Source organism: Actinopolymorpha singaporensis, from assembly GCF_900104745.1.
GTDB classification, from domain to species: Bacteria; Actinomycetota; Actinomycetes; order Propionibacteriales; family Actinopolymorphaceae; genus Actinopolymorpha; species Actinopolymorpha singaporensis.
In genome coordinates, this window is sequence record NZ_LT629732.1 from 3,252,458 (window position 1) to 3,366,055 (window position 113,598).

Consider the following 113,598-nt stretch of genomic DNA (forward strand, 5'->3'; position numbering starts at 1 on the left):
ACATGCGCCAGTCGGGGTCGACGTTCAGCCAGAGCTACATCGAGGACGCCCTCACCGCCAACGTCGACCTTGCCTGCCTGCTCGTCAGCCTGTTCGAGGCGCGGTTCGACCCGCACGCCGGCCAGGACGCGAAGGCGCGCGACGAGCAGGCCGCGGAGCTGGTCGACCGGATCGAGGCGGGCCTGGACGACGTGGTGAGCCTGGACCACGACCGCATCCTGCGGTCCCTGCTCAACCTCGTCCGCACCACGCTGCGCACCAACTACTTCCAGCGCGGCGCCGACGGCGAGCCCAAGCCGTACATCTCGTTCAAGCTCGACCCGCGGTCCAACCCCGAGCTGCCCGAGCCGCGGCCGCAGTACGAGATCTGGGTCTACTCCCCGCGGGTGGAGGGTGTGCACCTGCGGTTCGGCCCGGTGGCGCGCGGCGGGCTGCGCTGGTCGGACCGCCGGGAGGACTTCCGTACCGAGGTGCTCGGCCTGTCCAAGGCGCAGATGGTGAAGAACACCGTGATCGTACCGGTCGGTGCCAAGGGCGGGTTCTTCTGCAAGCAGCTGCCCGACCCGGCCGACCGGGACGCGTGGATGGCCGAAGGGGTCGCGTCCTACCGCACGTTCATCAGCGGGCTGCTGGACATCACCGACAACCTCCGGCGTGGCGAGGTGATCCCGCCGAAGGACGTCGTACGCCACGACGGCGACGACGCCTACCTCGTGGTTGCCGCCGACAAGGGCACCGCGAGCTTCTCCGACATCGCCAACGACGTGGCGAAGTCCTACGGCTTCTGGCTCGGTGACGCGTTCGCCTCCGGCGGCTCCGACGGCTACGACCACAAGGCGATGGGCATCACCGCGCGCGGGGCATGGGAGTCGGTCAAGCGGCACTTCCGCGAGCTGGGCCGGGACTGCCAGAACGAGGACTTCACCTGCGTGGGCGTCGGCGACATGTCCGGTGACGTCTTCGGCAACGGCATGCTGTGCTCGCGGCACACCCGGCTGGTCGCGGCCTTCGACCACCGGCACATCTTCCTCGACCCCGATCCGGACCCCGAGACGTCCTACGACGAACGCCGGCGGCTGTTCGACCTGCCGAGGTCGAGCTGGGCCGACTACGACCGCGACCTGATCAGCAAGGGGGGAGGGGTCTACCGCCGGACGGCGAAGTCGATCCCCCTCAGCCCGGAGGTCCGCGCCTCGCTCGGCATCGCTCGCAACGTCGACGCGCTCACCCCCAGCGAGTTGATCCGCGCCATCCTCTCCGCGCCGGTCGACCTGCTGTGGAACGGCGGCATCGGCACCTACGTCAAGGCGTCCACCGAGTCCCACGCCGACGTCGGCGACAAGGCCAACGACGCGGTGCGCGTCAACGGCCGCCAGCTGCGCGCCGCCTGCGTGGGCGAGGGCGGCAACCTCGGACTCACCCAGCTCGGCCGGATCGAGTACGCCCAGCAGGGCGGCAAGCTCACCACCGACTTCATCGACAACTCCGCGGGCGTGGACACCTCCGACCACGAGGTCAACATCAAGGTCCTGCTGGACCGGTTGGTGCAGGAGGGCGACCTCACCGGCAAGCAGCGCAACGAGCTGCTGGCCGCGATGACCGACGAGGTGGCCCAGCTCGTCCTGGACGACAACTACCAGCAGAACGTCGCCCTGCAGAACGCCGCGGCCGGATCCAAGGCGCTGATGCACGTGCACGCCGACTGGATCCGCCGGCTGGAGAAGCTCGGGCTGATCGACCGCGAGCTGGAGTTCCTGCCCACCCCCAAGCAGTTCCGCGAACGCCAGGCCCAGGGTGGCGGGCTCACCCCGCCCGAGCTCGCCGTGCTCTTCGCGTACACAAAGGTCGTGCTCGCGGACGAACTGCTGGGCACCTCGCTTCCCGACGACCCCTACCTCAACGCCGAGCTGGTGGCCTACTTCCCCGCGCCGATCCGGGAACGCTTCCAGGAACAGATGGCCGAGCACCCACTCCGCCGGGAGATCATCACCACCCAGGTGGTCAACCGGATGGTCAACATGGCCGGGATGACGTTCTATCCGCGGCTGTCGCTGGAGACAGGCGCGCCTGCGGAGGAGCTGGCGCGCGCCCACGTCGCCGCCCGGGCCATCTTCGGGGCCGACGAGATCTTCGCCGAGATCCAGCGGCTGGACAACCGGATCGAGGCCGGCATGCAGGTGCGGATGCGGCTGGAGGTGCGCACGATCGTCGAACGCGCCAGCCGGTGGTTCGTCCAGAACCGCCGGCCGCCGATGGACGTCGCCGGCACGATCGAGTTCTTCGCCGCGGGGATGCGGGAGTTGTCGGAGTCGCTGCCGGAGGTGCTGACCGGTCGCGAGCGGACGCTGTTCGAGGGCCGGCTGCACGGGTACGTCGAGGCAGGGGTGCCCGAGGAGCTCGCCACCAGGGTCGCCGCGCTGGCACCGACGTACGCCGGCCTGGGCATCGTGGAGACCGCCAACCGCACCGGCGTCGATCTGATCGACGTCGCCCGGGTGCACTTCATCCTGGGCGAACGCCTGGAGCTCGGCCGGTTGCTCGAACGCATCCTCGCCCTGCCCCGACAGGACCGCTGGCAGACCACGGCCCGGGCGACGCTGCGCGACGACCTGCACAACGTCCACGCCCAGCTGACCCAGGACGCGTTGTCGGTGACGCCCGACGACGCCGAGCCGGAGCAGCGGGTGGAGGCCTGGGCAGAACGCGACCAGTCGCTGGTCAGCCGCACCAGGTCGACTCTCGGCGAGATCGTGGAGGGCGACGTCGCCGACCTGGCGCGGTTGTCGGTCGGCCTCCGCGTCGTCCGCCGCCTGCTCCCGTCCGCCAACTAGGGCGGCCAGGAGCCTGCGGTCACAGCGGGCCGAACACCTCGCCCACGGCGGCGTGCAGCTCGAGGGTCTCCAGCACCTCGAGCAGTCGGCGTTCCTCGTAGCGGAAGTGGTTCTCCATGATCGCGGCCACGCCCTCCAGGTGACGGTCGAGCTCCTCCGCCGGGGCGGAGCGGTCGACCGCCGCGCGCAGTTCACCGAGGAGACCAGCTATCACCGCATGGTCGCCTTCGAGCGCGCGGAGTACGGGCGCCAGCTGCGGGTGCGCCTGCTCGATCGCGGGGAACAGCGTTCGGTCCTCCCCCCGGTGGTGGCCGTCGAGCGCCGCACAGAAGCCGTGGCAGTACAGCAGCAGGTCGCGACCGGCCCGCTCGGACGGGTGCCCGGCACTCACGGCCTCCTGCGTGACGCGAAGAGCTTCACGGATGCGTTGGTGCACGCGGCGGAGTTCGGTGCTCCAGGCGAGGAGCCTGGTCGTCTCGCGCTCAGTCACGCGAGGACGAAGGGAGCGATGAGAACATCGACAGTCCTTCGGTTCGACGCCTCCATGCCTGACACGGACTGCCACCGGCACGCGACGTTGCACCGACTCTAGGGCATCGCCGACGGCGGACCACGGGGTACCGGCCGGTGACCCCTCGCAGTGCGGCGGGAAGGCCTGTGGACAACGGTTCGCGGTCCCGATCGGTGCATGACACAATCCACGAGCGGCAAGTGATCGACGCCGTTGACCGGGATGTGGACGTGCTAGTGGCGCGGGGTGCAGGGAAGACATGAGTGCGGTCGACATCATCGACTCCGAGGTGCGCGAGAAGGTACGCCGGGAAGGGCTCGATCCCCTCAAGGAGCCGGGCGCGATCCGCCGGATCATCGACCAGGTCATCCTTCGCTACGACGAGCGCACGCTGGTGGCCACGCTGCCTCCGCTGGGCGACCAGCGCGAGGTCGCCCGTGAGGTGTTCAACGCCATCGCCGGGTTCGGCCCGCTGCAGAAGTACCTCGACGACCCCACCATCGAGGAGATCTGGATCAACCAGCCCTCGAAGGTGTTCATCGCCCGCAACGGCCGGTCCGAGCTCACCACCACGGTGCTCACCAGCGACGAGGTGCGCGACCTGGTCGAGCGGATGCTCAAGACCACCGGACGCCGGATCGACTTCTCCACTCCGTTCGTCGACGCGATGCTGCCCGACGGCAGCCGACTGCACGTGGTGATTCCCGACATCACCCGCACGCACTGGGCGGTCAACATCCGCAAGTTCGTGGTGCGCGCCACCCACCTGGAGGACCTGGTCGCACTGGGCACGCTCAGCACGCAGGGCGCGCACTTCCTCGAGGCCTGCGTCGTCGCGGGGCTCAACATCCTCGTCGCGGGCGGCACCCAGGCCGGCAAGACCACGTTGCTCAACTGCCTCGGCGCGGCCGTGCCGCCGCGGGAGCGGATCGTCAGCTGCGAGGAGGTCTTCGAGCTGAAGATCCCGCTGCCCGACTGGGTGCCGATGCAGACCAGGCAGTCCAACCTCGAGGGCACCGGAGAGATCCGGCTCCGCAACCTCGTCAAGGAAGCCTTGCGGATGCGGCCCAGCCGGATCATCGTCGGCGAGGTCCGCGCCGAGGAGTGTCTCGACCTGCTGATCGCGCTCAACTCCGGGCTGCCGGGCATGTGCACCATCCACGCCAACTCCGCCCGCGAGGCGATCACCAAGATGTGCACGCTTCCGCTGCTCGCGGGGGAGAACATCGGGTCGCGGTTCGTCGTTCCGACGGTGGCCGGAGCGGTCGACATCGTGGTGCACACCCAGCTGATCGAGAGCGGCCGGCGGCGCGTACGCGAGATCTGCGCGGTGCCGGGCCGGGTCGAGGGTGACGTGGTGGAGCTGGAGCCGATCTTCGTCCTGCGCGGTGACCGGCTGGTCCGCGCCGACGGCTACCCGCCGCACCCGGACCGCTTCGAACGCATCGGCTACGACCTGTCCCGCCTGCTGGCGCCCCGCTTCGAGGGAGTCGCCTGATGGGAATCCTCCTCGGCCTGATGCTGGGGCTCGGCCTGGTGCTCATCATCAGGTCGTTCCTCAAGCCGACGCCGAAGGCGACCACGAAGTCCGGCCCCTCGGTCCGCGAACGCCTGGAGGACCTGCTCGCCCAGGCCGGGATCGAGGCGGTGACCCCGGGGCAGCTGCTCGGCGCCTGCATCGGCGTGGGGACCTTCGTCTTCCTGGTCATGTTCGTCATCTCCGGTGCGTTCCCGGTGGCACTCGCGTTCGCCGCGTTCGCGGCGTACGGCCCGCTGGCACTGGTGCGGTTCCGCGCCCGGTCGCGGCGGCAGGAGCTGCGCGAGCTGTGGCCCGACGTCGTGGACAACCTCGCCTCCAGCGTCCGGGCCGGGCTGTCGCTTGCGGAGGCACTCACCCAGATCGGCATCCGCGGACCGGAGGCGCTGCGCCGGCCGTTCCAGCGGTTCGCCGAGGACTACCGCGCCACCGGCCGCTTCAACGAGTGCCTCGACCAGCTCAAGCGCAACCTCGCCGACCCGGTGGGCGACCGCATCGTCGAGTCGCTGCGGATCGCCCGTGAGGTGGGCGGCAGTGACCTGGGCCGGCTGCTGCGCACGCTGTCGTCGTTCCTGCGCGAGGACGTCCGCACCCGGGCGGAGCTGGAGGCCCGGCAGTCCTGGACCGTCAACGGCGCCCGGCTCGCGGTCGCGGCGCCCTGGCTGGTGCTGGGCTTCATGTCGTTCCAGCGCGAGGTCATCTCCCGTTACAACACGCCTCTCGGCTTCTTCGTGCTGGTCGCGGGTGCCGTGCTGTGTGCCGTCGCCTACCGGCTGATGCTGCGGATCGGCCGGCTGCCCGAGGAACAGCGGGTGCTGCGATGACGATCAGTTGGTACGGCATGCTGCTCGGCCTGTTCGCGGGCCTCGGACTGGTGCTGGCGATCTTCCGGATGCCGGTGTTCCGCCGGCCGAAGCTCGACGACCGGCTGGCGCCGTACGTCCGAGACGCGGCCGGCCCCGCCGCGTACGACCTGTCGGACCGGGTCTTCACGCCGTTCCCCACCCTGGAACGCATCCTGCGGCCCTACTTCCGCAGCGGTGCCGGCCTGCTCGAGCGGGTGCTCGGAGGCGGTGCGGTGATCCGCCGCCGGTTGCAGCAGGCCGGCCTGGACATGCGGGTGGAGGACTTCCGGGTGGAGCAGCTGATCTGGGGAGCGGGCGGGTTCGCCGCCGCTCTCGCGGTGTCGCTGCTGCTCCTGGTGAGCCGGGGCACCAACCCGATTCCGCTGCTGGTCCTGTGCGTCGCGGCGTTCGTCATCGGCGTCCTGCTGCGCGACCGCCGCCTGGTCGACCAGGTGAAGCGGCGCGAGGTCCGGATGATGGCGGAGTTCCCGACCGTCGCCGACATGCTGGCGCTGTCGGTGACCGCGGGCGAGGGGCCGGTGGCCGCGCTCGAACGCGTGGCGAACGTCAGCAAGGGCGAGCTGGCCCGGGAGTTCCGGTTCGCCCTGGCCGAGGCACGTACGGGCGCAACCCTCGTGCAGGCGCTGGAAAGCGTGGGCGACCGCACCAACGTCTCGATCCTGGCCCGCTTCGTCGACGGCATCGCCATCGCAGTCGAACGCGGCACCCCACTCGCAGACGTTCTTCGCGCGCAGGCGGCCGACGTACGCGAGGCGGGCAAAAGGGAGCTGATCGAGGCCGGCGGTCGCAAGGAGATCGGGATGATGGTGCCGATCGTCTTCCTCGTCCTGCCGGTGACCGTACTTTTCGCATTTTTCCCGGGCGCCATCGGCCTACAGATGGTGTCCCCATGAGAGAGGACCGACAATGATCGCCGTCACGGAGCAGTTCACAGCAGCGCTCGTGCGCATGCACGCTCGCCTGCTGACCGGGGGTCGTGACCGTGGTGACATGGTGGGCTGGATTCTCATCACCGTCATGACCGCCGCTCTGATCGCGGTGCTGTGGGCGATTCTCGGCCCGCAGCTGCAGTCGATGCTGCAGGACGCGCTCAACAGGGCTCGGGGCTCCGTCCCCGGATGAGCATCCAACGGGGCCGCCGGCGTGGCCTCGGCATTCGTCGGGCCCTCGGCTTTCGGCCGGCCCTCGGCTCGGAGCGGGGAGCCGCGCCGGTGGAGTTCGTGCTGGTGCTGATCGTGTTGTTGCCGTTGTTCCTCGGCGTGCTCCAGCTCGGTCTGTTCCTGCACGTACGCAACACCCTCACCGCCTGCGCGCACGACGGTGCCCGGCAGGCCGCCAACTACGACGGCACGCCGGCGGAGGGTGTGGCGGTGACCCGCGACTGCATCTCGGGCGCGCTCTCGGCCGGGATGGCGGGTGCGGTGACGCCGGGCACGGCCAGTGCCGGCGGCCAGGAGGTGGTGCAGATGCGGGTACGCGCCAGGATGCCCGCGATGGGCCTGTGGGGTCCGACGTTCGGCTTCACCGTGGCCGGGCACGCGGTGAAGGAGCCGACGCCATGACCGGCGGGCTGCTCCGCGCCGTCCGTGCAGTCGCTTCCGCCCCTGCTGCCCTCGCCCGCCGGCGGCGTACGCGCTGCGAGGCCGGGAACGCCATCGTGGAGTTCTGCATGATGGGGATCCTGTTCCTGGTCCCGCTGGTCTACGTCATGCTCGCGGTGTTCGACCTGCAGCGCGCGATGTACGGCGCCTCGGCAGCGGCCCGCGACGCCGGCCGTGCGTTCGTGCTGGCGCCCGACCTGGGTTCCGCTCAGTCCAGGGCCCGGCAGGCCGCGCAGTTCGCCATGGCCGACCAGGGTCTCGAGCTCGGCTCCGGCTTCTCCTACCGGTGCGACGGCGGCTGCCTGCAGGCCGGCTCCGCGGTGACCGTCCGGATCAGCTACACCGTTCCGCTGCCGTTCGTTCCGGATGCCATCGGCGGCCCGCTCGCGTCGATCCCGGTCAGCAGCACCCACCGCACGCCCTACGGCGACTACCGCGAGTCGAAGGGGTGACCCGGATGGCCCGACCGGGGGTCCGGAACCGCCCGGACGAGCGCGGCTCGCTGATTCCGTTGATCATCGGGTTCGGGATCATCGTGATGCTGCTGTGCGCGGTGGTCTTCGACGCCGCCCAGGCGTTCGTCTACCGCCGGGCGCTCAGCGGCATCGCCGACGGTGCCGCGCTGGCCGCCACGAACGGCATCGACAAGGCGGCCATCTACCGGGGCGGGGTGGAGGACAGGGTGGTGCTCAGCCGCCAGTTGGCGCAGGAGGAGGTCGACAGGTACGTCGCCGAGGGCGGATACAACTCCGTCGACTGCGGCGTGACCGCGATGACGGCCGCGGAGGTCAGCGTCACCTGCGGCGGCACCGTGGTCCTGCCGATCACCAACTCCGTGTCCGGCGGCCGGGGCCGGATCGACATCACCGTACGCGCCAACGCCGAGACCTTCGCCACTCCCTAGGGCGGGGCTGCGAGTCGGCCGGACACCGCGGTCCAAACCGGGCGGCCGATGCCCGAATCCGGCGTCACCGCCGAGCGCGTACGCTTGGGGATCGTGGCCGGACCCGACTTCGAAGCAGAAATCAAGGCACTCGACTCGACGCTGCGCAGCATCGAGGCGGTGCTCGACCTCGACCAGCTGCGCCGGGAGATCGCCGAGCTGAGCGAGCAGGCGTCCGCACCCAACCTGTGGGACGACCAGACCAACGCCCAGCGGGTGACCAGCCGGCTCGCCGCCCGCCAGGCCGACCTGGACCGGGTGACCAGCCAGCGGCAGCGACTGGACGACCTCGCCGTCCTGGTCGAGCTGGCCGACGCCGAGAACGACGCGGCCACGCGGGCCGAGGCGGAGAAGGAGCTGGCCGACCTGCGCCGGGCCGTGGACGCGCTGGAGGTCCGCACCCTCCTCTCCGGTGATTACGACTCCCGCGAGGCCCTGGTCACCATCCGTTCCGGCGCGGGCGGAGTGGATGCCGCCGACTTCGCCGAGATGCTGATGCGGATGTATATCCGCTGGGCCGAGCGGCACAAGTACCCCAGCGAGGTCTACGACACCTCCTACGCCGAGGAGGCCGGCATCAAGTCGGCCACCTTCGCGGTGAAGGCTCCCTACGCCTACGGCACCCTCTCGGTCGAGCAGGGCACCCACCGGCTGGTCCGGATCTCACCGTTCGACAACCAGGGCCGCCGACAGACCTCCTTCGCCGGGGTCGAGGTCGTTCCCGTCCTCGAGCAGACCGACGAGATCGACATCCCCGAGGAGGAGATCCGCATCGACGTCTACCGCTCGTCGGGTCCGGGCGGACAGAGCGTCAACACCACCGACTCGGCGGTGCGCATCACCCACCTCCCGACCGGGCTCGTCGTCTCCTGTCAGAACGAGAAGAGCCAGATCCAGAACCGCGCCACCGCGATGACGATCCTCAAGGCGAAGCTGCTCGCCCAGCGCAAGGCGGAGGAGCGGGCCAAGATCGACGAGATGCGCGGCAACGTCACCAGCTCGTGGGGCGACCAGATGCGCAACTACGTCCTGCACCCGTACCAGATGGTGAAGGACCTGCGCACCGAGCAGGAGACCGGCAACCCGCAGGCGGTCTTCGACGGCGAGATCGACGACTTCATCGAGGCCGGCATCCGCTGGCGCCGCACCAGCGGCGCGGCCGCCGCCACCGCCTGACCGGACCCCTTCCGCGAAGGCCGTCCCCGTATGGGCGCGGAGCGTGACATTTGCGGCTTGCTGGGGACTCGGGCGATTGGGCAGGATTCGGGTCGTACACTCAACGACTGGCCGATCCAGACAGCGGCCGGACAGAGGACCAGACCGACGCCAGACCCCATGCCCCCGATCCGTGCCGGAGCCCGACCAAGGACCCCGGCCCCCCCGACCCAGGTCAGGAAGCATGCCGTGATCCGCTTCGAGAACGTCAGCAAGATCTACGACGGGCAGACCCGGCCCGCGCTCGCCGACCTGTCCCTGGAGGTCGACAAGGGCGAGTTCGTCTTCCTCGTGGGGCAGTCGGGCTCGGGAAAGTCGACGTTCCTCCGGCTCGCCCTGCGCGAGCTGCGGCCCTCCCGGGGCCGGGTCTTCGTGGCCGGCAAGGAGCTCAACCGGCTCTCGTCGTGGAAGGTCCCGCGGCTGCGCCGCCAGATCGGCACGGTCTTCCAGGACTTCCGGCTGCTGCCCAACAAGACGATCTTCGACAACGTCGCGTTCGCGTTGCAGGTGATCGGCGGCTCGCGGTCCCAGATCGTCAAGGAGGTCCCGGTCGTCCTGGAGCTGGTCGGGCTGGACGGCAAGGAGAACCGCATGCCGGACGAGCTGTCCGGCGGTGAGCAGCAGCGGGTCGCGATCGCCCGGGCGTTCGTCAACCGGCCGAAGATCCTGATCGCCGACGAGCCGACCGGAAACCTCGACCCGTCGACGTCGGTCGGCATCATGAAGCTGCTGGACCGGATCAACCGCACCGGCACCACGGTCATCATGGCCACCCACGACGCGTCGATCGTGGACCAGATGCGCAAGCGCGTCATCGAACTCGACGGCGGCAAGCTGGTCCGCGACCAGACCCGCGGCGTCTACGGCTACCAGACCTAGCCCGGACCGCCCCGACGTCACGACCCCGACACGCTAGGACACCATGCAGATCAGGTACGCCTTCTCCGAACTCGGCACGGGCCTTCGCCGCAACGTCACCATGACGGTGGCCGTCGTCGTCACCGTGTGGATCTCGCTCGTCCTCTTCGGGATGGGGATGCTCATCCGCTCAGAGGTCGGCATGGTCAAGGGCTTCTGGTACGACAAGGTGGAGATCGCGGTCTTCCTCTGCAACGGGGTGTCGTCCTCGCCGCAGTGCGCCGACGGTGCGGTCAGCGCCAGCCAGCGGTCGGAGATCAAGCAGGCGCTCTCCGCGAGCCCTGAGGTCCGCAGGGTCTACCACGAGAGCCAGCAGCAGGCGTTCAAGCGCTACCAGGAGATCTACAAGGACTCCGCCACCTCCAAGGTGGTGCAGGTGAAGGACCTGCCGGAGTCGTTCCGGGTGAGCCTGAAGAATCCCCAGGAGTACCAGGGCGTGGTCTCGTCGGTGCAGGGTCTGCCCGGGGTGTTCAGCGTCCAGGACTCCCGCAAGCTGCTCGAACCCCTGTTCAAGGGCCTGAACGGCCTGCAGTGGATCTCGATCGGGCTGGCCGGCGGGCTGCTGGTTGCGGCGGTGCTGCAGATCGGCAACACGATCCGGCTCACGGTCTTCAGCCGACGACGTGAGATAGGCATCATGCGGCTCGTCGGCGCGTCGAACCTCTACATCCAGCTGCCGTTCATCGTGGAAAGCGTCGTCGCGGCGCTTGTGGGCGCCGCGCTGGCCTGCGGGACGCTCGCGCTGACGCCCATGCTCACCTCCCGCTTACGCACCGACATCCGGGCCATTCCCTGGATCGGGTGGGAGGAGACTCTTGCGGTGATGCCGGTCTTGGCGGTGCTGGGTGCACTTTTGGCCATCGTCGCCTCGTTCGTGACACTGCGGAAATACCTCACGGTGTGATGGGTAACTCCTACTCTCGGTAGAACCTCCGAGAGAGAGGGGACCCTCCGTGTCCCGTCCGACCCCTTTGGTGCGCCGGCGCTCTGCGTACGTCGCGCTCGTGGTGGCCTGCCTCGCAGCGCTGCTCGGGTCCACCGCGACGCTGAGTCCCGACCTGCAGCGGGCGCAGGCACGCCCCGACGACGAAAAGCGCCGGGTCGAGCGCCAGCTGGACGACGCCAAGGGCGACCTCGACGAGTCCTCTGCCGGCCTGCGCTCGGCGACGTTCGCCCTGGCCCAGGCCCAGGCCCGGCTGCGGACGGCGCAGACCCGGCTGGCGACGGTTCGGGGTCAGCTCGCCGCCGCCAAGACGAAGGACGCCGCACTCGCTGCCGACCTGGGCCGGGCCCGTGCGGCGGTCGCACGGAGCAGATCGGAGCTGGCCCGGACCGAGTCGGGCGTGCGCACCCAGCGGAAGGAGATCGCGGCGTTCGCGGCCGCGGCGTACCAGCAGCCGGGCGTGAGCGAGCTCACCGCGGTGCTCACCAGCGAGACCACCGGTGAGCTGCTCGACCGGGCACAGCTGGTCACCAGCGTGTCCGACTCCCAGCAGGGTGCCCTGAACCGGCTGAACGCCGCCCGCGCCCAGTTGGCCGGCAGGCGAAGCGTGCTGGCCAACGCCGAGCGCGTGGTCTCCCGGAGACGGGACGCGGCCGCGGCCAACCTCGCCCGCGTTCGCGAGCTGGAGCAGCAGGCCGCGTCGACCGCCGCGTCGATCGGGAGCCTGGTCGCCGAGCGCAGGTCCGCCCGGGCCGCGGCCGAGCGGGCCAGGGCCGACGATCTGCGCCGCTACCAGGAGCTGGTCGCAGAGCGAAACCGCATCCAGGCGATGCTGGAGAAGCTGGCCCGCCAGGAGGCCAGGCAGGAACGCCAACGCCAGGAGCGTCAGCGGCAGGAGCAGCGCCAGAGGCGCCAGCGCGAGCGGAACGACAGCGGCCGCTCCCGTGGCGACAACGGCGGAGGCGGCTCCGGCGGCGACAACGGTGGCGGGGGCTCCGGTGGCGGGGGCTCCGGTGGCGGCGGAAACGGCGGCAGCACGTTGTCCCGGCCGGTTCAGGCCTCGATCACCTCGCCGTACGGCATGCGGCTCCACCCGATCCTGCACCGGTGGAAGCTGCACGACGGCACCGACTTCGGGGCGGCGTGTGGCACCCCCATCCACGCGGCGGCCGGCGGCCGGGTGATCGCCCGCTACTACAACGTCGCCTACGGCAACCGCGTCCTGGTCTCGCACGGGCGGATGCGGGGCGCGTCCATCGTCACCGCGTACAACCACATGTCGAGGTACGCCGTGCACGTCGGCGAGCGGGTCAGCCGCGGCGAGGTGGTCGGCTATGTCGGCACCACGGGTTACTCCACCGGCTGCCATCTGCACTTCATGGTCTATCGGAACGGATCCACGACGAATCCCATGAAGTGGCTGTAACCGGACCGGCCCCGGTCGGGCACCCGCGGTCCTGGCCACGAACCAGGCCCGCGGGTCCCCAGCGGAAACGCTGTTGCGCCGGTCCGGGAAGATAGAGGGATGGCAAAGGAGCGCGGGCGCCGGGTGATCGCGCAGAATCGCAAGGCCCGGCACGACTACCACATCGACGACACGTTCGAGGCGGGCATCGTCCTCACCGGGACGGAGGTGAAGGCCCTCCGCGCCGGCCGCGCTTCGCTGGTGGACGGCTACGCCGTCGTGATGAACGACGAGGTGTGGCTGCAGGGCGTACACATCCCGGAGTACTCCCAGGGCACCTGGACCAACCACGCGCCCCGGCGCACCCGCAAGCTGCTCCTGCACCGCAAGGAGATCGCCGAGATCGGCGCGGCCACCCGGGAGAGCGGCATCACGATCGTCCCGCTGGCGCTGTACTTCAAGGACGGCAAGGCAAAGATCGAGATCGGCCTGGCCCGAGGCAAGCGGGAGTACGACAAGCGGCAGACGATCGCCAAGCGGGAGGCCGACCGCGACGCCGCCCGGCAGCTGGCCGAACACAACCGCCGCCGCGGCTGACCGCGGGCCGCTGTCCGCCCGCGGCCCCCGACCGGCCGGCCGCCGTCAGCGGGGGAGGATCAGCAGCTTTCCGGTGGTCCGGCGGCCCTGCAGGTCCTCGTGCGCCCGGTCGGCCTCCGCCAGCGAGTAGCGTCCACCGATCCGTACGTCCAGCCGGCCCGCGCCGATCCAGCCGAACAGCTCCTCGGCGCGGTCGACGAGCTCTGCGCGGTCCCGCGTGTAGTGCGCCAGACTCGGCCTGGTCAGGAACAGCCCACCCTTGGCGTTCAGCGTCTGCGGGTCGAAGGGCGGCACCGGCCCGCTGGCCGCGCCGTACAACACCATCAGCCCGCGCACCCGCAGCGCGTCCAGGCCGCGTTCGAACGTCGCCTTGCCCACCCCGTCATAGACGACAGGGAAGCCCTCGCCGTCGGTCAGCTCACGGGCCCGGTCGGCGAAGTTCTCGTAGGTGGTGACCTCGTCCGCGCCGGCGCCGCGGGCGAGGTCGGCCTTCTCCTCCGTGGACGTGGTGGCGAGGACGCGTCCGCCCCGCAGCTTGACGATCTGGGTGAGCAGCAGCCCGACCCCGCCCGCGGCGGCGTGCACGAGCGTCCAGTCGTCCTTGCCGACTGGAAAGGTGGAGGTGGCGAGGTAGTGCGCCGTCAGCCCCTGCAGCATCGTCGCCGCGGCCACCTCGTCCGAGACGGCGTCCGGGACGGGGACGACCTCGGCCACCGGGACGCACACCTGCTCGGCGTAGGAACCCGGCGCCTCCTTCCAGGCCACCCGGTCGCCCACCGCCACGTGCGTCACACCGGGGCCGAGCCGGGCGACGGTGCCGGCGCCCTCGCTCCCGGCCACGAACGGCGTGGTCATGGGGTAGGCGCCCGAGCGCCGGTAGATGTCGATGAAGTTGACGCCGGCGGCGGCAACGTCGACGAGCACCTCACCCGGCCCGGGCTCGGGGGTCGGGAGGTCGGCCACCTCGAGAACTTCCGGTCCGCCGGTTCGGGTCACCTGCACTGCTCGCACCCGGGACACCCCTTCCTGGTCCTCCTGGTCCTCGCCCGGTCGTCCAGGCCCGGCTTCCAACCTATGGATGCTGCGCGAATCCGCAAACCGGACATCTGTTGAGTACGCCGGCGCGCCCGGTTTGGGCCCACGTACTCAGGCGGCCTGGCGCGGCCCGGGTGCAGGGTGGTTCCTACAAGGCTTCCGACGAAGACGGAGGACGCCGATGCGGGATGTGGTCCTGGCGGCGGTGGTGTGCGGCGGCGCCGTCCTCTGCGTGCCGTACCTTCGGACGGTGCTGGCGGACGCGGTCCGCACCGGCAGGTGGTCGCCCGGAATCAGCCAGGAGTGGCTGCAGGTCGTCGTGGTGCCCGTCGCCTGCGCAGCCGCCGCCACCCTCGTGCTGTGGACGCTGAGGGCGGACCGACCGGTGCTCGCCCCTCTCGTGGCCGGCACGGCCGTGCTGGTCGTGCACGTCGCCCTGGCACGTACGTTCTTCCTCGTGGCCGACGCGGTCGGACTGACGCCGACGCTCGCGCCGGCCGTCCTCGCGGCCCTCGTCGCCGGCTGGGCGGGCTGGGCGGGCGCTCCGGGCCGTGCGTGGCCGCCCCGCGTCGCCGGCCTGATAGTGCTGACCGGGCTGGCGGTGCTGGCGGTGGTCGAGCACGTGTTCGCCGAACGCCTGGACGTCGCGGTGAAGCGGCAGGAGATACGCGCCACCGGTTTGCGCCCGCTGCTCGTGGAAGACCCGTCCTGGCGGTTGGACTACGTCTACGTCGCACCCGACGGCCGGTCGATCAGCGTGGGGTACGACAACGCGGCCGCCGACAACTCGCTCTCGGTCGAGTTGACCCCGCTCGACCACGCACCCGAGCGGGACCTCGCACCCGCCCAGGCGGAGCGGCAACTCGTCCTCGCCGGCGTGGTGCGGCCCGTCCTGCGGCGGCTCGGCGGGCGCACCTCGCCGCGCTACCTGACCAGAGTGGGCAGCCAGTGGGTACGCCTGGAGTTCGACCACGGCGAGGTCAACGAGGAGGAGGCCGCGCGCCTGGTGGCCGGGATGCGGGCGGTCGACCCCGGCGAACTCGCCGACCGCGACGCCGGTGCGGCGACCTGGTGGCGGGCGGTCCGCGACGCGGCCGGCGACGACGAGCCCACCGGCCGGTGGTTGCCCGGATCTCGGCGGCGCGGACGGGTCGTCGGCTGACCGGACCGGCGGTTGATGGCAGGATCGCGGCGTGACCGCCGACGCCACGACAGGCTCGCCTCTGCTGCGGGCCGCCCACGAACTCGCTGCCGACCTGCTCGCCCCGAACGCCGCCGAGGTCGACAACACCACGGTGCCGCGCTCGCACCTGGACGCGCTGGGACGGGCAGGCCTGCTCGGCCTGGCCGCGCCGGTCGCAGCCGGCGGAAGTGCGGCTCCGCCCCGCCTGCAGCGCCGGATCCAGGAGGTGCTGGCCGGTGCCGACGCGGCGACCTGGTTCGTCGGCGCCCAGCACCACGGCCCCGTCCGGTTGCTCGCCGACAGCGACGTGCCGGCGCGGGCCGAGTTGTTGCCCCGGCTGGCCCGCGGCGAACTCGTGGCGGGTACGGCGTTCGCGCACCTGCGCCGCTGGCCGGACCGGCCGGTGGAGGCCGAGCGCGTCGCCGGCGGCTGGCGGTTCAGCGGTGTCGCGCCGTGGTACACCGGCTGGGAGCTCAACGACGTCTTCTCTCTCGGCGGCGCGACCGCGGACGGCGAGGTGGTGTTCGGCATCGTGCCCGCACGGCCGGCGGACGGGCTGGTCGCCTCCGAGCCGCTGCGGCTGGCGGCGATGACCGCGACGCGGACGGTGCGACTGCGGTTCACCGGGCTCTTCGTACCCGACTCGCACGTCGTGGCACGGGTTCCGGTCGACCGCTGGCTGCACACCGACCGGCGCAACACCGTGATGCCCAACCCGGCCGCCTTCGGACTGGTCGAGACCGCCGTCCGCCGGCTTCGCGAGGTCGCCGAGCAGACCGGGCTGACTCCGGCCGCCCAGGCCGCGGACCGGTTCGCCGAGCGTCTGGACCAGTTGCGCGTTCGCACCGACCGGCTCTTCGACGACGTACCACCCGACGACCAGCACGACCTCCGGCTGGCCACCAGAGCCCAGGTCGGCACGTTGCTGATGGACGCGACCACGGCGCTGGTCGTCGCCGGCGGCGGCAGGTCGATGACGCTGACCGACCCGGCCCAGCGGCTGGCCCGGGAGGCGGCGTTCCTGCTGGTGCAGGCGCAGACCCGGCCCGCGCGGGAGGAGCAGCTCCGGTACTGGGCCGACGGCGGGGCCGGCGCCCCAGCCGACGGCGGTAGCGACGGTCCGGCCGGCCATCTGGGCACCGCCCCCACTGGCGCCGGTGATGTCGGTGGATCAACCTAAGCTGAAGGGTCCACTCGCGAGAACGGAGAGGACATGCGGCCGAGCAGGTCCCTGCCCGGGAACGATCCGGTCACCCCGCCGATGTTCGGCGGCTGGTTGCGGCACCTGCGCCCGCGTTCGCGCGAGAACGTCCTCGACCGTACGAAGGCCCTCGCCGGCGCGTTCCAGCTGATCGGCTGGCAGAACAGCCTGCGGGCGGTCCGCTACGCCGTCCAGCGGACGTGGCTCGACCGGCGGCTGGAGCGGCCGCCGCGCGCGCCGTCGCGCGTGCCGGGCCGGCTGACCGCCGCGGAGCAGGTCACCGGGGGAGCGCGGTTCACGTTCGCGCCGACCGGCGGGTCCTCGTCCGGCGACTCCGCGGCCGACCTCACTCTGGAGGTGCGGTGCCTCGCCGCCGGCGGCGTCTTCGTCGGCTGGGACGGTGCCGGCCCCACGCCGTCCTACGCGCTGGCCGGTTTCGAGGCCGGGCACGCCCCCGCCCCCGCCGGCGACACCACGCTCGCCCGGGAGGGTGACGACTGGACGGTCGGCACCGGCGCGCTGAGCGTCACCGTCCATCCTTCCGGTGGCCTCACGTTCCGCTCCGGCGGCGACGGGCACGCTCCGCCGCTGCGCCACGACCTGCCGCCCCGCTGGGACGGCGTGTCCTGGACCCACCGCAGCACACTGGACAGTGACGCCGCTGTGCTCGGGCTCGGTGGCCGCAGCGCACCGCTCGACCGGCGCGGCGGCACCTACCGGTTGTGGAACTCCGACCCCGGTGGCACCTACGCCCTGGGCGACGACCCGTTGTCGCTGTCGATTCCTGCCTACCTCGTCGTCGCCGACGCCGGCACTCACGTCGCGTTCCACGACACCAGCTTCGACGGCACCGTCGAGGTGGGCGAGCAGGTCGTCACCCGCGTGACCGACGGCCCACTGCGCTACTACGTCTTCCCGGGCACTCCGGCGCGCGCCCTCGACGCCTACACCGCGCTCACCGGGCGACCGGCATTGCCGCCGCGCTGGGCACTCGGCTACCACCAGAGCCGCTGGGGGTACGGCAGCGAGTCCGCGGTCCGCCGGATCGTCGGCCAGTTCGCAGAGCGCGACCTGCCGCTGTCGGTGATCTGGCTGGACATCGACCACCTGGTCGACAACCGGCCGTTCAACGTCGACCCGCGCCGTTACCCCGACCTCGCCACGCTCACGTCCGACCTGGCCGAGCGTGGCATCCACCTGGTGGCCATCGCCGACCCCGGCGTCGCCATGGACCGGCGCGACCCCGTGTTCGCCGGTGGGCTGGCGGCCGACGTGTTCTGCCGCGACGAGCGTGGCGGGCTGGCGACGGGGGTGGTGTGGCCGGGCACCACGGTCTTTCCCGACTTCACCGCCTCCCGGACCCGCGAGTGGTGGAGCCGGCTCTACCAGACCTACGTCAGCGCCGGGATCGCCGGCTTCTGGCACGACATGAACGAGCCGTCGTCGTTCGCGGCCTGGGGCGACGGGACGCTTCCGCTGTCGACCCGCCACGATCTCGACGGCCGCGGTGGCGACCACCGCGAGGCGCACAACGTCTACGCGCTGCTGCTCAACCACGCCGGGTTCGACGGTGTCCGGCGGTTGCGACCGGACCGGCGCCCCTACCTTCTGTCGCGGTCCGGCTTCGCGGGCCTGCAGCGCTACGCCGGCACCTGGTCCGGCGACATCGGCACGGCTTGGGAGGGCCTGCGGATCAGTCTCAGTTTCACCCTCGGGCTGGGCTGTTCGGGAATGCCGTACTCCGGCCCCGACATCGGCGGCTTCGACGCGCACCCGTCGGCGGAGCTGTACGTCCGGTGGTTCCAGCTCGCGTCGTACCTCCCGTTCTTCCGGGTGCACTGCGCCGCGTCCCTGCCGCACCGGGAGCCGTGGGCGTTCGGGCCGGAGGTCCTCGGACAGGTGCGGCCCGCGCTGACCGAGCGGTACACCCTGCTGCCGTACTGGTACACCCTTGCCTGGATCGCGCACCGCACCGGCACGCCCTACGCCCGGCCGATGTTCTGGGCGGACCCGGCCGACGCCGCACTGCGCTGGGAGGACGACCAGTTCCTGCTGGGCGACGCCCTGCTGGTGGCACCGGTGCTGGCCGAGGGCGTCCGCGAGCGGACCGTCCGGCTGCCCGCCGGGCGGTGGTACGACCGGCGCACCGGGACCGCCCACGACGGGCCCGGGCACGTGACCGTCCCGGCACCGCTGGACTCGACGCCGGTGCTCGTCCGGGCGGGCGCGGTGCTTCCGGTGGAGCGGGCCGGCTCGATCGTGCTGGAGGTGTACCCACCCGGTGAAGACGAGGGTCCGGGCGGGGTGCTGTTCACCGACGCCGGCGACGGGTTCGCCGAGCCGGTGGAGGAGCGCTTCACGATCGGCCGCGGCGACGACGGACGGCTCGAGGTGCGCTACTCCGGTCCGGCCGGCTCGCTGCCCTACGACGTGGACTGGCGCGTGCCGCGCGACCGGGGATGAACGCCGACCCGGACGGGCGATGAACGCCGACCCGGACGGGCGATGAACGCCGACCCGCGGTGAGCGGCGACCGGTCCGCCGGGTCAGAGCCGGAGGACCGGTCCGCGGCAAACGCTAGGAAAGCTGGCGGAGGCGGATGGTCTCCGGCATCTCCCGCAGCACCTGGGCCACCTTGTCCGCGGCCGGTGCGCCGATGTCGGTGATCACGTAGCCGACCTCACCGCGCGTACCGAGGAACTGCCCCTCGATGTTGACGCCGTGCTCGGCGAGGACGCCGTTGATGGTGGCGAGTACGCCCGGCGTGTTCACGTGCACGTGCGCGAGCCGGTGGGCGCCGACCCGCTCGGGCAGGGCGAGCTCCGGGAGGTTCACGCTCAGGGAGGTGTTGCCGTCGTCGGTGTAGTGGCGCAGCTTGGACGCCACGAACCGCCCGATGTCCTGCTGGGCCTCCTCGGTGGACCCGCCGACGTGCGGGGTGAGGATGACGTTGGACAGCCCGCGCAGCTCCGACTCGAACGGCTCACCGCGGCGCTTGGGCTCGCGCGGGAACACGTCGACGGCCGCGCCTGCGAGGTGGCCGGACTCGATGTGCCCCCGCAGCGCCTGGTGGTCGACGAGGAAGCCCCGGGAGAGGTTGAGGAAGATCGAGCCGGGACGCATCCGGGCGAACTCCGCCTCACCGAACATCCCGCTGTTGCCGGGCCGCCCGTCGACGTGCAGCGTCACGATGTCGACCGACTCCAGCAGCTCCTCGATCGAGGAGCAGCGGACCGCGTTGCCGAGGGCCAGCTTGTCGTTGATGTCGTAGAAGTACACCGACATGCCGAGTGTCTCGGCCAGCACCGACAGCTGGCTGCCGATGTTGCCGTACCCCACGATGCCGAGCCGGCGGCCGCGCACCTCGTGGCTGCCGGCGGCCGACTTGTCCCAGATACCGGCGTGCATGTCCCGGCTCTTGTCGGTGAGGCGCCGGGTGAGCGCGATGATCTCGGCGATGGCGAGCTCGACGACGCTGCGGGTGTTGGAGAACGGCGCGTTGAACACCGCCACCCCCCGCCGGGTCGCCGCCGGCAGGTCGATCTGGTTGGTGCCGATGCAGAACGCGCCGACCGCGAGGAGGTTGCCGGCCCGGTCGAGCACCTTCTCGGTGAGCTGGGTGGTCGATCGGATGCCGAGCAGGTGTACGTCGCCGACGCGCTCGGCCAGCTCGTCCTCGCCGAGTGCGCCGTCGTGGGTCTCCACGTGGAAGCCGGCCGAGGAGAGCAGCCCGGTGGCGTCGGGGTGGATGTTCTCCAGCAGCAGGACGTTGATCTTGTCGTCTCCGGTGGGGGCCATGGCAAAGATGGTGCCCCCTTCACCCGGAGCAGGCACACCCGGGTCCACGGTGCGGTACGCCCGGTGCCGGCGTGCGGCCGTCCCGGCGATCGGCTCCGCGACCGCTACGCACCACTTCCGGTAGCTACCCGCCGGTCATGGTCGTCTGTTCCCTCGCCGAACTGGCCGGTGCGCTCGCCCTGGTCGTCGTCGGTCGCAGGGCCGGTCGCAGGGCCGGTCGCAGGGCCGGTCGCAGGGGCGGTCACCGGCCCGGTCGCCGGGTCGGCCGCCGGACGGTTCGGGATCCGGATGGACGCGGCGGCGGCCAGGAAGCAGAGGAGGCCGGCTCCGGTGAACGCGAGGGTGTAGCTGCCCAGGCCGTCGCGGACCAACCCGGCGGCGGTCGCGGCGATCGCCGCGCCGATCTGGTGGGAGGCGAAGACCCAGCCGAACACGATCGGTCCAGCGGTGCCGAAATGCGTACGGCACAAGGCGATCGTCGGCGGCACGGTCGCCACCCAGTCCAGCCCGTAGAACACGATGAAGATCAGGAGGCTCGGGTGCGGCTCGGCCGCGAGCAGTGACGGAAGCAGCAGCAGGGAGCCGCCGCGCAGCGCGTAGTACAAGCCGAGCAGCAGCGGGGCCGGAACCCGGTCGGTGAGCCAGCCGGAGGCGATCGTCCCCACCACGTCCAGCACACCCGCCAGGGCCAGGAGGGACGCGGCCACAGGTTCGGCCATGCCGTGGTCGTGCGCGGCGGGGATCAGGTGGATCTGGATCAGTCCGTTGGTCGACATGCCGCAGATCGCGAAGCCTACGGCGAGCAGCCAGAAGGGCTTCGTGCGAGCTGCCGCGGCCAGCGTGGCCAGGGCCCGGCCGGCGGCCGGGTGCTGGACCGGTTCGGCGGGTTCGTCACCCGTTGCGCCGTACGGTACGAGCCCGACGTCGCTCGGCCGGTCGCGCAGGAACACCACGACCAGCGGAATGACCGCCAGAGCGGCGATCGTCACCGTCCAGGAGGCGCTGCGCCAGCCGGAGCCGACGGCGAGAGTGGCGAGTACGGGCAGGAACACCAGCCGCCCGGCCGCGCCCCCGGAGGTCAGAACACCGGTCACCAGGCCGCGGTGCCGGACGAACCACCGCCCGGTGATCGTTGCCACGAAGCCCAGCGCCATCGCCCCGGTGCCCAGGCCGACGAGCACACCCCACAGCAGGACCAGCTGCCAGCTGGCGGTCATGAAGACCGTCAGCCCGCTGCCCACCACGATCAGCCCGAGCGCGCAGACCAGGACCCGGCGGATCCCGAACCGCTCCATCAGTGCGGCAGCGAACGGCGCGGTCAGGCCGTAGAGGAGGAGGTTCACCGAGATCGCGAGCGAGATCGTGCTGCGCGACCAGCCGAACTCCTCCTGCAGGGGAGTGACGAGGACTCCCGGTGTGGCGCCGAATCCCGCGGCGGCGACCAGGGTGAGCATCGAGACGCCCGCGACCAGCCAGGCACGGTGGAGGCGGGGCGAGAGTGTGGACGTTCGCACGGAGACCAGTCTTCGGGCTGGAACGGGACCGAACGAGTGGCCTGAAGGCCAACATGTGCAAGGATCGGGCCATGCCGTTTCGCGCCGTCGGATCACGGCACCGGATCGCGGTGCTGGCCCTGCCCGCCGTCGTGCCGTTCGACCTGGGCACGGCGACCCAGGTCTTCGGCTCCGCCCGCGACGGCGACGGGCGGCGGCACTACGTCGTCCGGGTCTGTACGCCCGACGGAGCGGCGGTGCCGACGGCCTCCGGCTTCGACGTCACTCCCGAGCACGGCCCGGAGCTGCTGGCCGACGCGGACACCGTGGTGGTTCCCGGTGTGCACGGCGGCTCGGCGATGACCGACGGGACGATCGACCCGCTGGTCGCCCAGGCCCTGCGGGAGGTGGTGGCGACCGGGCGGCGACTGGTGTCGATCTGCACAGGTGCGTTCGTGCTGGCCGCGGCGGGTGTGCTGGACGGGCGCCCGGCGACGACCCACTGGGCGCACGCCGAGCGGTTCCGTCAGCTGTATCCGAAGGTACGGCTCGACCCGGACGTGTTGTTCGTCGACGACGGCCAGGTGCTCACCTCGGCGGGGGTGGGCGCCGGGCTCGACCTGTGCCTGCACATCATCCGACGCGATCACGGTGCCGAGGTGGCCAACAGCGCGGCCCGCCGGTGTGTGGTGCCGCCCTGGCGTGACGGCGGTCAGTCGCAGTACATCGAACGCCCGGTTCCCTCCCCGGCCGGCACCACCACCGAACCCACCCGCCGGTGGATGCTGGAACACCTGGCCGACCCGCTCGACCTGCAGGCGCTGGCCGGGCACGCGCGGATGAGCGTACGGACGTTCACCCGGCGGTTCCGGGAGGAGACCGGCCTGAGCCCCGGCAGCTGGCTGGGACGGCAGCGCATCGAACACGCCCGGCACCTGCTGGAGTCCACCGACCTGCCGGTCGACGGGGTGGCCCGGGCGGCAGGGTTCGCGACCACCGCGTCGCTGCGCCAGCACCTGCACGCGGTCGTCGGCGTCTCGCCGCTCGCGTACCGGCGAACCTTCCGAGGCACGTCGACGTCCTGAGCTGGGGCCGAGCCGCCGCCGGTCCACTTCTTCGCGGAGCGTCGCGGAGCCCTGCGCGGCCGCTGTCAACCAGCGCTTGTCGGGGTACGGGACCGCAGCGAACTCGCCCTTACGTGCAACTCGGTGGGCAGCACCGTCACCGACGGCGGGCGGTCCGGATCCTCGACCCGGCGCAGCAACAGGTCGGCGGCGGTGCGCCCGATCTCGTACGTGGGCTGGGTGATCGTGGACAGTGGCGGCCGGATCAGCGTCGCGCACGGCACGTCGTCGAACCCGAACACGCCCACATCGGCGGGCACCCGCAGGCCCCGGTCCACCAGGCACTCCAGCGCCCCGACGGTGAGCAGGTTGTTGGTGGCGAACACCGCGTCCGGGCGCGGAGTGTGGTCGAGGAGTTCACCCATGGCGGCGTACCCGCCCCGCTCACGGAAGTCGGCGTGGCGTACCAGCCGCGGATCCGGTTTCCGGCCGGCCGCCCGCAGTGCGCGGCGGTAGCCCTCCAGGCGTTCCTCGGCCGTGCTGACGTCGCGCGGTCCGGTGATGCAGGCCACCCGGGTGAACCCCTCGTCGAGCAGGTGGGCGGTGGCGAGTTCGGCGGCGCTGGTGTTGTCCACCGTGACCGTGTCCACCTCGACCTCCTCCGCCCTCCGGTCGATCGCCACGATCGGGACGCCGGCCGACACCAGCCGGGCCAGGTGGCCCGGCTGGTTGGTCGGCGAGACGATCACCCCGGCCATCTGCTCGGCCAGGATCGCGGCGATGTAGTCGGCCTCCTTGGCCGGGCTCTCGTCGCTGTTGCAGAGCACCACGGAGTACCTCGCCTGCTGGGCGACGTCCTCGACTCCGCGCACCAGGGCGGTGAAGAACGGGTTGTTGATGTCGGAGACGAGCACCGCCCACAGGTGGGTCTGGCTGCGGCGAAGGCTGCGGGCGAGCGCGTTGGGCCGGTACTCGAGCTCGGTCGCCGCGGCACGCACACGGTCGGCCAGCTGTGCGTCGACGGTCTGCTTGCCGTTGAGCACCCGGGAGACGGTGGACGCGGAGACGCCCGCGCGGCGGGCGACGTCGTAGATCGTGGCCATGGTGGTGGTTCAGAGTAGGACACACGTAGGGACACAGCAGGGCGCCCCCGTCCGTCCCGGTCGGACGAGGACGCCCCGCGTCGTGTGCCGCGTCGTACGGCCGAGCGGCGTCAGATCATGCGGCGGGCGAGGTTCTCCTTGCCCGAGGGTCCCTTGGCGGATCCGGCGATCCACGGGCCGTCGGGGTAGAGGTGGAGTACGCCCTCCTCCAGCCAGGTGTAGCGACCGGCCAGGATCTGCTTGGCCAGCGCGTCGTCGCTGTCGTCGGAGTTGACCCACAGCCGGCGGAACAGCTCCCGGACACGGGTCCGCGCCTGTACGCAGAACGCCTCCGCCAGTTCGTACGCCGCCGCGCCCCGCTCCGGGTCGTCCTGCCGCAGCCGCTCCGCCCGTACGCAGGCCGCCGTCATGGCGAACAGCTCCGCGCCGATGTCGACCACCCGGGCGAGGAATCCCTGTCGCTGTTCGAGTTTGGCCTGCCAGCGCGCCATGCCGTAGAAGGTGTTGCGGGCCAGCTTGCGCGAGGCGCGTTCCACGAACCGCAGGTGCGGTGCGAGGTCGCCGAACTCCGCGTACGACGAGGGCCGGTGTCCCTTGCCGGTGACCAGCCGCGGCAGCCAACGGCCGTAGAAGCCGCTCGCCCTGGCCGCCGACCTCGCCTTCGCGCCGGCGGCGGCGTTCACGTCGGCGAGAGCGCCGGCTGCCTGCAGGTGGGTGTCGACCGCCTCACGGGCGATCATCAGGTGCATGATCTCCGTCGAGCCCTCGAAGATGCGGTTGATCCGCAGGTCCCGCAGCATCTGCTCCACGGGCGCGGCCCGCTCACCGCGTGCGGCCAGGGACTCCGCGCTCTCGTAGCCGCGACCGCCCCGGATCTGAACGAGTTCGTCGATCATCTGCCAGGACTTCTCGCTGGCGTACAGCTTGGCCAGCGCCGCCTCCAGCCGGATGTCGAGCGAGCCCTCGTCGGCCATGCCGGCGGACAGTTCGAGGACGCTCTCCAAGGCGTACGACGTGGCCGCGATGAACGAGATCTTGTGCGCGATCGCGGCGTGCCGGCCGATCGGGCGGCCCCACTGTTCGCGTTCGGTGGACCACTCGCGGGCGATCTTCAGCGCCCACTTGCCCGCACCCGCGCACATCGCGGGGATCGACAGGCGCCCGGCGTTCAGCGTCGTCAGGGCGATCTTCAGGCCCATGCCCTCTTCGGCGAGCCGGTTCGCCGCCGGGACCCGGACCTGGTGGAAGCGGGTGACGCCGTTCTCGATCCCGCGCAGCCCCATGAAGGAGTTGCGGTTCTCGACCGTGATGCCGGGGCTGTCGGCCTCGACCACGAACGCGGTGATGCCGCCGCGGTGGCCCTCCGAGCGCGGTACCCGCGCCATCACCACCACGAGTTCGGCCACGACGCCGTTCGTCGTCCACAACTTGACGCCGTCCAGGACGTACTCCGAGCCGTCCGGGCTCGGCACCGCGACCATGCCCAGCCGGGCCGGGTCGGAGCCGACGTCGGGTTCGGTGAGCAGGAACGCGCTGATGGCGCCGCGGGCACAGCGGGGGAGGTACTCCCGCTTCTGCTCCTCGGTGCCGAACATCCGCACCGGTTCCGGCACACCGATCGACTGGTGCGCCGACAGCAGCGCGCCGATGCTCGGGTGGACCGAACTGGCCAGCATCAGCCCGGCGCCGTAGTCGGCCATCGACAGGCCGAGGCCGCCGTATTCCTGCGGGATCTTCATCCCGAACGCGCCCAGGGCTGCGAAGCCCTTCGCGTACTCGTCGGGGATGCGGGACTCGCGTTCGATGACCTGGCCGTCCAGCGTCTCGCAGTAGGCACGCAGGCGGTCGAGGAACTCCCGGCCACGGAGGATCTTGGCGGCGGGAGGACGCGGGGCGGGATGGATCAGGTCGAGGCGGAGCTGCCCGAGGTAGAGGTCCTTGGCGAAGCTCGGCTTGACCCAGGAAGCTTCGCGGGCCGCCTCGGCGACAGCGCGAGCCTCCCCTTCGGTGACGCGGCCGGTCTGGCTCATGGCTCACCCTTTCGCCGGTACTACCGGCCAGTGTTACTCGCCAGTAAGGGGCGTGCCAGGGGAACCGGAAAATGGACCGACAGCTTGGGTGAGTGCTCCCGAAAGGCGCCGTTGACAGCGGTTGGACCAGGTCGCGGACAGTCTGTGAAGCCTGTGTAGGCAGGGAAAAGCCGGCGGAAGGCATGCGGGATCGCGCTGTCAGGCCGGCCTTGCGGACGCTGTCAGGCCTCGGTGGACGTCCACGCCCGGCTCGGCGGCCGCGGCGGAAGGGGCCGCCGGTCCATGCGCGGTACGACGCGGTGCACGGTCGCCAGGGTCAGCGCCATCACCAGGCATGCGGTGCCGCAGATCCCGGCCGCACTCCCGGCGTACGCCACGAACAGCCGCCGCCGGGTGAGCCCGTCGATGTTCGCGTACAGCCCTGGGTCGGCGACCGTCACGGCGAGCACGCCGCCGGCCACCAGGACGACACCGGCCACCGCGAGGAGTGAGACGGCGTACGGATGTGCCTCGCGCGTGGTCGCCCGGGCGAACCGGGACTGGGCGAGGACCAGGCAGAACCCGCCACCGGCCGCCCAGCCGCCGACGATCAGCAGGGCCGCCACGGCGTCGCTGGGGCGGTGCCATCCGGCGGACAGCGTGGCCACCGCCGTCAGCGCGGAGTAGCCGGCGCCGAGCACGGCCGCCGTGCCGCGCAGCGCGGGCGGCAGCACCAGGACGAACGCGACCGCCACCGACGCGGCCACCGTGGTGTGCCCGCTCGGCAGGCTGTTCAGGCCGGCCGCCGTCTCGCCCTGGACGCCGAGGTCGGGGCGCTGGATCACGACGTGCTTGAGCACCTGGGTGGTGAGGTTGGCCCCGGCGACCACGAGCGTGGCCACCAGGGCGAGCAGCAACCGGCGCCTGGCCAGCGCGATGAACCCGATCAGCAGAGTCGCGGCGGCGAGGGACGCCACCGACACCACGTCCAGCACCCGGGTCACCAGCGTGTGCACGTGAGTCTGGCCGACCACGTTGCCCGCGAGTGCTACCGAGTCCAGGAGTTGGCCGTGGCGGGTGCGGACGAAGATCCACCACACGGCACCCAGGGCCACGACGTAGGCGAGGGTCAGAGTGAACAGCCAGGACGCGGTGACTCCACGGGAGCGGCTCGGCATGCGATCACCGTAACTGCTCACCCTGTGTGCTCGGCCGCTTCCCGGTGGCCTCATCCTCGACGGACGATGGCCGGTTTCCCGACGGGCTCGTTCCCCGGCATGTCTCCCATAACGGACGGCCGGTGCCGCCCCGGGAATGCGGATGACCTACGTGGCGTTGGGCAGTACAGTGGTCCGGGTCGGTCGGGTACGCCCGATCCGGCGCAGCGGTACAACCTTGACAACTCAACATGGGGGTGAACGGTTTCGACTTCGTGCGATCGCTTCAGGGGAAGCGGGCCGAGGACCCAGGGTCGTCTCGTTAACGATCCCTGGAAACCAATAAGTGCCGATTCCAAGCGCACTAACTTCGCTCTCGCCGCCTGAGGCGAGCTGACGAAGGGTCAGCCCGGGAGTGCCTTCGGCCCGGGTCCTGATCTCATCAAGAGGGCTCACCTGTACGGACTGGCCACTGGGCCGTACGGGGAAATGAACGGTGGCTGGGCCCGTCGGCGACTTGCCTGTGAGAGCGCCGGGGCCGAGTAGAACGCCTAACAGGATGCGCCCGGAGAAGCCCTGAAACATCGACGAAGGACGCGGGTTCGATTCCCGCCACCTCCACCAACAGCAAAGCCCCTGGTCAGAGCCATCTGACCAGGGGCTTTCGCATGCCAGCGACCACTTTGTGCGCGCATCAGACAGGCCGGCCTCGTCGAACGACGCGGTGGCGTGCAGACCTTCCGGCGTGCCGATGGCAACGACATGGCACCCGGCTGTAGGCCGGCCCGTTCTTGACGTAAACCGCCCAACCCCGCGCAGCGGGAAAGTACCCAGCCTGGTCGGGCCAACGATCGGGGTGTGTGTCGGCTGCGGAGCTTCCGGGCGTCCGCCCCACTGGGTGGTCTCCGACACTCCCTGCCGGGGTTCGGGCGAGTGCTGGCAGCCACTCACCACCACAGCCACGACGAGGGCCAGAGTCCCCAGCAGGGCGCCGGGGCTCGACCTTCTCGAATCAACAATGCCCACAGCTGACGTGCCAGATACGTGCCAGACGACGGTGATGATCGTGCGGAGGGAGGGGCGGAGCGCGGACCCGACCCGGAGGCGCGACCACTCCGCGAGGCCTCGGCGGAGACCGGCTGAAGCCGAAGCGGCGTGGTCAGGGCGTCGGGACGTCGTGATGCCCGGCAGCGGTCCTGCACCACGAGGCGAGCGCGGCCACGTCGACGGAGGTGGTCGTGTCGACTCGGCACACCGGCCCCATTCCGAGCGGCTCTGCGTCCTGGACCATCCGGCTCCACTCCGCGTCGGTCATGAAGGAACCATGAACGGCGTGCCGAGCGCGGTGCCGAGCGTCGTCACGGGCACGGGCCACCTCGGCCGGTACGTCGCACCAGATCTCCACTGCTTGCTTCACGCCGGCCCGGGCGAGGCCCTGGGCGACCAACTTTCGTACGTCGGCCCGCCAGGAACTCTCCAGTACCGCTCCGAGGGGCGCATGCGCCAGGAGCGCCCACATCGTTTCGCTGGCCGCGGCGCCAAGGGCGCCGTTCCATTCCCGCTGCGACCGGCCGTCGGGTGGCTGGGCGCCGAGCACGTCAGCGTGCGTCTCCTTGATGACGTCCTTGCTGATCAGTGGCAGGCCGAGTGCCCGGGCCAGAGCGGAAGCGAGCGTTGACTTCCCGGCGGCGGGTAGACCGTTGACGAGGACGGTGGTACGCCTGTTGCTCACGGTGGCGCAGTCTAGGCGTTCGCATGCCGGCTCAGCGCAGCCCGTTGTCCCGAGCGCGGCGGTGAGGCGGTGTGGCGCAACAAGGCGTCCACGACGATCGGCCACGTGACGCGCGGCACGCCCTGGCCGATGCCGGGCAGTGTGAGCAGAGTGGCGCCCGGGATCTCCGCGGCCAGGGCCACTCCGTTCGGGTGTGGGAAGAACGGATCCTCGTCTCCGTGCACCACCAGGGTCGGCGCGGTGATTTCGCCCAGTCGCTCGCGCCACCGCGGCCGGCAGTCGATGGCCGCGAACATACTGCCGAGGTGGCTCGCACGCTGCGCCTTCGCCGTCCGTCGTGCCCGGTCGAACACCGACCCGGCAGCCGTCCGTACGTCCTGCTCGTCGAATCCTCGCGATCCGGACATCAGCCGCGCGGAACCAGTCATGTAGTCGACCACGCTGGCGTGCTCGGTCCAGTCCGGCTTCGGACGCCCGAACAGCTGCTCCATCAGCTCAGGTGCGTGATCTGGCAGGTCGGGATCGACCGGGCCGGGCGCGATCGGACGGGTGGATACCAGGGTCAGCGACGCGACCTGGTCGGGATGGTCGAGCGCGAGCAGCTGCGCGATGAAACCCCCGACGCCCATCCCGACCACGTGCGTACGCCCCAGCTGCAGTGCCTCCAGCAGCTCGGACGCATCAGTCACCAGGTCGCGCAGGTCGTAGGTGGGCGCGTCCGGGTCGACGAACGTCGACTGGCCGGCGTCGCGCAGGTCGTAGCGCACCACGTACCGCTCGGCCAGTGCCGTGCACAGCTGATCCGGCCAGCTCAGCATGGTGACCCCGATCAGTAGCACCGGTGGATCCGCCGGATCTCCGAAGGTCTCCACGCACAACTCGACACCGTTGACCTTGATCTGCATTTCCACTCCGTCTGGTTCATGGGCTGGTACGAGGCAGCGCCAGCGCGATGGCCTGTAGTAGACAGACCACCTCCCGCCGCAAAGCTCATCGGTCGGCAGCCCACTTCGTGCCTCGACGAGGCACTCCGCGTGCCTCTGATGCGGTCCTGACGACGCTCGGGGCGTTTTGGACTTTCGGGCTACCGTCCTAGCGTCTGTGTGGTGGACGGTCACAAAGGGCGACTGCTCCGACGGCCGCTGATAGTGGTTCTGCTGAACCTGGCATTGGCCGCTGCCTACTACGGGACCGCGCAGATCGGGCTGATGATCGGATTGGCTCACGGGCACATCAGCCCGTTCTGGCCACCCACCGGTGTCGCCATCGTCGCGCTGCTCGTCCTGGGAAGCGAGTTGTGGCCGGGGATCTTGCTCGGAGCCGGGGTCGGAAACGTGTTCACCGGTCCCGTGATCACGGCGGTTCCCACTGCTGCCGGTACGACCCTGGCCTGCCTGTGCGCTTACTGGGGGCTGCGAAAGGCGAACTTCCGGATCGAACTGGATCGGCTGAAGGATGCCCTGGCCCTGGTGTTCCTCGCCGCGTTCGGGGCGATGCTCATCAGCTCCACGCTTGGGACCATGCAACTCCTGCTCACCGGCGTGGTGTCGGGCCATTCCTTCGTCCCCACCTGGCTCACCTGGTGGACGGGTGACGCGATGGGTGTGCTCATCGTGGCGCCCCTGCTGCTGACCCTGATCAACATTCCGTGGCGTCAATATCGCTATGTCGACTCCGGACGATTCACGGAGATCGCACTTCTGTTGGTCGGATCTTTCGGAATCATGGTGTTTGGCGAACAGGGGCTGGGAGTGTCGTTCCTCGCGTTCCCGCTGCTGGTCCTCGCCGCCTGGCGGTTCCAGTTGCCGGGCGCGGCACCAGTCAGCTTGCTCCTGTCTGCTGTGGCCATCCACGCCGCGGTGCACGGGACGGGCACGTTCGCCGGCCACGACCAGCTCCACACGATGGTGATACTGCAAGCCTTCAACGGCTCGATCGCCCTGACCGGGCTCCTGCTGTCGGTGGCCATCACCGAACGAAACCGCACTCGCGTGGAACTCGAACGCACCTGCGCCAGGCTCGGAGAGGTCATCGAGCACATCGACCGCGCCATGCGGCCGGACAGGGCGGCGTCCCCGCTCCGGCACTGGGCGGAGGAGAAGCAAGCCACTCCCAAAGGGCGGGGCTGACCCCTGTGCCCCGCTGGTCTGTGCACTTCACCGGTGTAGAGGAGGGCCGACGAGCGGCGTAGTGTCGAACACGCTCGCGGCGGCGAGTGTCGCGCGAAGGGCCGGAGCCGGAGGCGAGAGGATGCAGGGCACGGAGAGCGAAATCGACGGCTTTTGTGCCGGGTGCCGTTCCAAGGCCAACCTGCCTCGGTACGCAGGTGCCCGTGTCTCGCGAACCCAGGAAATCGACCAGGTGGTCCGTGGACGGCTGGATCGTGCCGATCCCAGCACCCTCGACGGATTCTCGCATCCACCGCGGTGCCGACGATGTGGGGCTTTGCTGTGGGAGCGTTCGGCAGACACACGTGAGTTGCCGGTCGAGCCTCCGTACGATTCGAACGATCCACGGCGATCGGTCAGGCCGGACATTCTGGATCGCGAGTTCCTCGCCACGGCCGACAAGCACACGTTGCTCGGCACGCTGCTGGACGCCGCGTTGACCCACTGCGGTGCTGACGCGGCCAACGCACAACTGATGGACCCCAACCGGAAAGGCCTGTACATAGCCGCCCACCGAGGATTCGAACGCCCGTTCCTCGACTACTTCGAGTGGGTCGACGGCAACGGCTCGGCATGCGCGGTCGCGGCGGCCGAGCGCTCAGCTGTCATTGTTCCCAACGTCCTGCGCAGCCCGCTGTTCGACGATGCGACCAGGCGGGTGATCCTCGACGCCCGAATCTCCGCGGTGCTGTCGATCCCTCTGCTCAGCTCCACCAGGCAACTCCTCGGGGTCTTCTCCTGCCACTATCGCGCCGGTCGGACACTGACGGGCCGCGTGGCCCCATTGCTCCATGTCGTGGCGGGCGCAGCCGCGTGGTCCCTGCAACGGCACCTGCCCTGAGCCGGCACCACCTGACCAGCCGGCCGCCGACCTCCGCCGGCGGCACCGAGATCCCGCGGTGCTTCGTGGACGCGACTCGCGAGATGCTCCCGGCTTGACTGGTCGGCCGTGTCAACCGCTGGTTGCATGCGGGAAACCTAGACCCAGGCTGCAGGGGCGGACGGCAGGTCAGCGGCGGGTGAGGGCGCGCTCCAGCAGATCGTGCAGGGCGTCCTGTTGCCTGGGGGAGAGGGCCGCGAGCGGCGAGTCCTCCACGAGGAGGTCCAGCAGCTGCCCGCGCAGCTTGCCGCCCCTGACGGTGAGTTCGAGCTGCTTGGCGCGGCGGTCGGTGGGGTGCGGCCGGCGTTGGATCAGGCCCTGTGCCTCCAGCTTGTCGACCACGAACGTCGCGTTGGACGGCTCGCAGCCCATCCGCTCGGCGAGACCGCGCATGGTCATCGGGCCGGTCAGCTCGCGCAGCGCGGTCGCCTGTGCCGCGGTGAGGCCAAGCCTGGCTGCGCGATCGCGTACGTGCTCGTCGATCTGGTGGGCCAAGCCGTTGACCAAGCCGCACAGCTCACGTTCGGCGGTGACCTGCTGCTCAGGAGGCTTCGGCTTCATGGGGCTCACCCTAGCTCGATACGTCAAGCCTGAATGATCGGGAGCTTGAATGATTCAAGTTGGAAGCTTACGGTCGGGATCATGACTACCACGCTTCCCGTCGACCGCGACCGGCTTCACCAACCGCCCCGCCTCCGTTCGCTGCGGCTCGGCGACACGACGCTGACCTACGTTCCGGACGGTACGGCGCAACTGCGTCCACGTGGCTGGCTGCCCGACACGACCGACGAGGTCTGGGCGGCCCATCCTGAGTACCTCGCCGAGACCGGCGACCTCGTCGCCGGTCTCGGCGCGCTGCTGGTGGAACGCGACGGACGCGCCCTGCTGATCGACGCGGGCTTCGGCCCGCACTCGCTGCCGGCGACACCGGGCGGCCCGATCGGCGCCATCACGTCCGGTGCTCTGCTGGACAACCTGGCTGCGATCGGACGTGATCCGGCCACGATCGAGGCTGTCGCCGTCACCCACCTGCACACCGACCATCTCGGCTGGGCCTGGCAGCCCGCTCCCGGAACGGGGGACGCGCCCGTGCTCGCTCACGCCGACTGTCTGGTAGCGGAGCCGGAGTGGAGGCAGCGCCACCTGGCCGAGGCGGACGGCACCACTCCGGAGATCCTTGCCGCACTGGCGCCGCGGGTGCGAACGGTGACCGACGGCGAGGAGATCTTTCCCGGCGTACTCGCTCGGGTGACCGGCGGCCACACTGCCGGCCACACGGTGTACGTCATCACCGCCGGCGAGCAGCGGGTCGTGGCGTTCGGCGACGCCATGCACTCGCCGATCCAGGTGGCGCATCCGGAATGGTCGGCCGTCAACGACCACGACCGCCACCTCGGTGCTGTACGCCGCCGCGACCTCGTGGCCGAGCTGAGCCGTCCTGACACCATCGGCTACGGGAACCATTTCGCCGATGTGGTCTTCGGCCGCGTCCGTCCCGACGGCGAGCAGTCGTCGTGGCTGCCCGTCGCGACCGAGGAGCCGTGACGGCCGCCCGGGGTCAGGAGGTGGAGTCCCTGCGGAGCAGGGTGGCCGCGCACTCGGCGGCGAGATCCTCGGCGTGGCGCGGGATTCGCTGCCCGGAGCGGTAGTGGCGGCGTACGACGGAGTACGGCAGGTCAACGATGGCCATCCGTACCAAATCCTTGTCGCGGTCGGAGGTACGGCCCAGCCCGCGACCGATCTCGCCAACGGCACGAGTCACCTGGCGGTTGCCGCGGCGATGCCGGTCGCGGTCCTCCTCGGGCCATTCGGGTGCGTCGAAGTCGGCGGCGGCGTAGAGCAGGATCGTCGCGTCCGCGGGGTTCGCGCGACTCCAGGCGACGACATGCCGGGCGGCGGCCTGTGCGGCGGCGAGCGGCGTGTCCTGCTCGACCGCGACCAGGAAACCGGCCTGGAACCTTTCCAGGGAACGCAACCACAGTGCGGCGAGCAACGCCGGGCGCCCGGGGAAGCGGTGGTAGACAGAGCCGCTGGGTGCTCCGGCCGCCCGGGCGACCGCGGCGACCGTGACGGCGCGCGGGCCCGCGTCGGCGACCAGGGTGGCCGCGGCGTCCAGTAGCCCGTCGACGTCGTGGCGAGGTGGTCTGCCCATGCGGGTGAGTGTAGGGGGCCGGGACCGGGCCTGGTCGCGAGGAGGCAGGGAGGGCGACGACCATTTTGGAGACATCCCTCCAGTGGCGAAAAGTTTTGGAGTACAGTCTCCAAAACAGGTTCCGAGCGCTGGAGGGGACGACATGAGGTTGCCGGAGGTGTGGGGTGCGCGGCCGGAGGAGCTGGCGGCCGACCACCCGTGCGACGGATACTTCACCGGACGCACGACGTCGTTGTTCCGGGCCGTGACGGTGCGGGCCGACAGGCCCACGGTCTTCCGGTGGCTGTGTCAACTGAGGGTTGCGCCATACAGCTACGACTTCGTCGACAACGCCGGCCGGCGCAGTCCGCGCGATCTCACGCCAGGGCTCGACCACCTCGAGAGCGGCCAGCCGTTCATGCGGATCTTCACCCTGGTCGACTTCACCTACGACCGCGACGTCACGTTGGTGCTGACCGACCCAGCGGGCCGGCGGATGTTCGGCGAGCTGGCGGTCACCTACGCGGTTCGCCCGAACGAGAGCGCGAAGTCGGGTGAGGAGGAGACCCGCCTGCTGGTCAAGCTCGTCCTGCCGGAAGCGCGCCATCCCGCCGCCTGGGTACGCCAGTCCCTGCTCGGCTGGGGCGACCTGGTGATGATGCGGGCACAGCTGCGCAACCTCGCCCGCCTCGCCGAACGAACCACGCGGAGCCGGGCGCAGGCCCCTGCGGCCCGCTGAGCTCCCCGGCTAGTCGTCGGCGAGCTGGCGGGCGATGGTGTCCGACCAGGCGTCGACGTCCTTCCAGTCGCGGAAGTCGCCGTACTTGCCGCGAATCCCCCGGTAGAACAGCCGGCCCATCCGTGACAGGTGCCCGGGCTGGATCGCACCGGCGAAGACGTGGTGGTCGCGCGGTCCGATCGTGTCGCTGAACTGCCCGACCACCTTGGGGTTCTCGCCCGCGAGCATGCCGGCGAACCGGAAGCCCTGCTCCGCGGCAGCCGGGCCGAGACCGACGCTGAACAACCACACCGGCCGGCACACGAGCGCGGCCTGGTTGCGTCGTACGTACGCCTGGGCCTCGGTCGGCCAGGCGCCGCCGTACACCCCGCACCCGAGCACGGCCGCGTCGTACCCGTCGACCTCCGGCGCCCGGTCCACCGGGTGCACCTCGACCTGGTTGCCGTACTCGTCGAGACTCGCCGCGATGCGCTCGGCGATGCCGCGGGTCGAGCCGTTCCTGCTCGCGTACGCCATCAGGACAACAGCCATGGTGCGCTCCCCATCCGGGCCGGTCAGGACGAAGGCTCGTCGGGCGCCGGCCGGCCGGCCGGCGCCCCGTCGGCGCCGAGCTCGCGGGCAAGTTCGCGTGCCCAGGAGTCGATGGCCTGCTCGTCGCCGAACCGGCGGGCGTCGTGTTGCGAGCGCCCGGCGTAGATCGCGCTGCCGAGCACGCAGGCGTCGTACCCCTTGACGGTGTGCGCTGCCTTCGCGGGGGCGACCTGTACTTCCAACCCGGCCGAGATCAGGTCCGCGCCGATCCGATCGGCGATGCCGGCGGTCGCGCGGTTCCTGGTCGCGTACGCCACGAGCACGCGCGTCGTCACCATGCACCTCCCCGCACGCCACTCCCGCACGCTCCGGCACACCTCGCGTACCTCGGTGCCTTCGACCATGGGACCCCGCGCCCGTACGACCGGGACAGGGGCGGAGGTCCCGTCGGCAGCCCGGTAAGGCACGACCCGGACGGTGCGGGTTCATCCCCGGCGGGTGGTGTCGAGGCAGACCTCACTGGTCAGCCTGCTGATGCGGGACCAGTGACCGGTCCGGCACGGCCCGGCCGAGGGGAGTGCAGTGATGCCGTCCGACCCGAGCGCCGCAGGCTCCGCTCCCAACGGCTCCCCGCCGGCGCCCGAATCCCCGCCGATTCCCGACCCGCCGGAGACTCTGGAACCGCCGCAGACTCTGGAACCGCCGCAGACTCTGGAACCGCCTGAGGTGCCCGCCCCGGCGCCGGGCGTTCCATCGCACCGGGCGGGCGACGGCAGGCGAACCGGTTCGCGCAGCGGTCGAAGCCGGCGCGGAGTAGGTCGGGGGACCAGCCGGCCGAGCGGCAGTATCCCCAGCCGTGGCGTGGCCACCGTCCTGCTCGCTCTCGGGGACAGCTGGGGGGCCATCCTCTTCCTCGGCTGCGCGAGCCTCGTGCTCGGTGCCGCCGTGGTCGCTCGGCTTCACGTGACTCCGGCCGGCTGGCCCGGCGCGTCGACGAGGATGATCGGCGTCCTGCTCGGCGCGCAGATCCTGCTGTACGGCTTGTGCCACCTGCTCCGGGCGATGGCGGCGCCCGACGTGGACGGCGGCCGCCGCGTGTTGGTGGCGCTGCTCGGCATCGAGGCGCTGGTCGTGGGTGTCCTGCTGGTCCGCGGGGTCGGCGGCACGGTGGCCGCGCTCGGGCTGGTGGCCGGGCTGTTCTGGCTGGTGGCGGGGGTGATCGCGGCCCTGTCGGAGTTCGTGGGCCGGGCGCGGCCGGGGCGCGGCCCGGCGATGCTGGGCGGGCTGCTCGCGATCGCGGCGAGCATCGCGGTGCTGTCGTACCCCGAGGCCTCCCTCACCGTGACCGCCGACGTCCTCGGCTGCTACGCGACTGTCCTCGGCGCTCTGACCATCGTGCAGGCGTTCCAGGTCCGGAACGCCAGGACCGCCCGCCCGGCGGACCGGGACCGGGCCGACAGTGGCGTCGCCGCAGGCGGCTGAACCGGTTCGTACGCCGCGGGCCGACTACACCGGCGCGGTGTACGGCTCCCTGCTCGCCGGTTCGGTCGTGGCCGGAGCCGGGGCGGGCCAAGCTGGCTGGCGCTCGTGGTCGCGGTGGCCGGTGGGGTTTCTGGGCGGTGATCGCGACCGCCGAGGCCGGCGCAGGTCGTTCGGTCATCGTGCTGTCGGCGTTCGTCAACCTTGTCCTGGGGCTGGCCATCATCATCGGCGTGAAGAGCCTGATCCCGCACTGAGCCGGTGTCGATCCGTGTCGATCCGGTCAGTACGGGACCAGGCTCCTCGTCCGGCTCGGCTCAGGCCGGCGCCGACCGCCCCTGCCCCGGGATGCGGCCCCGGCCACCGGCGGCCTGGGCCTGTCCGACGAGTTCGGGGAGCTTGCGGACGCTGAACGCCGCGAAGATCTCCGTGACGCCGTACAGGATCATGCCGATCCCGATCAGGTTGACCAGGAGCAGCACCTGGCGACCGGGCGAGCTGATCGCCCACATGCCCAGCACGATCTCCAGGGCACCGAGGATGAGGCCGACCCACCACAGGTGCCGCCCGACCGAGGCCAGGCTGGCGACGAGCGTGAAGATTCCGCTGATCACGAGATACCACGCCACGAAGACCGAGAGCACGAACAACGTCGGCCCCGGCCACACGATCGCGGCGATCCCGGCCCCGACGCCGAGGACACCACCCACGATCCACAGCCAGCGCCAGTTGTCCGCCCGCGAGGCATGCATGAACTGCGAGATGCCGCCGAGGATGAACGCGATGCCGGCCAGGATGGCCAGCGAGACCACCGCGGCCGGGCGCAGGCTCAACAGGAGCATGCCGTACAACGTCCACAGCACGCCTACAGCGAGGTAGAGCCACCACAGCTTGCTGACCGACTCCGCCATCTCCATCGCCGGCGCCTCGCCACCCATCCGGGCTTCCCGGGCCTCCCGGGTGCCCATGTCCTCGGCTCTGGTTCCTTGCGGCGCCTGCTCCGGAATCTGCGCGCCCTGTGCCGTGGGAGCCCCGCGCTGCGGGCGCTGGGGGGTCTCTGGGGATTCGCCTGACATCTCCACCCCTTGGGTCGGGTCCGGCTGTGCCGCGGCACACCTGGACGGCCTTCCGCTTCGCGCACGCCGGTCCGGCGTACAGGTGAACGATGTCTCCCACGATCCGTCGGCGGCTCATCCTGATCGGGTGAATTGACATCCTCCCGGACTGAAGTCTGGGGATTCCCGTACCGCTCACGCGGCCGGTTGGTTGGCGTTGCCAGCAGCGGATGTGGCTGTTGGACTGATAGCCCGTTCACGGCTTCCTTTCGGCCCGAGGGTTGTCGCCTCGCCTCGTGTCCCTGCCAGAACCAGGCCCGCGCCCGCCTTTACGAGCGGGTCCGGCGACTGAGGTCCAGGGCTAGAACCGAACAGAGGGCGCGGTCAGCGACCATTGAAGGCATCCGCGGCCGAAGACGAACTCCTGGCCAACCTGCGCCGTCGGGAATGGTCGGATCGGGCAGGATCGCGTTGGATGGTGCGCATGGGTAGGCAATCCGCACTCGTCCTGTCCGCCGCGTTGGTCGCGCCGCTGCTCGGCGTCGCGCTCACCGCCGGCTCCGCCACCACCGCGCCGAACGCCGCGCCGAACGCTCAGCCAGTCGCGGCAGCGGCGCCCGCCGTCCATACCGGCCGCGCGGATCCGGTGCTCGGTACGCCGCGGCTGCTCGGGGTGCGAACCGTGCCGAAGGGGCTGGTCGTCGGCGGCCTGTCCGTCGGAGAGCTGTCCGGCATCGACCGCGACCCGCGCACCGGTCGGTGGTACCTCCTGTCCGACGACTCCGAGGACGGCCCGGTGCGGATGTTCACCGCCCGGTTCGACATCTCCGACGCCGGGGTCGGGCAGATCGGGTTCACCGGCGCCACCGCACTCGAACGCTCCGACGGCTCGCTCTTCCCGCCGTTCGCGAGCGACGACCCGGAGGTGGCCGACCCGGAGTCGGTCCGCGTCGACCCTCACGACGGAAGTCTGTACTGGACCAGCGAGGGCAAGCGGGTGGTGCCCGCGAACGGGTCGGCGCCCGCGCTGATCGACCCGTGGGTACGCCAGGCGACGTTGGACGGTAAGTACGTACGCCAGTTCACCGGCCCGGCCGTCCTGGCGATGCGCGCCGATGAGGTGGGACCACGGGCGAACGCGACGTTCGAGGGAATGACCCTCACCACTGACGGGCGCCGGCTGGTGACGTCGATGGAGGGTCCGCTCTACCAGGACGGCCCGCTGCCGACCATCGACCACGGCGCGGTCACCCGGCTGACGTGGTACGACAAGCGCACCGGCCGCGCGTTCCGCCAGCTGGCGTACCCTCTCGACCCGATCCCGGTGGCGCCGAACCCGCCCACCGCCTCTGCCGACAACGGCGTCAGCGAGCTACTGGCCGTCGACCGGCACCGCTACCTCGTCCTGGAACGCTCCTACGCCGCCGGAGTGGGCAACACCATCCGGCTGTACGAGGTCGACGACCGCGGCGCGACGAACGTGCTCCGGCGGCACAGTCTGGCCGACGGCGGGTACCGGCCGGTGCGCAAGCGGCTGGTGGTGGACTTCGCCGACCCCGCCAACGCCGGCCTCCCGCATGTCGACAACCTGGAGGGGATGGCCTGGGGGCCGCGGCTGCCGAGCGGTGAGCGGACGCTGGTGTTCGTGTCCGACGACAACTTCAACCCCACCCAGGTGACCCAGGTGGTGGCGCTCGCGATCCCGCGCTGGTCCCCGAGCTGACCCCGCGGAGGTCAGCTGGTAGCCAGTGCCTGCGCCAGCCGCCGCAGGCGTTCGCCGTCGAGCACACCGGGGGCCACCGCGGCGAGCTCGCGCAGGGACAGGTGGCCGAGGGTGGCGACCCGCGGATTGTCCAGCAGGCCGGGCACGGCCGACTCCATCGACGCGACCGCGCCCGGGTCGGCCAGCAGCTCGGCCACCGGCGAGGTGAGCGTGTGCCGCCCGGCGGGGAACTCCTCCGGCTCCGGCAGCGGCGTGGTCGCCCGCCGCACCTGCTCGCGCTGGCGGCGCAGCAGCAGATGCTCCGGTCCGACGTCGCCGGCGGTCGGCAGTCCCAGCCGGGCGAACTGCTCCGGTGGCGCCTCCTCGGCCCGCATCAGCTCCACCATCAGCCCGGCCAGGCGGGTCTCCACCTCGTCGTCGACCAGCGGGTCGTCCTGGTGCGGGTCGTTGTCGAGGTCGAACAGCATCGAGCCGTGGAGATAGGTGTTGGCCAGCGGCTCTCCGGGCACGCGGAGCACCGGGCAGCCCTTCGTGAACCCGAACGGCGGGCTGAGCTGGGCGTCGCGCAACTCGTCGACGCGGAAGCGTTCGCGCATGTGCGTGGGCATGAGGGTGTAGCCGTAAAGCGGGCCGTTGGCCGGATCGGCGCACGCCCGCATGTAGACGTACCGCCCGTCGGTGATGTTGACGTGGCCGCCGAAGCTGCCGAACAACCCCACCTCACGCACGGGCGTGTCGCCCGCGACCGTCGCCCCCAGCGGCACGCCGTGCATGTCCGGCGGGCGCTGCACGCCGAAGTGGTCCAGCAGGGTGGGCGCGATGTCGATCGTCTGCACCAGGCTGGACCGGCGTTGCCCGGCCGCGTGCGGTGCGCGCGGATCCCAGACGAACAAGGGGTTGTGGATGTTCTCGTCGTACCACGGCTGGGCGTTCTTGCCCCACCAGCCGTGCTCGCCGAGCAGGAACCCGTGGTCGGTGGCCACGATCAGCATGGTGTCCGACCACATGTCGTGGGCGTCCATCGCGTCCAGCACCCGGCCCAGCGAGTGGTCGCACATGCTGAGCAGCGCGGCGTACTCGAAGCGCACGTGCTCGACCACCTCGGGCCGCTCGGTCACCCGCTTGTAGTCGGGCCAGTCGTGGTGTGGCCCGGCGTAGGCGTGCGGGTAGAGGTCCTTGTACTGCTTGTACGTGAAGAACGGCTCGTGCGGGTCGAACGTCTCCAGGTGCAGGAACCAGTTGTCCTGCGCGTGGTTGGTGTCGAGGAACTCGATCCCCGCGTCGAAGGTGCGGCTTTGCGGATGGTCCTCCTCCTGGCGCAGGTGCTCGCGGTTGATCCAGTCCTGCCGCCAGGTCGCGCCGCGGTTGATCTTGGGGCTGTCGGGCACGTGCGGGTCGGCCACCTGGCCCTTCCACGCGTCGCCTTCCTGCCCGCGGAAGAACTCCCAGGAGTCGTAGCGGCCGTGGTAGGTCGCGCCGCCGTCCTCCCAGTAGTGCTGGTGGTCGCTGGCCAGGTGGGTGTAGACGCCGTGCTCGCCCAGCAGCTGCGGCATCGAGTCGTCGAAGGGTTCCAGCGGGCCCCAGTCACGGTGCAGGAAGTTGTACCGGCCGGTGTGCAGCTCACGGCGGGCCGGGATGCACGGCATGCTTCCGCCGTAGCACCGGTCGAACGTCGCGGACCGCCGCGCCAGCCGGGAGAAGTTGGGTGCGTGCACCCAGTCGTTGCCGTAGGGCGGCAGGAAGCGGCGGTTGAGCGTGTCGAAGAGCACCAGGATCGCCTTCACCGGACCTTCCTACCAGCCGGCGCGGACAACACGCCCGGCGCGACGCGGGCCGGCACCGGCGCAGAGGCCGGCCCGCAGCGGCCACCGAGGCCGGGTCGCGACCGATGCGTCAGGCGGCGTCGACGTACTCGCGTTCCCTCACCGGCCGCTCCCGCCTCGGCTGCGCCCGCTCCGGCTCGGGCACCGGCTCGGGCTCCCGCTCCGGCTTCCGGCGCAGTGCCACCTCCACCCGCGCCCGGGTGCCCCACCCGGTGGAGCGCAGAGTGAGCAGGGACCAGAACCGCAGCGGCAGCATCACCAGCAGGTTGACGTACCCGTACAGCGGCGACGTCGCGAACGTAAGGAACCGCGACCAGACGCTCTGACCCCCCCGGCGTACGTCGAAGTAGCGCACCGACCGCGCCAGCGACATCAGCCCCACGAACCACAGGTAGTGCAGGACGAGGACCTCCCCGGTCAGCACCGTGTGCACCACCAGGACGTACAGCAGGATGGACGAGAAGACCGCCCACTGCGCGAGTTCGAGCAGGGTGAGCCACCACGCGGGCCTGGTGGGGGACAGGCTGCCGAGGACCCAGAGGGACTCGCGGAAGAACGACCTGCCCCACCGGGCCTGCTGGCGGACGAAGTGGTTGAAGCGCTCGGGTACGGCAGTGTGCGCGATCGCCGACTCCACGAACACCACCCGGCCCTCGCTCAGGCAGTAGTTCGTCATCCTCCGGTCGTCGCCGGTGATCGCGGGCTTGCCGAGGAACTCCTGGCTGAGGAAGTCGTCGAGATGCCGGAGTACGACGTCCGCACGGTAGAAGGCGAGGATCCCGCACACGCACAGCACCGAGCCGAACCGGGAGTACGCCGCCCGCTCACCGAGGAAGGCGTTCGCGTATCGCACGTCCTGCATCCGGGTCAGCACGTTGTGGTCGTGGTTCAGGGGGAGAACCAGCCCGGTGGTGGCGGTGACCCGCCGGCGTCCGAACGGCCGCAGGCCCTCGTACACCGCCGTGGGTTCGAGCACGGAGTCGGAGTCGACGCACACGAAGACGTCCACCTCCCCGGCCATCGCCCGGAAGCCGACCGCGAGCCCGTGCCGCTTGCCGAGGTTCTCCGGCTGGCGGAACACGCTGATCCGGTCGTGGACCGCGGCGTACTCCCTGGCCACCTCGAACGCGGCCGGGTCCTCGGAGGCGTCGTCGACGACCACGATCCGGCGCAGTGGGTACGACTGGGCCAGCAGCGAGTCCAGGCAGGAGCGCAGCAGGTTCGGGTCCTCGTTGTAGATCGTGACGATCGCGCCGATCCGGCGGCGCGGGTTCGGCTTCGGCCACCGCCTCGCCGGCAGCAGCGACAACAGCAGCTTGGTGCCGAGGATGCTGAAGACGGCGAAGCCGTACACGCTCGCGAGGCCGTGGTGCAGCCACCGGGACATGGTCAGAGCCGCGGCAGCGGAGAAGATCAGCAAAGCGGTGACCGTCATGCGACGGACGGCGGTGCGGACATCAGGCATTGCAGGCGTTTCCTAGGTATAGAGAGCAGGCGGCAGCGCCGCCGGAGCTCGAAGACCGCCCCCCGCGGTGATCGTGTGCCGGTGTGGTCGCCGGGCGCCGCGGTCGACGTCGGTCGACGGGCGCGCTGTCGAAGCGACCGGCCAGGACCTGACTGCGGCTCAGCGGACACGGCCGGAGACACCTCGTGGTGCCTCCGCCTGCCGCTCAGGCGTCGGGTCGTGTGAATCTTCCGCGGTACTCGCCGCGGTGGCGGGGCGCCGCGAAGGCGCCGGAGCAACTGGTTCGGCTCGTGTCGTCGGGGCTAGCCGTACGCGTGGGAGATCCCACCGTCGGCCCACAGGTACCGGCGCGCACCTACCTCCGGGTGCGCCCGGCCTGGACGGCTGGGTTGCGAGCCGCGTGCGGGCTGCAGGTCTGGTCTTACCGGTATTGCCATCATTGCCGCCCTTCCTACCAGGAGTCCCGGTTGTTCGCAGGCGCGCGATGACGGATCGGGCCGAACATGCGCGGGGCAGATGGCCGGCGTCACTGTGCGGCATGTGATCAGGGCGACATGGGAGCGGGGCTACGCGGGAGCAGAGCGGCGGGGGGTGAGCGGGTGAGCGGCGGGGGGTGAGCGGGTGAGCGGCGGCCGCCGGTCCGGACGGCACGTGTTCGGCGGCGCGTCCCGGGAAGGTTAGGTCCCACAGGCGCGAAGACCCGGTGACACCCGGCCCGAACCGACGAGGAGCGACCATGGTGGAGTTCGGCTACACGATGATGTGCGAGCAGGCCGGCCCGACCCAGCTCGTACGCGACGCGTGCCTGGCCGAGGAGGCCGGCTTCGACTTCGCGGTGATGAGCGACCACTACTTCCCCTGGCTGGACGCACAGGGCCACTCCGCCTATGCGTGGTCGGTGCTGGGGGCGGTCGCCCAGGCCACCTCGCGGATCCCGCTGATGACGTACGTCACCTGCCCGATCAGGCGCTACCACCCGGCGGTCGTCGCACAGAAGGCCGCCACGGTCGCGCTGCTCAGCGAGGGGCGGTTCACCCTGGGCCTCGGCGCGGGGGAGAACCTCAACGAGCACGTCGTCGGCGGCGGCTGGCCTCCGGTCGACGTCCGACACGAGATGCTGACCGAGGCGATCGAGATCATCCGCGAGCTGTGGGACGGCGGATATCTCCGGTACGACGGCGAGCACTTCAAGGTCGAGTCGGCCAAACTCTGGGACCTTCCGCCCACACCGCCGAAGATCGGGGTGGCGGCCTCCGGGCCGCAGTCGGTGCGCATCGCCGCCAACTACGGTGACGCGCTGATCGCCACCGAGCCGAAACCGGAGCTAGGGAAGATGTTCGACGAGTTCGGCGGCACCGGCAAGCCGCGTATCGGCCAGATCCCGGTGTGTTACGACACCGACGCCGAGGCCGCCAAGCGCCGCGCCCACGAGCAGTTCCGCTGGTTCGCCGGCGGGTGGAAGGTCAACTCCGAGCTGCCCGGGCCGACGGCGTTCGAGATGGCGACGCAGTTCGTGAAGCCCGACGACGTGTCCGAGCAGATCCCGTGCGGTCCGGACGTCGCCACGCACGTGGAGGCGATCAAGGCGTACGTCGACGCCGGCTACACGCACGTGGCGCTGGTTCAGGTCGGCGGTGACCACCAGGAGGACTTCGTCGCCTGGGCCAACAAGGAACTGCTGCCGGCCCTGCGGGAGCTGTGAGCCGCACCGGCCGGGCGGCTACTGCGGGTCCGGCCGGTCGTCAGGCGGGGTCGGGCTGGTCGGTGCTGTCCAGCGGCGTCCAGCCCAGCACCTCCCGCGCCTTGGCCATCGGGACCAGCCGCTCGGCGCCGTCGCCGCTGATCGCGAACGGCTCGAAGCCGTGGCCGCGCCGGTCCAGCCCCGCCAGCAGGGCCCTTGCGACGTCCCGCGCGGAGGTGCAGATCAGCCGGGCGCGCGGGTGGTCCGTACGCGGGAACTCGGCGTCGGCGACCGGGTGGCACAGCCGCAGCGCCACCACGCTCATGCCGTACACCTCCGCGGCGTTGCGGCAGACCTCCTCGCCGAGCCGCTTGGCGAGGCCGTAGAAGTCGGTCGCGTCCGGTGGGGTGGACTCGTCGGGGTAGCGGTCGCGTCCGGGCACCCCCGGGCTGATCGAGACCGTGTCGTCCCGCGGGGTGTCCTCGGCGCCCGGGTCGTCCACGGCCGGCTCGGCATACACCGACATGCTGCTGGTGTAGACCGCGTGCGTGACCCCGGCCTCGTACGCGGCCCGCAAGGCCACGTGCAGGCCGGGCACCGCGACCTCGAAGTGCGCGCGGGCGTTGTCGAGACTGCCCCATCCGGCCATCGGCCCCATCGCCATGAAGACCACCGCGTCGACACCTTCGACGGCCCGGGACACCGCGGCGACGTCGCGCAGGTCACCGGCGACGTATTCGACGTCGACGTCCGGGCGCGGCGGCTTCAGGTCGAACACGCGGAGGTCGTGCCGCTCGGCGAGGTAGGGAAGGACCAGCCCACCCACCATCCCGGAGCCGCCGATGACGAGTACCCGCATGCAGACCTCCCCGAAGTCGGTGCCGGCGCCCGGTGGGCGCCTGACGGACGCCACGAACCGGCGTCCACCGCATCATCTCGGTTCCGCGGGGCCGACGCGAGCCGGGTCCGCGACCGATTCCTGCGCGGGAGGAACGGAGTGGGCCGGGGGGTGAAGAAGACCATCGGGTCGTCCGTCCCGGAGTGGATCGGGTCGGCCGGGCCCCAGATCCACGCGCAGGCGGCGCAACCTGGCGTTGACGGCGGGCGCCTTGCCGGACACGAAGGTCTCGGTCACGAGTGGGTCGGACGCGGTTCGCATGACGTCTCCCGTCGCTGGAGCGGCACCGCCTTCGGCCGCCGGTCGGCGAGAAGGTAGATGGGAGGTCGGCGCCGTCGCGTCGTACGGGAGACCGGTCCTGGCGCTGGCCCCGGCGGGGAGAGGCAGTCGGAGAGTCACACCCTGGTGTGATCCGCGATGTCGGTCCGGGAACCTACGCTGGACGGCTGTGACCACTCCCACGGATCCGCCGGCCGAAGCCCACCAGGGTGCCGGCCGCTCGGTCGTGGCCAGGGTCGCCCCGTTGGTGGGCGCGGTCACGCTCGCGACGGTGCTGGGCGCCTCCGGGGCGGTGTTCACCAGCACCAACTACCGGGTCGACGCACCGGGGGCCGTGGGCGTGTTCGTCGCGCTGTGGCAGGTGGTCCCGCTGCCGGTCGCGGTGCGCCGGCCGCTCGTCGCCTGGTGTGTGTACGCGCCGACACTGGTCGTGGCGCCGCTGCTCGTCGTACCCGTCGACTCCTCCGAGCCGTGGCCGCTCCTGCCGCCGGCCCTGATCGCCTACCTCGTCGTCCAGGTGGTGCTGGCCTGGCGGCGCCCTCCCCACGTCGCGGCAGTCGCCTGGGCGCTTGCCTGCGCGACGTTCGCCGTGATGGCGCAGACCGGCGACCCGCGGCTGGACACCGGCCCGGACGTGACGTTGTTCGTACTGACGTCGGCGCTGGCACTCGTCGCCGGCGTCGGGTTGCGGATCAGGACCCGGATGCGGGCGCGGCTGCTCGCGGAGGAACGCCTGTCCGCCGAGGAACGCGCCCGGCGGATGCTGCTGGAGGAGCGTGCCCGGATCGCCCGGGAGATGCACGACATCGTGGCCCACCACATGTCGGTGATCGTGGTGCAGGCGTCCACCGCCGAGTACCGTCTTGCCGGCCTGCCGTCGGCGAAGACCCACATCGGCCGCATCTTCACCAAGCTCGACCTGCGTGACCGGGCGCAGGCGGTGATCTTCGCGTACGAGAGCGGCCTGGTCACCGCCGGCGCCGACCAGGAACGCCGGTGACCCCGGCCCAGGATCCGCCCGGACCAACACAGTGGCCAGGCCAGGGACCAGCCCAGCGGCCAGGCCAGGTCCGGACACCACGGACCGTAGGAACACCTGGGATGACGTGCGCCTTCGGCGGGCATGAGTCGTCCGGTACGGAACGAGCCGCGGTACCCCAGAAGGCTCGCCCAGCCGGTTCGCCTAGTCTGGGGAGGCGTCGCGGCTGACGCGGCAGACTGGGGCGCGGTATGCCACCGTTCGCTCCGTTCCGCATCTGTGCGGTCTTACTCAACGGCTGGCACGTAGGTGACGCCGGAATGGAAGGAACGACGAGCGGATGGTTCGATCCCGGCGGATCGTGCTCGCGACCCTGGCCGCGCTGACGGCACTGACCGGCGCGGGGCCCGCCATCACCCCCGCCGGCGCGACCAGCACCCGGCCCGATCTCCCGGGCTCGGCGGCCTGGCAGCAGGCCTCCTTCGACGGGCGCCCACTGCCCAGCCTCACCGGAACGTCGCCGGCCTCGGTGGCGGCATACTTCGCCGGGTTGCCCGCCGCGGAGCGGAACCGACTGGCCGCGCGCTACCCCGCCGTGGTCGGCAACCTGGACGGCGCACCCCCTGTCATGCGGTACGCCGCCAACCGGCACGAGGTGGCCAGGTCCGGTGTCTGGCGCGGCGTGCTGGACCTGCGCGACCGGCAGATCCTCGCGCTCGACCCCCGCGAACGCGGTCTCGCCGTCGAGGTGTTCGGCGATCTGGCGACCGCGGACCGGGTGGCCGTGCTGGTGCCCGGCGCGGGCGCGGACCTGTACCACCTGGACGAGCCCGGCGGAATTGCCGCCGGTGCCCGCGCCATGCGCGCGGAGGCCGAACGCCAGGACCCGGGCACCCGGTTGGCGGTGATCGCCTGGGCCGGATACGCCACTCCGGTCGACGCCGGGGCCGCCGCGATGCAGGGCAGTCTGGCCCGGGTGGGCGCGGGCCGGCTGCAGCGGTTCCTCGCCGGCCTGTCGGCGTACACCTCGGCCCCGATCGGGCTCTTCTGCCACAGTTACGGCTCGGTGGTGTGCGGCCTCAGCCACCTGCCCCGTCAGGTCGACGACATCGCGGTGTTCGGCAGTCCGGGGGTGCGGCACCGCACCGCGTCCAGCCTGACGCACACCGCCCGGGTCTGGGCGGGACTCGCCGCCGGTGACCCGATCAGGTACGTCCCGTTCGTACGCGTCGGCGACTACGGCCATGGGCCGAGCCCGGTGGCGCCCTCGTTCGGCGCCAAGGTCTTCGCCACCACGGGCGCCCGCGGCCACAGTGGCTACCTCACTCCCGGCACCGAGTCGTTGCGCAACCTGGTGCGGATCGCGCTCGGCCACGAGGCCGCGGTCACGCCGGCGGCGCCCCCGCGGCCTCCCGCGTAGCAGGGCGTACACCAGGGTCGGCCGGGCGTCGCCGGGATCCGGCTGGCGTACGCCAGGGTCGGTTGGGGGAGCGGTCAGGGACTTACCCCGATGGAGGACGCCGCGCGGACGGCAATCATCGACCCCATGAACGCTGGAACTGCCTTCTCTTCAGGGCACAGCTCCTCGCAGCCCGGCTCACCGCAGTACGGCTCACCGCAGCAGACCTCGCCGGGGGGATCGCTGCGGATAGGCGACGCCGAACGTGAGCGAGCCGTGGAGATGCTGCAGGCGGCCTACGCCGAGGGCCGGATCGACCACACCGAACTCGACCTTCGGGTGGGCGGCGCACTGGCCGCGGTCGACCGCGCCGACCTCGCTCACGCACTGCGCGGGCTTCCGTTGCCGGACGCAGGCGCATCGAGCACGTGGGGCACTTCGAGCACGGCCCAGGCTCCGCGCGTGCCGACCGGTCGCCCGGGCGCGATGCCGAGCGGGTCGGACCGATCCCTGGCACTGCTCGCCCACTGGTCGGGCGTACCCACGCTGTTCGTCGGGCCGCTCGTGATCGCGGCGACGGCGGGCCAGCGGTCGGCTTTCGTACGCCAGCAGGCCACCGAGGCGACCAACTTCCAGCTCAGCTTCCTCGGCGCGTGCATCGCGATCGGGATCCTGAGCGGCATCACGTTCGGGATTGCAGCGGTGATGTACGTCCCGCTGGTCCTGGCCTGGATGTTGCTGTCGGGCATCGCGGGGATGTCGTCGCTGTGCGGGAACCGCTGGCGCTACCCCTGGGCGGTTCGCCTGCTCAAATAGGGCGGAGGCGCGCGTACGGCCTGCAGAGTGGGAGAGGGGGACCCACCCCGTAGGGTCGACGGGTGACGCGCGCACCCGCACCGCCGCCGGAGGTACGCCGGGCCCGCCTCGCGGTGGCCGTGACGTTCCTCGTCCACGCGGCCGTCTTCGCGACCTGGGCTCCCCGGATCCCCTCCATCAAGCAGGCACTCCACCTCGACAACGGCGCCCTCGGAATCGCGCTCGGCGGCCTCGCGGTCGGCCTGCTGGTGGGCACCAGGCTGACCGGCCGGATGGAGCGGGCCGGTCGCACCGGCCTGGCGATGCGCATCCTCGTGCCGGTGCAGGCCGTCGCACTGGTTGCCCCGGCGTTCGCCACCGACCTGGTGACGCTGACCGCCGCGCTGGCCGTGCTCGGCCTGATCGGCGGGATGCTGGACGTGGCGATGAACGCACACGCCGTGGCGGTCGAGAGGCTGTACGGCCGGCCGATCATGTCCGGCTTCCACGGGCTGTGGAGCCTCGGCTCGATGGTGGGCTCGGCGATCGCGGCGCTGGTGGCCCGGGAGGGCGTGGACGTCCGCGTGCACTTCATCGTGGCCGGAGCGGTCTGCGCGCTGGCCAGTGCGCCGTTTCTCACCCGCCTGCTGCGCCCCGACCAGGAGGCGGCGGTCACCGGCCACCACGTGGAGGTGCCCGGCGGGCGGCGGCCGCCGGTGCCCGTGGTCGTGGTCGTGATGATGGCGGCGATGGGGTTCGGCTCGTTCCTCGGCGAGGGGGCGATCGCCGACTGGAGCGCTGTCTACCTGAACGAGAGCCTCGGCGCCTCCGTCGGGCTGGCCGCGCTCGGCCTTTCGGTGTTCTCCGGCGCGATGACGGCGTCCAGGCTGATCGCGGACCGGGTGGGTGCGAGGTACGGCCCGGTGGTGGTGGCGCGCGCCGGTGCCGCGCTGGGTGCGCTGGGGTACGCCGTCTTCCTGCTCGCGCCCGGGCCGATGGTCGCGCTGGTGGGCTTCGCCGTCGCCGGGTTCGGGATCGGGCCGGCGGTCCCTGTCGTGTTCAGCGCTGCCGGCAACACCGGGACGAGGAACCGCGTGTCGGTCCTCGGCCCGGTGGTGTCGGCGGGCTATCTGGGCGCGGTCCTCGGCCCGGTCGCGATCGGCGCCGTCGCCCACCGGACCGGTCTGACCTGGGCGCTGGTCATCCCGCTTGCGTTCGTGGCGCTCATCTTCGTCGCGGCCGGGCTGCTGCGCGGGGCGGCCGGTGGCGACGATTCCGGTGGCGGGAAGGGCAGTGGCGAGCGAGCCGGGCCGCGAGCCGCGGACCAGACCGCCGCCCGCGCCCACGGCCCGGCCAACATCGACGGCTGACAGCCGCCGCCCGCGTCAGCGCCCCGCGGCCGCCCACTCCGAGACGGCGCCCTGGTGGAGTGCGGCGTAGACCCGGTCCCGCAACCGGTTGGCGTCGGCGTCGGTGAGGGTGCGGTCCAGTGCGCGGACCACCAGCCGGACCAGCACGTTCCGCTGGCCCGGCGCAATACCCAGCCGGGTCCGCGCGACCTCGGGCAGGTCGTCGTACGACGTCTCGGCCAGCACCTCGACGGTCTCCACGACGTCGGCGTCCGCACCCAGGGCCGAACGCACCCGGTCGCCGAGCAGTTCGGCCGACGTGTCCACGTCGGCATCCACCACGACGGACAGGTCGCGGCGTACCGGCGGCTGGTGGGAGACGGGGCGGTACGCCGACCGATCGAGCATCTGGCCGGCCACCCGGGGGTCGGCCGACCGCAACAGCCGGATGTCCGGGACGCCCTTGCCGAGCATCAGCAGCCGGTCCAGCCCGAGTCCCATCGCCAGGCCGCTCCAGGTGGGTACGGGCAGTCCGGCGCCGGCCAGCACACCGGGCGCGGCCAGCCCGCACTCGCCGATCTCCACCCAGCGACCCTGCCACCACACGTCGATCTGACGGCCGTGTTCGGTGTAGGGGTGGACCTTCGGTTCGGTGCGCCAGCGACTGCCCGGGAGCGCCGCCTCCACCACCCGCCCGATCATCTCGCCGAGGTCGGGGTCGGTGCAGGGCCGGTCGCGGCGAATCCGCCACAGGTCGAGCTGGTGCGGCGTGCCCGTGTGCTGCCAGTCGATGCTGTCCCGCCGGTAACACATGCCGGGACAGACCAGCAGCACGTCGGCCGGTGACCCGTCGGGACCGGCCTCGCCCTCGGCGGCCAGCCGGCGGAGAGCGCCCGGGACCATCGCGCTGCTGTGGCTGCGCAGCACGTGACCGGCGTCGACGTAGCGGGTGTAGCGCTCCTCGCGGGTCACGGCATCGGCGGCGTAACCCAGGTTGTCGTAGTTGTCGGCGAGGGAGACGACGGGAGAGGACCGTACGACGCGGACCTCGGCGTCCCAGGCCGAACCCAGGGCGGCGGCCAGGTCGTCGACCACGAGTTGCAGGGCGTGCGGGCCCTGTGCCGGGTCGGACAGGTCACGGATCGAGAGACAGGCTCGCAGCTGCGCGGGCGAAAGAATCGACATCGGAGTACTCCTCGAAGGATCGTTCGCGGTGGGGAACGGAGTGAAGGGACTCACACACCCCGACCGGCCGCGAGGAGATCCACCGAGGAGAACGCCGCCGACGGCGCCCGGTGGTTCGCGTTCAGGCGAACGCGGCACCCGGGCATGCCCGGCACTCCACCCCGACGGCACCGCGGTGCCGGCCGGGGCGGGGAAATCGCTGCCCGGGTACGCCCATGCGGACAAAGGTACGCGCCCGAGACCGCGTACCGCCATGGCCTCCACAGGCGAGGTCCGAACGAGTCCGAGCCAGGTCCGACGAGAGCCTGAGGAGGTCGATCTCCTCCTCAGGGCGGACATCGAGGTGGGCAAACTCCACCCGGCGGGTCACGCCGCAGGGTTGCCCACCGCCTACGGTTGGGGACGCCAGCAGGCCAGCTGTGCGAACCAAGGTGTCGGGAGGCATCCGTGGGACGAATCGAGGCGAGGAACCTCACCAAGACCTACGGCGGGAAACGCGCGGTGGACGATCTGTCGTTCACCGTCGAACCCGGCGTGGTGACCGGCTTCCTCGGCCCCAACGGTGCGGGCAAGTCCACCACCATGCGGCTGATGCTCGGCCTTGACCACGGCGGCGGGCAGACCCGCTTCGACGGCCAGCCGTACTCCCGGCTCACCCACCCGATGCGGCAAGTCGGCGCGGTGCTGGAGGCGAAGGCGTTCCACCCGACCCGCACCGCCCGCAACCACCTGGCGATGCTGGCGGCCGCCAACGGCATTCCCCGGCAGCGGGTCGATGTCGTCCTCGACCACGTCGGGCTGACCGACGTCGCCGGCCGCAGGCCGAAGACGTTCTCTCTCGGTATGGGACAGCGGCTGGGCCTGGCCAGCGCGCTGCTCGGCGACCCGCACACCCTGATCCTCGACGAGCCGGCCAACGGGCTGGACCCGCAGGGCATCACCTGGCTGCGCAACTTCCTGAAGTCCTTCGCCTCCACCGGGCGCACGGTGTTCGTCTCCAGCCACCTGCTGGCCGAGATGGGGCTGATGGCCGACCGGCTGGTGGTGATCGGCCGCGGCCGGCTGATCGCCGCCGGGGAGGTCCAGGACTTCGTACGCAAGGCCTCCCACACCGCCGTGATCGTCCGCACACCGCAGGCCGACAGACTGGTCGAGGCGCTGCGCGCGCGGCAGGTGCCGGCCGAGTCCCAGGGCGACGGCAGCCTGGTGGTCAACGGCCTGGACCAGGCCGAGGTGGGCGAGCTGGCGTTCTCCGCCGGCGTGGTCCTGCACGAGCTCACCACCCGGACCGCGACGCTGGAGGAGGCCTTCCTGGAGGCGACCGGCGGTTCTGAGGAGTACGTCGCCCAGCTCGGCCAGGCGAGCGTCCAGAATCCGGCAGCCCAGAACCCGGCAGCCCAGAACCCGGCAGCCCAGGAGGTGGCCGCCCAGCTCGTTCAGCCCGCCACCCCCGCGTCCTCGTCCTCGTCCGCCACCCCGCCCTCCGGAGAGTCTCGATGATCGACGCACTGCGGTTCGAGTGGATTCGGATCCGCACCATCCGCTCCACGTACTGGCTCACCGCCCTGGCCCTGCTGCTGAGCGCCACGGTCGCCGGAGTGGTCGCCTACTTCGGGCGGGAGAACGCGATCAGGCCCGAGACGGCCGGGGTGATCCTCACCGGCGGGTCGGCGTTCAGCCCGCTGCCGTTCACGGCGGTGTTCATGGGGATCATCGGGGTGTTCGCGTTCGGCCACGAGTACCGTCACGGCACGATCCTGCCCACCCTGACCGCCGTGCCCCGGCGTGGCTCGCTCGTGCTCGCCAAGGCCGTGACGGTGATCGGCTGGTCGCTGGTGGTGGCCGTGGTCAGCGTGGCGCTGAACTGGGCGGTGGCCCGGGTGCTGTCGGGCCAGTCGCTGCCGCTGTTCGACGCGCCCGTCGGGCCGGCGTTGGGTGGCTACCTCGGTTTCGTCGTGCTGTGGGGTCTGCTCGGCCTCGGCCTGGGCGCCCTGCTGCGGAGCCTGCCGGCGGCGATGGTGCTGCTCTTCGTCGTCCCGCTGGTGGTGGAGCCGCTGCTCGGCGCACTCACCATGATCCCCGCGCTGGAGTCGCTGCGGGAGTACGTCAACTACCTGCCCTTCACGGCCGGGAACGCCATGTCGCAGACCATGACGGAGCTGGGCGGCGACGGACCGCAGCTGGTCGGCCAGCCGAGCCGCCTGGTCAGCAGCCTCACCTTCACCGCGTGGGTGGCAGCCCTGCTCGCCGCCGCGACGGCGCTGTTCCACAAGCGCGACGCCTGAACCCTCGCTGGTGCCCCGGTGCTCCGGTGCCTGCCGGGGCCTAAAGTGAGACCGTTCGGACACTGCCGTTCGAACCGCGTGGGCGATCGTGAGGAGCGGACGTGACTTCGGTGCCGAGTGCTTCGTACTCCATCACCGTACGACTCGAGGTACCTGCCGGCGGACGGGCGGTCAGTGAGCTCACCGCCGCCGTCGAGCACGCGGGCGGCACCATCACCGCGCTCGACGTCACCGCCTCCGGGCACGAGCGGCTGCGGATCGACGTCACCTGCGCCGCCACGGACACCGCGCACGCCGACCGTCTGGTCGAGGTGCTGCGCCAGGTCGCCGGCGTCGCGATCCACAAGGTGTCCGACCGCACCTTCCTCATGCACCTCGGTGGCAAGATCGAGATGCAGGCCAAGCACCCGATCCGCAACCGCGACGACCTGTCGATGATCTACACCCCGGGCGTGGCCCGGGTGTCGATGGCGATCGCCGCCAACCCCGACGACGCCCGCCGGCTGACGATCAAGCGCAACTCCGTCGCCGTGGTCAGCGACGGGTCCGCCGTTCTCGGCCTGGGCAACATCGGCCCGCACGCCGCGCTGCCGGTGATGGAGGGCAAGGCGGCGCTGTTCAAGCGGTTCGCCGGCATCGACGCCTGGCCGCTGTGCCTGGACACCCAGGACGTCGACACGATCGTGGAGGTCGTCCGCAGCATCGCCCCCGGCTTTGCCGGGATCAACCTGGAGGACATCTCCGCCCCGCGCTGCTTCGAGGTCGAACGCCGGCTGCGGGACCTGCTCGACATCCCGGTGTTCCACGACGATCAGCACGGCACCGCGATCGTCGTCCTGGCGGCGCTGACCAACGCCCTGCGGATCGTCGGCAAGGATCTCGCCCACGTCCGGATCGTGATGTCGGGAGCGGGAGCGGCCGGGAGCGCGATCCTGCGGCTGTTGCTCGCCGCCGGCGCCAAGGACGTCCTGGTGGCCGACATCGACGGCGTGATCCACGCCGGCCGCGAGGGGCTGTCGCCGGAGCTGCGCTGGATCGCCGAGCACACCAACCAGGCGCGTTACGCGGGCGACCTGCACGGCGCGGTCGTCGGGGCCGACGTGTTCGTCGGTGTCTCCGCACCCAACGTCCTGGCCGGAGCCGACGTGGCGACCATGAACAAGGGCGCGATCGTCTTCGCGCTGGCCAACCCCGACCCCGAGGTCGACCCGGCGGAGGCCCGCGAGCACGCCAGCGTCGTGGCCACCGGCCGCAGCGACTACCCCAACCAGATCAACAATGTGCTGGCCTTCCCCGGCGTCTTCCGTGGCCTGCTCGACGCCCAGAGCCACCACGTCGACGAGACCATGTTGCTGGCCGCCGCCCAGGCGATCGCGAACGTCGTCACCGAGGACCAGCTCAATGTCAACTACGTGATCCCGAGCGTCTTCCACCCGGACGTGCACAGCGCGGTCGCGGCCGCGGTCCGCGACGCGGTGGCTGCCTCCAGCCACTGATGCGCCGGCTCACGGGGGCGGCCGGCGTCGCGTGGTGGGTGGCGTTCGGGCTGGCGTGTGTGCTCAACCTCTACGGCCTGTACGCGCCCAGCGAACCCGGCCCGGTCCTGTCGTTCAGCTATGCCGACAAGTTGGCGCATTTCGCGACCTTCGCCTCGGTCGCCTGGACCGGCGGCCGGGCGGGTGTTCCGGTGCGCTGGCTGGCCGGGATCCTCGTCCTGAACGCGGTAGGCAGCGAGATCGTCCAGGGAACCCTGATGGCGCAGCGTGAGGGCGACCCGTTCGACGTACTCGCCGACGTGGTCGGGATCACGCTGGGCCTGGCCCTTGCCCGGGCCGGTCGCCGTTTCGCTGCCAGGGAGTCCGCGGTGACCAGGAGGTCCGCGGGGACGGACGGGTCCGCCGCCGAGGATCTGCCGGCCCGGGACGGCGGTGACGCTCGTACGACGGCTCCGGACGCGGGATCATGAGGACATGACCGGGGACTACTACACCGGGCAGTTGCTGGTAGCGACGCCCGCGCTGACCGACTCCAACTTCGCCCGTGGCGTCGTCCTGGTCCTCGACCACGACCACGACGGTGCCCTCGGGGTGCTGGTCAACCGTCCCAGCGAGCTGCCGGTCACCTCCGTCCTCGCCCAGTGGAGCGACCTGGTCTGCCCGCCGGACGTGCTCTTCCACGGCGGGCCGGTGGCCACCGACTCCGCGCTGGCGCTGGCGGAGGTGCCTGCCGACGGCGAGGCCGAGCCGCTCGGGTGGCGGCGGCTGCACGGGCACCTCGGCCTGGTCGACCTGGACACCCCTCCGGAGCTGCTGGCCGGCGGGATCCGTGCCATGCGGATGTTCGCCGGTTACGCCGGGTGGTCGCCCGGCCAGCTGGAGGCCGAGGTCAAGGAGGGCGGCTGGTACGTCGTGGACGCCGAGCCCGGCGACGCGTTCACCACCGACCCGGAAGGTCTGTGGCGGCGGGTGCTTCGACGGCAGCCGGACGAGCTCGCCCTGGTGGCGACGTTCCCCGAGGACCCGTCCCTGAACTGACCCGGCCGGGCTGCCTGGTCGATCATGGCCGGAGGCTGTGCGCAGGGGAGGGGAACGTCTAGACTTCGCCGGGTGAGTACGCAACTGAGCCCCGGTGCGCAGACCGTCGAGGACACCCGCACGGTGCCCTCACACGGTGACGACGGCGATCACGAGCGGTTCTCCCACTACGTACCCAAGGAGAAGCTTGTCGAGGCCATGGTCACGGGCACGCCCGTGATCGCGCTGTGCGGCAAGGTCTGGGTGCCCAGCCGCGACCCCGAGAGGTTCCCCGTCTGCCCCGAGTGCAAGGAGATCTGGGAAGGTCTCCCGCCCGGTGGCGGTGACGGCGAGGGCGACGACTGATCCGCTGACCTGATCCGCCGACCGGCCGGTCCCGCTCGGCGGAGACCGGCCGCCCGGTGTTTCCCCGCCCGGCGGGGTCAGGACTGGTTCCGCCCCGAGGTCTCTGGTGTGCGGGTGGCTGCGCGGGCGGAGGCGGGCGTACCCGCCGACGGGGGAGTCGAGCGCTGCGTGGGTGGCGTGTGCCGGCGCCGCGCCGGGCGCCGACCGGCGTTCACGGCGAGTTCGACGACGTCGTTCCACTGCTGACGGCGCTGGAGGTCGGCACACACCGCTTCCCAGGCGTTGCGCTGCCCGAGGTCGGCATCCAGGCCGGGCAGGCGGGACGCCACGTGGCCGACGAGCCTACGGGCGGTTTCCACCAGCCCTCGCTGGGGGATCGGAACCTGCCGACCGTCCGAAGTGGACCCGTCGCCATCGACCATCGCTGCTCCTCGTCGCCCCTGTTCGACCCTGTACGACTCCTGCACGGACCCTGTTCGGCCCACGCCGAGTGCCGGCGCGCGCCCCCGATTCCGAGCGCGCCGGCACCTGGCACTGCGGTCGATATTCCCCACTTGGAGTTTCGCGATGGTTACGGATTGGTCAAGCCTGGGCGGCGGACACGCTCACAGTTCGGTGACCGATCGATAACGGGAGAAGGACCTCATACCCACCGAAACCATGACGAGCCGACCCGTCAGACACGCCGTTCGTCCTACCACCTGGGGTGTTGTCCGGTTGCGTGTGGGCCTGGCCCGAAACGATCGGCGATCAAGCTAGTGTCGCGGGTCGGAGTTCGTCCACGCGGAAGGGAAGACGTGAGCACGCCCGCCTCGACGACCGACACCCGTCAAGCAGCCCCCGGCACCGGAAACCCCGGAGTCGCCGGCGCCGGAGCCGCCAGCACCGTCGGCCCCTGGGGCCGGCTGCGGGCCTGGCAGCAGGAGGCGTTCGACGCCTACAACGCCCGCAGCCCGCGCGACTACCTCGCGGTCGCGACACCGGGAGCGGGCAAGACGGCGTTCGCCCTCACCATCGCGGCGGACCTGCTCGCCCGGCGGATCGTCGAGAAGGTCATCGTGGTCACCCCCACCGACCACCTCAAGCGCCAGTGGGCCGACGCGGCCGCGCGCGGCGACATCGCCCTGGACCCGGCGTTCGCCGGCCGTGGTGGGCGCACGAGCCGGGACTTCCACGGCGTCGTGGTGACCTACGCCGGGGTGGCTGCGGCGACCCAGGCGCTGCGGGTGCGCTGCGAGCGGTTCAAGACGATGGTGATCCTGGACGAGATCCACCACGCCGGCGACGCACTCACCTGGGGCGAGGCGGTCCGTGAGGCGTTCGAGCCGGCCACCCGGCGGCTGTCGCTCACCGGTACGCCGTTCCGCAGCGACGCCAACCCCATCCCGTTCGTCACCTACGCGCCGGACGCGGAGGGTGTTCCGCGCAGCGAGGCCGACTACGGCTACGGCTACGGCCGCGCCCTGGCCGACGGCGTGGTGCGGCCGGTGCTGTTCCTGGCGTACTCCGGTGACATGCGCTGGCGGACCAGCGCGGGGGACGAGATGCACGTGCGGCTCGGCACCCCGCTCACCAAGGACCTCGCGGCCCAGGCCTGGCGGACCGCGCTCGACCCGGCAGGCGACTGGATCCAGACCGTCCTGCGAGCCGCGGACACCCGGCTCACGGAGGTACGCCGGCACGTCCCCGACGCCGGCGGCCTGGTGATCGCCACCGACCAGGAGACGGCCCGCGCGTACGCGAAGATCCTCGGCCAGGTCGCCGGCGAGAAGCCCACCGTGGTGCTGTCGGACGAGTCCACGGCGAGCAAGCGGATCGGGCAGTTCGCCGAGAGCGACAGCAGGTGGATGGTCGCCGTCCGGATGGTGAGCGAGGGCGTGGACGTGCCCCGGCTGGCCGTCGGCGTGTACGCCACCGCCACCCAGACGCCGTTGTTCTTCGCGCAGGCGGTGGGGCGTTTCGTCCGTGCCCGGCGGCGGGGTGAGACCGCGTCCCTGTTCCTGCCGACGGTCCCGATCCTGCTGCAGTACGCCGCGGAGATGGAGGTCCTGCGTGACCATGCGCTGGGCCGGCCGGTGAAGGACGAGGACGACATCTTCGCCGCGGAGGAGGACCTGCTGGCCGAGGCGGCCCGCGGTGAGACCGGCGCCGACCTGCTGGAGGACCAGCGCTATCAGGCGATCGGGTCGGAGGCGGCGTTCGACCGGCTGGTGTACGACGGCAACGAGTTCGGCGGGGAGCTGGGCGAGGACGAGACGGAGTTCCTCGGCATCCCCGGGCTGCTCGAGCCCGACCAGATGCGCGAGCTGCTGCGCCGGCGCCGCTCGGGCAACGGCTCCACCTCGCCGGGGTCGCCGTCCGCGACCAGCTCGTCCGCTTCGTCTTCGGCATCCTCGTCCGCGGCTGTCGGTGCGGTGCCGCCGCCGGTCGCCGAGGAGTCCGCGAGCAGCTCCGGTGCGCCGGACGGCGCGACGTACCAGCGGCTGGGTGTGCTGCGCCGGGAGCTCAACGGTCTGGTCGCTGCCTGGCACCACCGGACCGGCCAGCCGCACGGTGCGGTGCACGCCGAGCTGCGCCGGGTGTGCGGAGGGCCGCTGGCGGTGCAGGCCACCGCCGAGCAGCTCCAGGCCCGCATCGACATGATCCGTGCCTGGGCGGTCAAACGGTCCTGAGTTCGTGCTGGCCTCGGGCCCGGGTCAGCCCGAGGCCTCCTCGGCGGCGCGGGACAGCAGCGGAACCACCCGTGGCCGCACCTGCGTCGCCAGCGCGATCACGGTCGAGATCCGCACGATGCCGTCGAAGGCGAGCACCTCGTCTATCACCCGCTGCAGGTCTGCGTTGGATCGCGCCACAAGGCGGGCCAGCATGTCGGCGGGTCCGGTGATCGTGTGCGCCTCCAGCACCTCCGGGATCCCGGCCAGGTGCCGGGCCACCGACTCGTGGCCGGCGCCCTGGCGCAGCTCAAGGGAGGCGAACGCGGTCACGCCGTACCCCAGTGCGGCCGGCTCGACCTCCGGTCCCCAGCCACGGACGACGCCGGTGCGGGCGAGCCGGTCCAGGCGGGCCTGAACGGTGCCGCGAGCCACGCCCAGCCGGCGCGAGGCCTCCAGCACGCCGATCCTCGGCTCGGCCGCGAACAACCGGACGATCCGGGCGTCCAGCTCGTCGACCGGCGCGGACGACGGCTCCGCCGACGAGGCGGGCGGCTGCGGCGACGACCCCACGTGCGGCCTCCCGGAAGTACGTGCCCAAAGCCTTGGGCAAACTGAGCACTCTGCTGACGAACTCTGCCATCCCGCTGGGCATTCTGTACAGGCTGTCGGCGAGCTGTTGCACAGACTGTCGGATTGTTCGACGCTCTGGCAAAGCGGCGGGACGAACGAGGAGGCGGACATGCAGCCGGACACCACGCTGACCCCCGAGGAGCAGGCCGCCGATCTCCGGTTCGACCAGCTCCGCCAGCTCGTCGGGCTGGTCGACTACGACGCGACGAAGGACCCGTTCCCGGTCACCGGCATGGACGCGGTGATCTTCTGGGTGGGCAACGCCACCCAGGCTGCGGCGTACTACCAACTGGCGTTCGGGATGGAGCTGGTCGCCTACGCGGGGCCGGAGACCGGGATGCGCGACCGCAGGTCGTACGTGCTGAAGTCCGGCTCGGCGCGGTTCGTGCTCGAGGGCGGGGCGGGCCCCGACAGCCCGGTGCTCGACCACCACCGCAGGCACGGGGACGGTGTCGTAGACCTCGCGCTGGAGGTGCCCGACGTGGACAAGTGCGTCGCGCACGCCCGTGCGCAGGGCGCCACGATCCTGGTCGAGCCGTACGACGAGAGCGACGAGCACGGGACGGTGCGCCGGGCGGCCGTCGCGACGTACGGCGAGACCCGGCACAGCCTGGTGGACCGCTCCGACTACACCGGCCCCTACCTTCCCGGGTACGTCGCCCGGCAGACCACGGTAACCCGGCCCGAGGGCCATCCGCGCCGGATCTTCCAGGCGGTCGACCACTGCGTCGGCAACGTCGAGCTCGGCCGGATGGACGAGTGGGTCGACTTCTACAACCGCGTCATGGGCTTCGTGAACATGGCGGAGTTCGTCGGGGACGACATCGCCACCGACTACTCGGCGCTGATGAGCAAGGTCGTGGCCAACGGTAACCACCGGGTGAAGTTCCCGCTGAACGAGCCGGCGGTGGGCAGGCGGAAGAGCCAGATCGACGAGTACCTCGAGTTCTACGCCGGGGCAGGCTGCCAGCACATCGCCCTCGCCACCAACGACATCCTCCAGGCCGTGGACATCCTGCGCGCCAACGGCGTGGAGTTCCTGTCCACGCCGGACTCCTACTACGAGGACCCCGAGCTGCGCGCCCGGATCGGCGAAGTGCGTGTGCCCGTGGAGGAACTCAAGCGGCGCGGCATCCTCGTCGACCGGGACGAGGACGGGTACCTGCTGCAGATCTTCTGCGCGCCGCTCGGCGACCGGCCGACGGTGTTCTACGAGCTCATCGAACGCCACGGGTCGCTCGGGTTCGGCAAGGGCAACTTCAAGGCGCTGTTCGAGGCGATCGAACGCGAGCAGGAGCGGCGCGGGAACCTGTGACCTGCCCGCCGTACCGTATGGGGCATGGCGGAAACCTCTGATGACCTGATCACCGCCCTGCGGGCAGAGCTCCCGGACGAGGCGGTCGTCACCGACCCGGACCGGCTGGCGTCGTACCAGCACGACATGGCGACGTTCTGCCCGTACGGCACACCCGCGGTCGGTGTGCTCGCCCGGTCCACCGAGCACGTACAGCACGTCCTGCGGGTCGCGTCACGCCTCGGCGTACCGGTCGTGCCCCAGGGCGGGCGCACGGGCCTGTCCGGCGGGGCCAACGCGATCGACGGCTGCATCGTGTTGTCGTTGGAGAAGATGACCACGATCCGCGAGATCGACGCGCCCAACCGGATCGCGGTGGTCGAGCCCGGCGTCCTCAACTCGACGCTGTCGGCGGCGGTCGCCGAGGACGGGCTGTTCTATCCGCCCGACCCGTCCAGCTGGGAGATCTCCACCCTCGGTGGCAACGTGGCCACCAACGCCGGCGGGCTGTGCTGTGTGAAGTACGGCGTCACCGCCGACTTCGTGCGCGGCCTGGAGGTGGTGCTCGCCGACGGCGAGGTGCTGCGCACCGGACGGCGGACCGCCAAGGGGGTGGCGGGCTACGACCTCACCCGCCTGTTCGTCGGCTCGGAGGGGACGCTCGGCGTCGTCACCGAGGTGACGCTGGCGTTGCGGCCGACCGGGCAGGAACCGCACACGGTCGCGGGACTCTTCCCGACGGTGGCGCAGGCCGGTGACGCGGTGGCCCGGGTGGTCGCCGCGGGTCTGGTGCCGAGCCTGCTGGAGTTCATGGACCAGACGTCGCTGCGGGCGGCCAACGACTACCGGAACATGGGCCTGCCCGAGAACGCCGCCGCGATGCTGATCGCGCAGTCCGACGCCGACACGGACCGCGCCGTGGCCGACATCGGCGCCATCGCGGCGATCTTCACCGAGGCGGGCGGCTTCGACGTCGTGGAGGCCGAGGACCTGGCCGAGGGCGAGATGCTGCTGACCGCGCGCCGGGACTCCCACTACGCCCTGGAGGCGCTGGGCTCGCGGCTGACCGACGACGTGTGCGTTCCGCTGAGCCGGCTGGCCGACTTCGTCCACCAGGTGGAGAAGGTGGCCGCCGAGGTCGACCTCACCATCGCCACCGTCGGCCACGCCGGCGACGGCAACCTCCATCCCAGCGTGATGTTCGACGCGGGCGACGCCGACCAGGTACGCCGCGCCGACCGGGCGTTCGACGAGATCATGCGGATCGGCCTGGAGATGGGCGGCACGGTGACCGGTGAGCACGGCGTCGGTGTGCTGAAGCGCGACTGGCTGGCGCGGGAGCTCGGGCCGGTCGGGGAGCGGGTGCACCGGGAGCTGAAACGGCTCTTCGACCCGGCCGGGATCCTCAACCCCGGAAAGGTGCTCGCGCCCTGACCGGTGTCGCGTAGGAGGCGTTCTATCGAAACGCTTTCTGCGTTCATTATCCGAACGGAGGCGCGGCCGTGATCGGCCATTGTCAACGAATTGCACTCGCCCGGTAGCTACTCGTATCCGATACCGGTCGCAGGCAGTGCTACTGAGTCTTTCCCGCGAACGCAACACAACCATTTCGTTGCCATTTCCATCTGGTGTCGGTACCCGCTTGCCCGTAGCCTGCTGGGCATCCGTCATCCGGTGACTGCGCGAGGGCCGCGTTTCCCCGTGCGGGAGAGGATTCAAGCGATGTCTGAATTCGGTGCCGGGCGCTCGTCGCGCCGGCAGTTCTTGTTCAACGCCGCGATGGCAGCCGCGGCCGTGGGAGTGGGCGGCGGCGCACTGGCCGGTTGTGGTCAGGGCGGTAGTGGCGCCGCCGGCGGTGGCGGGGGAGGAAAGGGCGGCGGCCGGTCCGGCAAGCAGGGCGAGACGCTTTTCATCGCCGGCTTCCAGTGGGGCCCGCCCACCCATTTCAACCCGTTGGGGCAAAGCACCGGCTGGCCCTGCGGACAGGGCGCCATGCAGCTTGTCTACGAGACGCTGGTGCGGTTCAACCTGCTGAACGGCAAACTCGAACCCGGCTTGGGCAAGGAGCTCCAGACTCCTGACGACACCACGATCGTCGTTCCCCTTCAGGACGGCGCCAAGTGGCAGGACGGGAAACCGCTCACCGCCGACGACGTGGTCTACACGTTCGAGCTGGCCAAGCGGCACACTGAGCTTTCCTACGCGTCGTTCTGGGACTACGTCGACAAGATCGAGGCCAGCGACCCCCAGACGGTCAAGCTCACCCTCGGCCGCAAGCCGTTCAACCCCGCGATGGCGAAGAACAGCCTGGCCGGCACCTACATCCTGCCCAAGCACGTGTGGGAGCCGCTGGAGAAGCAGGGCAAGCCGATGGGCCAGTTCGAGAATCTCAAGCCGGTCGGCTCCGGTCCCTACAAGGTGGACTCCTACAACCAGCAGCAGATCAGCCTCACCCGCCAGGACAACTACTGGGGCAAGAGCGCGTTCGGCGGCCTGCCGAAGCCGAAGTACATCGTTCACCCCATCTTCAAGGGCAACCAGGACGGCGACCTGCGCTTCCAGCGCGGCGGTGTCGACGTGATGCAGCAGTTCACCCCCCAGATCTGGAAGATGTGGGAGGACAAGAAGCTCGCGGTGTCCACGTGGTACAAGAAGCCGCCCTACCACGTGCCCGGCGGCATGCCGATGCTCGTCATCAACACCACGAAGAAGGGTCTGGACAACCCCGCGGTGCGGCGGGCGCTGGCCTTCGCCATCAACTACCAGGACATTGCCGACAAGGCCATGTCGAGGTATTCCAAGCCGGCGAATTCCAGCGTCATTCTGCCCACCGGTGGTGAGTCGAAGTTCTTCGACAAGGACGCGGTGGCGGCCAACGGCTGGAAGTACGACCCCGAGCAGACGAAGAAGATCCTCGAGGGCGAACTCAAGGCCAAGAAGGGATCGGACGGCATCTACGTCCTGCCCGACGGCACCCGCCTCGGACCATGGACGGCGCAGACGCCCACCGGTTGGAGCGACTGGCAGAACGCCTTGCGCATCGTGGCCAACAACGCCAAGGCGGCCGGCATCGAGATCACCACGAAGTTCCCGCAGGCGCCCAACGTCACCAGCTCGGTCCAGGCCGGCGACTTCGACCTCGCGTGCTGGGGTGTGGCCTCCACCAGCGCGGCGACGCCGTGGCAGCGGTTCCGCGACGTGCTCGACGACCGTGGTGTCGCCAAGCTCGGCCAGCCGGCGTTCTGGAACTACGGGCGGTTCAAGGACCCGGCCGTCGCCAAGCTGCTCGACGAGGCGGCCGGAGCCAGCGACGACGCGGCCGCCAAGCAGGCGTACGGCAAGCTCGACGAGATCTTCATGAAGAACGCGCCGATGATCCCGTTGATGTACCGCCCGCTGGAGTTCTACGAGTTCAACGAGACCAACTGGAAGAACTTCCCGAACGAGCAGAACGCCTACGCCCCGCCGATGTTCTCCGGCGCAGGTGTCTCCTGGCTGTTCAAGATCAAGCGCGTGTCGGAGAGCTGAACACCTCCGGGCCTGGACGCCAGGTGCACGACGACGTGCACCTGGCGTCCCGGCCGGCACACCGTCGGCGGAACGTGAGGGAAGTGAATGCGGCTACGCAAGTACCTCGTCGGCAAGACGCTGTGGTACATCGGTGCGCTCGCGGTGGCGCTGGTTCTGAACTTCCTGCTCCCGCGGCTCGTCCCCGGAAACCCCGTGGACGCCATCGTCGCCCAACTCGGGCGATCGGGAACGCAGGCGGAGTCCCTGCAGCGCATCCACGAGCACTACGTCAAGGAGTTCGGCCTCGACCAGTCGATGCTGGGGCAGTTCTTCACCTATCTCGGCAACCTCGCCCACTTCAACCTGGGCACGTCGTTCGCGAACTACCCCGCCCATGTCGACACTCTGATCGGCCAGGCGCTTCCGTGGACGATCGGCCTGCAGTTGCCGGCCATCCTGATCGGCTGGCTGGTCGGTAACGCGCTCGGCGCGCTCGCGGCGTTCAAGGGAGGGTGGTTCGACCGAGGCGCCTTCGTCAGTTCGCTCTTCCTGTCCAGCATGCCGTACTACTGCCTGGCGATCCTGCTGCTCTACCTCTGCGCGGTCGCGCTGCCGCTGCTTCCACCCGGCGGCGGGTACGAGCCGGGCTCGACGCCCACGTTCCACATGTCGTTCATGATCGACGTGATGCGGCACTACTGGCTGCCGTTCCTGTCCCTGGTGCTGATCTTCGTCGGCGGGCAGGCCGTCGGAATGCGCTCGATGGCGATCTACGAGCTCAACTCCGACTACGTGAACTACGGCCGGGGTCTCGGCCTGCCGGACAAGCGGATCGTGCGCTACATCTTCCGCAACGCGATGCTTCCGCAGGTGACCGGGCTGGCCCTGTCGATCGGCACCCTGGTGGGTGGCGCCCTGGTCACCGAGATCGTGTTCTCCTATCCCGGGATCGGCTCGCTGCTGTTCGCCGCGATCGGCCAGAACGACTATCCCGTCATCCAGGCGATCACGCTGATCATCCTGGTGGCGGTGTTGTTGTCCAACTTCCTCGTCGAGATCGCCTACGGGTTCGTCGATCCGCGGATCCGGGCGTCGCAGGCAGGTGAACGCTGATGCGGATGGCACGCTTCACACCGCGCTTCTGGGTCTCGGCGGTGGTCTTCGCCCTGGTCGTGGCGTTCGCTGTGCTGGGGCCGTTGGTCTTCGGAGGGAAGGCCGGCGAGGGCGTCGGCGGACTGTACGACCCGCCGTCGGGCAGCGCCTGGCTCGGCACCGACGACCTCGGGCACGACGTCTTCACCAACCTCATGCTCGGCACCCGGACCTCGCTGACCATCGGCCTGGTCTCCGGGGTGGTGGCGACGCTCATCGGCGTCGTCGTCGGTCTGCTCGCGGGTTACCACGGTGGGATGGTGGAGGAGGCGCTGATGGGCGTCACCAACGTCGCCCTGGCGATCCCCGCGATCGTGGTGCTGATCCTGCTGTCGGTCGCGATCGACTTCCGTTCGATCGTGGCGATGGCGGTCGTCATCGCCATCACCAGCTGGCCGTGGACGGCGCGAGCCGTGCGCGCACAGACCAGCAGTGTGCGAACGCGCGAACACCTCGACGTGGCCAGGCTTTCCGGCGCCCGTACGTTCGACATCCTGATGTGGGACGTCCTGCCGTACCTCATGTCCTACATCGCCATGGCGTTCGTGCTCCAGGTGTCCAGTGCGATCCTCGCCGAGGCCGGGCTGTCCCTGCTCGGCCTGGGCCCGAGCGGAAGCGTCTCGCTCGGCATCATGCTCAACTGGGCCCTGGTCGGCGAGTCGTTGCTGAACGGCGCCTGGTGGGCGTTCCTCCCGCCGACGATCCTGCTGACGTTGGTCGCGTTCGCCCTGCTGATGTTGCAGTCCAGCCTCGACGAGGTGTTCAACCCGCGGCTGCGGCGCGGCCGCCGGCAGCGCGGCGCGGCCGCCGGTGCCGGAGCAGGCGCTTCGGTGTCGCTGGTCACCAGCGGTGCCGTCGCCGCCGAGACGCTCGATGTCGGGTCGGCGGGTGAACCGGTGGCCGAGCCCGGTGTGGGCGAACGTGTCGTCGGCTCCGGTCCGGACCGGACGAGTGAAAGGTCGGGTAGCGCATGACCGGGGTGATGACCTCCACCGACGTCCTGCTGCGGGCCGAGCGCCTGCGGGCCGCCTACAACGTCGAGGGCGGCCAGGTGGTCGCGGTCGACGACGTGTCGGTCGAGGTGCGCAAGGGGGAGGTGCTCGGGGTGGCCGGGGAGTCCGGCTGCGGCAAGAGCACCCTGGGCGCGATCCTGTCGCTGACCGTACGGCCGCCGCTGTACGTGCTGAGCGGTTCGCTGGAGGTCGACGGCAAGCAGCTCGACCTCGGGCCGGACCAGAAACCACCGCGTTCGTGGCGCGGCGAGGTGGTTTCCCTGCTGCCGCAGGGCGCGATGAACTCCCTGAGCCCGACGGTGCGGATCCGGGACTTCGTCTACGACGTGATCCGCGCGCACCAGCCGGGCGTCCGGCGCGACCAGGCGATCGAGCGGGCGCGGCAGCGACTGGAGCAGCTCGATCTGCCCGCACGTGTCCTCGACTACTACCCCCACCAGCTCAGCGGCGGGATGAAGCAGCGGGTGGTCACGGTCGTGTCCACCCTGCTCGATCCGCGGCTGCTGATCGCCGACGAGCCGACGTCCGCGCTCGACGTGTCCTCCCAGCGGATCCTGATCGAGATGCTGCGGGAGATGCTGAAGCAGGACATCATCGGCGGCGTCATCTTCATCACCCACGACCTGCCGGTGCTCAACACGATCGCCGACCGGATCGCGGTGATGTACGCCGGGAAGATCGCCGAGGTCAGTCCGGCGACCGAACTCATCAACCGGCCCCGCCATCCCTACAGCGCGTCGCTGTTGTCGTCGGTGCTGGTGCCCGAGCCCCACATGCGGCAGGTCAGGGTGCGCGGCATCCCCGGCGCGCCGCCGAGCCTGGCCCGCCCGCCGGCCGCGTGCCGGTTCCACCCCAGGTGCCCGCTGGTGATGGACATCTGCCGTACGGAGGATCCGCCGCGGGTCGGTGACGAACGCCGCCACTCGCTGTGCTGGTGGGCCGAACAGCATCCCGGCCAGACGGTGGAGGTGGGTCGATGAGTGCGCAGCCCCGAAGTGACGCGGAACCCCGCGGCGGCGCGGAGCCGCTGATCGAGGCGAAGTCGCTGTCCCGCGTGTTCGGTCACGGCGCCAACACGGTACGGGCCGTCGACGACGTGTCGTTCACGCTGGGCCGCCAGGAGGTCGTGTCCATCGTGGGGGAGAGCGGCAGCGGGAAGTCGACGCTGGCCCGGCTGGTGCTGCGACTGCTGGACCCGACGTCGGGGACGCTGCACCTGTCCGGCCGGGACGTCACCTCACTGAAGGGACGCGACCTGCAGGCGTACTGGCGCGACGTGCAGGCGGTCTTCCAGGACCCGTTCAGCTCGTTCAACCAGTTCTTCACGGTACGCCGGCTGCTGAACCGGTCCCTGCGCCTGGCCGCCGCCGGGTCGGCCGAGCGGGGCGAGACGCTGATGGCCCAGGCGCTGGAGCACGTCGGACTGTCCGCCGACGTGCTCGACAAGTGGCCGCACCAGTTGTCCGGTGGCCAGCGACAGCGGGTGATGATCGCCCGGGCGCTGATGTTGCAGCCACGCATCCTGGTCGCCGACGAGGCCACCTCGATGCTGGACGCGTCGCTGCGGGCGAACATCCTGAACGTCCTCGCCGACCTTCGCCGCGACTACGACATGACGATCCTGTTCATCACCCACGACATCGGCCAGGCGTGCTACGTGAGCGACCGGGTGCTGGTGATGAGTCAGGGCAAGGTCGTCGAACAGGGCCCCACCGACGAGGTCATCTTCAGCCCGCGGCACGAGTACACCCAGCGGTTGCTCGCCGACGTACCCCGGCTGCACGAGAACATCCTCGACTGACCTGGCACCTCTGTCGTACGTCCTGCTGTCAAGAGGTCCTTGACAGCAGGACGTACGCCTTTGCGGAGTGAGTCACCGCGTGGTGCGGCTCAGGAGCCGGAACGGACGGTGTAGCCGCCGGCGAGGTCAGGGTGGGGCGGGTGGAACCCCTGTCAGGGTGGGGGCAACCCCACCTTGACGGGGCGGAAACTCCACCTCCACAAGGGGTATCTGCCGCATCGTGACCGGCGGCTGCGGTTCGTAGCGTCACTGACGTGCGAACTCTGCTGCCTCCACTGGTCGCCGCGACCGTTCTCCTGGGTATCGCTCCCGGGGGAAGTGCCGTCGCCTCCCTCGACTCCCACACGGCTCTGCCGCCGTTGCGTTACGCCGCCCGCACCGTCGACGGCCACCGGTTCCTCGCCTACGACGCGCGCGGCGACGGGCGGGTCGTGGAGGTGCTCGGTGACCTGGCCAGTGCCGACCAGGTGGCCGTCCTCGTTCCGGGCGCCGGTCACCGGCTGGCCGACTACCTCACCGGCGAAGACGCCCGGCCCACTCCGCGTGGCGCGGGCCGGGCCCTGCTGGCCGAACTGCGCCGGCAGTCGCCCGGCGCCGAGTCGGCCGTGGTCGTCTGGCTGGGCTACGACACCCCCGAAGGCGTGGACCTGGTGTCTGCCCGCTCCGAACGGGCGGAGGCCGGCGGCCGCGACCTGACCCGGTTCGTCCGGGAGCTGGGGCACCGGGTGTCCCCGGACACCCGGATCACCCTGGTCGGCCACAGCTACGGGTCGGTCGTGATCGGCCGGGCCGCGCCCGCGGTGCACGTCGACGACATCGTGGTCGTGGGCAGTCCCGGGATGGACGCCGGCACTCTGGCCGACCTGCACACCGGCGCGCGGGTGTGGGCCGCGCGGGCACCGGGCGACCCCATCAGGTTCGCCCCGCCGCTTCGGGTCGGCGGCTTCGGCCACGGAACGAACCCCGCGGCCCCGGGATTCGGCGCCCGCGCGTTCGCGGTCGGCACCGCTCGCGGGCACGCCGGCTACTTCACGCCCGGGACCGAGTCACTGGCCAACATCGCCCGCATCGTCCGCGGCCGTACCGACGAGGTGACCCGATGACGATGACCACCGTCGTGACCCGTCCGTGGCAGGCGTTCGCCGACACCGTGGCCGCCCGCACCCCCGCGTCCCGCGACCGGGCACTGGACGCCTACCGCGCACTCGCCACGCTCGGCGTGGTGACCGGCCACTGGCTGGTCGGCGCGCTGGTCGCCCAGCCCGACGGAACGCTGCGGATCGCCAGCCCGCTGCGCGACCTGGGTGCGCTGGCACCGGCGAGCTGGGTGCTGCAGATGCTGGGGCTGTTCTTCCTGGTCGGCGGGCACGCCGCCGTGTCGAGCCTGGCCCGGTCGGCCGAACGCGGCGAGCCGTACGGCACCTGGCTGCGCCGCCGGTTCGCCCGGCTGGCCCGTCCGGTGCTCGCCGCCACGGCGCTGTCGGCCGGTTGCCTGGCCGTCCTCGGCGCGGTCGGCGTACCCGAGGGAACCCTGCGTACGTGGGTCGTCCTGCTGGTCCAGCCGTTCTGGTTCGTCGCCGTCTACGCGGTACTCACGGTCCTCACGCGGTACGCCGTGGCGGCCGACCGGCGGTGGCGCGGATGGGCGGTGCTGCCGCTGCTGGCGGTCGTGGCGGCCACCGACCTGGCGAGGTACGGCCCGTGGAGTGACGCGGTGCCCGGTTGGGTCGGCCTGGTCAACCTCGTGCCGGGATGGCTGTTCGCGTACCAACTCGGCGTCTCCTGGGGGCGGGGGACGTTCTCGGCGGCATCGCTCGGCAGCAAGGGTGCGTCCCAGGGCCGGTTCGGCCGGTGGGCCGGTTGGCTGTTGCTGGTGGGCGGTGCGACCCTGTTCGCGGTGCTGCTGGTGGTGTTCCACTACCCGGCCAGCATGGTCGGGGTGCCGGGCGCGGCCCGGTCCAACGCGCACCCGCCGTCGCTGCTGGTGCCCGCGCTGGCGGCGTTCCAGTCCGGCGCGGCCCTGCTCCTGCACGGCCCGGTCACCCGGCTGATGCGCCGGCCCGGCCTGTGGGCGGGTGTCGCCGCGGTGAACCTGGCCGCGATGACCATCTTCTGCTGGCACCAGGTTCCGATGGTGCTGGTGTCACTGGCGGGGAAGTCGGCGATCGGTGCGGTGCCGGGACTGACCACATCGCCGGACCAGCTGTCGTGGGTGCTCGCCCGGGTGGCCTGGCTTCCGGTGATGGCGGCGGTGCTGGTGGCGGTGGTCGCGGCGACCCGGAGGTTCGAGGCGCCGTTGGGCCTTCGGGCACCGCTGGCACGGGTGGGCGCGGCGGTGGTCACCGCGGCCGCCGTGGGCTTCTTCGTCTCGCTGTACTGAGCGTGCAGCCGAGCTGGTGCGAGCCGCCAGCTGCGCGCCCGGCAGTGGAACAGGCCCTAGGGGCCCGGGGGCCGGATCTGCCCGGTCACCGCCCCGAGGCCCAGCCGGCCACCGCCGGGCGCCGGTGCGGTGGCCCGGATGGTCACCACGTCGCCGTTCTCGAGGAACGCGCGGGTGGAGCCGTCCGCCAGCGTGAGCGGCTTCGTACCGCCGGCGGTGAGCTCCATCAGGCAGCCACTCTCGCCCTCGCCCGGTCCGGACACGGTGCCGGAGGCGAGCAGGTCACCGGTGCGCAGGGCCGCACCGTTGGAGGTGAGGTGGGCGAGCATCTGCGCCGGCGTCCAGTACATGTCGGCGTAGCGGGGCCGGGCGACCACCTGGTCGTTGATCGACACCTCCAGGTCGAGGTCGAGCCCGAAGTCGTCCGAGCCACGCAGGTGGGGCAGCGGTGCCGGGTCCTGGGCCGGCGGCGGCAGCGCGGCGGCGTCCAGCGCGGCCAGCGGTACCACCCACGGCGATACGGAGGTACGGAACGACTTGCCCAGGAACGGCCCGAGCGGCCGGGCCTCCCACGCCTGCAGGTCGCGCGCCGACCAGTCGTTGACCAGGACGACCCCGAAGACGTACTGACGTACCTCGTCGACACTCACCCGCTGCCCGGCGGCGGTGGGCGTCCCCACCACGAAACCCACCTCCGCCTCGAGGTCCAGCCGGGTCGACGGCCCGAACGCCGGCACGGTCCCGCCCGGCGCGAGGTGCTGTCCGTACGGGCGCAGGACCGGAGTGCCGGAGACCGCGACCGTCCCGGCCCGGCCGTGGTAGCCGATCGGCAGGTGCCGCCAGTTCGGGGTCAGGGGCGGCTCGTTGGGGCGGAGCAGCCGGCCGAGGCGGGTGGCGTGGTGTTCTGAGGCGTAGAAGTCGACGTAGTCCGCGACCTCGAACGGCAGGTGGAGCCGCACCTGGTCCGCGGGGACGAGTTCGGGTTCGACCAGGGAGCGGAACGCCTCGTCGGTCAGGCGTTCGGTCACCCAGTGCCGGACGGCGTGCCAGGCCCGGCTGCCCAGCGCCATGAAGGGGTTCAGCGACGGGACGGTGAACACCCCGGCGAAGTCGGCGTACTCGCTGGCCGCGAGCGGGGCGAGGTCGAGGACGTGGTCGCCGATGGCCACGCCCACCCGTGGCTCCTCGTCGGGGAGGGAGAAGACGCCGTACGGCAGGTTGTGCACCGTGAACGGCGAACCCTCGGGCACCGGCACCCAACTCGTCGTGGCCACAGGGTCAATCCTGCAGGACGCCCAGGCGCAGCAGGTCGGCCAGCGGATCGGACACGCTGCACGACCCGAACGAGGTGAACCACTGCCGGGCGGAGGCCGCCGCCCGGTCGTCGAGCGCAAGCACCTGACCGGCGACGTGGTCGGCGTCCCGGTCGGCCAGCGCCTCGACAAGGGCCGGCTCGTCCGCGCCGTCCAGAGCGAGCCGGGTGGCGAGTACGACGTTGAGGAAGCCGTGGTGCTCGGGGCCGCGGGAACCGGATCCACCGGATCCACCGGATCCACCGAATCCACCGGGCCCGCGCACCGCGTTGTGCAGCCCGGCCGTGCACTTGAACGGAAGCTCGCGGTCCAGGCAGGCGAGGATGACCCGGGCGAGTGCCCGCTCGTCGGGGAACGACTCGGCCGTCTCGCCGCCGGTCCGGAGCTTCGCCCGGTGGCCGTACTCCGCCAGCGCGTCGAGGGCAGCCGACGCGCCCTCCCACCCGTCGGTCCGGGGCACCTCGACCGCGACCGCCACCTCGTCGGGAAGCTCGGCGGCGGCCAGCGCGCGGTCCATCCGGGCGACGTTGCGGGCCAGGTCCGGCTCGTCCCGCAACGTCACCTCGACCGAGACCACCCGGGCCCGGTCGGTGCGGCCGGCCCAGCGAAGGGCGGGTTCGATCGCCCCTGCGCCGCCGCTGACCACCAGCCCCAGGGGCAGCGGCTCCTCGGGCGGCGGAGCGTCGTCGAGCGCGGCGAGAAGTTCCGGCAGGGTCGCGTCCGGGCACAGGAACGGCCCGACCAGCCCGGCGTACCACTCCTCACGCCGGGCGAGGTAGACGGCCAGTGCGGCGGCCAGCGGCTCACTGGCGGGCGGGAACACCGCGGCGTCGTCGATCAGCCCGGCGCACAGCGGCGGGATCGTACGGCTGCGCGGAGTAGTCATCCCTCGGACTTTAGGGCATGTCCTGGCCCGGCCATCCGCCGATGTGTGACGGCTGACTGGTGGAGGGGAAGGGGTCCGATCGGGAGGCCTTCCTGGTTTGATGTGCCCGTGACCACGAGTACGGTGCGAACCTCCGGCTGGCGTGGAGGCAGGACGCACCGCCTCTACAGCGTGGCCGTCTTCATCGTGCTCGCCTCGGTCGACAACGTGGCCGCCGTTCTCGTGCCGCCCCTCTACAGCCCGATCGCCCGTGAGCTGGCGGTCCGGGAAACCGCGGTGGGGCTGGTCACCGCGGTGAGCTTCCTGGTGGCCGCGGTCGCCGCCGTGGCCTGGGCGTACGCCGGCGACCGGACCCGGCGCAAGCCGATGCTGATGATCGGGACGCTGGTGTGGGCGGCCGGGACCAGCGGCACCGCCCTGGCCGGCTCCTACGCGGCGTTCTTCGCCGCCCAGATGATCGCGGCCATCGGGCTCGGCGCGGTCGCCTCGGTCGGATTCTCCGTGGTCAGCGACCTGATCGCCCCGAAACGCCGCGGCCTGGTGATGAGCTTCTGGGGACTGTCGCAGGGGCTCGGCACCCTGGTCGGCACGTTACTCGCCGGCGTGCTCGGCGCCGCCGACTGGCGCCGGCCGTTCCTGGTCCTCACCGCGGTGGGGCTGGTCGCGGCGGTGGCGTACCTCTTCACGTACGACATCCGGCGCGGCCAGAGCGAGCCGGAACTCGCGGCGATCTTCGCCGAGGGCGGCGACTACGGCCACCGCATCAGCCGGGCCGACCTGCCCGGCATCCTCGCCCGGCGAACCAACGTCTGGCTGGTGATGCAGGGCTTCACCGCGCAGTTCGTGTTCGGGTCGCTGGTGTGGCTGCCGCGGCTGTTCCAGGCCAAGGCGCAGGCGGCCGGCCACTCCGAGGAGATCTCCATCGTCATCGGCAGCCTGTTCGCCACGCTCTTCCAGCTCGGCGGCGTACTCTCCATCGTCGGCGGCCTGGTCGGCGACCGGCTGCAGCGGCGCACCCCGCGTGGCCGGGCGATGGTCGCCGCCATCGGCATCCTCGGCGGCATCCCGTTCTATGTCGTGCTGTTCTTCCTGCCATTGCACATCGACGTCCCCGACACCGCCGGGACCGGAACGGTCGTCGCGGCCGTGCTCGCCAGCGTGGTCACGGAGCCGACGGTGACGGTCAGCTTCGCGATGGCGCTGGTGGCCCTGGCCCTGACCTCGGCCAACTCGCCGAACTGGTTCGCGCTGCTGGCCGACGTCAACCCGCCCGAGCACCGCGGCACCGTCTACAGCGCGGGCAACCTGGTCAACGGCGTCGGCCGGGCGCTCGGCAACGGGCTGGTCGGGGTGAGCTTCCGGGCGCTGGCCGCCGGCTTCCCGCCGCCGCTCAACTACGCGGTCGGGCTGGCGGCGTTCCAGCTGTTCTTCGTACCGACCGGGGCGATGTACTGGCTGGCGTCGCGGACCTCTCCTCGGGACCTCGCGGAAGTACGCGAGACGCTGCGGGCCCGGGTGGCGGCCGAGACCGCACCGCCGGGCACGACCCATGGCTCAACCCAGGGCACGACCCAGGGCACAAGGCCGGGCACAAGCCCGGGCACACCGGAGCAATCGGGGCAGGACACCCGGGAGTGATCGGCCTAAGGTCGGGGCACAAACCTGTGGGAGGACGCCAGGCCCATGCGCGCCCCCAGCCGCGGCGATCCGGCCGGAAGGAGCCCGAGGATGACCTACTACCGCAGGGTCGGCGAGGTCCCGCCCAAGCGGCACACACAGTTCCGGCGCCCGGACGGTGGCCTCTACCGCGAGGAGCTGATGGGTGAGGAGGGCTTCACCTCCGACTCCTCGCTCCTCTACCACGCGGGAGTGCCGTCGGCGATCGTCGACTCCCAGGTGTGGGAGCTGCCCGACCTCGCCACCAGGGCCAACCACCCGCTGACGCCGCGGCACCTGAAGCTGCACGGTTTGTTCGCCGACCTGGACTGGAAGTCCCGCGATGCGGTCACCGGCCGCCGGCTGCTGCTCGGCAACGCCGACGTCCGGCTGTCCTACGTCTGGGCCGGTGAGGAGTCGCCCTACTACCGCAACGCGATCGGCGACGAGTGCGTGTACGTCGAGTCCGGAACGGCCCGGGTGGAGACGGTGTTCGGCGTACTCGAGGCCCGCCAGGGCGACTACGTCCTGCTGCCGCGGGCGACCACGCACCGGTGGATCCCGACCGGCGACACCCCGCTGCAGGCGTACTGCATCGAGGCCAACTCCCACATCAGTCCGCCCAGGCGTTATCTGTCGCGGTTTGGCCAGTTCCTGGAGCACTCGCCCTACTGCGAGCGGGACCTGCACGGACCCGACGAGCCGTACGTACGCGAGGGCGAGGACGTCGAGGTGCTGGTGAAGCACCGCGGCCACGGCCCCTCGGGCATCGTCGGCACCCGGATGGTCTACGCCACTCACCCCTTCGACGTGGTGGGCTGGGACGGCTGCCTGTACCCCTACACGTTCAACGTCGCCGACTTCGAGCCGATCACCGGGCGGGTGCACCAGCCGCCGCCGGTGCACCAGGTCTTCGAGGGCACCAACTTCGTGGTCTGCAACTTCTGTCCCCGCAAGGTCGACTACCACCCGCTGGCGATCCCGGTGCCCTACTACCACTCCAACGTCGACAGCGACGAGGTGATGTTCTACTGCGGCGGCGACTACGAGGCGCGCAAGGGCTCGGGGATCGGGCCGGGGTCGATCTCGCTGCATCCCGGTGGGTACGCCCACGGGCCGCAGCCGAGCGCGATCGAGGCGGCCCTCGGCGCGGAGTACTTCGACGAGCTCGCCGTCATGGTCGACACCTTCCGCCCGCTGGAGCTGGGTGAGGCCGGCGTCGCCGGTGACGACGGGGTGTACGCGTGGACCTGGGCGGGCCGCCGGGCCACCTGACGGACGGGCGGGCCCCGGCCACCTCGGGGCACCCCGGCGGCGACCTCGGGCTCAGCCGACGGGTTCGCGGGCACGGTGCCGCGTCCCGCGCATCGACGTCACGCTCGCGCCGGCGAGGATGAGGTCCGAGGCGGTCAGCAGCACCCGGGACACCAGCGCGAGGACGAGTGCGTCGGCCGGGGCCAGGACGGGTGCGAGCGTCGCGACGAGGACCGCCTCGCGGACGCCGAGCCCGGCCGGGGCGACCACGACCAGGAACCCCACGCACCAGGCGAGCGCGAAGCCCCCCACCGCCAGCGGGACGGCCGCCACCGGGTCGGCGCCGAGCCCGACGGCGAGGATCCACGCGTGCAGGCCGTTCAGCAGCCACTGACCCACGCCGGTCGCCGCCACCTGGGCCGTCGTACGGCCGGTGAGCGGGCGCTCCACCGCCGGCCGCCGGACGACTCTCAGCAGCCGGCTCAGCAGCGGGTTGAGCACTCGCGGGTGCAGCACGACGAGGAAGAGGGGAGTGAGCAGGAACGCCCAGCGGTAGGCCCGGGTCTGTGCGCCGGCCGCGAGTGGCAGCGTGCCGCTGGCGACCAGCAGGCCGGTGGTGAGGCTGACCAACATCGCGAGGACGAACGCCGTTGCGGTCCGGCGCCGTGGTACGCCCTGGTCGCGGCCGAGCTCCATCTGCGCGAGCATCGGCCACACCGAACCCGGCAGGTGCTTGCCGAGCTGGCTGACGAACAGCACCCGCGCGGCCACCCGGGCCGGCAGCCGCGAGCCCAGTCCGGCCAGCAGCAGCCGCCACATGACCATGGCGCTGGACAGGGCGAGTATCGCCGGCACCAGCGCGGCCAGCACCAGCAGTGGTTGCAGCCGGGCAAGCGCGGAGGTGACCTCGCCCCATCGGGTGGCGACGGCGAGGACGCCGAAGGTCACCGCGATCGCCGCGAAACCCAGCCGCGCCGCCCTGCCGTTGACCACGTGGAGCACCGAAGCGATGACGACGCGGAGTGAGAACACGGTCGGAAGCGTACGGCAACGGCGTCCTTACTGTTAGTGTCGGTCGCCGTGCGGGTGGTGATGTTCGGGACGTACGACACGAGTACCCATCCCCGCGTCGGCATCCTCGCCGAGGGCCTCCGCCGGCACGGGGCCGAGGTCGCCGAATGCAACGCGCCCCTGGGCATCGACACCGCCGGCCGGGTGGAGATCCTTCGCAGGCCCTGGCTGGTGGCCTCGCTCGCCGCGCGCATCCTCGGCTGCTGGTGGCGCCTGGTGGTGGATGCCCGCGCCCTGCCGCGCCCGGACGTCGTGCTGGTGGGTTACCTCGGCCACTTCGACGTCCTGCTGGCCCGGTTGTTGTTCCGGCGTACGACGATCGTCCTCGACCATCTCGTCTTCGCCGCCGACACCGCTCGCGACCGCGGCGAGACCGGGGGCGTCAGGCAGGCCCTGCTCCGGGCACTCGACCGGGCGGCGTTGTCCTGCGCTGACGTGATCGTCGTCGACACCGAGGAGCACCGCGGACTGGTACCCGAGCGCCGGCGGCACCGGGCGGTCGTGGTGCCCGTGGGTGTGGGAGAGGAGTGGTTCGCCGCGGCCAGGCTGCCCGGCGGCCCTCGGCACGACGTCGGGGCGGTGATCGCGGCGGGCGAGCGCCGTGCGGAACCCCTGCGGGTGGTGTTCTTCGGGGTCTTCACGCCGCTGCAGGGCGCGCCGGTGATCGGCACCGCGATCGGGTTGCTTGCCAGTGAGCCGATCGAGGTCACCATGATCGGTCACGGGCAGGACCTCGCGCGGACCAGGGCGGCCGCGGCAGGCGACCCGCGGGTGCGCTGGCTGGACTGGGTGGCGCCGGCGGAGTTGCCGGGACTCGTCGCCGAGCACGACGTGTGTCTCGGCATCTTCGGCACCGGGCCGAAGGCGCTGCGGGTCGTACCCAACAAGGTCTTCCAGGGTGCCGCCGCCGGCTGCGCGGTGGTGACCTCCGACACGGCGCCCCAGCGCCGGGCTTTCGGCGACGCAGTGGTGTACGTCCCGGCCGGCAGCGCGATCGCGCTGGCGACCGCCCTGCGCCGGCTGCGGCGCGACCCTGAGAAGGTCGCGGCGCTGCGGGCGGCGGCCGGCCGGGTGGCCCGCGAGCACTTCGCCCCCGAGGAAGTCGTGCGGCCGCTCCTCGACCGCCTGGTCGCTCCGGCTCCCACAACCGATCGCGTACCGCGTACGTCCTCGGCCCCCGCGTCGCTTGCTCCGTCCGTCCCGCCTCCCTCCGTTCTGCCTCCCTCCGTCCTGCCTCCGCTGAGCCCGAACGCCTGGCTGCGCTGGGACGTCGTCGCCGGAATGCTGCCGGCCGACGCGGAGTCGGTACTGGAGGTGGGATGCGGGCAGGGAGGGTTCGGCGCGCGGCTCGCGCAGCGGTACGACTACCTCGGCCTGGAACCCGCCCCGGAGTCGTGTGCGGTCGCCCGGGCCAGGCTCGCGGGAGCCGGAGGTCGCGGCGAGATCCGCAACGGTGACCTGTCGGTGCTGTGGGGCGGCGAGGTGTTCGACCTGGTGTGTGCCTTCGAGGTGATCGAGCACATCGAACACGACGAGAAGGCGCTGGCCGAGTGGGCCGGCCGGGTCCGGCCGGGCGGCTGGCTGCTGCTGAGCGCACCGGCGTTCCAGCACCGCTACGGCCCCGGGGACGCCGTGGTCGGGCACTTTCGCCGCTACGAGCCCGACGGCCTGGCGCGGATGCTGCGCGAGGCGGGCCTGGAACAGGTGGAGGTGCGCCGGTACGGCGGCCCGCTGGGTTACGTCCTGGAAGGGGCACGCAACCAGATCAGCCGCCAACGGCAGCGGCAGGCCGGGTCGATGGCCGAACGCACCAAGGGGAGCGGACGCTTCCTGCAGCCGCGGTCGCCGCTGCACGGCGCGGTCACGGAGTACGCCACGCTGCCGTTTCGCCTGCTGCAGCGCGGGTTTCCCGGGCACGGGCCGGGGCTGGTAGCCCGCGCCCGGCGCCCCGAGTGACCGCGCTCCACGCCGTTCCTCCGGCGGCTGCCGTCGCGGTCGGTCAGAGGACTTCCAGCGGGACCTTCTGCGTCGGCGGCGGGAACAGCTCGTCCAGTGCCGCCAGCACGTCCGGCGTGAGCCGCAGGTCGACGGCTGCCCGGTTCTCCTCCACGTGCCCGGGTGTACCTGCACGAGGGATCGCGACGACGTGGGGATGACGCAGCACCCAGGCCAGTGCGAGCTGTGCCGGGGTGGCGCCGAGGCCGGCGGCGAGCGCCGCCAGGTGGCCGTCGGCGAGCAGTCGGCCCTGTTCGACGGGGGAGTACGCCATCACCGGCAGGCCGACCGCCTGTGCCCACGGCAGCAGGTCGTACTCCACCCCGCGCCTGGTGAGGTTGTACAGCACCTGGTCGGTGGTGACCGCGTCGCCACCTGGTAGCCCCATGACCTCCGCAAGGTCCGCGGTGTCGAAGTTGCTCACGCCCCAGTAGCGGATCTTCCCGGCTGCGACCAACGTCTCGAACGCCTCCAGCGTCTCCGCCAGCGGCACGCGCCCGCGCCAGTGCAGGAGGTACAGGTCGAGGTGGTCGGTCCCGAGCCGGCGCAGGCTGGCCTCGCAGGCGCGCAGCGTGTCGCGACGGCGGCCGTGGTCGGGCAGCACCTTGCTCACCAGGAACACCTCGTCACGGCGCCCGGCGACCGCCTCGCCGACGAGTTCCTCCGCACCACCGTCGGCGTACATCTCGGCTGTGTCGACCAGGGTCAGCCCGAGGTCAAGGCCGTGCCGCAGTGCGGCGACCTCCTGGTCCCGCCGGGACCGGTCCTCCGCCCAGCCCCAGGTGCCCTGCCCGAGCGCGGGCACCTGCTCACCGGACGGCAGCCGGACCGTCCGCGTGCCTTCCCGGGTCACTCCACCGCTGGTCACAGCTCCGCGCCCCCCTCCGCGCCTTTCCGCTATCAGCTCGAGCGGGCTCGTCCCGCCCGTCAAGCGTACGCCGGAGAACCTCCCGTCCACGCGTCGTTCCCCGCGCTTTCGTCCGGCATGTCCGAATGTTCGCATACGCTACGTTCGCCACTTCGGGACCGCCACGAAGACGGTCCCGGGTCGCCCGGCGGCCACACCACCCGTCAGCCCGCCGGCCGCATCCCGCGCGAAGGAGAACCCGTGCCCCAGCCCACCCACGCAGAGCGCAGTCTCGTCGGTCGCCGCAGCGTCCTCGCCGGCGGTGCCGCGGCCGTCCTGGCCGCTGCCGGATTCCGGGCCAGGCCCGCGTGGGCCGACGGCGTCGACGCCACCCGCCCGGCCGACGGCAGCCACCGGCTCACCGTGATGGGCACCACGGACCTGCACGGCAACGTCTTCAACTGGGACTACTTCGCCGACCGGGAGTTCGGCAGCGCCACCAACCCCGACGACATCGGCCTTGCCAAGGTTTCCAGCCTGGTCGACGCCGTACGCGCCGAACGCGGCCGGGGCAACACCCTCCTGATCGACGCCGGTGACACCATCCAGGGCACCCCGCTGGCCTACTACTACGCACGGATCGAGCCGATCTCGAAGACCCGCGTCCACCCGATGGCCGCGGCGATGAACGCCATCGGCTACGACGCCGCGGCGCTCGGCAACCACGAGTTCAACTACGGAATCCCGCTGCTGCGCACGTTCGAGGAGCAGCTGGACTTCCCGCTGCTCGGTGCCAACGCGCTGGACGCCCGCACCGGCATGCCGGCGTTCCAGCCCTACGTCGTCAAGCTGGTGCGGTTCCGGGGGATGCGCCCCGTGCGCGTCGGCATCCTCGGCCTCACCAACCCCGGGCATCGCCATCTGGGACAAGGCCAACGTCGAGGGCCGGATGACTTTCCCCGGCCTGGTCGAGCAGGCGAAGGTCTGGGTGCCGAAGATGCGCCGGGCCGGCTGTGACGTCGTGATCGTGTCCGCGCATTCCGGCGCCGACACCTCCTCCTCCTACGGCGACGCCCTGCCCTGGCCGGAGAACGCCTCCACCCTCGTGGCCGAGCAGGTGCCCGGCATCGACGCCATCCTGGTCGGGCACGCCCACCTGGAGATCCCGGAGCGGTTCGTCACCAACAAGGAGACCGGCGCGCAGGTCGTCCTCACCGAGCCCTCCTACTGGGGCCGCCGGCTGAGCCTGATCGAGCTCGACCTGCGCTGGTCCGCGCAGCACGGCTGGCAGGTGGTGGGCCGCGGTTCGCAGGTGCTCAACTCCAACACCGTTCCCGAGGACCCCGAGATCGTGGCGCTGCTCAAGGGCGACCACGACGACGTGGTGACCTACGTCAACTCGCCGATCGGCACGTCCAAGGTGGCGATGTCGGCGGCGACCGCGCGTTACGAGGACACCCCGGCGCTGGACTTCGTCAACCACGTCCAGGCGGACGCCGTCAAGAATGCGCTGGCGGGCTCCGCCGCCGCCGACCTGCCGGTGCTGTCCATCGCCGCGCCGTTCAACAAGGGCGCACAGATCCCGGCCGGTCAGGTGTCGGTGCGCGACGTCGCCGGCCTCTACATCTACGACAACACCCTGCTCGCGGTGCGTTTCACCGGTGCCCAGCTGAAGGCGTATCTCGAGCAGTCCGCGACCTACTTCAAGCAGGTAAGCGGCGTGGGGCCCTACGCGCCGGACGACGTGACGAACGCGCCGACCGCGACCGCTCCGAAGGGCACGCCGGACTACAACTACGACGTCGTGAGCGGTCTGGACGCACCGTTGACCTACGACATCGACATCGCCAAACCGGTGGGCCAGCGCATCACCAACCTCAGCTACGCCGGCGCGCCGGTGGCCGCCGGCCAGGAGTTCGCGCTCGCGGTCAACAACTACCGCCAGTCCGGGGGCGGCAACTTCCCGGGCGTGAGCACCGCCGAGGTGCTCTACAACGCCCAGGTGGAGATCCGGCAGTTGCTGATCGACTGGGTGACCGCGGCCGGCGAGGTCGACCCGACGGTCTTCTTCTCCCGAGACTGGCAGCTGGTGGCCAACGGAACCCCGGTGATCATTCAGCCGTAACCGGCGCAAATCGCGTGGCTCTCCGGGACATCCCAGGGTGATGCCGGAGAGCCCGCGGGCGGTTCAGGACAGAGGATGAGGCCATGTCGAACCGCACCAAGTACGTCATCGGCGGCGTCCTCGTCGCCCTCCTCGGTTGGTGGCTGCTGCCCAACTGGCTGGCCGCCCTGCTGATCGTCGCGGTGGTCGCCGCACCCGTCGTCGGATACCTCATGCTGGACGACTCCCAGCGGCGCCGCCTGCACCGGCTGCGCAACCGGGGCCAGCTGCACCGCTGACCGCGCGGCCGTACGGCCCACACGCTGTACGGGCCACACGCTGTACGGGCCACACGCCGGACGGGACTTCGTACGGCGTAACGGCCCGACCAGACGGAGTACGCCCTAGACGGCGTACGGGCCGCGGGCGGGCCGGGTGGCCGCGGCGACCGCGTCGGCCAGCTGGTCCGCGTCCTCGACCGGCAGCCCGGCGACGGTGATCCGTACGCCGGGCGAACTCCGCACCCGGTGGGCCGCGCCCGGGGCCACCACCCACCCCTCCTCCAGCAACCGCGCGCACACGGCGGTCTCGTCCGCGACCGGTACCCACACGTTCAGGCCCGAGCGGCCGTGTGCGGCCACCCCGCGCCGGGCGAGGGCGGCGACCAGGGCGTCCCGGCGTTCGTCGTAGAGGGCACCCGCCCGCGCCACCTGTTCGGCGACGGCCTCGTCCTGCCACAGGGCGACGACGAGGTTCTGCAGGATCGTCGACACCCATCGCGTCACCACTGCCTGCCGGCCCTCGACCCGTCCGATCGTCTCGCTGTCCCCGGCGAGCACGGCACAGCGCAGGTCCGGCCCGTACGGCTTGGAAACCGACCGCACCATCGCCCAGTGCGCCGTCGCCCCGGCCAGCGACCGAAGCGGCTCGGCCGCGAGTTCGGCGGCGTGGTCGTCCTCGACGACCAGCACGTCCCGGTGCCGGTCGAGAATCCCGCGCAGCCGCGTCGCTCTGTGCTCGCTCACCTGGGAGCCGAACGGGTTCTGCGCCCGGCTGGTGACCACCAGCGCCCGGGCACCCCGACGCAGCGCCTGCTCCACTGCCTCGGGGTCGGGGCCGTCGTCGTCGACGGGAACGGGTACGACAGGCAACCCCATCGCGGCCAGCAGATCGAACAGGTTCGCCCAGCCGGGATCCTCCACGACCACCAGGTCACCGGGCGACAGATGCGCGTCGAGAACGCGTTCGACGGCGGCCAGGCAGCCGCTGGTGACGGTGAGATCGTCGGCGGGAACCCCGTCGGCGACCAGCCGCCGCCGAGCCAGCTCGGCGAGTTCGGGCCGCATGCCGGAACCCGACCCGTAGGTCACCGGGTCGGGCGGGATGTGCCGCAGGGGTGAGCGCAGCGACGGCAGTAGCGCCGGGTCGGGCCCGCCGACGGACAGGTTCCGTGCGCCCGGCGGCACCGGCAGCCGGGTACGGGACCGGCTGGCGACGGTGGGCACCGCGCGGACTCGCGTACCGCGTCGCCCGTCGGTCTCGATCACACCCCGCTGGCGCAGCGTGCGGTAGGCGGCCGCCACGGTGCCGGGGCTCACGTCCAGGTCGCCGGCCAGCGTGCGCACCGCGGGCAGCTTCGTCCCCGGCGCCAGGTCGCCGGAGCGGACCCCGGACTCCACGCTGGTGGCAATTGCGTTCGACGTCGCGCCGACGATGCAATATCGTGAAGACACAATCCACATTTTGTACTAAAACAAACCCGGCGGCAACTCCTGGATGGCCGAGGGCACACCTCAGGCGGGCCGCCGCCGGCGGCAGGAAGTACGAACGCCCGCAGAACCCGCACGTCCGCACGCCCGACGGGAGACCCCGCGATGGTCCAGACCTCCGCCGCCGAACCCGGGACCGCCGAACACGGCGCCTCCGAACCCGGCGCCTCCGAACCCGGCGCCTCCGAACCCGCCCACGAGACCGGGCCGGCACCTGCCGACCGGTGGTTCGAGACGCCCGTGCTGTCCGGTGACCACGTACGCCTGGAACCCATGTCCCTCGCCCACGCCGAAGGGCTCGCGGCCGCCGCCGACGACCAGGTCTTCGAGCACCTCCGGATCCGGCAGGTGCCGAGGACCCGTGAGGAGGGCGAGGCCTTCGTGCGCGCGGTCCTCGCGCAGCGGGACAGGCGCGTGCTCCTTCCCTGGACCCAGGTCGACGCGGTGACCGGTGAGGTGGCGGGCACCACGTCGTACTACGAGGTCGACCCGGACCTGCGCACGGTCGCGATCGGCCACACCTGGCTCGGCCGACGCTGGTGGCGCACTGGCGTCAACACCGAGGCGAAGCTGCTCCTGCTCCGCCGGGCGTTCGACGACCTCGGCGCGGTGCGGGTCGTGTGGCACACCGACCTCCGGAACGAGCGTTCCCAGGCCGCGATCGCCCGGCTCGGTGCACAGCGCGAAGGCGTGCTGCGCAAGCACAGGTTGCGCCGGGACGGCAGCTGGCGCGACACCGTGCAGTTCGCGATGACCGACGACGACTGGCCCCAGGTGCGCGACCGCCTGTCCGCACGGCTGCGGCCCGCGGCATGCTGATCCACCCGTGGGACGAGGCCGACGAGGAGGAGTGGCGCGGCTTCCTGGCCGAGCACGACTTCGGCCAGCTCATCGCCGGCGGGCGCGACCGTGACCTGCCGGTGGTCGTACCCACGCACTTCGTCTTCGACGGCGACCGGACGGTCTGGCTGCATCTGGCCCGGCCCAACCCGGTGTGGGCGCCGCTGGCCGAACACCCACGCGCCGTGCTCACCGTGGTCGACGACTACGTGTACGCGCCCGCGCGCTGGCAGGCGCCGCCGGGCACCCCGCCCGAGCAGGGCGTGCCGACGTCGTTCTACGCCACTGTCCAGCTGGCCTGCGACGTGCGTGTGGTCGACGACCCGGAGGAGAAGGCGGCCGTCCTCAACCGGCAGCTGGCCCACTTCGAGCCCGGCTCCGGCCGCGCGCCCGTGCCCACCGAGGCCGACCGGCGGCTGCTGTCGGGTCTGCGGGCGCTGGAGCTCACCGTGACCGGCGTACGGGCGAAGTTCAAGTACGCGGGGAACAAGCAGGCCGAGCACCGCCGGGAGATCGCCGCCGGGCTGGCCGCGCGCGCCGGGCGGTCCGACGACCGGGCCAGGGCGCACCTGCTGCGCCGGTCGGAGCGGGCCGCGGACCGGCCGACGCGACCGGCTCAGCGGTAGGAGGCGGCCTGGAGTTCGAACAACTCCGCGTACAGGCCGCCCAGGGACACGAGTTCGGCGTGCGTACCGGACTCCACGATCCGGCCACGGTCGAGGACGACGATCAGGTCGGCCATCCGTACGGTCGAGAACCTGTGCGACACCAGCACCGTCACCGCGCCGGTCGCCGCCCGCAGTTCACGGGCGGCGACGGTCCAGCGTTCGAAGAGCCGGTGCTCGGTCTCGGCGTCCAGGGCCGCGGTGGGTTCGTCCAGCAACAACAGCAGCGGGGCCGGGCGCATCATGCCCCTGCCGATGGCGAGCTTCTGCCACTGCCCACCGGACAGTTCCACCCCCGCCGGCCACTGGGCGCCCAGCTGGGTGTCCAGCCCGGCCGGCAGGGTGTCGGGCAGGTCGCCCGCGCCGGCCCGCTCCAGGGCGGCCGCCGCCGCGGTCTCGTCGTCCACCGCGGACAGGTCGCCGATCCCGACGGTCTCACGTACGGAGAACTCCCACCGCGCGTGGTCCTGGAACGCCGCCGACACTCGCAGCCGCCAGCGTTCGGGGTCCAGCGTGGCGAGGTCCGCGCCGTCGACCTCGATCCGCCCGGCGGTAGGGACGTAAAGTCCGGCGAGCAGGTTGACCAGCGTCGTCTTGCCGGCGCCGTTGTCGCCGACCACCGCGACGGTGGCACCCGCCGGGAGGTCCAGGTCGATGTCGTGGAGTACGTCGGCGTCGCGGTGCGGGTAGCGGTAGCTCAGCCCGCGGAGGTGGATTCCGGAGGAGAGCCGCGACGGCAGCGGCACGGTCTCGTCGACGGCCCGCCGGGCGCGGCGGGCGACGTCCTCGAGGTAGACGAACCGGCTGGCCGCGGTGAGCGTCCGGGCGGTCCGCTGGACGATCTCGGCGGAGTTGCCGACCAGGCCGAGCACCTGTCCCGCGAGCACGGCGGTGAGCAGCACGTCGCCGACGCTGTTGTGACCGCGCACCGCCTGGCCGACGACGAAGACGATCGACCCGAAGTACCCCACCAGGAACGCGAGCTGGGCGCCGAGTCCGATCAGCTGCCCCCTGACCTGCAGCCGACGGTGGATGGCCTGGATCTTCCGGTGCTCGGCGTGGAACCCGGTGAGGATCCGGTCGCCCAGCCGGAACAGCCTCGTTTCCTTCGCGGACCCGGCGGCGGTGGCCAGTTCCCACAGGTCGTTCGCGCGGCGGGCAGGCTCGGCGGCGAGTTCGTTGCCGAGGTCGAACAACCCGCTGGTGTGCCGGCTCAGCAACACCATCGGCAGGCCGAACAGAGGCAGCACGAGCAGCAGCGGATGCACGCTCACCAGCAGGATGGCGGTCGTCACCACCCGGACCGTGGCGTTGGCCGCGTCGACCAGTGACGGGATCGCCTCGCCGAACTCCCAGCTGTCGTCGACGAGGATCTCCAGCTGGGTGAGGTGTGCGGGCGTCTCGTGGATCTCCAGGGTCGGCGTGTGTGCCACGGTGAGCGCGAGGCGGCGTTCGACCAGGTGGTGTGCGCGTTCGTTGAGCGCCATCCGGACCCGCGTGCCGGCGTAGTCCAGCGCGGCGCCGCCGACGATCGAGCCGGTGACCGCGAGCGCGGCGACGACGGTGCGCATGTCGTCGTGGTCGGTGAGGCCGTCGAGCAGCAGCTTGAGCCACCAGCCGAACAGCGCCGCCACCAGTGCCTGCACGGTGAACAGAACGAACGCGAGGACGGACCGGCGGGGGTCGGCCGCCCACGCCAGGCCGAGCATCACCCGGGCGGTGCGCAGTCGGCCCACCGGGGGAGTGCCGTGGTCCGTGGTCCGCTCAGCCATCGCCGGCCGCCGTGGTGTGCGGTCGGTGGGTGGCCTGCGCTTCGTCGGCGTAGCGGAGGGCCTGGGTACGGAACAGCGAGGCGTACCGGCCGTTCGCCGCCAGCAGCTCGTCGTGGGTTCCGTCCTCCACGATGCGCCCCCCGTCCAGGACCACGATCCGGTCGGCGCGGCGTACGGTCGAGAACCGGTGGCTGATCACGATCGCGGTGAGCCCGGAGGTGAGGTCCAGGAACCGGTCGTACAGGTCGGCCTCCGCACGGACGTCGAGGTGGGCGGTCGGCTCGTCCAGGACCAGCACCCGGGCGCCGGCGCTCACCGCGGCCATCGCCCGGGCCAGCGCGATCCGCTGCCACTGCCCGCCGGACAGGTCGACCCCGCCGGTGTGCCGGCGGGACAGGTAGGTGTCCAGCCCGTCGGGCAGGCCCTCGAGGATCTGGTCCGCGCCGGCCCGTCGCGCGGCCGCCCGGATCTGCTCGTCCACGCGGGAAAGGTCAGCCAGGCCGGGGTCGGCCAGCGCCTCCACCGCGCCGAACCCGATGTTGTCCCGTGCCGGCAGCGGATAGTGCACGAAGTCCTGGAAGATCGCCGCGACCGAACGCCGCCACGACATCGGCTCCAGGTCGGCCAGGTCGACGCCGTCGACGCGGATCCGGCCCGCCTGCGGCAGCGACAAGCCGGTGAGCAACTTTGTCAACGTCGTCTTGCCGGCGCCGTTCAGCCCGACGACGGCCAGCGAACGGCCCGCCTCGATGGTGAGATCGAGGTCGGTGAACACCGGACTTTCCCGGCCTGGATAGCGGAAGTGCACACGTTCGAAGCTGATCTCACGTGCGGGCAGGCCGCGAGCGGTGCGCGAGGGCACGTTCGTGAGCACGCGGGTGGCCGCCAGACGTTCGTGGGCGAGAACGTCGGGCACCGGCACGGCGCCGTTCTCGATCCACACGTCACCGTCCTGGGAGGCGAGCTGGGACATGCCGAACATCGACTGCACCAGGACGGCCAGCGAGCCGATCGCCAGCCCGCCGGCCAGCGCCGAGCGCGCGGCGATCACCATGACCGCCACGTTGGCCAGCAGGGCCAGGCCGAACAGCGTCCCCGACACGCGGTAGCCGACCCGGCGAGTACGCCACAGCTGCTCCATCACCTGGCGCCACTCGACACCGAAGCGATCCACAAGCCGTTCCGCGAGGCCGAAGATCCGGAGTTCCTTCGCCCACTCCGGCATCATCGCCAGCCGTTTCAGGTAGCCGGCGCGCCGCAGCGGCTCGGTCCAGAACGGGTTCGCGCGGAAGGAGTCGGCCCGCAGGTGGTGACCCAGGACGATCCACAACGGTGCGAGCACCACGGCCGCGACCGGCCAGACGTACGCGGCGACCGCGGTAGCGGCCAGGCCCTGCGCCTGGCCGGCCCACTTGGCGGACAGCCCGCTCACCAGTTCACCCGGGCCGAACCGTGCGATCCGTACCGCCCGGTCGGTGGCCGCGGCCAGCGCCGGGTCCTCGAACAGGTCCAGCCGGGGTACGCGGAGGATCGTGGTCATCACCCGGCTCAGGAGGTACTCGTCGAACCTGCGGTAGAGCTCGGTCGAGACCAGTTCACGTACCATCCGGACGATCTCCTGGGCCAGGAGAAGGCTGCCGACCAGGACGAGCGTGGTGACGATCCGGCGCCCGTCGGGTGAGGAGAACCCGCCGCGTACGGCGTCCGGCACCAGGTCGACCAGCCGGCCGACCAGCAGCGCGAACACCGACGGCAGGGCGCCGCCCACGAGGGCCAGGGCAGCCAGCAGGCCGGTCCAGCCGGGGAAGGCCCGGACCAGAACGCCGAGCGCCGCCCGCCGGGCAGCTCGCCGGTGGGCGCTCTCAGGCTGGTCGTCCGGCCGCCTGTCGGACTGGTCGACAGGCTGGTCACCGGATTTGCCGGGGGCACTCTGGGGCACGATGCCGGCGATGATCGCATTGCCCGAAGATGTCCGGCACCTGGTTTTCGCTCCCTGTCCGAGCGCGGGCAGGGGCTCGCGGGGCTCGCAGGGTTCGCCCGATCCGGGGCCGAAGACCGGTGGCCGCGTGGCCGGCACCCACGGACGACCGTAGCCGGTAGGCGTGGGTTGGCGGACAATGACTGTGGCAGGAAGACTGTGCTGGAGATGGTGCGCCGTCGTACGGCGTGGTCGGGGCGGGCGGGACAACGGGGTGAAGGGGACGAGATGTCGAATCGCGCGTGGTGGATCATCGGGGGAGTGGGCGCGGCCTTCGTGGCCTGGCTCCTGTTGCCCTGGTGGGCGACGCTCCTGATCGTGCTGGCGGTGGTCGGTGCCCCGGTCGCCGGTTACCTCATGCTCGACCCGTCGCAGCGACGGCGGCTGGCGCGGATCCGGGAGCGGCGGCAGCTGGGCCGGTGACGGCCCGGGACGGAGCTGGTTCCTCCCCGCCCGTTACCTCGGTGGGGTTCCCGGCCGGCTACCCGGCCGATCTGGCGGAGTGGGAACGCGACGAACGGCCGGTGACGCGCGGCTTCGCCCATCCCTGGCGTTCACGTGGGTGCCGGCAACGGCGAGTCGTTCTCGTCAAGGACACGTTGACATCGTTGCCGGCCGATCGCGGTGGGTCGGTCGGGCTACGGCATTGCCGGCTGGTGTGGCAGGTCGTCTTCGGCCCGCGGTGAGGTCGCGGCACCGGCTCCGGCCCTGGTGTCAGATGTACGGGACGGACAGGATGGAGCCCTCCGCTGCCTGCCGGGAACGCATGCGTACGAGGGAGAGGACCCGCCCGTGACCAGTGCGACCAGTGCGACCACTGCCGGCCCGATCTCGACGGTCGTCAACGACGCGCCCACCGACCTCGACCTGGAGCCGGAGACCCCGCTGGTCACCGTGCTGCGTAACGACCTCGGACTGCGCGGCGTTCGGCAGGGGTGTGCGATCGGCGAGTGCGGTGCGTGTGTGGTCCTCGTCGACGGACGCGCCGAACGTTCGTGTCAGCTTCCGCTGTCCGCGGTGGCCGGCCGGCGGGTCACCACCCCGGAGGGTTTGGGAACTCCCGACCGTCCGCACCCGATCCAGCAGGCGTTCCTCGACCGGCAGGCGGCCCAGTGCGGTTACTGCCTGAACGGCATAATCATGTCCACCGCGGCCCTGCTCGACGGTGTCACGCCCGGCGATGCGGCGTCCGAGGGACCCGGCGGTTCGCCCCACCTGTCCGAGGAAGAGATCCAGGCCGCGCTGGCCGAGCACCTGTGCCGCTGCGGCACACACCACCGGATTCTGCGCACCATCCGCGAACTCGCCGGCCGCGAGCAGCCCTCGCCCCTCCCGCCGATCCGGATGGGCGGCGAGCCGAACGCGGTCGACGGCCGGGAAGCCCAGGACACGCAGGGCGCACCGGAGGTGGCGGCCGACATCCGGGCGGACCAGGCGGAGGAGGTCCCTGCCGACGAAGCGGAGGAGATCCCCGGCGATGCTCGGAAGGAGCACCCGGCCGAGCAGGACCGCCCGGCCGCGCCGCTGCCCGGTGGGCTGGCGACGGCGCCGAACGTCGAGGACTGGCTGCGGCCGCTGCCCGACGGCCGGATCGAGGTCCGCAGTGGCCGGGTCGAGCTGGGACAGGGCGTACGGACGGCGCTGGCTCAGGTGGTGGCGGCCGAGCTCGGCGTACCGCTGGAACGCCTCGTCGTCCGCTCGGCCGCCACCGACGGTACGCCCGACGAGGGCTACACCGCGGGCAGCAACTCCCTGGAGGCCGGGGGAGCGGCACTGGCTCGGGCCGCCGTGGCGTACCGCCGGTTGGCAGCCCAGAACGGGGACGCGGATGGCGGGGACCCGCCTACGGGTCCGATCCGGCCGGACGACGTGCCGCGATGGGCAGGCGGCCCGGTGGGGGAGGCGGCACCGCGCAGTGACCTGCCGGCCAAGCTGACCGGGGCGCCGGCGTACGTCCACGATCTCGCGCTGCCCGGCATGCTGTACGCCCGCGCCCTGCTGCCGCCGCGTGAGAACGCCTGGCCGGCCGCTGTCGACCTCTCGGTCGCGAAGGACCTGCCCGGGGTGGAGGCTGTCGTGCACGACGGCCGGCTGCTGCTCGTGGTGGCATCCCGTGAGGAGGTCGCTGCCCGGGCGGTGCGCCGGATCGCCGGCACGACCCGATGGGAGGCCGGGCCGCCCCGGCCCGGCGTCGGCCCGGGCGCCGGACCCACCGCACAGACGAACGCGCCGGTGCGTACGCCGGTCGTGGAGGAATCCGGAGTCGAGCAGGCGCTGGAGTCGGGACGGGTGATCCGTGCCTCCTACGCCAAACCGTACGAGGCGCACGCCTCCGTGGCGCCGTCGAGCGCCTTGGCCCTGGTCGAGCCGGACCGGACCACGGTGTGGACCCACAGCCAGGGCGTCTATCCGCTGCGCCGCGAGCTCGCCGCCGCGTTCGGCCTGGCCGAGGACGCGCTGACCGTCCGGCACGTGGACGGCCCCGGCTGCTACGGGCACAACGGCGCCGACGACGCCGCGGGCTTCGCGGTGGCCGCCGCCCGTGCGGTGCCCGGCCGGCCGGTGCGGTTCCAGTACGCCGTGCAGGACGAGTTCGGGTGGGAACCGTACGGTCCGCCGATGTCGGCCGACCTGGCGGCGAGCCTCGGCGCGGATGGCCGCGTCACCGGCTGGCGGCACCGCATCCGCACCGACGCACACACCGCGCGCCCGCACGGCACCGGCGACCGGCTGGTGGTGTCCTGGTTGCGCGCGAACGCCGAGCCGCGGCCGTGGTCGGGCGGCGGTGAGGGCGGGGTACGCAGCGCCGAGCCGCTGTACGAACTCGGCGCCCGCGACATCGTGGGGGAGTACGCGCCCGGACCGCTGCGTACGTCGGCGTTGCGGTCCCTCGGCGGCTACTTCAACACCTTCGCCATCGAGTCGTTCATGGACGAGCTGGCCGAGGCCGCCGGCGCGGACCCGGTGGCGTTCCGGCTCGCCCATCTGCGCGACGAACGGGCCCGGGCGGTGCTGGAGGCGGCCGCCGCGCACGCCGGCTGGCGGGAGCGGGTAGGGCCGAGCGGGCGCGGCCAGGGCGTGGCGGTGACGAGGTACAAGAGCAGCAAGGCCTACGTCGCCCAGGTGGCCGAGGTCGACGTCGACGGCGCCACCGGATCGGTCGCGGTCCGCCGGGTGGTGGTCGCCTGCGACGCCGGCGTGGTGGTCAACCCCGACGGGCTGCGCAACCAGCTGGAGGGCGGCGTGCTGCAGGGCCTGAGCCGGGCGCTGTACGAGCAGGTACGCCACGACCGCGACGGGGTGCGGAGCCTGGACTGGACGACGTACCCGGTGCTGCGGTTCGCCGACGTGCCCGCGCTGGAGGTCGTACTCCTCGACCGGCCCGGCCGGCCGCCCCTCGGCGCCGGCGAGGCGTCCACCCCGACCACCCCGGCGGCGCTGGCCAATGCGGTCGACGACGCGGTGGGGATCCGGGTACGCGAGCTGCCGCTCACCCCGGACCGGCTGCGTGCCCGGCTGGAGGAACTCACCGACGCCGAGCTGGCCAGGGTCCGGACCTGAGCACGAGACCGGCCCGCAGAGCCCCTCGCTGCTAGTCGCGGACGATCGGGGCGCCCACCAGCTCACATCCCGCGGCCCGCATCGCCTCGACGGCGGCGCGGGTGGTGTCGGCGGCCACCCCGGCGGTGAGGTCGAGCAGCACGCGGGTGGAGATGCCCATCCTGGCCGCCTCGACCGCGGTCAGGTGTACGCAGTAGTCGGTCGTCAGCCCGGCGATGTCGATCTCGGTGACGTCGTGGTCGCGCAGCCAGTCGGCCAGCATGGCGCCGTTCTTGGCCCTGCCCTCGAAGCCGGAGTACGCCGCGGCGTACTCACCCTTGTCGAAGACCGCGTCGAAGGGCTGCGGGTCGAGGTTGGGATGGAAGCCCGCGCCGTCGGTGCCGGCGACACAGTGCGGCGGCCAGGAGTCGCGGTAGTCCGGCCGCGCGGAAAAGTGCGCGCCGGGGTCGACGTGGTGGTCGCGAGTGGCCACGACATAGTCGTACGCCTTGTCCCGCTGGTCGGCCTCCTGCCAGGTGTGCAGGATCTCGCCGAGCTTGAACGCGATTTCCGCGCCGCCCTTCACGGCGAGGCTGCCGCCCTCGCAGAAGTCGTTCTGCACGTCCGCGACGATCAGCGCACGGCTCATCGTGCTCCTCCTTCGCCCCTGGTGTGCCCCGTCTGCTCGAGCTGCCCCGTGTGTCCCGCGTGCTCGCCGTCGTCGTACGTCGTCGGCAGCACCGGCTCCCCCCGCGACAGCTTCAACGCGGTCGGCGGCAGCTCCGCCCGGGACCGCAGGTGGCGCTCGCGGGCCGCGGCGATCGGCTCCCGGCCGACGATCTTCCCCTCGGTGACCAGCGGGACCAGCAACGGGCGGCAGCCGTCGACCGTGCACTCGGGGTGCGTGCCCACCACCTCGGCCACGGCGGTTCCGTCCTCCAACCGGCGGTGCGCCCACTTGCGCCCCTTGTGGGTGGGCTTCCCCGTGGACAGCTTGGCCACGCCCTCCATCGGCGAGTCGGGTTCGGTGCCGACAGAGCGGGCGACCAGCTTGTAGACGAGTTCGGCCGTGGGATGGCCGCTGCCGACGACCAGGGCCGTGCCGACGCCGTACCGGTCGACCGGTGCGGCGACCAGGCTGGCGATGGCGTACTCGTCCAGGTCGCCGCTGACCAGGATGCGGGTGTCGGTGGCGCCGAGCGCGTCGAGTTCGGCGCGTACGTCGTGGGCGAGGACCGCGAGGTCACCGGAGTCGATCCGGACCGCGCCCAGGCCGGGACCGGCCACCTCGACCGCGGTCCGCACGGCCTCCCGGACGCCATAGGTGTCCACCAGCAGCGTGGTGCCCATGCCGAGGGCGGCGACCTGTGCGGCGAACGCCTCCTCCTCGGAGTCGTGCAGCAACGTGAACGCGTGGGCGCTGGTGCCCCCGGTCGGCAGGTCGTAACAGCGGCCGGCGGCGAGGTTGGAGGTGCTCGCGAACCCCGCGACGTAGGCCGCCCGGGCCGCCGCCACGGCCGCGCTCTCGTGTGTACGCCGGGAACCCATCTCCACGATCGGGCGGCTCCCGGCGGCGGCGGTCATCCTGGACGCCGCCGAAGCGATCGCGCTGTCGTGGTTGTAGATGGAGAGGGCGAGCGTCTCCAGCAGGACCGCCTCGGCGAAGGTTCCCTCGACCACCAGGATAGGTGAGCCGGGGAAATAGCACTCGCCCTCGGCGTATCCCCACATGTTGCCGCGGAAGCGATAGTCGCGCAGCCAGTCGGCGGTGGCGTCGTCCACGATCCCCCGCCTGCGCAGGAAGGCGACCGTCTCCTCGTCGAAGCGGAACCGCTCCAGCGCGTCCAGGAGCCGGCCGGTGCCCGCGACCACGCCGTACCGGCGCCCGTGGGGCAGCCGGCGGGCGAAGACCTCGAACACGGCCCGCCGGTGCGCGGTGCCGTCTGCGAGCGCGGCGCGCAGCATCGTGAGTTCGTACTGGTCGGTGAGCAGTGCGGTGGTCGGCCCGGTGTCCGACCCGGTGGGCACTGCGGGGGAAAGGCCCATGGGCGCCGCGTCGTCCATGGGCCGCAGCCTAGCCCCGCCGCTCGTTCGATGGCGGAGTGCACGATTTTCGGGGGGTGCGTGCCGAACGGTCCTGCCGCCGGATGCCACGATGGGACCGTGAGCGGTACCGCACCCGTGGAGCTCGAGCGCCCCGATGTCGAAGACGTGGTCCTTCCGGACACGCCGTGGATCACGATCGTCTGGAACGACCCGATCAACCTGATGTCGTACGTCACCTACGTCTTCCAGACGTACTTCAACTACCCGCGCAAGAAGGCCGAGAAGCTCATGATGGACGTCCACAAGCGCGGTAAGGCGGTCGTGTCCAGCGGTACGCGCGAGGAGATGGAACGCGACGTCGAGGCCATGCACTCCTACGGTCTGTGGGCCACGCTGGAGAAGAGCGGCAAGGGCGGCGACGGAAAGAGCGGGAACGCATGACGAGTGGCTTCCGGTCCCGCCGCGGGGTGATCACCGCGACCCTCGCGGCCGAAGAGGCGCAGCTCGTCCGTGGGCTGATCGGCGAGCTGGTCGAGCTGGTGCGCAGCGAGACCCCGATCTCGGCCCCGCCGCCCGAGGACACCCTCGCGGCCCTCGTCGGGCACCTCGGTTCGACCGAGCCGCCGGAGGACGAGGTGCTCGCCCGGCTGTTCCCCTCCGCGTACGCCGACGACGAGGAGGCGGCCGGCGAATTCCGGCGGTTCACCGAGTACGGCCTGCGCGACGGCAAGGTGAAGAGCGCAGAGACCGTGCTCGAGTCGCTGGGCGACCCGGAGTACTCCGACCAGGTGACGGTCTCCCTGAACGCAGAGGAGGCGCAGTGCTGGCTGCGTACCCTCACCGACCTGCGGCTGGCCCTGGGCACCCGGCTCGGGGTGGAGGAGGACGACGAGGACCGCTGGGCGTCGCTGCCGGAGGAGGACCGCCGGCGGCAGGTGTACGGCGTGTACGTCTGGCTCGGCTGGCTGCAGGAGTCCCTGGTCTCCGCCCTCTGGTGAGCGGCCGGTGAGTGGCCGGGGTGACCGGCCCTGTGCTGACCGGCCGGGCCTGGCGAGCGCTGGGTAGGCTCGGGCCCGTGCTCACGATCGATCAGGCGACGCGCGACGCGATCGTCGCCCACGCGCGCGCCGACCACCCCGACGAGGCCTGCGGCATCGTCGCCGGGCCGATCGGTTCCGACCGGCCCGAGCGCCATGTCGCGATGACCAACGCCGAACGTTCCCCGACGTTCTTCCAGTTCGACTCCCAGGAGCAGTTCCGGGTCTGGCGGGACATGGACGACCGGGACGAGGAACCGGTGGTGATCTACCACTCGCACACCGCCACCGAGGCCTATCCGTCCCGTACGGACATCGGCTACGCCGCGGAGCCGCAGGCCCACTACGTGCTGGTCTCGACCCGGGAGTGCGGGTCGGAGGAGGGCCCGGTGGAGTTCCGGTCGTTCCGGATCCTGGACGGAGAGGTCACCGAGGAGGAGGTTCGAGTGGTTCCGGCGTACGACCGTGACCCCGAGCCCGACCCCACCGCCTGAGTCCGGTTCAGGACAGCTGGCCCCGGATGTCCCCGCTGGGTGAAACCGGGAGGCTCCGCCGTACGAGCAGGCCCGTAAGCTGAGCGGCGTGGAGCTCTTCCTGCTCGCCCACTCGGCGCCGGCGCTGGTCTACGACTGTTCGCCCGCCTGAGCCTCCCCGCGCGCGTCCGCTCCCTCTGCCCTCGGTGGTCCCGAGGAATCTCCGCGCCGACGCGCGTGTTGGGAGCAGTGCCAGCCAGACCCTCGCGACGAGACACGACCGAAGGAGCACGTACCGATGGCTATCGAGGTTCGCATCCCGACGATCCTGCGCCCCCACACCGGTGGCGCGAAGACGGTGGAGGGCGCCGGCGCGACCCTGAGCGAGCTGTTCGACGACCTGGAGGCACGTCACTCCGGGCTGAAGGACCGGCTGGTCCAGAACGACGACCTGCGCAAGTTCGTCAACGTCTACGTCAACGACGAGGACGTTCGCTTCCAGGGCGGGCTGAACGCCCCGGTCTCCGACGGCGATGTCGTCACCGTGCTTCCCGCGGTGGCCGGCGGCTGAGCGGGCGGGAGCCGGCATGCGTTTCTCGTCAATGCTGGAATCGGTGGGACAGACGCCGCTCGTAGGGTTGCCGCGCCTGTCGCCGAGCCCCGAGGTGCGCCTGTGGGCGAAGCTCGAGGACCGCAACCCCACCGGGTCGGTGAAGGATCGCGCCGCGCTGCGGATGATCGAGGAGGCGGAGAAGGACGGCCTGATCCGCCCCGGCGCGACGCTCCTCGAACCCACCTCCGGCAACACCGGCATCTCGCTGGCGATGGCGGCCAAGCTCAAGGGCTACCGCCTGGTCTGCGTGATGCCGGAGAACACCTCCGAGGAGCGGCGCCAGCTGCTGCGGATGTGGGGCGCGGAGATCGTCTCCTCACCGGCGGCGGGTGGGTCCAACGAGGCCGTGCGCGTGGCCAAGGCGCTGTCGGAGGACCACCCCGACTGGGTGATGCTCTACCAGTACGGCAACCCCGCCAACGCCCTCGCGCACTACGAGGGAACCGCGCCGGAGATCCTCGCCGACCTGCCGAGTGTCACGCACGTGGTGGCCGGTCTCGGCACCACGGGCACCCTGATGGGCGTCGGCCGGTTCTTCCACGAGCACAAGCCCGACGTCACGGTGGTCGCCGCCGAGCCACGGTACGGCGAGCTGGTCTACGGCCTGCGCAACATCGACGAGGGCTTCGTGCCGGAGCTGTACGACCCGAAGCTGATCGACTCCCGCTTCTCGGTCGGACCGCGCGACGCGGTGCGCCGGGTCCGCGAGCTCCTCGACACCGAGGGCATCTTCGCCGGGATCTCCACCGGTGCCGTGCTGCACGCGGCGATCGCCCAGGCACACCAGGCGGTCAAGGCCGGCCGCAGCGCCGACATCGTGGTGATCATCGCCGACGGCGGCTGGAAGTACCTCTCCACCGGCGCCTACGAAGGCACGCTGGACGCCGCCGAGGAGGCGCTGGACAGCCAGCTCTGGGCATGACTTCGGGCGCGACTTCGGATGCGGCCTGATGCCGATGCGCGTTCGGGCGGAGAAAGCCGAGATTGCCCGAATCCGCCTGCAACCCCGCACCGCCCTCGCGGGTCTGCCACATGACGCGCCCGGGACGGCGACTACGGGGAAACCCGGGGGCGCCGAGCACAGGAGGCCAGGGGTGGAGTGCGCAGGCAGGACCGGCGGGGGGCCGGACCAGCCGGCGTGACGGTGCTCGGTGGCGCCGATGGTGGGGTGCTGGGTGGTGTGTTCGGCACCGGGGTGCGGTCTCGTGCGAGCGAGCCGAACCCCGGTGCCGGGCACATCCGTAGTCACGTGGGTACTCACGTCACACCTCCGGTCACTCAGCGAACGCCTGTCGGCCTCGCCCCGTAGGCTGACGGCCGTGTCAGATGCGCCGATCGGGATCTTCGACTCCGGGTTCGGTGGGCTCACCGTTGCCCGCGCCCTGCTCGACCAGCTCCCGCACGAACCCGTTCTCTATCTCGCCGACACCGCGCGATACCCCTACGGCCAGAAGAGCATCGCCGACGTACGCAAGTACGCGCTGGAGTGCCTGGACCACCTCGTCGACCAGGGCGTCAAGCTGCTCGTCATCGCCTGCAACTCCGCCAGCGCCGCCGTGCTCCGCGACGCCCGCGAGCGATACTCCGTTCCCGTGGTCGAGGTGATCTTCCCGGCGGCCCGGCGGGCCGTGGCCGCCACCCGGTCCGGCGAGGTGGGGGTGATCTGCACGCGGGCGACCGCGACGTCGCTGGCCTACGACGACGCGTTCGCGGCGGCCCCGCACATCAACCTGCACACGCAGGCGTGCCCGCGGTTCGTGGAGTTCGTCGAGCGCGGGCTCACGGCCGGCCCGGAGCTGCTGGCGGTGGCGCACGAATACCTCGACCCGCTGACCAAGGCCGGGATCGACACCCTCGTCCTCGGCTGCACGCACTATCCCCTGCTCACGGGTGTCATTTCCTACGTCATGGGACCGGAGGTCACGCTGGTGTCCAGCGCGGAGGAGACCGCGAAGGACGTCTACGCCCGGCTGGTGCGCGACGGAGGCGAGCGCAGCCCGGCGCTGGCGCCGCCGCGGCACCGGTTCCTCACCACCGGCGACCCGGACGCCTTCATGCAGATCGGGGGGCGGTTCCTGGGACCGGAGATCACGTTCGTGGAGGAGATGGCGTGAGGCTCACCGTTCTGGGGTGTTCGGGGTCGTTTCCCGGGCCGGGTTCGCCCGCGTCCGGCTACCTCGTGGAGGCGCCGTACGAGGGGCGTACGTTCCGGCTCGTCCTGGACCTGGGCAACGGCGCGTTCGGTGCGCTGCAGCGGTACGTCCCCGACTACGACGTGGACGCGGTAGGGGTGACGCACCTGCATCCCGACCACTGCGTCGACCTGTGTTCCTACTACGTCGCGTCCCGCTACCACCCGCGTGGCCGGCGTGGCCGGGTGCCGGTCTACGGCCCGTTCGGCACCGCCGACCGGCTGGCCGCGATGTACGGCATGCCGCTGGAGCCGGGCATGCGGGAGGTCTTCGACTTCCGCGCCTGGGTGGACGTCGATCCGACCAAGATCGGGCCGTTCTTGGTGTCGGTCGCGCCGGCGCGGCACCCGGTCGAGGCGTACGCCGTGCGGCTGGACCACGACGGCCGGTCACTGGTCTACACCGGCGACACCGGGCCCAATCCCGAGCTCGCCGAGCTGGCCACGGGCACGGACCTGCTCCTCAGCGAGGCGACGTTCCAGCACGGTGCGGACAATCCGCCCGACCTGCACCTCACCGGGCGGCAGGCGGGGGAGTACGCCCAGGCGGCCGGTGCGGGGCGGCTGGTGGTGACCCACGTTCCGCCGTGGTACGACGGTCAGCGGATGCTCGCGGACGCCCGCGCCGCCTACTCCGGCCCGCTGGAGCTGGCCAGACCCGGTGCGGTGTACGACATCTGAGGTGGCAACCGCCGTCGTCCGGCCGTCGTCCGGGCGACACCGGGAGGCCGCCGCATCTCGGCTGCGATGCCTGTCGGCGCGGATCGGTATGGTCGGCGCATGACGAGCATGACGAGAGTGGACGGCCGGTCCGCCGAGCAGTTGCGACCGGTCTCGATCACCCGGGGCTGGCTCGACCACGCCGAGGGCTCGGTCCTGGTCGAGTTCGGGCGCACCAGGGTGCTGTGCGCGGCCAGCGTGACCGAGGGCGTGCCCCGCTGGCGGCGCGACTCCGGCGAGGGCTGGGTGACCGCCGAATACGCCATGCTTCCCCGCTCGACCAACACCCGCAGCGCGCGCGAGTCGGTCAAGGGCAAGATCGGCGGCCGGACGATGGAGATCTCCCGCCTGGTCGGGCGTTCCCTGCGGGCCGTGATCGACCACGCCGCCCTGGGTGAAAACACCATCGTGCTCGACTGCGACGTGCTGCAGGCCGACGGCGGCACCCGCACCGCCGCGATCACCGGCGCCTACGTCGCTCTGGTCGACGCCGTGCGGCACCTGGAGCGAAAGGGCGCGCTGAAGGGGCGTGCGCTGATCGACTCGGTGAGCGCGGTGTCGGTCGGCGTGGTGGGCGGTGTGCCGATGCTCGACCTGTGTTACGAGGAGGACGTGCGCGCCGACACCGACATGAACGTCGTGATGACCGGCGACGGGCGCTACGTCGAGGTGCAGGGCACCGCCGAGCGGGAGCCGTTCGACCGCAAGCTGCTCGACGGGCTGCTCGAGCTGTCCGCGGTCGGGTGTGCCGAACTCGCCCGCGCCCAGTCGGAGGCCCTCGCCGTCGACCTGCCGACCGGCTCGGCACGGTAGGGCGGTGACGGCGATGGGGACGGGCGTGCGGCGACGGATCGTGCTGGCCACGCACAACCGCAAGAAGCTGGCCGAGCTCGACCGGATCCTGCGCCCCCAGCTACCCGACGTCGAGGTGCTCAGCCTCGACGACGTGACCCCCTACGACGAGCCCGCCGAGACCGAATCCACCTTCGCCGGCAACGCGTTGCTGAAGGCCCGGGCGGCGTTCGCCCACTCGGGGTTGCCCGCGGTCGCCGACGACAGCGGCCTGTGCGTCGACGCACTGAACGGCATGCCGGGCGTGCTGTCGGCACGCTGGTCGGGTGTGGACAAGGACGACGCGCGCAACAACGCGCTGCTGCTGGCGCAGCTGGCGGACGTGCCCGCGCAGCGCCGGGGCGCGGCGTTCGTCGCCTGCGTGGCGCTGGTTCTGCCCGGCGGTCAGGAACACGTGGTGGAGGGACGGGTCATGGGCACCGTGGCCACCGAACCGCGCGCCGACGGCGGGTTCGGATACGACCCGCTCTTCGTGCCGGAGGGCGGCACCCGCACGTTCGCGCAGATGTCGGCGGAGGAGAAGGACGCGGTGAGCCACCGCGGCCGGGCGCTGCGCGAGCTGGTTCCGTTGCTCGCGGTTCACCTACCCGACCCGGCCGGGGCGTAGCCCAGCCTGCCGGCGCATAACTCAATCTGCGGGGGCGGTCAGGCACGTCCCGCACGGTCGAGGCCCGCCCGGATGCGGAGCAGGATCCACAGCGCCTCCACACCGTCCCGCCAGGTGAGCTTCTTGCCCTCGGCGCGGCTGCGCGCGGTGTAGGAGATCGGCACCTCGTAGGGCCGGTAGCCGGCGCGCAGCAGCTTGCCGGTCACCTCGGCCTCCATGCCGAAGCCCGCGGAGCGGACGCCGAGCCGTCGGTAGAGGTCCAGCGGCATCAGCTTGAAGCAGGTCTCCAGGTCGCGGATGTAGCAGTTGAACAACACGTTCGCGAACGTCGTCACGGCCCGGTTGCCGAGCACGAACCAGAACGAGAAGGACGTGTGGCTGCTGAACGTCCGCGTACCGTAGACGACCTCGGCCTCCCCGTCGATCACCGGGCGCAGCAGCCTCGGGATGTCGTCCGGGTCGTACTCCAGGTCGGCGTCGCAGATCGTCAGGTGCGTCCCGGAGGCGATCCTCGCCGCGGTGGCGATGGCCGCGCCCTTGCCGCGGTTCACCTCGTGGCGGTGGATCACCACCCGTGGATCGTCCACGGCGGCGAGCAGGTCGGCGGTGCCGTCGGTGCTGCCGTCGTCGACCACGACGACCTCGACGTCACAGGGGTAGTCGACGTCGAGGATCCGCTTGCGGACCAGGTCGAACGTCGCCACCTCGTTGTACACGGGGACGAGGATCGAGAGCTTCACTGGGGCTTTCTCCACGCGAGCCAGGGCCGTGCACGCACGGGAGTACCAACGGCAGTACGGACGGCGTTCACAGCGGGTACGACGGACACGACGAGTACGGCGAGGTGTGGCAGGAACCGGTTACGACGGCGAAGCGTTCGCGGGAGACCGTGCCTGCTGGTGCGAGAGAAGGGACTCGAACCCTCACGCCCATGGGCACCGGATCCTAAGTCCGGCGCGTCTGCCAATTCCGCCACTCTCGCCTGCCGGTCCACCCGCGGCGGCCCAGTCTACGGGCCGGCCACGGGTGAGCCGGGTAGGCCTCACACGCCGAGTTCGCGGCGCAGTCGCGCGACGTGGCCGGACGCCTTCACGGCGTACTGCGCGATCTCGATCCGGCCCTCCTCGTCGACCACGAACGTCGAGCGGATCACGCCTGTCACGGTGCGGCCGTAGGACTGCTTCTCGCCGTACGCTCCCCACGCCTGCAGCATGGACTTGTCCGGGTCGGACAACAGCGGGAACGTCAGGCCCTCCTTCGCCACGAACTTCGCCAGCTTGGCCGGGGAGTCCGGGGAGACCCCGAGCACGGTGTAGCCGGCGGCCGCGAGCGACTGCAGCGAATCGCGGAAGTCGCAGGCCTGGGTGGTGCAGCCGGGGGTCATCGCGGCCGGATAGACGTACACGATCACCTTCTGCCCGCGAAGGCCGGACAAGGTGACCGGCTTGCCGTCGGCGTCGTCGAGGGTGAAGTCGGGTGCGGTGTCGCCGGGGTTGAGTCGGGGGGTAGGTGCCACTGGTCCTCCTGTCGGCGTACGGATCGACCCGCCGGGGCTAGTTGCAAGTCATTCGCATGTAAGAATACGAGGCGCAACGCGGGGCCGGCAGGTTGCCTCATCATCCCTCAGCCGCGAGGAGGATCCCGGTGCACGTGCCCGACGGATTTCTGGACGCGCCGACGTCGATCGCCACCGGCGCCGTCGCCGCGGCCGCGGTGGCGGTCTCCCTGCGCCGGGCCCGGCACGAGCTGGACGACAAGACCGCGCCGCTCACCGGGCTGGTCGCCGCGTTCGTGTTCGCCGTCCAGATGCTCAACTTCCCGGTCGGGGCCGGTACCAGCGGGCATCTGCTCGGCGGGGCGCTGGCCGCGATACTCGTCGGACCGTGGACGGCGATTCTCTGCATGACCGTCGTCCTGCTCGTCCAGGGGCTGTTCTTCGCGGACGGCGGCATCACCGCGCTCGGCACCAACATCACGTTGATGGGCGTGGTCACCGTGGTGGTCGGCTGGGCGTTGTTCCGGCTCACGCTGCGGTTGCTGCCACGGCGGCCGGCCTCGGCGGCACCGGCCGCGTTCGTCGCCGCGCTGGTCTCGGTGCCGGTGGCCGCGTTGTGTTTCGTCGGCCTGTACGCCGTGGGCGGCACCGCCGACATCTCGTTCAAGGCCGTCTTCGCCGCCATGGTCGGCTGGCACGTGCTGATCGGGCTCGGTGAGGCGGTGATCACCGCCCTCACCGTCGGCAGCGTCATCGCGGTCCGCCCCGACCTGGTCCACGGCGCACGTTCGTTGCTCGCGGCCCGCGAGCTCACCGTGCGGGAGCCGCGCCCGCTCGTCGCGAAGGGAGACCGGTCGGCATGAGCAGGCCAGAAAGCGGTCCGGACAACCGATCGGACGACCGGTCCGACAGCCAGGTGTCCGGCAGGCGGCGGCCCCGCACCCGGGTGTTCGTGGTGGTGGGTCTGCTCGTCGTGCTCGCCCTCGCCGGCGGGGCCAGCTACTACGCCTCGGCCAGTCCGGACGGACTGAACAAGGTCGCCGAGGACCACGGCTTCGCCTCCACCGCGAAGGACAGCCCCACCCGCCACTCGCCGTTCGCCGACTACGGCGTCCGCGGCATCACCGACGGCCGGGTCTCCAACGCGGTGGCCGGGGTGGCCGGCGTGGCCATCGTGCTGGCGCTGGGCACCGGTGTCGCCCTCGCCGTCCGCCGCCGCGACCGCCGCGACGACCGCCCCACCGACGACGGCGCCGAGCACCCCACCGACCGCAGGTCGGCCGACGTGGACGACGCAGCCGCCGCGCCCGCCGACAGGAGGCGTTGAGGTGGCCTCGGGCCACAGCCACCTGCTCCACCTGCACGGCCACTCGCCGGTGCACCGGTTGCCCGCGCACTGCAAGCTCGTCGCCCTGGTGACGTTCGTCCTCGTGGTGGTGGCCACGCCGCGCACCGCGTTCTGGGCGTTCGCCGGGTACGCCGTCCTGCTGCTCGCCGTCGCCGCCCTCGGCCGGGTGCCGCTCGGCTTCCTGGCCCGCCGGGTCGTGGTGGAGACCCCGGTGATCGTGTTCGCCGTACTGCTGCCCTTCATCGCCCAGGGACCGCGGGTGGAGGTGGCGGGCCTGGCGCTGTCCCAGTCCGGCCTGTGGTCGGCGTGGAACGTCCTGGCCAAGGCCACCCTCGGCGTCGTCGGCTCCATCCTGCTGGCCGCCACCACCGACCAGCGCGACCTGCTGGCCGGGCTGCAGCGGCTGCGGCTGCCCAGCCAGCTGGTCCAGATCGCGACGTTCATGGTGCGCTACCTCGACGTGATCACCGGCCAGCTGGGCCGGATGCGGATCGCCCGGGCGGCCCGCGGCTTCGACCCGCGCGGCCCCCGGTCCTGGCCGGTGCTGGCGCGGTCGGCGGGCACGCTGTTCATCCGTTCCTACGAACGCGGCGAGCGGGTCCACCTGGCGATGCTGTCCAGGGGGTACGCCGGCTCCCTGCCCGTCCTGTCCGAGGACCGCACCCCGCCGGCGGCGTGGGCCGCGGTGGCCGTCCTACCGCTGTGCGCGCTTCTCCTGGCGGTTGGTGCATGGTGGACCTCGTGACGACGACACCCGGGGCGACACCGCCGGCGACACGCCCGGCCGCGCAGCCGGTCCTGGCGGTCAGCGGCCTGGCGTACGCCTATCCCGACGGTCACCAGGCGTTGTACGGCGTCGACCTCGCCGTGTACGCCGGCGAACGGGTCGCCATGCTCGGCCCCAACGGCGCGGGCAAGACCACGCTGGTGCACCACCTGAACGGCATCCTCGAGGCCGGCCGGGGGACGGTGCACGTCGACGGGCTGCTGGTGGGGAAGCCGACGCTGACCGAGGTACGCCGCCGGGTGGGCGTGGTGTTCCAGGACCCCGACGACCAGCTGTTCATGCCGACTGTGCGCGACGACGTGGCCTTCGGCCCGGCCAACCTCGGTCTGCGCGGGGTGGAGCTCACCGCCCGGGTGGAGGAGGCGCTGGCCGCGGTGGGGATGGGCGACCACGCCGACCGCCCGCCGCACCACCTCTCGTTCGGGCAGCGGCGCCGGGTGGCGGTGGCGACGGTTCTGGCGATGCGGCCGTCGGTGCTCGTCCTGGACGAGCCGTCCAGCAACCTCGACCCGGCCAGCCGCCGCGAGCTCGCCGAGATCCTCACCGGCCTGGACGTCACCGTGCTCATGGTCACCCACGACCTGCCGTACGCGCTGCAACTGTGCGACCGCGCGGTGATTCTCGACGAGGGCACGATCGTCGCCGACGGGGCGACGGTCGACCTGCTCGCCGACGCGGACCTGATGGCCGCGCACCGGCTGGAGCTTCCGTTCGGGTTCGACCCGGTACGTGCCAACGTCGCGCGAGCGGGGTAGCCATCTGGAAGACTGGCAAGATCTCCGGTAGTTGTTCCGGGGATCTGCAGGTGGAACCACCGCGGGGCCGATGTGATCGGAAAGGACCACCAGTGAGCGATTCGACCAGACCGGCGCTTCCTGACCAGCGGGCTGCCAGCAACGGCTCCCGCCGTGCCCATTCGGGCCCACGCACCGCGGCGCAGATCGAGGCCGACCTCGCGGCGACCCGCGACTCTCTGGCCAACACCGTCGACGTGCTGAGCGCACGGGTGCAGCCCAAAGCGCTGGCCGGCAGGGTCTCCGCCAAGGCCAAGAGCTTCGTCGTCAACCCCGACGGGAGCCCGCGCACCGAGCGGCTTCTCACCATCGGGGGCGGCGTGGCCGGCGCTGTCGGGGCACTGACCCTGCTCCGCTACCTCGTCCGGAAGCGTGGCTGACCCGGCCGCGTCGTCCCACGATCACGTGGTGACCGCGTCCGCAGCGGCGTCCCCCTTGGCGTCCTCGGGGGACGGCGCCGTAATCTCTCATGACGTGACTGACTCCCACGCCGCGCGGCTGACGGCCGAGAAACTGCCCATCCGCATGCTCCACGACCGGGTCCTCGTCTCGATGGACACCGAGAGCGGCGAGCGACGTTCCTCGGCGGGCATCGTGATCCCGGCCACCGCCCAGATGGGCAAGCGGCTGGCCTGGGCACGGGTGGTGGCGATCGGTCCGCACGTACGCACCATCGTGGTGGGCGACCGCGTGCTGTTCGACCCCGAGGAGCGCGCGGAGATCGAGGTCCGTGCCGAGGCGTACGTCCTGCTGCGTGAGCGCGACATCCATGCCGTCGCCTCCGAACGCCTCGAGGACGACGCGACCGGCCTCTACCTCTGACCGCCTCGCGCACCGGCCGCCACGATGTCCGACCAGCGACCAGATGAGCGGGCGGCTCGGCGCGGCGAGACGACCGTCGGTGAGGTGGCGCACCGCTCGCGCGAGTCGGTGCTGGCCCGCGCGGGGCGGCTGCGGCGAGCACTCGTGCCGATCATCCAGTCGGCAGCCGCGGCCGGGATCGCGTGGGTCATCGCCACCAAGCTGATCGGCCACCAGCAGCCGTTCTTCGCGCCGATCGCGGCGGTTCTGTCCCTGGGTGTGGCGCTCGGGCAGCGGCTGCGCCGCTCGTTCGAGCTGGTCGTCGGTGTCGCCCTCGGCGTCCTGGTCGCCGAACTCCTGATCGGGGTGATCGGCCGGGGTGCCTGGCAGATCGCCCTGGTCGTCTTCCTCGCGATGTGCACCGCGGTGCTCGCCGGTGGCGGGCCCGTCCTGGTCAACCAGGGAGCGGCGTCGGCGATCCTGATCGTCGCCCTGGTGCCCGCGAGCGCAGCCGCCACCTCACCAGCCCCGACGGCGCGGTTCGTGGACGCGCTGGTCGGCGGCACGGTCGGCCTGCTCGTCAACGCCCTGCTGCTGCCGATCAATCCCATCGTGCTGGCGCGGCGGGCAGCGAACGGCGTCCTGGACAACCTCGCCGCCGTCCTCGAGGAGATCGCCGCGGTGCTCACCGACCGGGATGCGGGGCGTGCCATGGAGACGCTTCGCCGTGCGCGCCAGGTCGAGGGTCCGGTCGGGGAGTTGCGCGACGCCGTGGGTGCGGGCAGCGAGATCGCCCGCATCGCCCCCGTCCGCTGGCGTACCCGCGGTCACCTGATGCAGTACGTCGACGCGGTGGATCACCTCGACCACGCGGTACGCAACGTGCGGGTGCTGGCCCGCCGGGCTGTGGTGGCGATCCAGCAGAACGAGCCGGTCGACCCGGGCCTGCCGGTGGCGATCCGCCGGCTGGCCGAGGCGACCCGGACACTGCGCAACGAACTGGCCAGGGGTGCGGACACCCGGGCCACGCAACGTGGGTTGGTGGACGCGGTCGAGCTGGCCACCGCCTCGGTCGGGACCGGCTTCTCCGGCAACGTGATGGTGGCGCAGATCCGTTCGGCGGCCCATGATCTGATGCGCGCCGCCGGGCTGGAGGCCGACGAGGTGGACGAGGCCTTCGGTCGTCGCCAGCCCCCGGAGTCGGCCGAGTCGGCGGACCAGCCGGAGTAGTCAGGAGGGGCCGGTCGGACGGGACGTCGACGAGGGATGCGCGTGTCCGGTGGGCCGGCGTCGGGTCCGGTCGGCGGGATGCGAGGAGCCCGGCCCGGCGCCGTTCGACCCCGCGGCCGGGCCGGCCGTCCCGTTCGCCACGGGGCCCGGGGCCGAGGCCGCGGTAGGCGGGTCCATCCGGGCGGGTAGCCCGTGGCATCGGCAGAGCGCCAGGAGGCTCCGCCCGGCGTACAGGCGCAGCGGCCGGCCGTGCGCGTAGTCGTAGGCCTGGGGTTCGAGCCCGGCCGTGGTGAGCAGCAGGCCCTCGGCGGCGTGCTGGCGGCGCACGGCGGTGCCCAGCGCGCGTACCTCCGCGGTGTCCAGCGTTCCGCCGCGCCGGCGTAGGTGGACGACGGCCTGTTCGGCCCGCCCGCCAGTGGTACGCCGGGCGAGGTAGCTGCCGGGGGCCTGGGGGAGCGGCGTGAGCTGGTAGCCCATCCGCTCCAGCAGCCGCTCCATCAGCCGGTCGAACTCCTCCGGCGGCGCGGCCAGCAGGTTCGGTCCCTTGCCCGAGACGGCGACGACGAGGTGTGGGTCGGCCAGTGCGTACGGCAGGACGGGGGAGACGGCGGTGAGCTCGTCCGGGAAGGCCGACACCCTCGCGCCGAACCGGCTGCGGAGCTCACCCAGCGGGTCGTCGAGGTCCGCCGGCGAGAGCCGCGCGAACTGCCGCCGGGACGCACTCATGCTGATCAGGCAGACCGGTTCCTTCCGATTGCCCGCTCCTTCCTTCGCCTGCCCGGGGTCGCGGCCGCCGTCGCCTTCGTTGTCGGGAGCGACCACGCCGTTGAAGACCACGGTCTGCACCAGGCCGTCGGGGTCGGCGTACAGAGCGACGTGCACGGTCCGGATCGCCAACTGCGCGCAGACGCTGCCGTACACCTTGCGTACCTCCGAGATGGAACGCCACCGGTGCACTCCGACCGACTTCGTGGCCGGGTTGTAGCGGTACTCCCGCTCGCGCGGCACCACGCCGATGCCGGGTAGCCGCCACTCGACCAGCAGCAACCGCGACTCGGGCACGTAGCCGAACCGGTGACCGCGGGGGAAACCGGCCGGGCGGGCCGCGAACGGCGCGAAGACCCGGGCGTAGTAGTCGCTGACCGCCTCCGGGTCGCCGGTCAGCACCCGGTCGCGGAAGCGGTCGACGCCGGCGTTGTGGGCCAGCACGCGCCGCCGGTCGGCTCCGCTGGCCTCGTGGTGTGCCCTGCTGCGTTCCTCGATCCGGGCCAGGCGGGCGGCCTCCTGCTCGCGGTAGCGCGCCAGCGCGTTCGTGTACGCCTGCTCCGCCGTCGCCTGCGCTGCCTGCCGATGGGCTTCCTTGGTGAGCAACCGGCGCAGCCGGCCCGTGCGAGGAGCGAAGTCCGACCAGGTGGGGACCGGCGCGGGTACGGCGTCGTCGCCGAGGTCGAGGAACGGAACCCGTTCCTTCTGGGCCTCGAAGTTCAGCGGCTCGACGGTGCGCGGCATCGTGGAGCGCAGGACGAACCCGAGCTTCTGGATGCGCTGCTCGACCGCTTCGGTGCGCACCGCCGCGTCCTCGCGCATCCGCTGCTCGTCCAACTCTGCCCGACGCCGTTCCCGTGCCGAGGCGGCACGTCGGGTACGCCAGTTGCTGGGTCGCCGAAACTGGGGTCGTTGACGTGGCACGGCGCGCTCCCTCGTCAGTGGGTCCTACCTCGCGGTGCGGGCGGTGTCAGGCTGAGCCGAGGGTCCGGGCGGCGGTCGCCTTGTTTCGTCTGCTCGTTTTCGGGGTCGCTGCCGCTTCCGATCACGCAGGGTCCATACCTTGTAACACCCGGCCCCGAACCTGGCAAAGGACTGTCACAGCGCTCAGTCCGGCCTGACCTTCGCGGCCGAACGGTGCAAGCTTGCGAAACGGTGCGGCCGCACTGTCCGGTTTGGATCTTCTGCCCGAATCTCGGCCGCCGCCTGGGCGCCCGGGAGCGACGGTCGTCAGGGGGTACGCCGTCCGCCGGTCGCCGACAGGGCGGTTGCGACGCGGCGGAAGTTGGCCGAACTGGCCACGCCCGGGGGGCCGGTTGGCTTCAGCGGCAGCCTTCGGTGAACTTCACCACCGTGAAGCTGACGGGTTGGCCGTGCAGCCTGGTACCCGGGGCTGGTGACTGGGTACAGATACGCCAGTTGCTCTCCAGCAGCGCCGCCCGGCCACCGCCGGTGCCGTCGACCTCCTCGATGCTGGTGTCCTCCGGCAGCGCCGCTCGGGCCACCGCGAGTGAGCGCCCGCGGAAGTCCGCCATCGTCGTACTCACCCGCATCGGCCGGCGCCCCTGGTCGTCGGCCGGGCAGTGTTCCTCCAGACGCACCGCGCCGAGGTCGATCGGGGAGTTCTTCGCCCACCGGCCCCGCGCGGGCGACTGCGTGCAGACGCGCCACGAACGGCCCAGGATCTGGCGACGCCCGCGGCCGAGCGCGTGGTGGGAGGTGAGGTCGGTGAACCCGGCGCCGCGAGCCGCTTCCTGTGCCGACTGCAGGCCCATGCCCACGAGGTTGGGCAGGAGCGCTCCCGAGGATCCCGGTCCGGCCCGACGGGCGCGGTGGGCCGGCCGCCTGCGCAGGAGGTGAGGGCCGCACAGAGGACCAAGCCCTCCACCGCGACCGCGATGGCGACGGTCCCGAGACGGCGCGGCACGCGGGTCCGGGCGGATGTGCCGGCGTGGGGCCCCGCCCGCCGGCGGCCTGCGTGCCAGCCTGCTGGTCATGGTCGCCACCTCCCCGCCGGACTACGCCCGAAAACCGGGATCAGGCCGTGCCTCCTGGAGAGCAAGGGGGAGTTGACAGTAGTTCCGCGAGCTCCCAAATGTTTGTCCGACTGGCGCTTGGCCTTGTCAGAAAAGGTCGTACAGAAAGTTGGGAAAACGGTGATGGTTCGAGCCGGTCGCCGCCGCGTACGATCAGCCCGTGGAAATCACCCCCCACAACCGCAGCCGGTTCCGTGTGGCTCTGTGCGTCTTCGGTGTTGCTGTCGCGTATTACGCCAGCGGATGGCTGGGCGTGCAGAGCTCTCTCGCCGGACGCCGCCCTGCCCATGGTGGCCGCCACCTCCTCGGCGCCACCCTCGTGTCGGTGCTCGGCTATCTGCTGCTGGACGCCACGGACTTCAGGCCGGAGTTGCCGAGACTGCGCGACGTACTCGCGCTGGTGGTGCTCGGCGGTATCGCTCCGACGGTCGTGGGTGCGACCATGACGGTCGGCTCCCTCCGGTTGAGTGGCGCGTTGCCGGCGGACTTCGGCACGGCCTGGGTGGTCGACTGGAGCGGTGAGGCCCTCGGCGTGATCGTGATCGCGCCGTTCCTGCTCATGGTGCGCCGTCTCCACTGGCCCAGGCCTTTCCGGCCCGCGCGCTGGCTCGAGGCGGCCGCGCTGTTCGCGGCCATGGTGGCCCTGCTGGTCCTGACCTTCCAGCGCGAGGAGCAGTTGTTGTTCCTCACCTCCCCGTTCATCGTGTGGGCCGCGTGGCGTTTCCATCTGGCGGCGGCGGCGACCTGCGTGCTGGTGGCGACCGTGCTCGCGACCTACGCCTCCCTGCGCGGGATCAGCGCGTTCGCGTTGCACAGCAAGCTCTCCAACATCTTCACGATGCAGTCGTTCGCCGCGGTGACGGCGTTGACCGCGCTCGCTCTCTCGGTGACGGTCACCGCCCGCAACGAGGCACGCGCCCACGTGGAGGAGGTCGCCATCCAGCTGGCCGCCGCCGTCCACCAACTCGACCGGCGGCTGCGGGTACGCCCGCGGCCCGACCGGACAGCTGGGCCGGAGCTGGGCGGCGAGCCGGACGTGACACAGGAGAAAACCGGGTAGCCGACGGAATTATGCAGGCAAGGTCCATAAGGTCCTCGAAATGCTCGGACGGTCTGTGGTGCCCGGGCCGGAGGACCTGAATAGGTGCTGAATAGCGACGACCAGTCGGCGTACGATGAGGTGACGTGACGAGCGATTTCCGAAAGCGTGACGCCACCACCGCCGCCCTGATCATCGGGCTGGCGGCGGTCTACATCGTCGTCGGAAATGTCGGACTGCTGCAGCACATCGGTGCCGGGCCGACCCGGCTCCTGTGGCCGCCGACGGGTGTGTCGTTGGCAGCGCTGCTCATCTTCGGTGGGCGGGTCCTCCCGGGCATCACCCTCGGTTCGTTCCTGGTCAACCTCGTCGGGTTGGGCCGGCCTCCGCTGGTGGCGCTGGCGGTGGCGCTGGGGATGACCCTCGGCATGTGGTGTGGCTACCGGCTGCTGCGCCACGCCCGCTTCCGGCTGGAACTGGACCGGATGAAGGACCTCGCCGCCCTGGTGGTGTACGGCGCGCTGGTCGCCACGCTCATCAGCACGACGATTGCGATCGGCGCACAGGTGCTGGCCGGAATCGAGCAGCCCGGCAACTTCTGGCTCCGGGTGCTGCTGAGCTGGATCAGCTCCGCGATGGGCGTCCTCGTCGTCACGCCGTTCCTGCTCGTCCTCCGCCGAGTGCACGTGCCGCGGGACCTGCGTCCCCTCCGCGTACTCGAGGCGACGGCCATGCTGGCCGGAGCTGTTCTCGTCATGCTGGTCGCCACCCGTACGACCACCGAACTTCTCTTCCTGGTCTTTCCGTTCCTGATCTGGGCGGCGCTGAGGTTCCAGCTCGCCGGTGCCACCACGGCGATCCTGGTGGTGTCGACGATGGCGGTCATCGGCGCCGTCAACGGGTCCGGACCGTTCGAAGGGCAGGACGTCTACTCCAACCTGATCACCATTCAGGCCTTCGACGGATCGACCGCCCTCACCGCGTTGGTCCTCGCGGTCACCACGACCGAGCGAAACCTGGCCCACGACGACGTCGAGCAGGCTGCCACCCAGCTCGCCTCGGTGGTGAGTCAGCTCGACCGAAGTCTGCGGCCCCGGCCGGTGCCGTTGGCACGCAACCACAGCGAACACGCCGACGGTGAGCACCGCGTTGTACGCGAACGCGTCGAGGGCAGCGGAGCCGGACCGGGCTGACCGCCGTCACTCCCGTCCGAGCGTGCGGGCGGGGCGGAGTTCTTCGACGGCCCTCGCCAACAGCCGTACACCCTCAGCGATCACTCGTTCGTTCAGCGCGGCGCGTTCCGGTGATCCGTACAGCGACCGGATCAACACGATGCCGAAGTACGTCGTCTCGACGACGCTGAAGGATCCGGACTGGGCGAACACCACGGCGATCCCGGACAACGCGGTGGGGAGATCCGGTGGCTGAAATCCCTTCCTGGCAAGGACATCGTGCAGTACGGCTTCGGTTCGGTGACCTACGCGATGCTCGACGCGGGCCTGCTGGACGAGGTGCGGCTGTGGGTGCATCCGTTCCTGGTACGCGGCGGAGGGGCGCAGGACCTGTTGTTCCGCGAGGGTGCGGCACCGGCGATGTTCTCACTGGTGGATGCGACCCCGCTGGATTCCGGGATCGTCATCCTGACCTACACCTTCCGGGGGTAGCTCCGACGTCCGGACGCCCGGAGGTGCGATCCGCCCGCGGTCACTCCCAGGTGTCGCGGGGGTCGGTGACGCAGAACTCGTTGTCCTCCGGGTCGGCCAGCACCGTGTGTC

109 protein-coding genes, 1 tRNA gene and 1 other RNA gene (2 of these 111 only partly in view) are annotated in these 113,598 nt (G+C 71.5%); 75 read left to right on the forward strand and 36 right to left on the reverse strand.

Annotation, left to right across the window (positions count from 1 at the left end):
* On the forward strand, positions 1-2,831 hold the 3' portion of the coding sequence (locus tag BLU27_RS14780) for an NAD-glutamate dehydrogenase (RefSeq protein WP_197681432.1). It extends 2,086 nt beyond the left edge of the window; the window shows 2,831 of its 4,917 coding nt (coding positions 2,087-4,917); its start codon lies beyond the left edge, outside the window; it ends in the stop codon at positions 2,829-2,831.
* Between the two features lie 19 nt (positions 2,832-2,850).
* Here the strand turns inward: BLU27_RS14780 and BLU27_RS29565 are convergent, their stop codons facing one another.
* Complete coding sequence (locus BLU27_RS29565; protein ID WP_172804952.1) at positions 2,851-3,321, reverse strand: hemerythrin domain-containing protein; 471 nt, start codon at positions 3,319-3,321, stop codon at positions 2,851-2,853.
* A 280-nt stretch (positions 3,322-3,601) separates the two neighbouring features.
* On the opposite strand from BLU27_RS29565, the gene BLU27_RS14790 reads away from it, so the two are divergent.
* The 12 genes from BLU27_RS14790 (at position 3,602) to smpB (ending at position 13,367) form a co-directional block, all read left to right on the forward strand.
* The gene (locus BLU27_RS14790) at positions 3,602-4,840 is read left to right on the forward strand and encodes a TadA family conjugal transfer-associated ATPase (protein WP_092654244.1); all 1,239 of its coding nucleotides are present in this window, start codon (positions 3,602-3,604) and stop codon (positions 4,838-4,840) included.
* The gene (locus BLU27_RS14795) at positions 4,840-5,703 is read left to right on the forward strand and encodes a type II secretion system F family protein (protein ID WP_092654245.1); all 864 of its coding nucleotides are present in this window, start codon (positions 4,840-4,842) and stop codon (positions 5,701-5,703) included. Before BLU27_RS14790 ends, BLU27_RS14795 begins: the two co-directional genes overlap by 1 nt.
* Entirely contained in the window at positions 5,700-6,638 is a 939-nt protein-coding gene (locus BLU27_RS14800; protein ID WP_092654247.1) for a type II secretion system F family protein, read from the forward strand. The genes BLU27_RS14795 and BLU27_RS14800 overlap by 4 nt, the downstream gene beginning before the upstream one ends.
* A 13-nt stretch (positions 6,639-6,651) precedes the next feature.
* On the forward strand, positions 6,652-6,867 hold the full coding sequence (locus BLU27_RS14805) for a hypothetical protein (RefSeq protein WP_092654249.1): 216 nt from the start codon (positions 6,652-6,654) through the stop codon (positions 6,865-6,867).
* Entirely contained in the window at positions 6,864-7,307 is a 444-nt protein-coding gene (locus BLU27_RS14810) for a TadE/TadG family type IV pilus assembly protein (RefSeq protein ID WP_092654251.1), read from the forward strand. The genes BLU27_RS14805 and BLU27_RS14810 overlap by 4 nt, the downstream gene beginning before the upstream one ends.
* Complete coding sequence (locus BLU27_RS14815; protein WP_092654253.1) at positions 7,304-7,798, forward strand: hypothetical protein; 495 nt, start codon at positions 7,304-7,306, stop codon at positions 7,796-7,798. The genes BLU27_RS14810 and BLU27_RS14815 overlap by 4 nt, the downstream gene beginning before the upstream one ends.
* Before the next feature lie 5 nt (positions 7,799-7,803).
* The gene (locus BLU27_RS14820; protein ID WP_157728542.1) at positions 7,804-8,250 is read left to right on the forward strand and encodes a pilus assembly protein TadG-related protein; all 447 of its coding nucleotides are present in this window, start codon (positions 7,804-7,806) and stop codon (positions 8,248-8,250) included.
* A gap of 93 nt (positions 8,251-8,343) precedes the next feature.
* Positions 8,344-9,465, forward strand: a complete 1,122-nt coding sequence (gene prfB, locus BLU27_RS14825) for a peptide chain release factor 2 (protein ID WP_172804953.1) — start codon at positions 8,344-8,346, stop codon at positions 9,463-9,465.
* 228 nt (positions 9,466-9,693) lie between these two features.
* Entirely contained in the window at positions 9,694-10,383 is a 690-nt protein-coding gene (gene ftsE, locus BLU27_RS14830) for a cell division ATP-binding protein FtsE (RefSeq protein WP_092654259.1), read from the forward strand.
* 43 nt (positions 10,384-10,426) lie between these two features.
* Positions 10,427-11,326 (forward strand): permease-like cell division protein FtsX, encoded by a 900-nt coding sequence (gene ftsX, locus BLU27_RS14835; protein ID WP_092654261.1) that lies wholly within the window; start codon positions 10,427-10,429, stop codon positions 11,324-11,326.
* A 49-nt stretch (positions 11,327-11,375) separates the two neighbouring features.
* Complete coding sequence (locus BLU27_RS14840) at positions 11,376-12,791, forward strand: M23 family metallopeptidase (RefSeq protein ID WP_157728543.1); 1,416 nt, start codon at positions 11,376-11,378, stop codon at positions 12,789-12,791.
* Positions 12,792-12,890: 99 nt separating this feature from the next.
* The gene (gene smpB, locus BLU27_RS14845; RefSeq protein ID WP_092654265.1) at positions 12,891-13,367 is read left to right on the forward strand and encodes an SsrA-binding protein SmpB; all 477 of its coding nucleotides are present in this window, start codon (positions 12,891-12,893) and stop codon (positions 13,365-13,367) included.
* 45 nt (positions 13,368-13,412) lie between these two features.
* Here the strand turns inward: smpB and BLU27_RS14850 are convergent, their stop codons facing one another.
* The gene (locus tag BLU27_RS14850; protein ID WP_092657714.1) at positions 13,413-14,378 is read right to left on the reverse strand and encodes a quinone oxidoreductase family protein; all 966 of its coding nucleotides are present in this window, start codon (positions 14,376-14,378) and stop codon (positions 13,413-13,415) included.
* Positions 14,379-14,583: 205 nt separating this feature from the next.
* Between BLU27_RS14850 and BLU27_RS14855 the strand changes: the two genes are divergently transcribed.
* The 3 genes from BLU27_RS14855 to BLU27_RS14865 are packed head-to-tail and all read left to right on the forward strand — an operon-like array spanning position 14,584 to position 19,249.
* Positions 14,584-15,564, forward strand: coding sequence for a hypothetical protein (locus BLU27_RS14855; RefSeq protein WP_092654268.1), 981 nt, complete (start codon positions 14,584-14,586; stop codon positions 15,562-15,564).
* 31 nt (positions 15,565-15,595) lie between these two features.
* Positions 15,596-16,765, forward strand: coding sequence for an acyl-CoA dehydrogenase family protein (locus BLU27_RS14860; RefSeq protein WP_092654270.1), 1,170 nt, complete (start codon positions 15,596-15,598; stop codon positions 16,763-16,765).
* A 33-nt stretch (positions 16,766-16,798) separates the two neighbouring features.
* Positions 16,799-19,249 carry a glycoside hydrolase family 31 protein gene (locus tag BLU27_RS14865; RefSeq protein ID WP_092654272.1) on the forward strand — a complete coding sequence of 817 codons (2,451 nt, stop codon included), beginning with the start codon at positions 16,799-16,801 and terminating at the stop codon, positions 19,247-19,249.
* A 114-nt stretch (positions 19,250-19,363) separates the two neighbouring features.
* On the opposite strand, the gene serA is transcribed toward BLU27_RS14865, so the two are convergent.
* Both serA and BLU27_RS14875 read right to left on the reverse strand, forming a co-directional pair.
* The gene (serA, locus tag BLU27_RS14870) at positions 19,364-20,584 is read right to left on the reverse strand and encodes a phosphoglycerate dehydrogenase (protein WP_172804954.1); all 1,221 of its coding nucleotides are present in this window, start codon (positions 20,582-20,584) and stop codon (positions 19,364-19,366) included.
* 104 nt (positions 20,585-20,688) lie between these two features.
* On the reverse strand, positions 20,689-22,098 hold the full coding sequence (locus tag BLU27_RS14875; RefSeq protein ID WP_241827433.1) for an MFS transporter: 1,410 nt from the start codon (positions 22,096-22,098) through the stop codon (positions 20,689-20,691).
* A 71-nt stretch (positions 22,099-22,169) separates the two neighbouring features.
* On the opposite strand from BLU27_RS14875, the gene BLU27_RS14880 reads away from it, so the two are divergent.
* Positions 22,170-23,162 carry a GlxA family transcriptional regulator gene (locus BLU27_RS14880; RefSeq protein WP_197681433.1) on the forward strand — a complete coding sequence of 331 codons (993 nt, stop codon included), beginning with the start codon at positions 22,170-22,172 and terminating at the stop codon, positions 23,160-23,162.
* Positions 23,163-23,227: 65 nt separating this feature from the next.
* Here the strand turns inward: BLU27_RS14880 and BLU27_RS14885 are convergent, their stop codons facing one another.
* From BLU27_RS14885 to BLU27_RS14895, 3 genes are all read right to left on the reverse strand, one after another.
* Positions 23,228-24,244 (reverse strand): LacI family DNA-binding transcriptional regulator, encoded by a 1,017-nt coding sequence (locus BLU27_RS14885; RefSeq protein ID WP_092654276.1) that lies wholly within the window; start codon positions 24,242-24,244, stop codon positions 23,228-23,230.
* 110 nt (positions 24,245-24,354) lie between these two features.
* Positions 24,355-26,274, reverse strand: a complete 1,920-nt coding sequence (locus BLU27_RS14890) for an acyl-CoA dehydrogenase family protein (protein WP_092654279.1) — start codon at positions 26,272-26,274, stop codon at positions 24,355-24,357.
* 221 nt (positions 26,275-26,495) lie between these two features.
* Positions 26,496-27,431: a phosphatase PAP2 family protein gene (locus BLU27_RS14895; RefSeq protein ID WP_092657720.1), complete on the reverse strand. Its 936-nt coding sequence runs from the start codon at positions 27,429-27,431 to the stop codon at positions 26,496-26,498.
* Positions 27,432-27,663: 232 nt separating this feature from the next.
* Here BLU27_RS14895 and ssrA point away from each other — a divergent pair.
* Positions 27,664-28,034, forward strand: a transfer-messenger RNA (tmRNA) gene (gene ssrA / locus BLU27_RS14900).
* Positions 28,035-28,569: 535 nt separating this feature from the next.
* On the opposite strand, the gene BLU27_RS14905 is transcribed toward ssrA, so the two are convergent.
* Together BLU27_RS14905 and BLU27_RS14910 are read right to left on the reverse strand one after the other, a co-directional pair.
* Positions 28,570-29,142 carry a P-loop nucleotide/nucleoside kinase family protein gene (locus BLU27_RS14905; RefSeq protein ID WP_092654281.1) on the reverse strand — a complete coding sequence of 191 codons (573 nt, stop codon included), beginning with the start codon at positions 29,140-29,142 and terminating at the stop codon, positions 28,570-28,572.
* 11 nt (positions 29,143-29,153) lie between these two features.
* Positions 29,154-30,047 carry an alpha/beta fold hydrolase gene (locus BLU27_RS14910; RefSeq protein ID WP_092654283.1) on the reverse strand — a complete coding sequence of 298 codons (894 nt, stop codon included), beginning with the start codon at positions 30,045-30,047 and terminating at the stop codon, positions 29,154-29,156.
* Positions 30,048-30,248: 201 nt separating this feature from the next.
* On the opposite strand from BLU27_RS14910, the gene BLU27_RS14915 reads away from it, so the two are divergent.
* Complete coding sequence (locus BLU27_RS14915; RefSeq protein WP_241827434.1) at positions 30,249-31,271, forward strand: MASE1 domain-containing protein; 1,023 nt, start codon at positions 30,249-30,251, stop codon at positions 31,269-31,271.
* Between the two features lie 121 nt (positions 31,272-31,392).
* Positions 31,393-32,151 (forward strand): GAF domain-containing protein, encoded by a 759-nt coding sequence (locus BLU27_RS14920; RefSeq protein ID WP_157728544.1) that lies wholly within the window; start codon positions 31,393-31,395, stop codon positions 32,149-32,151.
* A gap of 168 nt (positions 32,152-32,319) precedes the next feature.
* On the opposite strand, the gene BLU27_RS14925 is transcribed toward BLU27_RS14920, so the two are convergent.
* Positions 32,320-32,751, reverse strand: coding sequence for a MarR family winged helix-turn-helix transcriptional regulator (locus BLU27_RS14925; RefSeq protein WP_092654287.1), 432 nt, complete (start codon positions 32,749-32,751; stop codon positions 32,320-32,322).
* Positions 32,752-32,832: 81 nt separating this feature from the next.
* Here BLU27_RS14925 and BLU27_RS14930 point away from each other — a divergent pair, with 81 nt between their 5' ends.
* On the forward strand, positions 32,833-33,735 hold the full coding sequence (locus tag BLU27_RS14930; RefSeq protein WP_172804955.1) for an MBL fold metallo-hydrolase: 903 nt from the start codon (positions 32,833-32,835) through the stop codon (positions 33,733-33,735).
* Positions 33,736-33,748: 13 nt separating this feature from the next.
* Here BLU27_RS14930 and BLU27_RS14935 read toward each other — a convergent pair whose 3' ends face one another.
* A complete protein-coding gene (locus BLU27_RS14935) occupies positions 33,749-34,342 on the reverse strand; it encodes a TetR/AcrR family transcriptional regulator (RefSeq protein WP_092654289.1) in 594 nt (197 codons plus the stop codon).
* Between the two features lie 142 nt (positions 34,343-34,484).
* Between BLU27_RS14935 and BLU27_RS14940 the strand changes: the two genes are divergently transcribed.
* The gene (locus BLU27_RS14940; protein WP_092654291.1) at positions 34,485-35,060 is read left to right on the forward strand and encodes a hypothetical protein; all 576 of its coding nucleotides are present in this window, start codon (positions 34,485-34,487) and stop codon (positions 35,058-35,060) included.
* A gap of 9 nt (positions 35,061-35,069) precedes the next feature.
* On the opposite strand, the gene BLU27_RS14945 is transcribed toward BLU27_RS14940, so the two are convergent.
* Positions 35,070-35,591, reverse strand: a complete 522-nt coding sequence (locus tag BLU27_RS14945) for a flavodoxin domain-containing protein (protein WP_092654293.1) — start codon at positions 35,589-35,591, stop codon at positions 35,070-35,072.
* 23 nt (positions 35,592-35,614) lie between these two features.
* A complete protein-coding gene (locus tag BLU27_RS14950) occupies positions 35,615-35,929 on the reverse strand; it encodes a flavodoxin domain-containing protein (RefSeq protein ID WP_157728545.1) in 315 nt (104 codons plus the stop codon).
* Between the two features lie 523 nt (positions 35,930-36,452).
* Here BLU27_RS14950 and BLU27_RS14955 point away from each other — a divergent pair.
* Positions 36,453-37,073 carry an HdeD family acid-resistance protein gene (locus BLU27_RS14955; RefSeq protein ID WP_092654297.1) on the forward strand — a complete coding sequence of 207 codons (621 nt, stop codon included), beginning with the start codon at positions 36,453-36,455 and terminating at the stop codon, positions 37,071-37,073.
* Positions 37,074-37,387: 314 nt separating this feature from the next.
* On the opposite strand, the gene BLU27_RS14960 is transcribed toward BLU27_RS14955, so the two are convergent.
* Positions 37,388-38,038 carry an HdeD family acid-resistance protein gene (locus BLU27_RS14960; protein WP_241827435.1) on the reverse strand — a complete coding sequence of 217 codons (651 nt, stop codon included), beginning with the start codon at positions 38,036-38,038 and terminating at the stop codon, positions 37,388-37,390.
* Between the two features lie 571 nt (positions 38,039-38,609).
* Between BLU27_RS14960 and BLU27_RS14965 the strand changes: the two genes are divergently transcribed.
* A complete protein-coding gene (locus BLU27_RS14965; protein WP_092657729.1) occupies positions 38,610-39,848 on the forward strand; it encodes an esterase-like activity of phytase family protein in 1,239 nt (412 codons plus the stop codon).
* Positions 39,849-39,859: 11 nt separating this feature from the next.
* On the opposite strand, the gene BLU27_RS14970 is transcribed toward BLU27_RS14965, so the two are convergent.
* Together BLU27_RS14970 and BLU27_RS14975 are read right to left on the reverse strand one after the other, a co-directional pair.
* A complete protein-coding gene (locus BLU27_RS14970; RefSeq protein ID WP_092654299.1) occupies positions 39,860-41,632 on the reverse strand; it encodes a sulfatase in 1,773 nt (590 codons plus the stop codon).
* Between the two features lie 109 nt (positions 41,633-41,741).
* Complete coding sequence (locus tag BLU27_RS14975) at positions 41,742-43,106, reverse strand: glycosyltransferase (RefSeq protein WP_172804956.1); 1,365 nt, start codon at positions 43,104-43,106, stop codon at positions 41,742-41,744.
* 766 nt (positions 43,107-43,872) lie between these two features.
* On the opposite strand from BLU27_RS14975, the gene BLU27_RS14980 reads away from it, so the two are divergent.
* Complete coding sequence (locus BLU27_RS14980) at positions 43,873-44,838, forward strand: LLM class F420-dependent oxidoreductase (protein ID WP_092654303.1); 966 nt, start codon at positions 43,873-43,875, stop codon at positions 44,836-44,838.
* Positions 44,839-44,878: 40 nt separating this feature from the next.
* On the opposite strand, the gene BLU27_RS14985 is transcribed toward BLU27_RS14980, so the two are convergent.
* Complete coding sequence (locus BLU27_RS14985; RefSeq protein ID WP_092654305.1) at positions 44,879-45,730, reverse strand: NAD-dependent epimerase/dehydratase family protein; 852 nt, start codon at positions 45,728-45,730, stop codon at positions 44,879-44,881.
* Positions 45,731-46,163: 433 nt separating this feature from the next.
* On the opposite strand from BLU27_RS14985, the gene BLU27_RS30445 reads away from it, so the two are divergent.
* The 4 genes from BLU27_RS30445 (at position 46,164) to BLU27_RS15005 (ending at position 50,537) form a co-directional block, all read left to right on the forward strand.
* Positions 46,164-46,994, forward strand: coding sequence for a histidine kinase (locus BLU27_RS30445; protein WP_092654307.1), 831 nt, complete (start codon positions 46,164-46,166; stop codon positions 46,992-46,994).
* Between the two features lie 319 nt (positions 46,995-47,313).
* The gene (locus BLU27_RS14995; protein WP_092654309.1) at positions 47,314-48,393 is read left to right on the forward strand and encodes an alpha/beta hydrolase; all 1,080 of its coding nucleotides are present in this window, start codon (positions 47,314-47,316) and stop codon (positions 48,391-48,393) included.
* Between the two features lie 126 nt (positions 48,394-48,519).
* Positions 48,520-49,188 (forward strand): DUF1707 and DUF4870 domain-containing protein, encoded by a 669-nt coding sequence (locus BLU27_RS15000; protein WP_092657731.1) that lies wholly within the window; start codon positions 48,520-48,522, stop codon positions 49,186-49,188.
* Positions 49,189-49,250: 62 nt separating this feature from the next.
* A complete protein-coding gene (locus BLU27_RS15005) occupies positions 49,251-50,537 on the forward strand; it encodes an MFS transporter (protein WP_092654311.1) in 1,287 nt (428 codons plus the stop codon).
* 15 nt (positions 50,538-50,552) lie between these two features.
* Here the strand turns inward: BLU27_RS15005 and srmL are convergent, their stop codons facing one another.
* A complete protein-coding gene (gene srmL / locus BLU27_RS15010) occupies positions 50,553-51,701 on the reverse strand; it encodes a PheS-related mystery ligase SrmL (RefSeq protein ID WP_092654332.1) in 1,149 nt (382 codons plus the stop codon).
* Between the two features lie 447 nt (positions 51,702-52,148).
* On the opposite strand from srmL, the gene BLU27_RS15015 reads away from it, so the two are divergent.
* From BLU27_RS15015 to BLU27_RS15040, 6 genes are all read left to right on the forward strand, one after another.
* Positions 52,149-53,201: an ATP-binding cassette domain-containing protein gene (locus BLU27_RS15015; protein WP_092654333.1), complete on the forward strand. Its 1,053-nt coding sequence runs from the start codon at positions 52,149-52,151 to the stop codon at positions 53,199-53,201.
* Positions 53,198-53,986 carry an ABC transporter permease gene (locus tag BLU27_RS15020; RefSeq protein WP_092654334.1) on the forward strand — a complete coding sequence of 263 codons (789 nt, stop codon included), beginning with the start codon at positions 53,198-53,200 and terminating at the stop codon, positions 53,984-53,986. Before BLU27_RS15015 ends, BLU27_RS15020 begins: the two co-directional genes overlap by 4 nt.
* Positions 53,987-54,087: 101 nt before the next feature.
* Complete coding sequence (locus tag BLU27_RS15025) at positions 54,088-55,482, forward strand: NAD-dependent malic enzyme (RefSeq protein WP_092654335.1); 1,395 nt, start codon at positions 54,088-54,090, stop codon at positions 55,480-55,482.
* A complete protein-coding gene (locus tag BLU27_RS15030) occupies positions 55,482-55,952 on the forward strand; it encodes a VanZ family protein (protein WP_092654336.1) in 471 nt (156 codons plus the stop codon). Before BLU27_RS15025 ends, BLU27_RS15030 begins: the two co-directional genes overlap by 1 nt.
* A 4-nt stretch (positions 55,953-55,956) precedes the next feature.
* Positions 55,957-56,520, forward strand: a complete 564-nt coding sequence (locus BLU27_RS15035) for a YqgE/AlgH family protein (protein ID WP_092654337.1) — start codon at positions 55,957-55,959, stop codon at positions 56,518-56,520.
* Between the two features lie 72 nt (positions 56,521-56,592).
* A complete protein-coding gene (locus BLU27_RS15040) occupies positions 56,593-56,865 on the forward strand; it encodes a DUF3039 domain-containing protein (protein WP_092654338.1) in 273 nt (90 codons plus the stop codon).
* A 77-nt stretch (positions 56,866-56,942) separates the two neighbouring features.
* Here BLU27_RS15040 and BLU27_RS15045 read toward each other — a convergent pair whose 3' ends face one another.
* Entirely contained in the window at positions 56,943-57,194 is a 252-nt protein-coding gene (locus BLU27_RS15045) for a hypothetical protein (RefSeq protein ID WP_206744614.1), read from the reverse strand.
* A 468-nt stretch (positions 57,195-57,662) separates the two neighbouring features.
* Here BLU27_RS15045 and BLU27_RS15050 point away from each other — a divergent pair, with 468 nt between their 5' ends.
* Positions 57,663-59,537 (forward strand): DEAD/DEAH box helicase, encoded by a 1,875-nt coding sequence (locus tag BLU27_RS15050; RefSeq protein WP_092654340.1) that lies wholly within the window; start codon positions 57,663-57,665, stop codon positions 59,535-59,537.
* Between the two features lie 24 nt (positions 59,538-59,561).
* Here the strand turns inward: BLU27_RS15050 and BLU27_RS15055 are convergent, their stop codons facing one another.
* Positions 59,562-60,089, reverse strand: coding sequence for an Lrp/AsnC family transcriptional regulator (locus BLU27_RS15055; RefSeq protein ID WP_241827436.1), 528 nt, complete (start codon positions 60,087-60,089; stop codon positions 59,562-59,564).
* A 169-nt stretch (positions 60,090-60,258) separates the two neighbouring features.
* On the opposite strand from BLU27_RS15055, the gene hppD reads away from it, so the two are divergent.
* From hppD to BLU27_RS15100, 9 genes are all read left to right on the forward strand, one after another.
* Positions 60,259-61,464 (forward strand): 4-hydroxyphenylpyruvate dioxygenase, encoded by a 1,206-nt coding sequence (hppD, locus tag BLU27_RS15060; RefSeq protein WP_092654342.1) that lies wholly within the window; start codon positions 60,259-60,261, stop codon positions 61,462-61,464.
* 24 nt (positions 61,465-61,488) lie between these two features.
* The gene (locus tag BLU27_RS15065) at positions 61,489-62,877 is read left to right on the forward strand and encodes an FAD-binding oxidoreductase (RefSeq protein ID WP_092654343.1); all 1,389 of its coding nucleotides are present in this window, start codon (positions 61,489-61,491) and stop codon (positions 62,875-62,877) included.
* A 288-nt stretch (positions 62,878-63,165) separates the two neighbouring features.
* A complete protein-coding gene (locus BLU27_RS15070) occupies positions 63,166-64,971 on the forward strand; it encodes an ABC transporter substrate-binding protein (protein ID WP_241827437.1) in 1,806 nt (601 codons plus the stop codon).
* 87 nt (positions 64,972-65,058) lie between these two features.
* Positions 65,059-66,066 (forward strand): ABC transporter permease, encoded by a 1,008-nt coding sequence (locus BLU27_RS15075; RefSeq protein WP_092654344.1) that lies wholly within the window; start codon positions 65,059-65,061, stop codon positions 66,064-66,066.
* Between the two features lie 5 nt (positions 66,067-66,071).
* Positions 66,072-67,079 (forward strand): ABC transporter permease, encoded by a 1,008-nt coding sequence (locus BLU27_RS15080; RefSeq protein ID WP_241827438.1) that lies wholly within the window; start codon positions 66,072-66,074, stop codon positions 67,077-67,079.
* A complete protein-coding gene (locus BLU27_RS15085) occupies positions 67,076-68,098 on the forward strand; it encodes an ABC transporter ATP-binding protein (protein ID WP_092654346.1) in 1,023 nt (340 codons plus the stop codon). Before BLU27_RS15080 ends, BLU27_RS15085 begins: the two co-directional genes overlap by 4 nt.
* A complete protein-coding gene (locus BLU27_RS15090; RefSeq protein WP_092654347.1) occupies positions 68,095-68,919 on the forward strand; it encodes an ABC transporter ATP-binding protein in 825 nt (274 codons plus the stop codon). Before BLU27_RS15085 ends, BLU27_RS15090 begins: the two co-directional genes overlap by 4 nt.
* A 254-nt stretch (positions 68,920-69,173) precedes the next feature.
* Positions 69,174-70,022: an alpha/beta hydrolase gene (locus tag BLU27_RS15095; RefSeq protein WP_092654348.1), complete on the forward strand. Its 849-nt coding sequence runs from the start codon at positions 69,174-69,176 to the stop codon at positions 70,020-70,022.
* Positions 70,019-71,299, forward strand: coding sequence for an acyltransferase family protein (locus BLU27_RS15100; RefSeq protein ID WP_092654349.1), 1,281 nt, complete (start codon positions 70,019-70,021; stop codon positions 71,297-71,299). Before BLU27_RS15095 ends, BLU27_RS15100 begins: the two co-directional genes overlap by 4 nt.
* Before the next feature lie 56 nt (positions 71,300-71,355).
* On the opposite strand, the gene fahA is transcribed toward BLU27_RS15100, so the two are convergent.
* Positions 71,356-72,573 (reverse strand): fumarylacetoacetase, encoded by a 1,218-nt coding sequence (gene fahA, locus BLU27_RS15105; RefSeq protein WP_172804957.1) that lies wholly within the window; start codon positions 72,571-72,573, stop codon positions 71,356-71,358.
* A gap of 4 nt (positions 72,574-72,577) precedes the next feature.
* Positions 72,578-73,498: a hypothetical protein gene (locus BLU27_RS15110; protein WP_092654351.1), complete on the reverse strand. Its 921-nt coding sequence runs from the start codon at positions 73,496-73,498 to the stop codon at positions 72,578-72,580.
* A gap of 108 nt (positions 73,499-73,606) precedes the next feature.
* Between BLU27_RS15110 and BLU27_RS15115 the strand changes: the two genes are divergently transcribed.
* Complete coding sequence (locus BLU27_RS15115) at positions 73,607-75,136, forward strand: MFS transporter (protein ID WP_172804958.1); 1,530 nt, start codon at positions 73,607-73,609, stop codon at positions 75,134-75,136.
* A 90-nt stretch (positions 75,137-75,226) separates the two neighbouring features.
* Complete coding sequence (locus tag BLU27_RS15120) at positions 75,227-76,429, forward strand: homogentisate 1,2-dioxygenase (protein ID WP_092654352.1); 1,203 nt, start codon at positions 75,227-75,229, stop codon at positions 76,427-76,429.
* 51 nt (positions 76,430-76,480) lie between these two features.
* Here BLU27_RS15120 and BLU27_RS15125 read toward each other — a convergent pair whose 3' ends face one another.
* The gene (locus tag BLU27_RS15125) at positions 76,481-77,440 is read right to left on the reverse strand and encodes a lysylphosphatidylglycerol synthase transmembrane domain-containing protein (protein ID WP_092654353.1); all 960 of its coding nucleotides are present in this window, start codon (positions 77,438-77,440) and stop codon (positions 76,481-76,483) included.
* A gap of 48 nt (positions 77,441-77,488) precedes the next feature.
* Between BLU27_RS15125 and BLU27_RS29920 the strand changes: the two genes are divergently transcribed.
* Positions 77,489-79,435, forward strand: coding sequence for a methyltransferase (locus tag BLU27_RS29920; protein WP_197681434.1), 1,947 nt, complete (start codon positions 77,489-77,491; stop codon positions 79,433-79,435).
* Positions 79,436-79,478: 43 nt separating this feature from the next.
* Here BLU27_RS29920 and BLU27_RS15140 read toward each other — a convergent pair whose 3' ends face one another.
* Positions 79,479-80,342 (reverse strand): aldo/keto reductase, encoded by an 864-nt coding sequence (locus BLU27_RS15140; RefSeq protein ID WP_241827439.1) that lies wholly within the window; start codon positions 80,340-80,342, stop codon positions 79,479-79,481.
* 240 nt (positions 80,343-80,582) lie between these two features.
* On the opposite strand from BLU27_RS15140, the gene BLU27_RS30450 reads away from it, so the two are divergent.
* The 3 genes from BLU27_RS30450 to BLU27_RS15150 all read left to right on the forward strand — a co-directional run bounded on the left by BLU27_RS30450 (position 80,583) and on the right by BLU27_RS15150 (position 82,724).
* Positions 80,583-81,338: a metallophosphoesterase family protein gene (locus BLU27_RS30450; protein ID WP_241827440.1), complete on the forward strand. Its 756-nt coding sequence runs from the start codon at positions 80,583-80,585 to the stop codon at positions 81,336-81,338.
* A complete protein-coding gene (locus BLU27_RS30455; protein WP_241827441.1) occupies positions 81,271-82,446 on the forward strand; it encodes a 5'-nucleotidase C-terminal domain-containing protein in 1,176 nt (391 codons plus the stop codon). The genes BLU27_RS30450 and BLU27_RS30455 overlap by 68 nt, the downstream gene beginning before the upstream one ends.
* A gap of 83 nt (positions 82,447-82,529) precedes the next feature.
* On the forward strand, positions 82,530-82,724 hold the full coding sequence (locus BLU27_RS15150; RefSeq protein ID WP_092654355.1) for a hypothetical protein: 195 nt from the start codon (positions 82,530-82,532) through the stop codon (positions 82,722-82,724).
* 105 nt (positions 82,725-82,829) lie between these two features.
* Here the strand turns inward: BLU27_RS15150 and BLU27_RS15155 are convergent, their stop codons facing one another.
* Positions 82,830-84,158 (reverse strand): aminotransferase class I/II-fold pyridoxal phosphate-dependent enzyme, encoded by a 1,329-nt coding sequence (locus tag BLU27_RS15155; RefSeq protein WP_092657739.1) that lies wholly within the window; start codon positions 84,156-84,158, stop codon positions 82,830-82,832.
* A 141-nt stretch (positions 84,159-84,299) separates the two neighbouring features.
* Between BLU27_RS15155 and BLU27_RS15160 the strand changes: the two genes are divergently transcribed.
* Both BLU27_RS15160 and BLU27_RS15165 read left to right on the forward strand, forming a co-directional pair.
* Entirely contained in the window at positions 84,300-85,013 is a 714-nt protein-coding gene (locus BLU27_RS15160; protein WP_092654356.1) for a GNAT family N-acetyltransferase, read from the forward strand.
* Entirely contained in the window at positions 85,007-85,660 is a 654-nt protein-coding gene (locus BLU27_RS15165) for an FMN-binding negative transcriptional regulator (RefSeq protein WP_092654357.1), read from the forward strand. Before BLU27_RS15160 ends, BLU27_RS15165 begins: the two co-directional genes overlap by 7 nt.
* On the opposite strand, the gene BLU27_RS15170 is transcribed toward BLU27_RS15165, so the two are convergent.
* Complete coding sequence (locus BLU27_RS15170) at positions 85,651-87,471, reverse strand: ABC transporter ATP-binding protein (protein WP_092654358.1); 1,821 nt, start codon at positions 87,469-87,471, stop codon at positions 85,651-85,653. The two genes, BLU27_RS15165 and BLU27_RS15170, sit on opposite strands and share 10 nt — an antisense overlap.
* Positions 87,464-89,410 (reverse strand): ABC transporter ATP-binding protein, encoded by a 1,947-nt coding sequence (locus BLU27_RS15175; RefSeq protein WP_241827442.1) that lies wholly within the window; start codon positions 89,408-89,410, stop codon positions 87,464-87,466. The genes BLU27_RS15170 and BLU27_RS15175 overlap by 8 nt, the downstream gene beginning before the upstream one ends.
* Before the next feature lie 267 nt (positions 89,411-89,677).
* On the opposite strand from BLU27_RS15175, the gene BLU27_RS15180 reads away from it, so the two are divergent.
* The 3 genes from BLU27_RS15180 (at position 89,678) to BLU27_RS15185 (ending at position 93,010) form a co-directional block, all read left to right on the forward strand.
* A complete protein-coding gene (locus BLU27_RS15180) occupies positions 89,678-89,872 on the forward strand; it encodes a hypothetical protein (protein WP_092654359.1) in 195 nt (64 codons plus the stop codon).
* Positions 89,873-89,913: 41 nt separating this feature from the next.
* Positions 89,914-90,135 carry a hypothetical protein gene (locus BLU27_RS29070; protein ID WP_157728548.1) on the forward strand — a complete coding sequence of 74 codons (222 nt, stop codon included), beginning with the start codon at positions 89,914-89,916 and terminating at the stop codon, positions 90,133-90,135.
* 106 nt (positions 90,136-90,241) lie between these two features.
* A complete protein-coding gene (locus BLU27_RS15185) occupies positions 90,242-93,010 on the forward strand; it encodes a molybdopterin cofactor-binding domain-containing protein (RefSeq protein WP_157728549.1) in 2,769 nt (922 codons plus the stop codon).
* A gap of 31 nt (positions 93,011-93,041) precedes the next feature.
* Here BLU27_RS15185 and BLU27_RS15190 read toward each other — a convergent pair whose 3' ends face one another.
* Complete coding sequence (locus tag BLU27_RS15190; RefSeq protein ID WP_092654361.1) at positions 93,042-93,638, reverse strand: isochorismatase family protein; 597 nt, start codon at positions 93,636-93,638, stop codon at positions 93,042-93,044.
* On the reverse strand, positions 93,635-95,035 hold the full coding sequence (locus BLU27_RS15195; protein WP_092657743.1) for a nicotinate phosphoribosyltransferase: 1,401 nt from the start codon (positions 95,033-95,035) through the stop codon (positions 93,635-93,637). The genes BLU27_RS15190 and BLU27_RS15195 overlap by 4 nt, the downstream gene beginning before the upstream one ends.
* 117 nt (positions 95,036-95,152) lie before the next feature.
* Between BLU27_RS15195 and clpS the strand changes: the two genes are divergently transcribed.
* From clpS to rdgB, 9 genes are all read left to right on the forward strand, one after another.
* Complete coding sequence (gene clpS / locus BLU27_RS15200; protein ID WP_241827443.1) at positions 95,153-95,476, forward strand: ATP-dependent Clp protease adapter ClpS; 324 nt, start codon at positions 95,153-95,155, stop codon at positions 95,474-95,476.
* Positions 95,473-96,033: a DUF2017 domain-containing protein gene (locus BLU27_RS15205; protein WP_092654363.1), complete on the forward strand. Its 561-nt coding sequence runs from the start codon at positions 95,473-95,475 to the stop codon at positions 96,031-96,033. Before clpS ends, BLU27_RS15205 begins: the two co-directional genes overlap by 4 nt.
* A gap of 77 nt (positions 96,034-96,110) precedes the next feature.
* Positions 96,111-96,566: a M67 family metallopeptidase gene (locus BLU27_RS15210; RefSeq protein ID WP_092657745.1), complete on the forward strand. Its 456-nt coding sequence runs from the start codon at positions 96,111-96,113 to the stop codon at positions 96,564-96,566.
* A gap of 277 nt (positions 96,567-96,843) precedes the next feature.
* Positions 96,844-97,116 carry a MoaD/ThiS family protein gene (locus BLU27_RS15215; RefSeq protein WP_092654364.1) on the forward strand — a complete coding sequence of 91 codons (273 nt, stop codon included), beginning with the start codon at positions 96,844-96,846 and terminating at the stop codon, positions 97,114-97,116.
* 16 nt (positions 97,117-97,132) lie between these two features.
* Positions 97,133-98,080 carry a PLP-dependent cysteine synthase family protein gene (locus BLU27_RS15220; RefSeq protein ID WP_092654365.1) on the forward strand — a complete coding sequence of 316 codons (948 nt, stop codon included), beginning with the start codon at positions 97,133-97,135 and terminating at the stop codon, positions 98,078-98,080.
* A gap of 397 nt (positions 98,081-98,477) precedes the next feature.
* Positions 98,478-99,272 (forward strand): glutamate racemase, encoded by a 795-nt coding sequence (murI, locus tag BLU27_RS15225; RefSeq protein WP_092654366.1) that lies wholly within the window; start codon positions 98,478-98,480, stop codon positions 99,270-99,272.
* Positions 99,269-100,030, forward strand: a complete 762-nt coding sequence (locus tag BLU27_RS15230; RefSeq protein ID WP_092654367.1) for an MBL fold metallo-hydrolase — start codon at positions 99,269-99,271, stop codon at positions 100,028-100,030. The genes murI and BLU27_RS15230 overlap by 4 nt, the downstream gene beginning before the upstream one ends.
* 99 nt (positions 100,031-100,129) lie before the next feature.
* Positions 100,130-100,882, forward strand: coding sequence for a ribonuclease PH (rph, locus tag BLU27_RS15235; RefSeq protein ID WP_197681435.1), 753 nt, complete (start codon positions 100,130-100,132; stop codon positions 100,880-100,882).
* Positions 100,883-100,895: 13 nt separating this feature from the next.
* Entirely contained in the window at positions 100,896-101,528 is a 633-nt protein-coding gene (rdgB, locus tag BLU27_RS15240) for an RdgB/HAM1 family non-canonical purine NTP pyrophosphatase (RefSeq protein ID WP_092654368.1), read from the forward strand.
* Between the two features lie 38 nt (positions 101,529-101,566).
* Here the strand turns inward: rdgB and BLU27_RS15245 are convergent, their stop codons facing one another.
* From BLU27_RS15245 to bcp, 3 genes are all read right to left on the reverse strand, one after another.
* Positions 101,567-102,268 (reverse strand): glycosyltransferase family 2 protein, encoded by a 702-nt coding sequence (locus BLU27_RS15245; RefSeq protein ID WP_092654369.1) that lies wholly within the window; start codon positions 102,266-102,268, stop codon positions 101,567-101,569.
* Positions 102,269-102,425: 157 nt separating this feature from the next.
* Positions 102,426-102,510 (reverse strand) — tRNA-Leu (locus tag BLU27_RS15250).
* A gap of 60 nt (positions 102,511-102,570) precedes the next feature.
* The gene (bcp, locus tag BLU27_RS15255; protein ID WP_092654370.1) at positions 102,571-103,044 is read right to left on the reverse strand and encodes a thioredoxin-dependent thiol peroxidase; all 474 of its coding nucleotides are present in this window, start codon (positions 103,042-103,044) and stop codon (positions 102,571-102,573) included.
* A 128-nt stretch (positions 103,045-103,172) separates the two neighbouring features.
* On the opposite strand from bcp, the gene BLU27_RS15260 reads away from it, so the two are divergent.
* The 7 genes from BLU27_RS15260 to BLU27_RS15290 all read left to right on the forward strand — a co-directional run bounded on the left by BLU27_RS15260 (position 103,173) and on the right by BLU27_RS15290 (position 107,983).
* Positions 103,173-103,886 carry an energy-coupling factor ABC transporter permease gene (locus BLU27_RS15260; protein ID WP_092654371.1) on the forward strand — a complete coding sequence of 238 codons (714 nt, stop codon included), beginning with the start codon at positions 103,173-103,175 and terminating at the stop codon, positions 103,884-103,886.
* The gene (locus tag BLU27_RS15265) at positions 103,883-104,350 is read left to right on the forward strand and encodes a PDGLE domain-containing protein (RefSeq protein WP_092654372.1); all 468 of its coding nucleotides are present in this window, start codon (positions 103,883-103,885) and stop codon (positions 104,348-104,350) included. The genes BLU27_RS15260 and BLU27_RS15265 overlap by 4 nt, the downstream gene beginning before the upstream one ends.
* A 1-nt stretch (position 104,351) precedes the next feature.
* Entirely contained in the window at positions 104,352-105,116 is a 765-nt protein-coding gene (gene cbiQ / locus BLU27_RS15270) for a cobalt ECF transporter T component CbiQ (RefSeq protein WP_092654373.1), read from the forward strand.
* A 53-nt stretch (positions 105,117-105,169) separates the two neighbouring features.
* The gene (locus tag BLU27_RS15275) at positions 105,170-105,913 is read left to right on the forward strand and encodes an energy-coupling factor ABC transporter ATP-binding protein (RefSeq protein WP_422386105.1); all 744 of its coding nucleotides are present in this window, start codon (positions 105,170-105,172) and stop codon (positions 105,911-105,913) included.
* 92 nt (positions 105,914-106,005) lie between these two features.
* A complete protein-coding gene (locus BLU27_RS15280) occupies positions 106,006-106,332 on the forward strand; it encodes a DUF3618 domain-containing protein (protein ID WP_092654375.1) in 327 nt (108 codons plus the stop codon).
* A 145-nt stretch (positions 106,333-106,477) separates the two neighbouring features.
* Positions 106,478-106,774: a GroES family chaperonin gene (locus BLU27_RS15285; RefSeq protein ID WP_092657749.1), complete on the forward strand. Its 297-nt coding sequence runs from the start codon at positions 106,478-106,480 to the stop codon at positions 106,772-106,774.
* Between the two features lie 24 nt (positions 106,775-106,798).
* A complete protein-coding gene (locus tag BLU27_RS15290; RefSeq protein ID WP_092654376.1) occupies positions 106,799-107,983 on the forward strand; it encodes an FUSC family protein in 1,185 nt (394 codons plus the stop codon).
* Here the strand turns inward: BLU27_RS15290 and BLU27_RS15295 are convergent, their stop codons facing one another.
* Both BLU27_RS15295 and BLU27_RS15300 read right to left on the reverse strand, forming a co-directional pair.
* Entirely contained in the window at positions 107,984-109,570 is a 1,587-nt protein-coding gene (locus BLU27_RS15295) for a restriction endonuclease (protein ID WP_092654377.1), read from the reverse strand.
* Between the two features lie 500 nt (positions 109,571-110,070).
* Positions 110,071-110,523 carry a PASTA domain-containing protein gene (locus BLU27_RS15300; protein ID WP_092654378.1) on the reverse strand — a complete coding sequence of 151 codons (453 nt, stop codon included), beginning with the start codon at positions 110,521-110,523 and terminating at the stop codon, positions 110,071-110,073.
* Between the two features lie 421 nt (positions 110,524-110,944).
* Here BLU27_RS15300 and BLU27_RS15305 point away from each other — a divergent pair, with 421 nt between their 5' ends.
* Together BLU27_RS15305 and BLU27_RS15310 are read left to right on the forward strand one after the other, a co-directional pair.
* Positions 110,945-111,844, forward strand: coding sequence for an MASE1 domain-containing protein (locus BLU27_RS15305; protein WP_092654379.1), 900 nt, complete (start codon positions 110,945-110,947; stop codon positions 111,842-111,844).
* Between the two features lie 125 nt (positions 111,845-111,969).
* A complete protein-coding gene (locus BLU27_RS15310; protein ID WP_092654380.1) occupies positions 111,970-113,016 on the forward strand; it encodes an MASE1 domain-containing protein in 1,047 nt (348 codons plus the stop codon).
* Positions 113,017-113,022: 6 nt separating this feature from the next.
* On the opposite strand, the gene BLU27_RS15315 is transcribed toward BLU27_RS15310, so the two are convergent.
* Complete coding sequence (locus tag BLU27_RS15315) at positions 113,023-113,226, reverse strand: hypothetical protein (protein WP_092654381.1); 204 nt, start codon at positions 113,224-113,226, stop codon at positions 113,023-113,025.
* A 48-nt stretch (positions 113,227-113,274) separates the two neighbouring features.
* Between BLU27_RS15315 and BLU27_RS15320 the strand changes: the two genes are divergently transcribed.
* Positions 113,275-113,487 carry a dihydrofolate reductase family protein gene (locus tag BLU27_RS15320; RefSeq protein ID WP_092654382.1) on the forward strand — a complete coding sequence of 71 codons (213 nt, stop codon included), beginning with the start codon at positions 113,275-113,277 and terminating at the stop codon, positions 113,485-113,487.
* A gap of 40 nt (positions 113,488-113,527) precedes the next feature.
* Here BLU27_RS15320 and BLU27_RS15325 read toward each other — a convergent pair whose 3' ends face one another.
* Positions 113,528-113,598, reverse strand: partial view of a VOC family protein gene (locus tag BLU27_RS15325; protein WP_092654383.1) — the 3' portion only. 319 nt of this gene lie beyond the right edge of the window; only the last 71 of its 390 coding nucleotides appear in the window; its start codon lies beyond the right edge, outside the window — the gene reads right to left on this strand; its stop codon occupies positions 113,528-113,530.

Bases quoted from the DNA above. Each gene is read 5' to 3' on its own strand.
- BLU27_RS14885 (WP_092654276.1), bottom strand. From the start codon at position 24,244: ATGGCCACGATCTACGACGTCGCCCGCCGCGCGGGCGTCTCCGCGTCC.
- srmL (WP_092654332.1), bottom strand. From the start codon at position 51,701: ATGTCGATTCTTTCGCCCGCGCAGCTGCGAGCCTGTCTCTCGATCCGT.
- BLU27_RS15030 (WP_092654336.1), top strand. From the start codon at position 55,482: ATGCGCCGGCTCACGGGGGCGGCCGGCGTCGCGTGGTGGGTGGCGTTC.
- BLU27_RS14795 (WP_092654245.1), top strand. From the start codon at position 4,840: ATGGGAATCCTCCTCGGCCTGATGCTGGGGCTCGGCCTGGTGCTCATC.
- BLU27_RS15110 (WP_092654351.1), bottom strand. From the start codon at position 73,498: ATGACTACTCCGCGCAGCCGTACGATCCCGCCGCTGTGCGCCGGGCTG.
- BLU27_RS15000 (WP_092657731.1), top strand. From the start codon at position 48,520: ATGAACGCTGGAACTGCCTTCTCTTCAGGGCACAGCTCCTCGCAGCCC.
- BLU27_RS14995 (WP_092654309.1), top strand. From the start codon at position 47,314: ATGGTTCGATCCCGGCGGATCGTGCTCGCGACCCTGGCCGCGCTGACG.
- BLU27_RS15205 (WP_092654363.1), top strand. From the start codon at position 95,473: ATGACGAGTGGCTTCCGGTCCCGCCGCGGGGTGATCACCGCGACCCTC.
- BLU27_RS15070 (WP_241827437.1), top strand. From the start codon at position 63,166: ATGTCTGAATTCGGTGCCGGGCGCTCGTCGCGCCGGCAGTTCTTGTTC.
- BLU27_RS14925 (WP_092654287.1), bottom strand. From the start codon at position 32,751: ATGAAGCCGAAGCCTCCTGAGCAGCAGGTCACCGCCGAACGTGAGCTG.
- BLU27_RS14965 (WP_092657729.1), top strand. From the start codon at position 38,610: ATGGGTAGGCAATCCGCACTCGTCCTGTCCGCCGCGTTGGTCGCGCCG.
- BLU27_RS15035 (WP_092654337.1), top strand. From the start codon at position 55,957: ATGACCGGGGACTACTACACCGGGCAGTTGCTGGTAGCGACGCCCGCG.
- BLU27_RS14805 (WP_092654249.1), top strand. From the start codon at position 6,652: ATGATCGCCGTCACGGAGCAGTTCACAGCAGCGCTCGTGCGCATGCAC.
- BLU27_RS15220 (WP_092654365.1), top strand. From the start codon at position 97,133: ATGCGTTTCTCGTCAATGCTGGAATCGGTGGGACAGACGCCGCTCGTA.
- rdgB (WP_092654368.1), top strand. From the start codon at position 100,896: ATGGGGACGGGCGTGCGGCGACGGATCGTGCTGGCCACGCACAACCGC.
- BLU27_RS15190 (WP_092654361.1), bottom strand. From the start codon at position 93,638: ATGAGCCGTGCGCTGATCGTCGCGGACGTGCAGAACGACTTCTGCGAG.
- BLU27_RS14890 (WP_092654279.1), bottom strand. From the start codon at position 26,274: ATGAGCCAGACCGGCCGCGTCACCGAAGGGGAGGCTCGCGCTGTCGCC.
- BLU27_RS15090 (WP_092654347.1), top strand. From the start codon at position 68,095: ATGAGTGCGCAGCCCCGAAGTGACGCGGAACCCCGCGGCGGCGCGGAG.
- BLU27_RS30455 (WP_241827441.1), top strand. From the start codon at position 81,271: ATGACTTTCCCCGGCCTGGTCGAGCAGGCGAAGGTCTGGGTGCCGAAG.
- BLU27_RS14855 (WP_092654268.1), top strand. From the start codon at position 14,584: ATGCGGGATGTGGTCCTGGCGGCGGTGGTGTGCGGCGGCGCCGTCCTC.
- BLU27_RS14800 (WP_092654247.1), top strand. From the start codon at position 5,700: ATGACGATCAGTTGGTACGGCATGCTGCTCGGCCTGTTCGCGGGCCTC.
- BLU27_RS14960 (WP_241827435.1), bottom strand. From the start codon at position 38,038: ATGGGCACCCGGGAGGCCCGGGAAGCCCGGATGGGTGGCGAGGCGCCG.
- BLU27_RS15295 (WP_092654377.1), bottom strand. From the start codon at position 109,570: ATGCGCGAGGACGCGGCGGTGCGCACCGAAGCGGTCGAGCAGCGCATC.
- BLU27_RS14950 (WP_157728545.1), bottom strand. From the start codon at position 35,929: ATGGTGACGACGCGCGTGCTCGTGGCGTACGCGACCAGGAACCGCGCG.
- BLU27_RS15290 (WP_092654376.1), top strand. From the start codon at position 106,799: ATGTCCGACCAGCGACCAGATGAGCGGGCGGCTCGGCGCGGCGAGACG.
- BLU27_RS15300 (WP_092654378.1), bottom strand. From the start codon at position 110,523: ATGGGCCTGCAGTCGGCACAGGAAGCGGCTCGCGGCGCCGGGTTCACC.
- BLU27_RS14880 (WP_197681433.1), top strand. From the start codon at position 22,170: ATGCCGTTTCGCGCCGTCGGATCACGGCACCGGATCGCGGTGCTGGCC.
- BLU27_RS14935 (WP_092654289.1), bottom strand. From the start codon at position 34,342: ATGGGCAGACCACCTCGCCACGACGTCGACGGGCTACTGGACGCCGCG.
- BLU27_RS14865 (WP_092654272.1), top strand. From the start codon at position 16,799: ATGCGGCCGAGCAGGTCCCTGCCCGGGAACGATCCGGTCACCCCGCCG.
- BLU27_RS15120 (WP_092654352.1), top strand. From the start codon at position 75,227: ATGACCTACTACCGCAGGGTCGGCGAGGTCCCGCCCAAGCGGCACACA.
- BLU27_RS15265 (WP_092654372.1), top strand. From the start codon at position 103,883: ATGAGCAGGCCAGAAAGCGGTCCGGACAACCGATCGGACGACCGGTCC.
- hppD (WP_092654342.1), top strand. From the start codon at position 60,259: ATGCAGCCGGACACCACGCTGACCCCCGAGGAGCAGGCCGCCGATCTC.
- BLU27_RS14980 (WP_092654303.1), top strand. From the start codon at position 43,873: ATGGTGGAGTTCGGCTACACGATGATGTGCGAGCAGGCCGGCCCGACC.
- BLU27_RS15100 (WP_092654349.1), top strand. From the start codon at position 70,019: ATGACGATGACCACCGTCGTGACCCGTCCGTGGCAGGCGTTCGCCGAC.
- BLU27_RS15080 (WP_241827438.1), top strand. From the start codon at position 66,072: ATGGCACGCTTCACACCGCGCTTCTGGGTCTCGGCGGTGGTCTTCGCC.
- BLU27_RS14895 (WP_092657720.1), bottom strand. From the start codon at position 27,431: ATGCCGAGCCGCTCCCGTGGAGTCACCGCGTCCTGGCTGTTCACTCTG.
- BLU27_RS14920 (WP_157728544.1), top strand. From the start codon at position 31,393: ATGCAGGGCACGGAGAGCGAAATCGACGGCTTTTGTGCCGGGTGCCGT.
- BLU27_RS14815 (WP_092654253.1), top strand. From the start codon at position 7,304: ATGACCGGCGGGCTGCTCCGCGCCGTCCGTGCAGTCGCTTCCGCCCCT.
- BLU27_RS14820 (WP_157728542.1), top strand. From the start codon at position 7,804: ATGGCCCGACCGGGGGTCCGGAACCGCCCGGACGAGCGCGGCTCGCTG.
- BLU27_RS15180 (WP_092654359.1), top strand. From the start codon at position 89,678: ATGTCGAATCGCGCGTGGTGGATCATCGGGGGAGTGGGCGCGGCCTTC.
- BLU27_RS14930 (WP_172804955.1), top strand. From the start codon at position 32,833: ATGACTACCACGCTTCCCGTCGACCGCGACCGGCTTCACCAACCGCCC.
- BLU27_RS15195 (WP_092657743.1), bottom strand. From the start codon at position 95,035: ATGGGCCTTTCCCCCGCAGTGCCCACCGGGTCGGACACCGGGCCGACC.
- smpB (WP_092654265.1), top strand. From the start codon at position 12,891: ATGGCAAAGGAGCGCGGGCGCCGGGTGATCGCGCAGAATCGCAAGGCC.
- BLU27_RS14975 (WP_172804956.1), bottom strand. From the start codon at position 43,106: ATGACGGTCACCGCTTTGCTGATCTTCTCCGCTGCCGCGGCTCTGACC.
- BLU27_RS15170 (WP_092654358.1), bottom strand. From the start codon at position 87,471: ATGGCTGAGCGGACCACGGACCACGGCACTCCCCCGGTGGGCCGACTG.
- BLU27_RS15150 (WP_092654355.1), top strand. From the start codon at position 82,530: ATGTCGAACCGCACCAAGTACGTCATCGGCGGCGTCCTCGTCGCCCTC.
- BLU27_RS15160 (WP_092654356.1), top strand. From the start codon at position 84,300: ATGGTCCAGACCTCCGCCGCCGAACCCGGGACCGCCGAACACGGCGCC.
- BLU27_RS15215 (WP_092654364.1), top strand. From the start codon at position 96,844: ATGGCTATCGAGGTTCGCATCCCGACGATCCTGCGCCCCCACACCGGT.
- BLU27_RS15285 (WP_092657749.1), top strand. From the start codon at position 106,478: ATGCTCCACGACCGGGTCCTCGTCTCGATGGACACCGAGAGCGGCGAG.
- BLU27_RS14810 (WP_092654251.1), top strand. From the start codon at position 6,864: ATGAGCATCCAACGGGGCCGCCGGCGTGGCCTCGGCATTCGTCGGGCC.
- BLU27_RS15020 (WP_092654334.1), top strand. From the start codon at position 53,198: ATGATCGACGCACTGCGGTTCGAGTGGATTCGGATCCGCACCATCCGC.
- BLU27_RS15065 (WP_092654343.1), top strand. From the start codon at position 61,489: ATGGCGGAAACCTCTGATGACCTGATCACCGCCCTGCGGGCAGAGCTC.
- BLU27_RS14790 (WP_092654244.1), top strand. From the start codon at position 3,602: ATGAGTGCGGTCGACATCATCGACTCCGAGGTGCGCGAGAAGGTACGC.
- BLU27_RS15075 (WP_092654344.1), top strand. From the start codon at position 65,059: ATGCGGCTACGCAAGTACCTCGTCGGCAAGACGCTGTGGTACATCGGT.
- ftsX (WP_092654261.1), top strand. From the start codon at position 10,427: ATGCAGATCAGGTACGCCTTCTCCGAACTCGGCACGGGCCTTCGCCGC.
- serA (WP_172804954.1), bottom strand. From the start codon at position 20,584: ATGGCCCCCACCGGAGACGACAAGATCAACGTCCTGCTGCTGGAGAAC.
- BLU27_RS15085 (WP_092654346.1), top strand. From the start codon at position 67,076: ATGACCGGGGTGATGACCTCCACCGACGTCCTGCTGCGGGCCGAGCGC.
- BLU27_RS14945 (WP_092654293.1), bottom strand. From the start codon at position 35,591: ATGGCTGTTGTCCTGATGGCGTACGCGAGCAGGAACGGCTCGACCCGC.
- BLU27_RS15165 (WP_092654357.1), top strand. From the start codon at position 85,007: ATGCTGATCCACCCGTGGGACGAGGCCGACGAGGAGGAGTGGCGCGGC.
- BLU27_RS14940 (WP_092654291.1), top strand. From the start codon at position 34,485: ATGAGGTTGCCGGAGGTGTGGGGTGCGCGGCCGGAGGAGCTGGCGGCC.
- rph (WP_197681435.1), top strand. From the start codon at position 100,130: ATGACGAGCATGACGAGAGTGGACGGCCGGTCCGCCGAGCAGTTGCGA.
- BLU27_RS14910 (WP_092654283.1), bottom strand. From the start codon at position 30,047: ATGCAGATCAAGGTCAACGGTGTCGAGTTGTGCGTGGAGACCTTCGGA.